Origin of the sequence: Sulfurimonas sp. (genome assembly GCF_041563035.1) — a bacterium.
Taxonomy (GTDB): domain Bacteria; phylum Campylobacterota; class Campylobacteria; order Campylobacterales; family Sulfurimonadaceae; genus Sulfurimonas.
This window is the reverse complement of sequence record NZ_JBFFNS010000004.1, coordinates 1-115,343: the sequence shown is the minus strand read 5'-3', so window position 1 is coordinate 115,343 and position 115,343 is coordinate 1. Positions and strand designations below refer to the sequence as shown.

The 115,343-nt window shown below is 35.1% G+C and carries 116 protein-coding genes (1 of these 116 running past the window's edge); 89 read left to right on the top strand and 27 right to left on the bottom strand.

The features are described 5' to 3' along the window. From ABZC13_RS04890 to pstS, 6 genes are all read left to right on the top strand, one after another. Positions 1-1,075, top strand: partial view of an inorganic phosphate transporter gene (locus tag ABZC13_RS04890; RefSeq protein WP_373000904.1) — the 3' portion only. It extends 557 nt beyond the left edge of the window; only the last 1,075 of its 1,632 coding nucleotides appear in the window; the start codon falls outside the window, past its left edge; the stop codon is at positions 1,073-1,075. Next, entirely contained in the window at positions 1,075-2,895 is a 1,821-nt protein-coding gene (locus tag ABZC13_RS04885) for a Na/Pi cotransporter family protein (RefSeq protein WP_373000902.1), read from the top strand. Before ABZC13_RS04890 ends, ABZC13_RS04885 begins: the two co-directional genes overlap by 1 nt. Then, the gene (locus ABZC13_RS04880) at positions 2,892-3,137 is read left to right on the top strand and encodes a hypothetical protein (RefSeq protein ID WP_373000899.1); all 246 of its coding nucleotides are present in this window, start codon (positions 2,892-2,894) and stop codon (positions 3,135-3,137) included. Before ABZC13_RS04885 ends, ABZC13_RS04880 begins: the two co-directional genes overlap by 4 nt. 114 nt (positions 3,138-3,251) lie before the next feature. Continuing rightward, positions 3,252-4,148 (top strand): polyphosphate kinase 2, encoded by an 897-nt coding sequence (gene ppk2 / locus ABZC13_RS04875; protein WP_373000897.1) that lies wholly within the window; start codon positions 3,252-3,254, stop codon positions 4,146-4,148. A gap of 14 nt (positions 4,149-4,162) precedes the next feature. Continuing rightward, positions 4,163-5,035 carry a polyphosphate kinase 2 gene (gene ppk2 / locus ABZC13_RS04870; protein ID WP_373000895.1) on the top strand — a complete coding sequence of 291 codons (873 nt, stop codon included), beginning with the start codon at positions 4,163-4,165 and terminating at the stop codon, positions 5,033-5,035. A gap of 119 nt (positions 5,036-5,154) precedes the next feature. Then, the gene (gene pstS / locus ABZC13_RS04865; RefSeq protein ID WP_373000893.1) at positions 5,155-6,159 is read left to right on the top strand and encodes a phosphate ABC transporter substrate-binding protein PstS; all 1,005 of its coding nucleotides are present in this window, start codon (positions 5,155-5,157) and stop codon (positions 6,157-6,159) included. 65 nt (positions 6,160-6,224) lie between these two features. Here the strand turns inward: pstS and ABZC13_RS04860 are convergent, their stop codons facing one another. Then, positions 6,225-6,503 carry a DnaJ domain-containing protein gene (locus ABZC13_RS04860; protein WP_373000891.1) on the bottom strand — a complete coding sequence of 93 codons (279 nt, stop codon included), beginning with the start codon at positions 6,501-6,503 and terminating at the stop codon, positions 6,225-6,227. Between the two features lie 103 nt (positions 6,504-6,606). Here ABZC13_RS04860 and ABZC13_RS04855 point away from each other — a divergent pair, with 103 nt between their 5' ends. Then, complete coding sequence (locus tag ABZC13_RS04855; protein WP_373000889.1) at positions 6,607-7,074, top strand: rhodanese-like domain-containing protein; 468 nt, start codon at positions 6,607-6,609, stop codon at positions 7,072-7,074. Positions 7,075-7,098: 24 nt separating this feature from the next. Here ABZC13_RS04855 and ABZC13_RS04850 read toward each other — a convergent pair whose 3' ends face one another. Beyond that, positions 7,099-7,467, bottom strand: a complete 369-nt coding sequence (locus tag ABZC13_RS04850; protein WP_373000886.1) for an ArsR/SmtB family transcription factor — start codon at positions 7,465-7,467, stop codon at positions 7,099-7,101. 153 nt (positions 7,468-7,620) lie between these two features. Here ABZC13_RS04850 and ABZC13_RS04845 point away from each other — a divergent pair, with 153 nt between their 5' ends. From ABZC13_RS04845 to ABZC13_RS04830, 4 genes are all read left to right on the top strand, one after another. Next, on the top strand, positions 7,621-8,946 hold the full coding sequence (locus ABZC13_RS04845) for an alginate export family protein (protein WP_373000884.1): 1,326 nt from the start codon (positions 7,621-7,623) through the stop codon (positions 8,944-8,946). 100 nt (positions 8,947-9,046) lie between these two features. Further along, positions 9,047-10,405 (top strand): methyltransferase domain-containing protein, encoded by a 1,359-nt coding sequence (locus ABZC13_RS04840; RefSeq protein WP_373000882.1) that lies wholly within the window; start codon positions 9,047-9,049, stop codon positions 10,403-10,405. A gap of 68 nt (positions 10,406-10,473) precedes the next feature. Continuing rightward, positions 10,474-11,691 (top strand): hypothetical protein, encoded by a 1,218-nt coding sequence (locus tag ABZC13_RS04835; RefSeq protein WP_373000880.1) that lies wholly within the window; start codon positions 10,474-10,476, stop codon positions 11,689-11,691. A 166-nt stretch (positions 11,692-11,857) separates the two neighbouring features. Continuing rightward, a complete protein-coding gene (locus ABZC13_RS04830) occupies positions 11,858-13,105 on the top strand; it encodes a diguanylate cyclase domain-containing protein (protein ID WP_373000878.1) in 1,248 nt (415 codons plus the stop codon). Here the strand turns inward: ABZC13_RS04830 and ABZC13_RS04825 are convergent. Continuing rightward, a complete protein-coding gene (locus ABZC13_RS04825) occupies positions 13,102-14,457 on the bottom strand; it encodes a fatty acid desaturase (RefSeq protein ID WP_373000876.1) in 1,356 nt (451 codons plus the stop codon). The genes ABZC13_RS04830 and ABZC13_RS04825 overlap by 4 nt on opposite strands. Before the next feature lie 145 nt (positions 14,458-14,602). Here ABZC13_RS04825 and ABZC13_RS04820 point away from each other — a divergent pair, with 145 nt between their 5' ends. The 5 genes from ABZC13_RS04820 to ABZC13_RS04800 all read left to right on the top strand — a co-directional run bounded on the left by ABZC13_RS04820 (position 14,603) and on the right by ABZC13_RS04800 (position 18,478). Then, positions 14,603-15,523, top strand: coding sequence for a branched-chain amino acid transaminase (locus ABZC13_RS04820; protein WP_373000874.1), 921 nt, complete (start codon positions 14,603-14,605; stop codon positions 15,521-15,523). A gap of 29 nt (positions 15,524-15,552) precedes the next feature. Beyond that, the gene (locus tag ABZC13_RS04815; protein WP_373000872.1) at positions 15,553-16,647 is read left to right on the top strand and encodes an SPFH domain-containing protein; all 1,095 of its coding nucleotides are present in this window, start codon (positions 15,553-15,555) and stop codon (positions 16,645-16,647) included. Then, positions 16,647-17,333, top strand: coding sequence for a bifunctional phosphoribosyl-AMP cyclohydrolase/phosphoribosyl-ATP diphosphatase HisIE (gene hisIE, locus ABZC13_RS04810; RefSeq protein WP_373000870.1), 687 nt, complete (start codon positions 16,647-16,649; stop codon positions 17,331-17,333). The genes ABZC13_RS04815 and hisIE overlap by 1 nt, the downstream gene beginning before the upstream one ends. 87 nt (positions 17,334-17,420) lie before the next feature. After that, on the top strand, positions 17,421-17,933 hold the full coding sequence (locus tag ABZC13_RS04805; RefSeq protein ID WP_373000868.1) for a DUF2393 domain-containing protein: 513 nt from the start codon (positions 17,421-17,423) through the stop codon (positions 17,931-17,933). Then, positions 17,924-18,478, top strand: coding sequence for a DUF2393 family protein (locus ABZC13_RS04800; RefSeq protein ID WP_373000866.1), 555 nt, complete (start codon positions 17,924-17,926; stop codon positions 18,476-18,478). The genes ABZC13_RS04805 and ABZC13_RS04800 overlap by 10 nt, the downstream gene beginning before the upstream one ends. A gap of 15 nt (positions 18,479-18,493) precedes the next feature. On the opposite strand, the gene ABZC13_RS04795 is transcribed toward ABZC13_RS04800, so the two are convergent. The 7 genes from ABZC13_RS04795 to ABZC13_RS04765 all read right to left on the bottom strand — a co-directional run bounded on the left by ABZC13_RS04795 (position 18,494) and on the right by ABZC13_RS04765 (position 24,795). Next, positions 18,494-19,453, bottom strand: a complete 960-nt coding sequence (locus ABZC13_RS04795) for a TIGR01212 family radical SAM protein (protein ID WP_373000864.1) — start codon at positions 19,451-19,453, stop codon at positions 18,494-18,496. Continuing rightward, on the bottom strand, positions 19,453-20,808 hold the full coding sequence (gene purF / locus ABZC13_RS04790) for an amidophosphoribosyltransferase (protein WP_373000862.1): 1,356 nt from the start codon (positions 20,806-20,808) through the stop codon (positions 19,453-19,455). Before purF ends, ABZC13_RS04795 begins: the two co-directional genes overlap by 1 nt. A 111-nt stretch (positions 20,809-20,919) precedes the next feature. Then, positions 20,920-21,687 carry a 4-hydroxy-tetrahydrodipicolinate reductase gene (dapB, locus tag ABZC13_RS04785; RefSeq protein WP_373000860.1) on the bottom strand — a complete coding sequence of 256 codons (768 nt, stop codon included), beginning with the start codon at positions 21,685-21,687 and terminating at the stop codon, positions 20,920-20,922. Between the two features lie 30 nt (positions 21,688-21,717). Then, entirely contained in the window at positions 21,718-22,656 is a 939-nt protein-coding gene (gene trxB, locus ABZC13_RS04780; protein ID WP_373000956.1) for a thioredoxin-disulfide reductase, read from the bottom strand. A gap of 14 nt (positions 22,657-22,670) precedes the next feature. After that, positions 22,671-23,159 carry a hypothetical protein gene (locus tag ABZC13_RS04775; RefSeq protein ID WP_373000858.1) on the bottom strand — a complete coding sequence of 163 codons (489 nt, stop codon included), beginning with the start codon at positions 23,157-23,159 and terminating at the stop codon, positions 22,671-22,673. Between the two features lie 19 nt (positions 23,160-23,178). After that, on the bottom strand, positions 23,179-23,499 hold the full coding sequence (gene trxA / locus ABZC13_RS04770; RefSeq protein WP_008336027.1) for a thioredoxin: 321 nt from the start codon (positions 23,497-23,499) through the stop codon (positions 23,179-23,181). 63 nt (positions 23,500-23,562) lie between these two features. Further along, on the bottom strand, positions 23,563-24,795 hold the full coding sequence (locus ABZC13_RS04765) for a hypothetical protein (protein WP_373000856.1): 1,233 nt from the start codon (positions 24,793-24,795) through the stop codon (positions 23,563-23,565). Positions 24,796-24,850: 55 nt separating this feature from the next. On the opposite strand from ABZC13_RS04765, the gene ABZC13_RS04760 reads away from it, so the two are divergent. Beyond that, positions 24,851-25,294 carry a globin gene (locus ABZC13_RS04760; protein WP_373000854.1) on the top strand — a complete coding sequence of 148 codons (444 nt, stop codon included), beginning with the start codon at positions 24,851-24,853 and terminating at the stop codon, positions 25,292-25,294. A 3-nt stretch (positions 25,295-25,297) separates the two neighbouring features. Here the strand turns inward: ABZC13_RS04760 and ABZC13_RS04755 are convergent, their stop codons facing one another. Then, positions 25,298-26,077, bottom strand: coding sequence for a histidinol-phosphatase HisJ family protein (locus ABZC13_RS04755; RefSeq protein ID WP_373000852.1), 780 nt, complete (start codon positions 26,075-26,077; stop codon positions 25,298-25,300). Positions 26,078-26,155: 78 nt separating this feature from the next. On the opposite strand from ABZC13_RS04755, the gene ABZC13_RS04750 reads away from it, so the two are divergent. From ABZC13_RS04750 to ABZC13_RS04690, 13 genes are all read left to right on the top strand, one after another. Then, positions 26,156-26,848 (top strand): chemotaxis protein, encoded by a 693-nt coding sequence (locus ABZC13_RS04750; RefSeq protein ID WP_373000850.1) that lies wholly within the window; start codon positions 26,156-26,158, stop codon positions 26,846-26,848. Continuing rightward, on the top strand, positions 26,848-28,140 hold the full coding sequence (locus ABZC13_RS04745; RefSeq protein ID WP_373000848.1) for a peptidase U32 family protein: 1,293 nt from the start codon (positions 26,848-26,850) through the stop codon (positions 28,138-28,140). The genes ABZC13_RS04750 and ABZC13_RS04745 overlap by 1 nt, the downstream gene beginning before the upstream one ends. A gap of 44 nt (positions 28,141-28,184) precedes the next feature. Continuing rightward, a complete protein-coding gene (gene purE / locus ABZC13_RS04740; protein ID WP_373000846.1) occupies positions 28,185-28,685 on the top strand; it encodes a 5-(carboxyamino)imidazole ribonucleotide mutase in 501 nt (166 codons plus the stop codon). Positions 28,686-28,709: 24 nt separating this feature from the next. Then, positions 28,710-29,180 carry a DUF3972 domain-containing protein gene (locus tag ABZC13_RS04735; protein ID WP_373000844.1) on the top strand — a complete coding sequence of 157 codons (471 nt, stop codon included), beginning with the start codon at positions 28,710-28,712 and terminating at the stop codon, positions 29,178-29,180. After that, positions 29,180-30,037 carry a DUF89 domain-containing protein gene (locus ABZC13_RS04730; protein WP_373000842.1) on the top strand — a complete coding sequence of 286 codons (858 nt, stop codon included), beginning with the start codon at positions 29,180-29,182 and terminating at the stop codon, positions 30,035-30,037. The genes ABZC13_RS04735 and ABZC13_RS04730 overlap by 1 nt, the downstream gene beginning before the upstream one ends. A gap of 31 nt (positions 30,038-30,068) precedes the next feature. Then, positions 30,069-30,950, top strand: a complete 882-nt coding sequence (glyQ, locus tag ABZC13_RS04725; RefSeq protein ID WP_373000840.1) for a glycine--tRNA ligase subunit alpha — start codon at positions 30,069-30,071, stop codon at positions 30,948-30,950. 64 nt (positions 30,951-31,014) lie between these two features. Further along, positions 31,015-31,899 (top strand): uroporphyrinogen-III synthase, encoded by an 885-nt coding sequence (locus ABZC13_RS04720; RefSeq protein WP_373000838.1) that lies wholly within the window; start codon positions 31,015-31,017, stop codon positions 31,897-31,899. Further along, positions 31,892-34,138 carry an AAA family ATPase gene (locus ABZC13_RS04715; RefSeq protein WP_373000836.1) on the top strand — a complete coding sequence of 749 codons (2,247 nt, stop codon included), beginning with the start codon at positions 31,892-31,894 and terminating at the stop codon, positions 34,136-34,138. Before ABZC13_RS04720 ends, ABZC13_RS04715 begins: the two co-directional genes overlap by 8 nt. Before the next feature lie 63 nt (positions 34,139-34,201). Next, entirely contained in the window at positions 34,202-35,074 is an 873-nt protein-coding gene (locus ABZC13_RS04710) for a TIGR01777 family oxidoreductase (RefSeq protein ID WP_373000834.1), read from the top strand. 66 nt (positions 35,075-35,140) lie between these two features. Beyond that, positions 35,141-36,388, top strand: a complete 1,248-nt coding sequence (locus ABZC13_RS04705; RefSeq protein ID WP_373000832.1) for a cation:proton antiporter — start codon at positions 35,141-35,143, stop codon at positions 36,386-36,388. Positions 36,389-36,403: 15 nt separating this feature from the next. Beyond that, positions 36,404-36,976, top strand: coding sequence for an AmmeMemoRadiSam system protein A (gene amrA, locus ABZC13_RS04700; protein ID WP_373000830.1), 573 nt, complete (start codon positions 36,404-36,406; stop codon positions 36,974-36,976). 11 nt (positions 36,977-36,987) lie between these two features. Further along, complete coding sequence (gene amrB / locus ABZC13_RS04695; RefSeq protein ID WP_373000828.1) at positions 36,988-37,773, top strand: AmmeMemoRadiSam system protein B; 786 nt, start codon at positions 36,988-36,990, stop codon at positions 37,771-37,773. Then, positions 37,770-38,087, top strand: a complete 318-nt coding sequence (locus ABZC13_RS04690; protein WP_373000826.1) for a cupin domain-containing protein — start codon at positions 37,770-37,772, stop codon at positions 38,085-38,087. The genes amrB and ABZC13_RS04690 overlap by 4 nt, the downstream gene beginning before the upstream one ends. On the opposite strand, the gene ABZC13_RS04685 is transcribed toward ABZC13_RS04690, so the two are convergent. From ABZC13_RS04685 to ABZC13_RS04665, 5 genes are read right to left on the bottom strand one after another with little or no spacing between them, the layout of a single operon-like run. After that, on the bottom strand, positions 38,074-38,928 hold the full coding sequence (locus ABZC13_RS04685) for an ABC transporter ATP-binding protein (protein WP_373000824.1): 855 nt from the start codon (positions 38,926-38,928) through the stop codon (positions 38,074-38,076). The two genes, ABZC13_RS04690 and ABZC13_RS04685, sit on opposite strands and share 14 nt — an antisense overlap. Beyond that, positions 38,925-39,626 carry a molybdate ABC transporter permease subunit gene (gene modB / locus ABZC13_RS04680; RefSeq protein WP_373000822.1) on the bottom strand — a complete coding sequence of 234 codons (702 nt, stop codon included), beginning with the start codon at positions 39,624-39,626 and terminating at the stop codon, positions 38,925-38,927. Before modB ends, ABZC13_RS04685 begins: the two co-directional genes overlap by 4 nt. Continuing rightward, positions 39,620-40,021 (bottom strand): molybdopterin-binding protein, encoded by a 402-nt coding sequence (locus tag ABZC13_RS04675; protein WP_373000820.1) that lies wholly within the window; start codon positions 40,019-40,021, stop codon positions 39,620-39,622. The genes modB and ABZC13_RS04675 overlap by 7 nt, the downstream gene beginning before the upstream one ends. Further along, a complete protein-coding gene (gene modA / locus ABZC13_RS04670; RefSeq protein ID WP_373000818.1) occupies positions 40,018-40,755 on the bottom strand; it encodes a molybdate ABC transporter substrate-binding protein in 738 nt (245 codons plus the stop codon). Before modA ends, ABZC13_RS04675 begins: the two co-directional genes overlap by 4 nt. Before the next feature lie 9 nt (positions 40,756-40,764). Then, positions 40,765-41,544 carry a TOBE domain-containing protein gene (locus ABZC13_RS04665; RefSeq protein WP_373000816.1) on the bottom strand — a complete coding sequence of 260 codons (780 nt, stop codon included), beginning with the start codon at positions 41,542-41,544 and terminating at the stop codon, positions 40,765-40,767. A 146-nt stretch (positions 41,545-41,690) separates the two neighbouring features. Here ABZC13_RS04665 and ABZC13_RS04660 point away from each other — a divergent pair, with 146 nt between their 5' ends. The 7 genes from ABZC13_RS04660 (at position 41,691) to ABZC13_RS04630 (ending at position 49,171) form a co-directional block, all read left to right on the top strand. Beyond that, positions 41,691-42,224, top strand: a complete 534-nt coding sequence (locus ABZC13_RS04660; protein WP_373000814.1) for a hypothetical protein — start codon at positions 41,691-41,693, stop codon at positions 42,222-42,224. 113 nt (positions 42,225-42,337) lie between these two features. Further along, a complete protein-coding gene (locus ABZC13_RS04655; RefSeq protein WP_373000811.1) occupies positions 42,338-44,284 on the top strand; it encodes a 7TM diverse intracellular signaling domain-containing protein in 1,947 nt (648 codons plus the stop codon). Positions 44,285-44,412: 128 nt separating this feature from the next. Beyond that, complete coding sequence (locus tag ABZC13_RS04650; RefSeq protein ID WP_373000809.1) at positions 44,413-45,807, top strand: response regulator; 1,395 nt, start codon at positions 44,413-44,415, stop codon at positions 45,805-45,807. A 25-nt stretch (positions 45,808-45,832) separates the two neighbouring features. After that, complete coding sequence (locus ABZC13_RS04645) at positions 45,833-46,336, top strand: gluconate 2-dehydrogenase subunit 3 family protein (protein WP_373000806.1); 504 nt, start codon at positions 45,833-45,835, stop codon at positions 46,334-46,336. Beyond that, positions 46,333-47,949, top strand: a complete 1,617-nt coding sequence (locus tag ABZC13_RS04640) for a GMC family oxidoreductase (RefSeq protein WP_373000802.1) — start codon at positions 46,333-46,335, stop codon at positions 47,947-47,949. Before ABZC13_RS04645 ends, ABZC13_RS04640 begins: the two co-directional genes overlap by 4 nt. Further along, positions 47,946-48,581 carry a hypothetical protein gene (locus ABZC13_RS04635; protein WP_373000799.1) on the top strand — a complete coding sequence of 212 codons (636 nt, stop codon included), beginning with the start codon at positions 47,946-47,948 and terminating at the stop codon, positions 48,579-48,581. The genes ABZC13_RS04640 and ABZC13_RS04635 overlap by 4 nt, the downstream gene beginning before the upstream one ends. Further along, the gene (locus ABZC13_RS04630) at positions 48,578-49,171 is read left to right on the top strand and encodes a hypothetical protein (protein WP_373000796.1); all 594 of its coding nucleotides are present in this window, start codon (positions 48,578-48,580) and stop codon (positions 49,169-49,171) included. The genes ABZC13_RS04635 and ABZC13_RS04630 overlap by 4 nt, the downstream gene beginning before the upstream one ends. A gap of 52 nt (positions 49,172-49,223) precedes the next feature. Here ABZC13_RS04630 and ABZC13_RS04625 read toward each other — a convergent pair whose 3' ends face one another. Together ABZC13_RS04625 and ABZC13_RS04620 are read right to left on the bottom strand one after the other, a co-directional pair. Next, the gene (locus tag ABZC13_RS04625) at positions 49,224-49,730 is read right to left on the bottom strand and encodes a DUF302 domain-containing protein (RefSeq protein WP_373000793.1); all 507 of its coding nucleotides are present in this window, start codon (positions 49,728-49,730) and stop codon (positions 49,224-49,226) included. Beyond that, positions 49,730-50,707: an SLAC1 anion channel family protein gene (locus tag ABZC13_RS04620; protein ID WP_373000789.1), complete on the bottom strand. Its 978-nt coding sequence runs from the start codon at positions 50,705-50,707 to the stop codon at positions 49,730-49,732. The genes ABZC13_RS04625 and ABZC13_RS04620 overlap by 1 nt, the downstream gene beginning before the upstream one ends. Positions 50,708-50,861: 154 nt before the next feature. On the opposite strand from ABZC13_RS04620, the gene ABZC13_RS04615 reads away from it, so the two are divergent. After that, positions 50,862-51,140 (top strand): peptidylprolyl isomerase, encoded by a 279-nt coding sequence (locus ABZC13_RS04615; RefSeq protein ID WP_373000786.1) that lies wholly within the window; start codon positions 50,862-50,864, stop codon positions 51,138-51,140. Positions 51,141-51,145: 5 nt separating this feature from the next. Beyond that, positions 51,146-51,991, top strand: coding sequence for an N-carbamoylputrescine amidase (gene aguB / locus ABZC13_RS04610; protein WP_373000783.1), 846 nt, complete (start codon positions 51,146-51,148; stop codon positions 51,989-51,991). On the opposite strand, the gene ABZC13_RS04605 is transcribed toward aguB, so the two are convergent. Next, a complete protein-coding gene (locus ABZC13_RS04605) occupies positions 51,988-52,245 on the bottom strand; it encodes a hypothetical protein (protein ID WP_373000780.1) in 258 nt (85 codons plus the stop codon). The two genes, aguB and ABZC13_RS04605, sit on opposite strands and share 4 nt — an antisense overlap. Positions 52,246-52,388: 143 nt before the next feature. On the opposite strand from ABZC13_RS04605, the gene ABZC13_RS04600 reads away from it, so the two are divergent. Then, a complete protein-coding gene (locus ABZC13_RS04600; protein WP_373000777.1) occupies positions 52,389-53,192 on the top strand; it encodes a J domain-containing protein in 804 nt (267 codons plus the stop codon). On the opposite strand, the gene ABZC13_RS04595 is transcribed toward ABZC13_RS04600, so the two are convergent. Together ABZC13_RS04595 and ABZC13_RS04590 are read right to left on the bottom strand one after the other, a co-directional pair. After that, a complete protein-coding gene (locus ABZC13_RS04595) occupies positions 53,189-54,139 on the bottom strand; it encodes a DUF234 domain-containing protein (protein WP_373000775.1) in 951 nt (316 codons plus the stop codon). The two genes, ABZC13_RS04600 and ABZC13_RS04595, sit on opposite strands and share 4 nt — an antisense overlap. Positions 54,140-54,167: 28 nt before the next feature. Continuing rightward, entirely contained in the window at positions 54,168-55,439 is a 1,272-nt protein-coding gene (locus ABZC13_RS04590) for a DNA polymerase IV (RefSeq protein ID WP_373000772.1), read from the bottom strand. An 80-nt stretch (positions 55,440-55,519) separates the two neighbouring features. On the opposite strand from ABZC13_RS04590, the gene ABZC13_RS04585 reads away from it, so the two are divergent. The 20 genes from ABZC13_RS04585 (at position 55,520) to ABZC13_RS04490 (ending at position 80,069) form a co-directional block, all read left to right on the top strand. Continuing rightward, complete coding sequence (locus ABZC13_RS04585; protein ID WP_373000769.1) at positions 55,520-55,987, top strand: hypothetical protein; 468 nt, start codon at positions 55,520-55,522, stop codon at positions 55,985-55,987. Beyond that, positions 55,987-56,835: a deoxyribonuclease IV gene (nfo, locus tag ABZC13_RS04580; protein ID WP_373000766.1), complete on the top strand. Its 849-nt coding sequence runs from the start codon at positions 55,987-55,989 to the stop codon at positions 56,833-56,835. Before ABZC13_RS04585 ends, nfo begins: the two co-directional genes overlap by 1 nt. Positions 56,836-56,879: 44 nt before the next feature. Next, positions 56,880-58,112: an OmpP1/FadL family transporter gene (locus ABZC13_RS04575; protein ID WP_373000763.1), complete on the top strand. Its 1,233-nt coding sequence runs from the start codon at positions 56,880-56,882 to the stop codon at positions 58,110-58,112. Positions 58,113-58,120: 8 nt separating this feature from the next. After that, a complete protein-coding gene (locus ABZC13_RS04570) occupies positions 58,121-59,857 on the top strand; it encodes an ATP-binding protein (protein WP_373000760.1) in 1,737 nt (578 codons plus the stop codon). 285 nt (positions 59,858-60,142) lie between these two features. Beyond that, entirely contained in the window at positions 60,143-60,532 is a 390-nt protein-coding gene (locus ABZC13_RS04565) for an NAD(P)H-quinone oxidoreductase subunit 3 (RefSeq protein WP_008336149.1), read from the top strand. Beyond that, entirely contained in the window at positions 60,514-61,023 is a 510-nt protein-coding gene (locus tag ABZC13_RS04560; RefSeq protein ID WP_373000756.1) for an NADH-quinone oxidoreductase subunit B family protein, read from the top strand. The genes ABZC13_RS04565 and ABZC13_RS04560 overlap by 19 nt, the downstream gene beginning before the upstream one ends. Next, positions 61,023-61,829, top strand: a complete 807-nt coding sequence (locus ABZC13_RS04555; RefSeq protein ID WP_373000754.1) for an NADH-quinone oxidoreductase subunit C — start codon at positions 61,023-61,025, stop codon at positions 61,827-61,829. Before ABZC13_RS04560 ends, ABZC13_RS04555 begins: the two co-directional genes overlap by 1 nt. Positions 61,830-61,837: 8 nt before the next feature. After that, positions 61,838-63,079: an NADH dehydrogenase (quinone) subunit D gene (gene nuoD, locus ABZC13_RS04550; RefSeq protein ID WP_373000750.1), complete on the top strand. Its 1,242-nt coding sequence runs from the start codon at positions 61,838-61,840 to the stop codon at positions 63,077-63,079. Continuing rightward, positions 63,079-63,303 carry an NADH-ubiquinone oxidoreductase subunit E family protein gene (locus ABZC13_RS04545; RefSeq protein ID WP_373000747.1) on the top strand — a complete coding sequence of 75 codons (225 nt, stop codon included), beginning with the start codon at positions 63,079-63,081 and terminating at the stop codon, positions 63,301-63,303. Before nuoD ends, ABZC13_RS04545 begins: the two co-directional genes overlap by 1 nt. A gap of 9 nt (positions 63,304-63,312) precedes the next feature. Then, positions 63,313-65,307, top strand: a complete 1,995-nt coding sequence (locus tag ABZC13_RS04540) for an FAD-dependent oxidoreductase (RefSeq protein WP_373000744.1) — start codon at positions 63,313-63,315, stop codon at positions 65,305-65,307. 12 nt (positions 65,308-65,319) lie between these two features. Then, positions 65,320-67,563 (top strand): NADH-quinone oxidoreductase subunit G, encoded by a 2,244-nt coding sequence (locus ABZC13_RS04535; RefSeq protein WP_373000741.1) that lies wholly within the window; start codon positions 65,320-65,322, stop codon positions 67,561-67,563. Further along, the gene (locus ABZC13_RS04530) at positions 67,563-70,049 is read left to right on the top strand and encodes an NADH-quinone oxidoreductase subunit G (RefSeq protein ID WP_373000738.1); all 2,487 of its coding nucleotides are present in this window, start codon (positions 67,563-67,565) and stop codon (positions 70,047-70,049) included. Before ABZC13_RS04535 ends, ABZC13_RS04530 begins: the two co-directional genes overlap by 1 nt. A 3-nt stretch (positions 70,050-70,052) precedes the next feature. Then, the gene (gene nuoH, locus ABZC13_RS04525; protein WP_373000735.1) at positions 70,053-71,039 is read left to right on the top strand and encodes an NADH-quinone oxidoreductase subunit NuoH; all 987 of its coding nucleotides are present in this window, start codon (positions 70,053-70,055) and stop codon (positions 71,037-71,039) included. A gap of 10 nt (positions 71,040-71,049) precedes the next feature. After that, on the top strand, positions 71,050-71,664 hold the full coding sequence (gene nuoI, locus ABZC13_RS04520) for an NADH-quinone oxidoreductase subunit NuoI (protein WP_373000732.1): 615 nt from the start codon (positions 71,050-71,052) through the stop codon (positions 71,662-71,664). A gap of 11 nt (positions 71,665-71,675) precedes the next feature. Then, complete coding sequence (locus ABZC13_RS04515; RefSeq protein WP_373000729.1) at positions 71,676-72,251, top strand: NADH-quinone oxidoreductase subunit J; 576 nt, start codon at positions 71,676-71,678, stop codon at positions 72,249-72,251. Further along, a complete protein-coding gene (gene nuoK, locus ABZC13_RS04510) occupies positions 72,248-72,556 on the top strand; it encodes an NADH-quinone oxidoreductase subunit NuoK (protein ID WP_321267786.1) in 309 nt (102 codons plus the stop codon). The genes ABZC13_RS04515 and nuoK overlap by 4 nt, the downstream gene beginning before the upstream one ends. Before the next feature lie 4 nt (positions 72,557-72,560). Continuing rightward, positions 72,561-74,486, top strand: a complete 1,926-nt coding sequence (gene nuoL / locus ABZC13_RS04505; RefSeq protein ID WP_373000726.1) for an NADH-quinone oxidoreductase subunit L — start codon at positions 72,561-72,563, stop codon at positions 74,484-74,486. Further along, on the top strand, positions 74,487-76,040 hold the full coding sequence (locus tag ABZC13_RS04500; RefSeq protein WP_373000723.1) for an NADH-quinone oxidoreductase subunit M: 1,554 nt from the start codon (positions 74,487-74,489) through the stop codon (positions 76,038-76,040). Continuing rightward, the gene (nuoN, locus tag ABZC13_RS04495; protein WP_373000721.1) at positions 76,040-77,548 is read left to right on the top strand and encodes an NADH-quinone oxidoreductase subunit NuoN; all 1,509 of its coding nucleotides are present in this window, start codon (positions 76,040-76,042) and stop codon (positions 77,546-77,548) included. Before ABZC13_RS04500 ends, nuoN begins: the two co-directional genes overlap by 1 nt. Before the next feature lie 157 nt (positions 77,549-77,705). Continuing rightward, positions 77,706-80,069, top strand: coding sequence for a tol-pal system YbgF family protein (locus ABZC13_RS04490; RefSeq protein WP_373000718.1), 2,364 nt, complete (start codon positions 77,706-77,708; stop codon positions 80,067-80,069). Here ABZC13_RS04490 and ABZC13_RS04485 read toward each other — a convergent pair. Both ABZC13_RS04485 and miaA read right to left on the bottom strand, forming a co-directional pair. After that, positions 80,066-80,500, bottom strand: a complete 435-nt coding sequence (locus tag ABZC13_RS04485; RefSeq protein WP_373000715.1) for a phospholipase D-like domain-containing protein — start codon at positions 80,498-80,500, stop codon at positions 80,066-80,068. The two genes, ABZC13_RS04490 and ABZC13_RS04485, sit on opposite strands and share 4 nt — an antisense overlap. After that, entirely contained in the window at positions 80,497-81,390 is an 894-nt protein-coding gene (miaA, locus tag ABZC13_RS04480) for a tRNA (adenosine(37)-N6)-dimethylallyltransferase MiaA (RefSeq protein ID WP_373000712.1), read from the bottom strand. Before miaA ends, ABZC13_RS04485 begins: the two co-directional genes overlap by 4 nt. 66 nt (positions 81,391-81,456) lie before the next feature. Between miaA and mqnP the strand changes: the two genes are divergently transcribed. From mqnP to bcp, 8 genes are read left to right on the top strand one after another with little or no spacing between them, the layout of a single operon-like run. After that, positions 81,457-82,317, top strand: coding sequence for a menaquinone biosynthesis prenyltransferase MqnP (mqnP, locus tag ABZC13_RS04475; protein ID WP_373000709.1), 861 nt, complete (start codon positions 81,457-81,459; stop codon positions 82,315-82,317). Next, a complete protein-coding gene (locus ABZC13_RS04470) occupies positions 82,314-82,829 on the top strand; it encodes a hypothetical protein (protein WP_373000706.1) in 516 nt (171 codons plus the stop codon). The genes mqnP and ABZC13_RS04470 overlap by 4 nt, the downstream gene beginning before the upstream one ends. After that, a complete protein-coding gene (locus tag ABZC13_RS04465; protein WP_373000703.1) occupies positions 82,826-83,347 on the top strand; it encodes a DUF6115 domain-containing protein in 522 nt (173 codons plus the stop codon). Before ABZC13_RS04470 ends, ABZC13_RS04465 begins: the two co-directional genes overlap by 4 nt. Positions 83,348-83,358: 11 nt before the next feature. Beyond that, positions 83,359-84,528 (top strand): FtsW/RodA/SpoVE family cell cycle protein, encoded by a 1,170-nt coding sequence (locus tag ABZC13_RS04460; RefSeq protein ID WP_373000700.1) that lies wholly within the window; start codon positions 83,359-83,361, stop codon positions 84,526-84,528. A 12-nt stretch (positions 84,529-84,540) separates the two neighbouring features. Continuing rightward, entirely contained in the window at positions 84,541-85,560 is a 1,020-nt protein-coding gene (gene murG, locus ABZC13_RS04455; RefSeq protein ID WP_373000697.1) for an undecaprenyldiphospho-muramoylpentapeptide beta-N-acetylglucosaminyltransferase, read from the top strand. Further along, positions 85,557-86,168 (top strand): DedA family protein, encoded by a 612-nt coding sequence (locus ABZC13_RS04450; RefSeq protein ID WP_373000694.1) that lies wholly within the window; start codon positions 85,557-85,559, stop codon positions 86,166-86,168. Before murG ends, ABZC13_RS04450 begins: the two co-directional genes overlap by 4 nt. 1 nt (position 86,169) lies before the next feature. After that, the gene (locus tag ABZC13_RS04445) at positions 86,170-86,625 is read left to right on the top strand and encodes a DUF420 domain-containing protein (RefSeq protein ID WP_373000954.1); all 456 of its coding nucleotides are present in this window, start codon (positions 86,170-86,172) and stop codon (positions 86,623-86,625) included. Between the two features lie 51 nt (positions 86,626-86,676). Then, positions 86,677-87,147 carry a thioredoxin-dependent thiol peroxidase gene (bcp, locus tag ABZC13_RS04440; RefSeq protein ID WP_373000691.1) on the top strand — a complete coding sequence of 157 codons (471 nt, stop codon included), beginning with the start codon at positions 86,677-86,679 and terminating at the stop codon, positions 87,145-87,147. Between the two features lie 84 nt (positions 87,148-87,231). On the opposite strand, the gene ABZC13_RS04435 is transcribed toward bcp, so the two are convergent. Continuing rightward, positions 87,232-88,830, bottom strand: a complete 1,599-nt coding sequence (locus ABZC13_RS04435; protein ID WP_373000688.1) for a DUF3373 family protein — start codon at positions 88,828-88,830, stop codon at positions 87,232-87,234. A 390-nt stretch (positions 88,831-89,220) separates the two neighbouring features. On the opposite strand from ABZC13_RS04435, the gene rpsB reads away from it, so the two are divergent. The 15 genes from rpsB (at position 89,221) to argS (ending at position 105,586) form a co-directional block, all read left to right on the top strand. Beyond that, positions 89,221-89,997: a 30S ribosomal protein S2 gene (gene rpsB, locus ABZC13_RS04430; protein WP_373000685.1), complete on the top strand. Its 777-nt coding sequence runs from the start codon at positions 89,221-89,223 to the stop codon at positions 89,995-89,997. 2 nt (positions 89,998-89,999) lie between these two features. Next, a complete protein-coding gene (gene tsf / locus ABZC13_RS04425) occupies positions 90,000-91,049 on the top strand; it encodes a translation elongation factor Ts (RefSeq protein ID WP_373000682.1) in 1,050 nt (349 codons plus the stop codon). Between the two features lie 203 nt (positions 91,050-91,252). Continuing rightward, positions 91,253-92,953, top strand: a complete 1,701-nt coding sequence (locus ABZC13_RS04420) for a 4Fe-4S binding protein (protein WP_373000679.1) — start codon at positions 91,253-91,255, stop codon at positions 92,951-92,953. Next, on the top strand, positions 92,950-93,723 hold the full coding sequence (locus ABZC13_RS04415; protein ID WP_373000676.1) for a molecular chaperone: 774 nt from the start codon (positions 92,950-92,952) through the stop codon (positions 93,721-93,723). Before ABZC13_RS04420 ends, ABZC13_RS04415 begins: the two co-directional genes overlap by 4 nt. Positions 93,724-93,816: 93 nt before the next feature. Further along, positions 93,817-94,023, top strand: a complete 207-nt coding sequence (locus ABZC13_RS04410) for a twin-arginine translocation signal domain-containing protein (RefSeq protein WP_373000673.1) — start codon at positions 93,817-93,819, stop codon at positions 94,021-94,023. Between the two features lie 16 nt (positions 94,024-94,039). Continuing rightward, a complete protein-coding gene (locus ABZC13_RS04405; protein ID WP_373000670.1) occupies positions 94,040-96,865 on the top strand; it encodes a formate dehydrogenase subunit alpha in 2,826 nt (941 codons plus the stop codon). A 9-nt stretch (positions 96,866-96,874) separates the two neighbouring features. Then, positions 96,875-97,483: a formate dehydrogenase FDH3 subunit beta gene (gene fdh3B / locus ABZC13_RS04400; protein ID WP_373000667.1), complete on the top strand. Its 609-nt coding sequence runs from the start codon at positions 96,875-96,877 to the stop codon at positions 97,481-97,483. Beyond that, positions 97,473-98,432 carry a cytochrome b/b6 domain-containing protein gene (locus ABZC13_RS04395; RefSeq protein WP_373000664.1) on the top strand — a complete coding sequence of 320 codons (960 nt, stop codon included), beginning with the start codon at positions 97,473-97,475 and terminating at the stop codon, positions 98,430-98,432. Before fdh3B ends, ABZC13_RS04395 begins: the two co-directional genes overlap by 11 nt. Positions 98,433-98,700: 268 nt before the next feature. Then, positions 98,701-99,906, top strand: a complete 1,206-nt coding sequence (locus ABZC13_RS04390) for an NAD(P)/FAD-dependent oxidoreductase (protein WP_373000661.1) — start codon at positions 98,701-98,703, stop codon at positions 99,904-99,906. 36 nt (positions 99,907-99,942) lie between these two features. Then, positions 99,943-100,587 (top strand): ABC transporter ATP-binding protein, encoded by a 645-nt coding sequence (locus ABZC13_RS04385; protein ID WP_373000658.1) that lies wholly within the window; start codon positions 99,943-99,945, stop codon positions 100,585-100,587. A 10-nt stretch (positions 100,588-100,597) separates the two neighbouring features. Next, positions 100,598-101,365, top strand: a complete 768-nt coding sequence (fliR, locus tag ABZC13_RS04380) for a flagellar biosynthetic protein FliR (protein WP_373000655.1) — start codon at positions 100,598-100,600, stop codon at positions 101,363-101,365. A 46-nt stretch (positions 101,366-101,411) separates the two neighbouring features. Further along, the gene (locus tag ABZC13_RS04375) at positions 101,412-103,043 is read left to right on the top strand and encodes a DNA topoisomerase IV (RefSeq protein ID WP_373000652.1); all 1,632 of its coding nucleotides are present in this window, start codon (positions 101,412-101,414) and stop codon (positions 103,041-103,043) included. Continuing rightward, a complete protein-coding gene (gene gmk, locus ABZC13_RS04370) occupies positions 103,043-103,666 on the top strand; it encodes a guanylate kinase (RefSeq protein WP_373000649.1) in 624 nt (207 codons plus the stop codon). The genes ABZC13_RS04375 and gmk overlap by 1 nt, the downstream gene beginning before the upstream one ends. 84 nt (positions 103,667-103,750) lie before the next feature. Beyond that, positions 103,751-103,987 carry a twin-arginine translocase TatA/TatE family subunit gene (locus ABZC13_RS04365; protein WP_373000646.1) on the top strand — a complete coding sequence of 79 codons (237 nt, stop codon included), beginning with the start codon at positions 103,751-103,753 and terminating at the stop codon, positions 103,985-103,987. 3 nt (positions 103,988-103,990) lie between these two features. Further along, on the top strand, positions 103,991-105,586 hold the full coding sequence (gene argS, locus ABZC13_RS04360) for an arginine--tRNA ligase (RefSeq protein WP_373000643.1): 1,596 nt from the start codon (positions 103,991-103,993) through the stop codon (positions 105,584-105,586). Here argS and ABZC13_RS04355 read toward each other — a convergent pair. Then, positions 105,570-106,250, bottom strand: a complete 681-nt coding sequence (locus ABZC13_RS04355) for a L,D-transpeptidase (RefSeq protein WP_373000640.1) — start codon at positions 106,248-106,250, stop codon at positions 105,570-105,572. The two genes, argS and ABZC13_RS04355, sit on opposite strands and share 17 nt — an antisense overlap. Before the next feature lie 53 nt (positions 106,251-106,303). Here ABZC13_RS04355 and ABZC13_RS04350 point away from each other — a divergent pair, with 53 nt between their 5' ends. From ABZC13_RS04350 to ABZC13_RS04325, 6 genes are all read left to right on the top strand, one after another. Continuing rightward, entirely contained in the window at positions 106,304-106,927 is a 624-nt protein-coding gene (locus ABZC13_RS04350; RefSeq protein ID WP_373000637.1) for an acyl-CoA acyltransferase, read from the top strand. A gap of 50 nt (positions 106,928-106,977) precedes the next feature. Then, positions 106,978-108,309: a Na+/H+ antiporter NhaC family protein gene (locus tag ABZC13_RS04345; RefSeq protein ID WP_373000634.1), complete on the top strand. Its 1,332-nt coding sequence runs from the start codon at positions 106,978-106,980 to the stop codon at positions 108,307-108,309. An 82-nt stretch (positions 108,310-108,391) separates the two neighbouring features. Next, positions 108,392-109,702 carry a tetratricopeptide repeat protein gene (locus tag ABZC13_RS04340; protein WP_373000631.1) on the top strand — a complete coding sequence of 437 codons (1,311 nt, stop codon included), beginning with the start codon at positions 108,392-108,394 and terminating at the stop codon, positions 109,700-109,702. Positions 109,703-109,712: 10 nt separating this feature from the next. After that, positions 109,713-110,807, top strand: coding sequence for a FecR domain-containing protein (locus tag ABZC13_RS04335; protein WP_373000629.1), 1,095 nt, complete (start codon positions 109,713-109,715; stop codon positions 110,805-110,807). 12 nt (positions 110,808-110,819) lie between these two features. Continuing rightward, positions 110,820-111,938: a FecR domain-containing protein gene (locus ABZC13_RS04330; protein ID WP_373000627.1), complete on the top strand. Its 1,119-nt coding sequence runs from the start codon at positions 110,820-110,822 to the stop codon at positions 111,936-111,938. Between the two features lie 3 nt (positions 111,939-111,941). Next, positions 111,942-114,158, top strand: coding sequence for a CHASE2 domain-containing protein (locus ABZC13_RS04325; RefSeq protein WP_373000623.1), 2,217 nt, complete (start codon positions 111,942-111,944; stop codon positions 114,156-114,158). A gap of 16 nt (positions 114,159-114,174) precedes the next feature. Here ABZC13_RS04325 and ABZC13_RS04320 read toward each other — a convergent pair whose 3' ends face one another. Both ABZC13_RS04320 and ABZC13_RS04315 read right to left on the bottom strand, forming a co-directional pair. Next, entirely contained in the window at positions 114,175-114,918 is a 744-nt protein-coding gene (locus ABZC13_RS04320; RefSeq protein ID WP_373000619.1) for an exonuclease domain-containing protein, read from the bottom strand. Positions 114,919-114,931: 13 nt separating this feature from the next. Then, positions 114,932-115,312 (bottom strand): hypothetical protein, encoded by a 381-nt coding sequence (locus ABZC13_RS04315; RefSeq protein ID WP_373000616.1) that lies wholly within the window; start codon positions 115,310-115,312, stop codon positions 114,932-114,934. Positions 115,313-115,343: the final 31 nt, after the last annotated feature.

Genomic DNA, 115,343 nt, shown 5'->3' with positions numbered 1-115,343 from the left:
TTCGTGGATTATTTCACCTGTTCTTGGCGGTATTATTGCTGCGCTTTTTCTCTTTGCAATCAAAAAAACAATGGTATTTAAAACAGATAAAGTAGAAGCATCGATAAAATGGGTACCTATATTTGTAGCTATCATGTCATGGGCATTTATTACATATTTAACTCTAAAGGGTCTAAAACAAGTTTGGCCTAACATTATTGATATATTTATTTTTTTACCAGATACAAAAAAACCAACATTTGCAGTAGCAGCAATCTTGGGGTTGATAATTGCACTAATTGTCTATATTTTTATGAAAAGTGTAGTTAATAGAAAAGCAAGAGGAATGAGAAATTCCAGAGATAGTGTTAATGCTCTATTTACGGTACCTCTTATTTTTGCCGCAGCACTTCTAAGCTTTGCTCATGGTGCTAATGATGTTGCAAATGCCATAGGACCATTGGCCGCAATAAATGATGCAGTCATTAGTGGCGGTATTTCGACAAATGCAGGAATACCTCTTTGGGTAATGGGTGTAGGAGCTGTTGGTATAGCTATAGGACTTGCATTATATGGACCACAGCTTATTAGAACTGTCGGTAGTGAGATTACAGAACTTGATCAAATAAGAGCATTCTCTATTGCAATGGCAGCATCTATAACAGTTATCATTGCGTCACAGCTAGGGCTTCCTGTCAGTTCCACTCATATTGCCATCGGTGGTATATTTGGCGTTGGTTTTTTAAGAGAATACCTTGAGACAACTAGTTTAAAAGATGAAATAGCTCAAGAAAAAGAAGAGATAGCTGATGAGAAAAAACTTTTAAAAGCATATAGCAGAGAGCTAGAGACTCTGGATGCTAAAGATGTGAAAACTAAAGAAGATTATGTAAGAATCGTAGATCTGTATAAAAAAATAAATGATGAAGAAGATAACCTAAAAGAGGCAAAAAAGAGTCTTAAAAGCAGTGAAAAAGTTAAGTATGTAAAAAGAGATGCAGTTAAGAAGATTATAGCGGCTTGGCTAATAACAGTACCAGCCGCTGGAATTTTATCTGCTTTAATATTTTTCATGATTAAAGGAATAGTTCTTTAATGTTAAGAAAAATATTATTACCTAGTATCCTAGCTATTTTAGCTTATGGATTCTGGATAAGTCCTGACTTTAAAGAAATATCAGCAGGTGTCGCAATTTTCTTGTTTGGTATGTTAACTCTAGAGGAGGGTTTCAAAGTTTTCTCAGGCGGTACATTAGAGAAGATTTTACAAAAATCTACAGATAGGCTGTACAAAAGTATAGGTTTTGGATTTGTCACTACTGCCATTATGCAGTCAAGTTCTTTAGTCTCAGTATTAACTATATCATTCATAGGCGCCGGGCTTATAGGTCTTACCCAAGGTATTGGAATAATCTTGGGTGCCAATATCGGAACAACTACCGGTGCTTGGCTAATGGCCGGATTTGGTTTGAAAGTAAAAATATCAGCTTATGCAATGCCAATGCTTGCTTTTGGTGTGATACTTATTTTTCAAAAAGCCAAATCTCTAAAAGGTATAGGGTATATATTAGCGGGACTTGGATTTTTATTTTTAGGTATCCACTATATGAAAGATGGTTTTGAAGCATTTAAAGCCACTGTTGATTTAGCCTCTTTTAGTGTTGATGGATTAAAAGGTTTACTAATCTACATAGGCATCGGAGTGCTGGCTACTGTTGTTATGCAGTCTTCGCATGCTACTATAGTCTTAATATTGGCAGCTTTATCCGTTGGACAGATAACTTATGACAATGCATTGGCTCTTACAATCGGTGCAAATATAGGTACTACTATCACTGCTGTTATTGGCTCATTAAGCTCAAACATAGACGGTAAAAGATTGGCAGGGGCTCATTTTATATTTAATGTAGTTACAGCTGTAGTTGCAGTTGTGCTAATGAATCAAATAATTTACATAGTAGAAGTAATAAGTGATTTTATTGGAATAGCAAACGATAATCATACTTTAAAACTTGCAGTTTTTGACTCTCTCTTTAAGGTGATGGGTGTTCTTATGTTCATCCCGTTTGTAGATAAACTAGTTAATTTTCTAAATAGAACTTTGAAAACTAAATCTTTAAAAGGAGAGGATAGTTTTGACAGTGTAAGATATCTGAATGATTCAGCATTAGAACTTCCATCGATTTCTATGGCAGTAATAACTAAAGAAACAAGGCACCTATATGAAAATGCATTTGAAATCATCACACACGGCTTAAATCTGCAAAGACATAATATTGTATCTTCTATGCCTTTAGATGAAGTAATAGAAAAAGAGTATTCTAAAATAGCTATTGATATTGATGACTTTTACAATAGAAAAATCAAAGGTATCTATGGTGAGATCATAGATTTTTCAACAAGAGCTCAATCTCATATGGCACCAGAAGATATAGAGATTCTATATAAGCTCAAACTTGCCAACAGAGATATTGTTGAAGCTGTAAAAGATACTAAACATTTACAGAAGAACTTAATAAAGTATTCGAAAAGTACGAATGAACATATCAAAGCGCAATACAATACGATGAGAAGAGATTTGGCTGAGTTACTTAGAAATATTAATATAATCGCCACAACAGATGAAGAAGATGTTATGATTATGTTACTTTCAAAAGCTAAAGTGCATACTGAGAAGTACGATATTTTAGCAAATGGTACACTTGATAATCTTATTAGAAAAGGTTTGGTGACAAATGAGATGGCAACTTCATTAATGAATGACAGTGCATACGCTTATGATATTAGTAAAAACCTTATTGCAATGGCTAATGTAATATTTATAGATAACAATAGTGAGATGAAAAATATCGGCGAAGATATGCTGATAAGTGATGATGAAGTCGATACAATCTTGGAAAAAAAGGAAGATTCATGAGTATAAAAAAGTTTATCGAGAGTGTTAAAGAGTCCTTGGGACTTAATGAATTTGAGAAAGCGGGTAAAAAGAAGTCTGTAAAAAATCTATTGAAAAAGTTACATGATAGAGAAGATGAGATTCTTAAAAGTCTAAAGAAAAAGATAGAAAAAAAAGAAAAAAAAGATTTAAAAGAAGAGCTTGATATTATCTCTGTGCAGATAAAAAATGGAAAAAAGATATTGGAAAAACTTAACTCATAAGATATTTTCTCATTGAAGAAATTATCAAGAAAAGTAGGAGTATACTTTTCTCAGAGGGGATTGTTCTTAATCCTGTTTAATCACACACATTTACAAAACTACACAAGGATATATATGGCAATAAAAGAAAAGAATGTATTTGACATAGATGGTAAGCAAGTTACACTAGATGAACTAATTCGTGGGTACAAAAAATCAAAGTCAAGTAAACAGCAAAGAAGTAAAGCAGAGATTAAAAGAAACGACGAGCAAAAGCTTAAGCCTTATCAGGCAGAACTTATCAAACTTCAGCAATATCTTGAAAAAACAGAACAAAAAATGATCATTCTTTTTGAAGGCAGAGATGCTGCCGGAAAAGGTGGGACAATAAGAAGAGTCACTCGATATATGGATGAAAAACATTATCGTGTAGTTGCACTTGGTAAGCCTACTGAAGAACAAAGGTCTCAGTGGTTTTATCAAAAGTATATTCAGCATTTTCCAAGAGGTGGCGAGGTAGTCCTTTTTGATAGAAGTTGGTATAACAGAGCTATGGTTGAGTCTGTGTTTAATTTTTGTACGAACAAAGAGTATGGTGATTTTATGAATGGTGTTAAGGGATTTGAAAATGATCTTGTTCGCCAGGGAATTATACTTGTAAAACTCTATTACAGTGTTACAAAAGATGAGCAGGCAAGAAGATTTGCCAGACGTAAAAACGATCCGCTTAGACAGTGGAAACTTAGTGAGATAGATCTTCAAGCTCAAGAGAGATGGGATGATTTTACGATTACAAAATATAACATGATAAAGCAGACTCATTCACATAGTGCTCCATGGACGATCATAAGATCAAAAGATAAGCAACTTGCTAGAATGGAATCTTTAAAAGTCATACTTAATGCAGTTGATTATGAAGGACGTGATGAACATCTAAACTATTCATTAAATCCAGATGTAGTAATCTCTGGAGCGAGAGAGATAGAGATTATGGACGCTCAGGTTTCAAGTACAGGTAAATTTATAGGCTAATGGAGAAAGGAAAAATGAAAGATAAGAGAAAAAGAGAGCAAGACAGACGAGCAGAAGAACAAGATAGAAGAAAGAATATAAAGAACGGTAAAGTTCAAATCTGGGTTAAAGAAGAAAAACTGGCTTATGAAAAGGAGCTTGCTGAACTACAAGTAGAACTTTTAAAGTTTCAAAATCATGTAAAAGACAAGGGTCTTAAAATCCTTATGATATTTGAAGGTCGTGACGCTGCGGGTAAAGGTGGTACGATAAAAAGAATCACTGAGCATCTTAATCCAAGGGGTGCAAGGGTCGTTGCTCTTGAAAAGCCAAGCGATAAAGAGACTTCACAGTGGTATTTTCAAAGATATGCAAAGCATCTGCCAAGTGCGGGGGAAATGGTACTGTTTGATAGAAGTTGGTATAACAGATCTATGGTTGAACCGGTTATGGGCTTTTGTACGGAGAGACAGCATCATAAATTTTTAAAAGATGCTCCGGAGTTCGAGAAGATGATAGTAGATGAAGGTATTCAAATATTCAAATTTTATTTCTCTGTATCTAAAGATGAGCAGGCAAGTAGATTTAAAGCTAGAGAGACTGATCCTTTAAAACAGTACAAGTTGTCTCCAGTAGATAAAGAGTCACAAAGACTTTGGAATGAGTACTCACTTGCTAAGTTTATGATGTTAAGCGCTACTCATACAGAAGCTGCTCCTTGGACGATTGTTAAGAGTGATGATAAGAAAAAAGCTAGAATCAACTGTATAAAACATATCCTTAGTTTTGTTGAATATCCTGATAAGATCAGTTCAAAAAAGATAAAAATAGACAATGAAATAATAGTTTACGGAAGAGATGAAGCCATAGCTATGGAAAAAATGTTTAAGTTCTCACTTAAGAAATAACAAGACACAAAAAATTACAAAGAGGTTACAGAAGTAGCCTCTTTTCCTATACTTTTGTAATCACCCTGTAACATTGTACATTTATAATTTCGTATCTTAAAAAATACAAGGGTACGAAAATGTTAAATAAAATACTTGGTGTTGCATTAGTTGCAGCAGTTTCTTTTAGTTCATCAATCGCTGCTGATAAAATAAATGGTGCTGGTGCATCTTTCCCGGCTCCTCTATACTACGACTGGGCTTTTAGTTATAAAAAAGATACTAAAAACCGTGTTAATTATCAATCAATAGGTTCTGGTGGTGGAATCAAACAAATCACTAAACGTATTGTAGATTTTGGTGCATCTGATAAACCTCTTGACTCTAAAAAATTATCTTCATCTAAACTTTTACAGTTCCCGGCAGTTATCGGATCAATCGTTGTAGCATTTAATGTAGATGGTATCGCTGATGAGACTTTAAAACTTTCTAATGAAGTTGTTGCAGATATTTTTGCTGGTAAAATTACTTCTTGGAATGATCCTAAAATTGCTATTAATAATACTGGTATCAATCTTCCAAACCAAAAAATTATTGTAGTTCACCGTTCAGACGGATCAGGTACTACTTATAACTTTACTTACTACCTAAGCGGAAGTTCACAGAACTGGAAAAACAACTTTGGTACTGGAAAAGCAGTTGACTGGGCTACTGGTATTGGTGGAAAAGGTAATGAAGGTGTTGCTAACTTAGTAAAACAAACTCCTTACTCAATCGGTTATATTGAAAATGCTTACAAAGAGAAAAATCACTTAAGTGCAGCTGTGCTTAAAACTGCGAGTGGTAAATGGGTTGTTGCAAACGAAGATAATTTTAAATCTGCTGCAAAATATGCAAGCTGGACAAAAGAAGATAACTTCTACGCAATGTTAGCTCTACAACCAGGTGATACTTCTTACCCGATTGTTGCTGCTACTTTCATTCTTCTTCCGACTGAAACGCCGGCTATGAACAAAAAAGTAACAGAGTTCTATGACTATGCATTTAAAAGTGGTGATGCTTCAGCTAAAAAGTTAGGGTATATTCCACTTCCAGAAGCAACTAAAAAAATGATTAGAGAATATTGGGCAACTAACATTAAATAATCATCTCTATAAATTTCATTCATTCTCCTTATGGTTCTTGCATCGAGACAATGCAAGAACCACTCCTAACAGTTAAAACTCTTAAACCAATCATCCGGTCTATTTGAAAATGGATTCTGTTTATGAAACTCTTCTTCATCTAAAGAAAATCTATAGTTCTTCATATATTCAAGTATTATTTTATATGCTTCGTTAATCTCTCTGAATTTTTCATCACTACCCTCAGGCATATCAGGATGATATTTTTTTGATAACCTCTGATATTGGTTTTTAAGGTCTAGATGAGTTATTCGTGTCATTATATTTAAAGTCTCAAGAGCTTTTTCAAAATCTTTGTAACTCATACTTCTCCTTTAGCGTTTGTATATTTTATTTTTATTCTTGACATAACAGTTTTAAAATCATAACATAGTAAAGATATTTAGTTCTAAAGTAGAAAGGAATGTAATGAGAAGTAAAATTATAAATTTAATATTGATATTATCAATTTTATCAGCTACATCGTTGATGGCTATGTTTAAAGAGACAGAAACTTTACTCTCAGAAGCTAAAAGAGAAGTTGGTGAAATGACACCTCAGAAATTAAAAAAAATGATTGATAATGAAGAATCAGTAATAATCCTTGACATAAGAGAACGTGAGCAAAGGGCAGAGGGTCAAATTTATGCAGATGACAGTTATGCTATAACTCGTTGTAATTTAGAGTTTCACACGATGAAAAAAATTAAAAATAAAAATGCTGTCATTGTTACATACTGTCGAGGTGGAATTCGCAGTGCATTTGCAGCACAAACATTAAGAAAACTTGGATATAAGAATGCTACAAGTCTAAAGGGTGGTCTCAAAGCTTGGGCAAAAGCTGGTTATGTGCTTGAGACAGGTCTTGGAGAAACAAGATTAATAAAGGCTGAATAATGACTATTATTATTTTAAATAATCCTATTTGGTGTTGTCAAACTGATAGACAACACCTTTTTCATAATCTTCTACTAAAATATTGAAGCATTCTGCAATCTCTTTCATAGTCTCTATATTTGGTTCTATATAAATTTTATTCTTATTTTTTGTCATAGTTATTATCTTTGCATCTTTTAACTCTTTTAAATGACGAGAGATTGTAGGAAGTGCAAAATCAAAATGTTCTGCGATGCTTGTAACACAAGTGGCTTGAGCTATGATGTCATCTTTTGGTTTAGAGGCGTCAATTGAACAGGCATATCCACCAGTGAAAATATTTTTAAAAATCATAAACCTTGTCTCATTACCAAGGGCTTTGAAAATCTTAATCTTATCATTCATGTCTAGCATCTAATGACCTTGTATATAATTTAGAAAGGATTATATCCAAAGTAAATCTATTTAGCAATTTAGACAATTAACGCTAGTATAAGTTATTTTAATATAAAATGAAAAGAATCATTTAGCTTATAAGCCAAATTGTAAAGGAATCTTACCAGTAACATGCGTACTTTTACTTTAATGTTTTTTCTATTTATATCCACGTTAGAAGCTCTTGAGAATTCATCAATAAGTTTTGATGGTCAATATAGAGGGCGTTTTGATATATACAATGGTGTAAATAAAGCAGCCTATGGAGATGATTCCATAGATGCAAAAGGAAACAGTAGAGGTAAGTCCAATGATACGATATATCTTCAACAAATCATTGCCGGCTTTACATATACACCTAGCGCTGATTGGAAAATAAAAGCTTATATGTATGATTCACGTTCTTGGGGTTCTTCATTAGAAGTTGCTGATTTTACTAAAAACAGTGGAACTCCTGATGAGTATGGGATGTCCTTTTATGATGATCATTTTGAACTTTTTGAAACTTATATTCAAAAACATAATTTTTTAAGCAAAAATCTAACCTTTAGAGTTGGCCGTCAACAGTTAGGCTATGGAGATAGCAGAATCTTTGGTCCTGGAAAATGGGGAAACACAATTGGCTGGCTTTGGGATGGGACTCATTTATCATATAAAAAAGATAATAATTTTATAGACCTGTGGTATGGACAGACTCGTATAAAAGATAGTGATGATTTTAGTATACTAGAACAACATCGATATCAAGGGGTGGGATTATACTCTCACTATGAATTCTCTTCAATGAAGATAGAGCCTTTTGGAGCATGGAAAAACAATCTCCATACAGAAGTCTCAGATGAGTTTAATTACTACTATGGCGGGGCAAGGGTTTATGATTTAACAAAAGGTTTCATTTACGACATAACAGGAGTCAAGCAGATAGGAAGTTACAGTACTAAAGGCGTAGATGCATACGCTTATGTTTTAAAGGGTGGTTATAAGTCTATAAATAAATATGAACCTACTTTCACCTTGGCTTATATTTATGCTTCTGGTGATAATGATTTATACGACAACAAAGTAAAAACATTTACTACACCCTTTGGTTCTACTGATGGATCACATTATGGACGTATGGATGTGATGGCGTGGATAAATATGAGTGACATAGAGGCAAAATTTTCTATTAAACCAATGCCAAAAATTAATTTACAGTTTGAATATCATCATTTTAATCTTGCAGATGCTGCTGATAAATGGTACAACTTTGGATATAAAAATAAAGTTGGAAATAGTTACACTCATATTGGAGATGAGTATGATATAACAATTAACTATAAAGCTACAAAAGATTTAAACTTGTTGGCTATTTGTGCATATATGAAATCTGGCGATTTTATAACCGCTAATGATATTGCTCAAAACGATGCGTCAAAAGTTTTTTTACAATTTTTATATAAATTTTCTACAAATTAATAGTCTCTAAATTTGATGGAATATTATATATAAAGTAAAAACTATATACAATTCTAAAATAAATTTAGCTTATTAGCTAAATAGTATATAAGGATGTTAAATGACTGATGTAAAACAGATAATTGAACTATACTCAGAACTAGCTGATAAACCTGAGAAAGATTTTGGATGGGAGAAGGGGATAGTAAATGCTAAGGCTCATAACTACTCCAAAGAGTGGTTTGAGAAACTTCCACCTAGGGTTTGGGATTATTGTGCTGCAGTTGGAAATCCGTTTGAGCAAGCGGATATAAAAGAAGGTTCTACTGTTGTTGACTTAGGTTGCGGTGCTGGAGTTGATCTATTGGTGAGCGCTCTACTTGTTGGTGAGAATGGCAAGGCAATAGGTGTTGATATCACTCCTAAAATGGTAAAAAAAGCAAAAGAACATGCAGCTTTAACAGGCTTTTTAAATGTTGATGTTTTAGAGAGCAGTTTTGATGATATTGATTTAGAAGATGAGTTTGTTGATGTTGTGATATCTAATGGTGCTATAAATCTTACATCTTGTAAAGAGAGTGTCTTTGCTGAAATTTACAGAATATTAAAACCGAATGGGAAAATCTATTTTGCAGATATGATAGATATATCTGCAAATGATGACTCTTGTAGTGATGAGAACTCATGTCGCGCATCTGAGTCAGAAGACTGGGCAAACTGTGTAGCTGGAACACTAAAAAAAGAGAAGTTAATAGATATAATCTCTAAAGCTGGATTTAGAAATGTCGAGTGTACAGGATTAACACACTACAAAACATCAGATACTACATGCGGTGCAACTTTTAAGGCTACAAAGATTGCATCAGATGAGTTAAGAGAAGTTCACTGGGATAATATTTTTAAAACAAAAGACTATACTCAGGTTTTATGGCATCAGAACTCTCCTGATATGTCCTTAGATCTAATAAAAAAATCTAACATAGGAAAAAAAAGTTCAATAATTGACGTAGGATGCGGAGCTTCATATTTGGTTGATAAGTTAGTAGAAGATGGATATAAAGATATTACACTTCTTGATACATCCGCTACTTCTCTTGAGATAGTAAAAGAGAGACTCGGGAGTCATGCTGATATTACAAAGTATATATGTTCAGATATTATGAACTTTGATAGTTCAAAAAAGTTTAATCTTTGGCATGACAGAGCTGTTTTTCACTTCTTAGTTCTTAAAAAAGAAAGAGCTAAATATTTTGAAGTTTTACAAAATTCATTGCAATCCGGCGCTATCGCAATCCTAAATACATTTGCTACTGATGGTCCAATTCAATGCGCAGGCTTAGATATAGTTCAATACGACAAAGAAAAAATGTTACAAGAACTACCTTCTGGACTAGAGCTTATAGAGTACGATGAATATATACATCATACACCAAAGAATACAGATCAAAAATACAGCTGTTTTGTCATTAAAAAAGCATAAGTCCAATGTAATCTCTATGTAACCAAACTATTTTATAATTTCGGCAACAAAAAAAAGGAATTAAAATAATGAAAAAAATAGTTTTATCAGCATTAGCTGCATTAACAATCGGTACAGTAGCTGCATCTGCTGGCGATGTAAAATTCTATACAGACGGCAATGGTCAAGTATTCACTACTGCTGGTGAAGGTCGTACTGAACTAAAGAGCAAAGAAACTCCATTGTTCTCAAAAACTTCAAAGCTTAAATTTAGTGGTACTCATTACTTAGGTTATACATATAAAGATCAAAAAGAGTTAAGTGCTGCTGACGGTGGTCCAATAGCTCAAAAAGCTACAGGAAACTTTGAGTTTCGTAGAAACTACCTTCAAGTTAAAGCTTATTTACTTGAAGATCCAAAGTCTTATTTGCGTGTTACTTTAGATACAGTTTATAGCTCTGGTAAAGATGGTTATGCCGATGTCTATGCTAAGTATGCATACCTTTATTTAAATGATGTTCTTCCATTTACAGGTGTTGAACTTGGTATGGCTCACCGTCCTTGGATTGACTATGAAGAACACCAAGGTTGGTGGATGCGTTCTATCTCTAAAGTTTTTGTAGAAGCTAGTGAGTCTGCTCACCTTACAAACTCTGCTGACTTAGGTTTTAACTTCAAAACTAAAACTGATTACTTTACATCTGAACTAGGTATCTTTAATGGTGAAGGTTACCATGGTACTAATGGTGCCAACGATGAAATCGGTGCTGGAAACTCTGCTGAGTGGAGACTTACAGGGGCATTTCTTGGAAATGGAAAACAGAAAAGAAAACCAACTAAAGATAGCTACTTAGATGCTTCGTTCTTTGGTCAGTATAACATTGATAACGCTGCTAATGAAGATGCAAGCGGAAATGCACAAACTTATGCTTTTTACGGTTTACATGCAGTGTATAATATGCCAAACTTCTTAATCGCTGGACAATATGTACAAGCAGATAATGAAAATAAAGGTACAAGTCAATATAATGGTAAAGGTTACTCTCTAAATGCAACAGGTCGTTTTGGTGCGAAAAAAGAGTTCTCTGTAATCGGTCGTTACGATGTATGGACTTCTGAAAAACAGACTACTAACGTTGAGCAAACTACAAACAGTGCAATCTACGGTGTAGCTTGGCAACAAAACAAAAATGTTAAGTGGTTAGTGTCCGGTCAATCATTTAGAGCAGCTGATAACAGAAACTATAAAGGTTCTGCAACTCAAGACTGGGACTCTGCAATGGTTACTGCTGAGGTTCACTGGTAAGATCCAGTATAAATCTTATTCCCCTTGTTCTTCGTAAAGCCCACTTGAACTGGGCTTTACATTTTCTTCCTATTTAAAATTAATTATTTTTAAAGTACATATTATGTTTGATGTGTTAATATCTGTTATTGTGCAAAGTTATTCTTTGCTTATTTAAGGGGTATTTGTGTCTTTTACATTAGATATTGATCTTATTTCCACTAATATAGTTATTTATAAAAAAGTAGATGATGATTTCATGTTTGTTGCTTTTAATAAGATGGCTCAAAAGACAGAAGACGTAGACGCTAATAAGCTTTTAGGTAAAAGGCTTACGGAAGTGTTTCCTGGGGTTAAAGAGTTTGGTCTCTTTGATGTTCTTTTAAGAGTTCAAGAGAGTGGAAAAAGTGAAATATTTGAGACAGCCTTTTACCAAGATAGCCGAATCAGTGGTTGGCGTAAAAATGAAATAAAGAAACTCCATGATGGAAACTTAGTAGTATTATATGAAGACAGTACAGTAGAAGTTGAGATCAAAAAACAATTAAATATACAAAAAAGTCTTCTAAGTACTATTTTTGACATAATTCCAGACCTTATTTGGCTAAAAGATATTGATGGTATTTATCTATACTGTAATCCAAGGTTTGAACAGTTCTTTGGTGCTAAAGAAGCAGAAATACTTGGCTCAACAGACTTTGATTTTGTAGATGCAGATCTTGCAAACTTTTTTCGTAAAAATGATTTAAAAGCTTTAGAAGAAAATGCTCCAAGAAGGAATGAAGAGTATCTTGTTTTTGCAGATGGCTCATATAGAGGTATGTTTGAAACTACAAAAGTACCTATGTATGATGATGAAAACAACCTCATAGGAATTTTAGGAATAGCTCATGATATCAATGAAAGAAAAGAGCATGAAGAGCAACTTAAGATATATGCAAGTCATGACTCATTAACAGGTTTAGCAAATAGAGCACTCTTTTTAGAACGCTTGTCTCATCTATTAAGACAGAGAGAGTCAGATACTAATATTCATGCTGTATTATTTATAGACTTAGACCACTTTAAAATAATAAACGATGAAAAAGGGCATGCAACTGGTGATAAAGTACTGATAGAAGTTGCTCATAGATTAAAAAGTCTTATTCGTAAAGGAGATACTTTATCAAGATTTGGCGGAGATGAGTTTACAATACTATTAGAAAATATTCATACTTCTGCCGAAGCTGCCAAAGTGGCACAAAAAATATTAGATAAGTTAAGAGAACCAATAATTATTAATGAAAATAAGTATCAGGTTACAACTAGTATAGGTATCTCTTTATCTCCAGATAATTCTAAGGAGAGTGAAGAGTTAGTTCACTATGCGGACGTTGCTATGTATAAAGCTAAGTCAAATGGGAAGGATGGGTATAACTTCTTTACTAAAGATTAAATCCCATCTACACGAAGTAATTTACTCTTTCCAACCATCAAGTCAACAGTCATACCGATTCTTTTAAAAACACTCTCTTGTCTATACTCAATGTTGTGTTTTCTACAAACTTCTTTTACGAGAGGTTGCATTTTTTGCTGATAACTCTGAGGTGTATTTGGAAAAAGATGATGTTCAATCTGATAGTTTAAGAAACCTTGTGAAAAGTCAATCAGATCAGAGCCAGTGCTGTAGTTTACACTTCCCATGATCTGTCTAAGATAGAACTCACCTTGTGACTTGTGAGGCTCACTAAATTGGTAAATATCTCCTGCAGAGTGATTTGGTACAATCACTAAAAATGAATGAAGATTTGCGTATACTTCAGCCATAAGCATGATAATTAAAGCACTGAGAACAGCACTAGTACCCAGTGGTAAAAATAGAAGTGGAAGCAGGGCAAATTTTACAAGAGCGTATGGAAGATAGAAGTTCTTCCATAATTCTTTTCCATTCTCTGTAAATGGAGATACTTGATACTCTGTAATCTCTGAAAGTCTCTTTTTTCTGCGCTCTTTATTTTCTAAAATTCTTAGTGTATTTGGAGCATAATAAACCGGTTTCCAAACTGCTGCAAACATATAAACAATTACTCTTCTAAGCCACATTGGAATATTTGACTGGATAAGCCATTGAAGATTCCTTTCAACATTGTCCGGATCATCATCTTCACCTAAATGGTAGTGATGCATTATGTTGTGCTCATACTCCCAAGCCTCAGGTTTAATCCAGTCTAGCCAGTCAATATATCTTCGTTTGCCTCTTGCAAATCCAGATTTTGTGTATTGTTTAGGAATATTAGGGACTTTGTCATAAGCACCATGTAAAATAGGATGAGCCACATTCGCCCATCTAGCTACATTTCCAACACCAATTAAAACAGCTGCAACAATACCTAAAGTCCAAAAACCAAATGTACTTAAACCTATGGATATTTCTAGTGCTGTAGCCATATATATTAAAAAGAAACCGCTAAGTGTTGCTCCTCTTCCCCATCTCTCAAGTTTCAATAGATGCTGATAATCTTCTTCACCTACTGGACCAAGATTAGCTTTTATCTCTTCTAGGTCACGTTGAAGTTGTTCTTTATCTACATCCTCATATCTTGCATAAACATGTGTTGAAGATGTTATCTCTTCAATGACAGGTCTTGTGGTCTGTTCAGACTGGATAAAAGACTCTTTATGTTCAATTTCTTCGTTAAGTTTTAAGATTTTTTCTTGAGCAGCTAATTCTTCTGCTTCTTCTGTTGATATGATTGATTCTCTAGCTTCTAGTATATCTTCTAGTGCTTTATTTTCTATGGCTGACAAAACTTCTCTCTTATTCTAAAAAATTATAATTGATATTATAATAAAAAATACTTAAAAGCACTTATATTTGACTCTTAATATATAATAAACAGCATTTTAGATAGAATACCAAGAATTTATAAAGTCATAATTATTGGAGATTTTAATGGACGCAGCCAAATATATTTGGATGAATGGAAAGTTTGTTGCTTGGGACGATGCTAAAGTACATGTACTTTCACACACGCTTCACTATGGAAATGGTGTAATAGAAGGTACAAAAGCTTATAAAACTGAAAAAGGCTATGCAATTTTTCGCCTAGATGAGCACACAAGGAGATTAAAAGAGTCTGCTAAAATGACACTTATCAACATTCCTTACTCAGTAGAGGAAATGAATCAAGCACAGATTGAGCTCATTAGAAAAAATGAGTTTACAGGTGATAATGTATATCTTCGTCCTTTCGCATTTTTAGGTTATGGTGTTATGGGTGTTTATCATAAAGATGCTCCGGTTGAGACTGTCATGTCTGCTTGGGAGTGGGGTGCTTATCTTGGTGAAGAGGGTTTGCAAAAGGGTATTAAGCTTAAAATAGCTTCTATGACAAGACCTGCTAACACATCCAACATGGGTAAAGCAAAAGCAACAGCAAATTACTTAAACTCTCAGATGGCTAAGTATGAAGCTATTGATTGTGGTTATGATGAAGCACTGCTTTTAGATGACCAAGGTTATGTGGCAGAAGCTAGTGGAGCTAGTTTTTTTATGGTGGTAAATGGTAAATTAGTCACTCCTCCAAGTGATAATGCGCTTGTTTCTATTACTCAAAAGACAGTAATAGAAGTTGCACAAGATATGGGCATAGAAGTTGAACGTCGTCGTATCAGCAGAGAAGAAGTCTACATCGCTGATGAGGCTTTTTTAACTGGTACAGCGGCAGAGATTACTCCTGTTCGTATTGTTGACGCTAGAGAGATTGGTTGTGGCTCTCGTGGTGAGATAACTGAAAAGATTCAAAGTACTTACTTTGATATAGTTTTTGGTCGTAACAAACAGTATGAGCACTATTTAACGTATATAGATTAAGAATGAATTATAAAAACAAAGGAATTTTAATGGCATCAGATATGAATGATTATTTTAATAAAAAGAAAAGTGAAAGTGGTGGATTTGGTAAAAAATCTACCGGTAGTTCTGGCGGCGGAGGTGGCGGTGGTCCACAGATGCCAAAGATCGATATGAATTTTGGCGGCGGTAAAGCAGGAATAGTTTATTTTCTTGTTGCTGTCGTAATAATGCTAGTTTTGGCAAAGCCGTTTACAATCATCCAAGAGGGTGAGCGTGGTATTTTAAGTACAAACGGTAAGTATCAGGATCAAGCACTTTTACCTGGTCTTCACTTCATCATTCCTGTGATTCAAAAAGTTTACGTGGTTGATACTAAAGTTCGTATTATTAACTATGCATCTCGTATTGAAGCTAGTGGTGGTAATGCAGCCGGTATCAATGTTAAACCGGCTATTACAGTTCTTGATAAGCGTGGTCTTCCAGTATCTATTGAACTAACTGTACAGTATAGACTTAACTCACAGTTTGCAGCACAGACTATCTCTAACTGGGGATTCTCTTGGGAAGATAAGATTATCAATCCTGTTGTTCGTGATGTTGTTCGTAATGTTGTAGGTAAGTATGATGCAGAGTCACTTCCACAACTTAGAAATAAGATTGCAGCTGAGATTGATAAAAGTGTTAGAGAGAGTGTAACAAGTCTTAAAAACTCACCTGCTGACCTTCAGTCGGTTCAACTTCGTGAAATCGGTCTGCCTCAGAAAGTTAAAGAGCAAATTGAGCGTGTTCAAGTTGCTAAACAAGAAGTACAAAAAGCAGAGCAAGATGTACAACGTGCTAAGCAAGAAGCCCTTAAACGTGCTGCTGAAGCAGAAGGTGTGGCTCAAAAAGCTAGAATTGAAGCAAAAGGTATTGCAGATTCTGTAACAATACAAGCAGATGCAAAAGCAAAAGCAAATATTCTTATCTCAAAATCATTAACTACTCAACTTCTTCAGTTGGAGCAGATGAAAGTTCAGGGTAAGTTTAATGATGCACTTAGAGATAACAAAGATGCAAAGATTTTCTTAACACCTGGCGGTTCAACACCGAATATTTGGGTTGATATGAAAAATCCTCAACAGAGAACTACGGCACAATAATGAGTTTAGAAAAAGTCTTAAATAGAGTAGATTGGCAAAAGAGTGAACTTTTGCCTGTAATTGTTCAAGACAACGCAAGCAATGAAGTTCTGATGATGGCTTATATGAACAAGGAAGCATTAGAACTTTCATTATCTACAAAGGTAGCTCACTACTTTTCAAGAAGTAAACAGCGCATCTGGAAAAAAGGTGAAAGTAGTGGACATACTCAACATATCCACTCTTTTAATATTGACTGTGATAACGATACTCTTCTTATTAAAGTTACTCAAGAAGGTGTAGCATGTCACACAGGTCGTCGTTCATGTTTCTTTACAGAACTGGAATCTGGAGAAGCAAACTCTGAAGTTGAAGTTAGTTCAGAAGCTCTTTATGGAGTGATTGACACCCTATATCATACTATCCAAGATCGTAAAAATGCAGATCCAGAGAGTTCATGGACAGCTAAGCTTATCTCTAAAGGTGACAATACAATTTTAAAAAAAGTTGTAGAAGAAGCCGGTGAGTTTAGTTTTGCATATAAAGATAATGATGAGTCGGAGATGATATATGAAGCAGCTGATCTGACATATCACATGCTGGTAGCTCTTGCTGTGAAAAACATCTCTCCTGACCGCATTAAGCAAGAACTCGCTCGTAGATTTGACATGAGTGGAATAGCTGAGAAAAACTCAAGAGAAAACTAAGTGAAAATTTCTTTCTTGCCGACAGGCAAAGCTTCTGTGAGAGGAATTTTATATGAAGCTTGCTTTAGATAAAAGGAGACTTACATTATGAAAGCAAAAATAACTGCCTTTATAAATGAATTGATTACTTATGATTACATTCTTTTTGGTAGTGTTTTTGTGCTTTTTATCCTTTTTATAATTTTAGGTATTGTACTTAGAAAAAAAACTGCATTAGCAATCCTTCTTATACTTCTATCATTCACTATTCTTATTGCTGGACCAACTGTCGGTTATGTAAAGATGCATGATTATATATTTAAAAACACTACAGAACTTACCAGCCAAAAGAAGTTGAACTTTACACAAGCTGTCGTAGTAAGAGGTAAAATAACAAATGAATCGAACAGATTTTTTACAAGTTGTAATATTACTGCAAGTGCTAGTAAAGTAAGTAAGAATGAAATGAAGAACTATCTGTATTCATTCAAATCATTTGCAGATATGTCGATTGTAGAACAAGATATTGCGGTTGGTGAAATAAGAGAGTTTAAAATAATCATTGAACCTTTCACATACTCAAAAGACTTTAACGTATCAATTGGAGCAAAATGCAAATGACAACCCTTTTTAATTACTGGCACTATATAGTACTTGCTGTAATTCTTTTTATATTTATTGGTGGTGTCGTTTCTGCTTTTAAACAAACAAATAAAAAACTTGTTTTTCCTATGTTGGTATCAGTCTCATTAATTACTGTACTAATGGCTGGATTCTCAATAGTTGTTGTTGATAAGTACACAAAAATTCCAAAAATATATAAGTTAGAAAATAAAAGACTTTTAGGAATTGAGAAAATTGTATATACGGGTATAGTAAAGAATGAAGGGAATCATGAAATCGGTACAGTTACTATAGAGATTAAACTTGTAAATAAAGGTCATGCAACAGGAAATGTAAAAGGCGGTAACTTTTATAAACCTAGTGGTTTCATGGATTTCTTTAGTGGTGGTGCAGATATTTTGTATAAGCCTCAAACTATAGTAAAAGAGTTTGTAGTAGCTACTAACTTAAAACCTGGAGAAGCTAAGGCTTTTAGAGTCTATTTCGGATGGCCACCATATTTTAGAAGTGTTGCAGAGTTTGTGAAAATAATGGGGCACTAAGAGAAAAGTGCTCTACTAGTATTTAAGTCCTAGTGATTTTAATGCTCTATTTATATTTTTAATCTGTATATTTTTATTTCTACACCAATCAGGTGATAGCAGTGAAGAGTCATTAATGCCTGCTGTAACTCTTTGAACTGAAACATTGTCTGGTTTCATTACGATTGATTTTACTAAAACATCGAGATACTCTTCTTCGCTAATAGGAGTGAATTTTCCTTTTGTAAAGTCATTTGCAAGAGCAGTCTTTTTAACTACATAAAGTGGGTGATATTTTACAGAATCAATCCCCCACGAATATGCTTGTTTAGAGGTCTCTAACATCATTTCTTGATCTTCATCAGGCAGACCAAATATCAAATGCCCACAAACGTTAAGACCTTTTTCTTTTGATTTTAAAATCCACTCTTTTACATTATCACTGGTATGACCGCGATTTATCTTATCTAGTGTTTCATCATAAACTGATTGTATTCCAAATTCTATCCAGATCTCTTTATTTTTGTTTAACTCGGCTAGATACTCAAGAGTCTCATCTGTTATGCTGTCTGAACGAGTACCAATGCTTAGACCAACAACGTTATCAAATGATAAAGCTTTGTCATAGAGAGCTTTTAGAGTCTCAAATGGTGCGTAAGTATTTGTAAATGATTGGAAATATACTAAGAATTTTTCAGCGCCATATTCCTCACGCTGTCTTTTGCTGATAGCATTAAATTGCATTTCTAGTTGGTCTAGTTGTTTTTGAAGATTTGGATTTGATGTTGAGTGTAGGTTTAGGTGAAAACCTTTTAGTTCTTGAGTCTCACCCGTACTAGCACTAAAAGAATCGTTTTCACAAAATGTACAACCGCCTTTTGCAACTGTACCATCTATATTTGGACAAGTAAAGCCGGAGATATTGATTCCAACCTTGTAAACTTTGCAAGCAAACTTAGATTTTAAGTAGTTGCCAAAAGTATATATCTGTTGCATTAAACGATATATTTACCTGTAAAACAAGCTGTACAATAGTTGTCTTCTTCTGTATTTACACTTCTAAGAAGTGAAGCCTCATCTAGATAAGCTAAGGAGTCAGCTTCTATATATTTGCATATTTCATCAGTTGTCATGTTTGCAGCGATTAGGTTTGTTTTATCAGGTGTATCTACACCGTAAAAACAAGGATCAGTAGTTGGAGGAGAAGATACACGCATGTGAACTTCACTTGCTCCGGCTTCTTTTAGCATTCTGATAATTCTTCTTGAAGTTGTTCCACGAACAATAGAGTCATCAATGACAATAACCCTTTTGCCTTTAATGATATCTGCCATAGGAGATAACTTCATTTTAACTTTTAGATCACGCATCTCTTGAGTAGGCTCAATAAATGTACGACCGATATAATGATTTCTCATAATTCCCATTTCGTACGGTATACCGCTCTCTTGAGAGTACCCGATAGCTGATGGAACACCACCATCTGGAACAGGAATAACAACATCTGCTTCAACAGGTTTAATATGAGCAAGTTCTTTACCCATATTTTTTCTTGTTTGGTACACAGATTGACCAAATACAACAGAGTCCGGTCTAGCGAAATATACATATTCAAATATGCAGTGTTTAGGTGTTGGTTCAAAAACTTTTATACTTTTAGGCTCTTTACCTTCTGAAAATATAAGTAATTCTCCAGGTTCAACATCACGTATAAACTCAGCACCAACAAGGTCAAATGCACAAGTCTCAGATGCCACAATGTAACCACCATTTGGTAATTTACCTAAACTAAGAGGACGAAAACCAAAACGATCCCGCATAGCAAACATTTTTGTTCTACTTAAAAATACAAGTGAAAAAGCACCCTCAATCCTTTGAACAGCATCTATGATTCTGTCTAGTAGTTTTTTCTGCTCACTTTTTGCTATAAGATGGATAAGGTTTTCTGTATCCATATAAGTTTGAAAAATTGCACCTTTTTCAATCAGCTTGTTACGAACTTCTTCTGCATTTGTAAGGTTACCATTATGAACGATAGCCATTTCACCAAGATCATATCTGGCAAATACCGGTTGAGCATCGAGAATTGAGTCATCTCCGGCAGTTGAATAACGAGTGTGCCCGATAGCACTAGAACCACTTAACGTTTTTAGTTTAGCTTCATCAAAAACACGCATAACTAAACCACGTTTTTTGATAGTGTGTAGTTTTTCTCCATCTGAAGAGCTTATACCAGCTGCCTCTTGTCCACGATGTTGAAGTGCGTGCAGCGAAAAGTAAGCTAGTTTAGAAGCTTCTTTATAACCATAAATTCCTACAACAGCACATTTTTCATTAACATCTTCTAGCAAATTATTTTCCTTGTTCTACAATTGTGACGTTTTTTGAGGTAAACTCAAAATACTGCATTTAATCCATTTTGCGAATTATACTGAATTTGTCCTAAATTTTTTATAATGTTTTTACAACTCTAAACAATCACTTATTGAATATAAACCCGGTTCTTTGTTTACTAGCCAAGCTCCGGCTCTTATAGCACCTTTACTAAAAGTATTTCTTGAAGTTGCTGTGTGATTCAGTTCTATAAACTCACCATCATTGTAAAAGCCTACAGTGTGGCGACCAACTATATCTCCACCACGAATAGCCATAACAGCTATCTCGTCTTTGGTTCTCTCACCGATGTTTCCATCTCTACCACTTATTCGAACTTCATCTAAGTCTAGGCCGCGACCTGCAGCTGCAGACTCGCCTAGAGTAAGTGCTGTACCACTTGGTGCATCTTTTTTATGTTTGTGGTGCATCTCAACGATTTCTATATCAAAACCATCAAGTGCAGCTGCAGCTTGGAAAACTAATTTGTTTAATAGTGCTACACCCAAAGACATGTTTGTGGCATAAAGTACAGGCATGTTTTCGCTAGCTTGCTTTAAAAGGTTTAGTTGATGTGCACTTAGACCAGTTGTACCGATTACAAGTGGTTTTGGAGTCTTAATAGCTGCTTCTAAAAGAGCTTCACAGGCTTCTGGAAGTGAAAAGTCTATAACTATGTCACAACCGTTTAAAAACGATTTTATATCTGTGCTTACTAAAACAGAAGGATCAATAGAGAAGTTTAGCTCGTTTCTAACGAAAACAGAACTTAAACTAATATTTTCACTCTCTTTTAAATCATCTATGATTAATTGTCCAACTCTACCATTTGCGCCAAATACACCAACTCTTACCATTTAATTTATACCTTTAATTTATATATCTGCCTAATTTAGCAGTTCATCTACATATGAGATAGCTTGCAGTGCTGCAACAGCACCATCGCCAGCTGCGCTAACAACTTGTTTAGGAGCAGCGATTCTCATATCACCTGTCGCATATAAACCTTCTACAGAAGTTTTCATGCTGATATCTACTATAACCTCACCTGCAGAGTTCATATCACATAAGAAGCTTCCATCTTCTTGGATAAGAGCTTGATTATTTACGTCATTTCCAACAAATGTAAATACACCAGGAACTTCAATATCGCGAAGTTCACCATTGTTATTTTTAACGCGAAGACCAGTTACGCCCATGTTATCTCCATAAACTTCATCAGGAACTGAGTTTAAAACAAGTTCAATATTCTCAGTTCTTTTTAGTCTCTCAACTGTGTTTGGAGCTGAACGAAATGTATCTCTTCTGTGAACAAGATAAACTTTAGAACATATTTTAGCTAAATAAAGTGCTTCTTCCAAAGCAGTGTCTCCTCCACCGATAACTGCAACTTCTTTTCCTTTGTAGAAAAAGCCGTCACATGTAGCACAAGTACTTACACCTTTACCAAATAATTCATCTTCTCCCGCAAAGCCTGCACGACGTGGAGATGAACCTGTACCGATAATAACACTATGTGCTTGAGAAATAGTTCCGTCACCTTTGTGTATTTTAAAAATATCACCTTCTTTGCTAACACGAAGAACTTCTACCATTTCATGTTTTAGACCAAATCTTTGACACTGCTCAGGCCACGGCATCATAAGATCCATACCTGTTATCTCACCAGTAACACCAGGGTAGTTTTCTATTTCAGAACTTTGAGTAATTTGACCACCAGGCATACCTTTTTCAAACATTGTAACGTTTTCTAAACCACCGCGAGTTGTATATAATCCAGCTGTAAGACCAGCGGGACCACCACCGATAATTGCACAATCTAATATCATTTATTTATTCCTTATAGAGCTTCAACTTGTGAAGCCAATTCTTTTAAATTATCTAATTTTCGTATCATACTATCTTGTTTATAAAGAGACTCTTTTGATTTCTTTATAAAAAAAATAGATGGTGATTCATAGATATTAAACCTCTGAATAAAGCTAAGTGAATTCTTTGTACCACTTCTTAAAAAGGTCGTGCCTGCGCTGTTTTCCTTGACTTCATTATAGTAGTCAATTGCCAGTATTGGTAGCTTAAGGTTTGTTTTAGAAAGTAGGTTCATTGTGTCTTTTTCTTTAGAGCTATAGAAGACTACAACATACTTCTCTGCAGTAGGAGAAAAGATGTCACTTTTTTCATAAAAGATCCACTCTTTAAAGTCAATAAACTTGTATTCTGAGAATTTATAGTTGAAGTAAGCAAAAGCACCGGCTATCATAGCGGCGCCAAAGAATGAAGCTAGAAGAGTAGTTACAGAAAAGAGGCTCTTGCCCCCTCCCTTTGCCACTCTCAAAGTTCCTGTAAGATTACGCTAATAAAGCGTCGATTTTTTCAGCTAGAGCTTGTTTTGATTGTGCTCCAACAACTTGGTCTACCATTTCTCCATTTTTGAAGAACATGATTGTAGGGATAGAACGGATACCAAATTTAACAGCAATATCTTGCTCTTCATCAGTATTTACTTTACAGATTTTAGCTTTTCCATCATAGTCTTCAGCTAACTCTTCGATCACTGGAGCGATCATACGACATGGTCCACACCACGGTGCCCAAAAGTCTACAAGAGATACGCCTTCGCTTAAAGTTGCTTCAAAATCTGCACCAGTTAATTCTATATATTTGCCCATTACAATTTCCTTTGTTAAATATTAATATGGAGGTATTATACAAAGCTAATCTTTAAAATCGCTTTATAAATTTTTCTCGAACATTTTATATATAGATATAAAGAATAGTATCCCTCCAATAATGAGGAATATGGTTCCCGTATAAAAGATGCTATATGTACTGATTAACATACCAAGTGCTGATACTCCAAGCCCTATAGATGAAAAAATAAATTGTAAGTCTGTTAGCTTTTTAGGTATGAGTTCATGTAGCATTGGAACCTCTTGTTCTTCAATCAAAGGTGAGTAGATTTGAAACCAAATCAGGAAGGGAATGATCTTGTAGAAGTTACCGATGATTAAAAAACCAAAAAAACCAATAAGCATAATCCACATAGCAAGCTTTAATATAAGAACATCGTTTGTAAATATATATGAGACTAGTAATAAGAATGAAATAATAAAAGAGCTAAAACCAACATACATAGATCTAGCCCAGATATCATGTACTACTCTTTTTCTTGAAGAAGTCATTTTAAATAACTGATAAAAGTAGAGTAGTATTGCCAAAACACTTAGTGCATAAGCCAGGTACTCTAAGTATATAGTTAGAAACAATGGAGATAAAAGCATAGTAACAACTGCAAAGCTCAGAGTATAGAAACTGTTTGAGAACTCATTATCACTTATACGTTTAGAATACCCAAACATAGGTACAAGAATAATTGATATTCCCATTATCAATAGTATTACAAATCCAACGACAAGACCGAAGGTGTGAGTTTTTAAAATCGAATGTGGGGCTATATCTATGTAGCCGTTAAAACCAGAAGCCATAATTAACCCGCTTATGATTCCAATAAGCAAGAATAGACTACTCATTTTCATTGCATTTGTAATGCTTGTTTTTCTTCTGGCACGCTTTAGAGTTAAAAAGAACTCTACGGCGTAGATGCTCATAGCAATAAGAACAAAAAAACCACCGATTGTTAGGATTTTCATATTAATGTAAAAGCCTGCAACCATCAGAATTAGTCCGAGTGTTAGAAAAATCCATATATATTTAAATACATTTACGTTGTAGTGTTTAGTCTCAACTACTACTGGGCCAAGTTGAGCCATAGCTGAGAATATAGACATCATCACAAAGCCTAGCATATAGATATGCACCCAAGCAATAATATGCAAATCATCAAGTGTGCTCTGTGGATTGATAAAAAAGAGCCAAATCATACTTAAGAGATAAAAAAAGCCAGATAGCATAAAGTATGGTCTCATTATTTTTATAGATGGTGAGAAGTCAGGTGATACATTCATTTATATTTCTTTATTATATTTTTGTATAATTCTAACAAATTTTTAAAGGTTTTCAATGAAGTTAACAATTAGTGACGGACAAATCGGAGTAAGACCACCTGTAACCAAACCGCACCCAGGTTTTTTACATGAGGTTGGTGAAGAGAGATTTAAAAAATTAGTTTTTGATCATTACGATCTAATCAAAGATAGCGACATAGCATTTCTATTTCCTGTACATGATGAAGAAGATTTTGATGATGCAAAACAACACGCTTTTGACTTTCTTATTCAGATCTCTGGAGGACCTAGATACTTTGAACAAAGTAGAGGTGAGCCGAGAATGGTTGGAAGACATGCACCGTTTCGCATCGATGAAGAGAGCCGTAAAGCTTGGTTGGCTCTTTATGCTCCACTTTTAGAAGCCCTTGTTGAAGAAGGAATTACAGAAGAATATATTCAAAGTTTTTGGGACTATTTAGATATTTTTTCCATGTGGCTGGTAAATACAAAAAGTTAAAAGTTAAAAGTTTAGCATCTCTCTTTTTCTTTTTCTAAAAATGGCGCACTCTGTATAACCTGCATCTCTTGCCATTTTAGTTATCTCATCATTAAATAGAGCAACTTGTTCTGGTTTATGTGCATCTGAAGAAAATGTGATGGGAATGCCCAACTCATACGCCTGTTTTAAAAGTGAAGCTGACGGGTAAGCCTCAGCTACAGGTTTTCTGTATCCTGCTACATTTAATTCTAAAACCATATCAGCTTTTTTGATTGCTTGTAGAGCATTTTTTGCAATCAAATTTATATCTTTTTTCGGCATAAATTTAAATACTTTTATAAGGTCAAGATGCCCCACAATATCAAAGTGCCCACTCTTGGCCAACTCTTCTATAGCATTAAAGTATTTTTGCCAAATAATGTCTATATCTTCGTGCTCATAATGACCTATAAACTCAGGATTGTCAAAGCCCCATTCATCTATGAAATGTACAGAGCCTATAAGGTAGTCAACATCGGCGTTTAAAACCCTTTCATCCATATAACCATTTAAATAATCAACTTCATAAGCAAGGAGTATTTCTATTTTGTCTTTATACTTTTCTTTTACATTGAGTACAGCTTGCTCATACTCTTGCATCTGATCAAAACTCATACGATATTTTGGGTCAAAATCCATTGGTGCATGATCTGAAAAACCAAAACATTTTGTACCGGATTCTATTGCTTTTTCAACATACTCAAATATTTCTCCCTCTGCATGATTACAAAGTGGAGTATGGTTGTGTAAATCGACTATCATTTTGCTGCCTCTAAAATAAAACTTATAGGTTTTTATGCTATTATAGTGACAATAAATAAATTTGGCTAGGGAATTAAAATGACTCAAGAAGAACTAGATGCTATGATGAATGGGGAAATCGACGATATTGATGGACTTGAAGAAGAGACTTCAGAAGAGATTACTGAAGAACCTGCGCCTTCAAATGACTCAGCAGATACTGGTCTTCCTCCTGGCTACAGTGATGATACATCGCATCACTGGCCGCTTCCAGCTACAGATGAAAACAAGATGGTACACCAGCTTGACGATGTAACAAAGGAGAGTGAAGAAAAAGCTACTGAGATTTTTGACATCATTGAAGTTATTAGTAACGATTTGATGGAAAAAGAAGAAAATATTAGTAATGCTATTGAAGTACTAACTTCAAATATTGAGCTATTTACTACACTGAGTACAAAGTTTCCGGATGTTGAAGCTTTTCAAACTCAACTCCAAAAGAATGAAGCAGCACTAAATGATACAAATGAGACTTTAGAGATGCTTCAAAACAGTGGTGATTCAATAATGAGTGTTATGGATATTATGCAGTACCAAGATATCCATCGTCAAAAAATAGAACGTGTTATAAATGTTATGCGTGCACTTTCTAAATACATGAATACTTTGTTTGAGGGTAGAATAGAAGATGAAAAAAGAGTTTCATCTGCACAACATATTGCAGGTGATACTCATAATGATTTGGCATCTACAGATGATATTGAAGCACTATTAGCACAGTTTGGAAATTAATGCGTAAAGTAGAACTACTATCTCCAGCAGGAACATTAGAAAAATTAAAAATTGCACTTGATTTTGGTGCAGATGCTGTTTATGGCGGGGTGAGTCACTTCTCACTTCGTATTCGCTCTGGTAAAGAGTTTAGTATGGAAGAGTTTAAAGAAGGTATAGACTACGCTCATGCTCGCGGTAAAAAAGTATATGCTACAATAAACGGTTTTCCATTTAACTCTCAACTCTCCCTCTTAAAAAAACATATTTTAGCAATGGCAGAGTTGAAGCCAGATGCTTTCATTGTCGCTACTCCAGGTGTTTTAAAGTTAGCTCACGAGTTAGCTCCTCAGATTCCTCTGCATCTATCGACTCAAGCAAATGTTATGAATGTTTTAGACGCAAAAGTTTTTTATGACATGGGTGCTGTGAGAATTATTACAGCGCGTGAGATCTCACTAAAAGACCTTATAGCTATAAAAAAAGAACTTCCAGATTTAGAACTTGAAGTTTTTGTACACGGTTCTATGTGTTTTGCGTATAGTGGAAGATGCCTTATCTCTACACTTCAAAGCGGACGTGTTCCAAATCGTGGCTCTTGTGCAAATGATTGTAGATTTCCTTATGAGATGTATGCTGCAAATCCTGAGACAGGAACACTATTTAGACTTGAAGAAGATGAAGGGGTAGGAACTTACATTATGAACTCAAAAGATCTAAATCTTGCATCTCATATGCAAGAGATTTTAGAGAGTGACGTAATTGATTCTATTAAAATCGAAGGTCGTACAAAAACATCTTATTACGCTGCTACAACTGCTAAAGCTTACAGAATGGCTTTAGATGATTTTTACGTGGGTAAAGATGATGCAGACAGATATCAGTATGAACTTCAATCACTTCAAAATCGCGGTTATACAGATGCTTATCTTATCTCAAGACCATTTGAAAAACACGATACTCAAAGTTTGGATTTTACTATGCAACTTGGAACTCACCAAGTATGTGGTCAAGTAAATGAAGAAGGAACTCACTTTTTATGTAAGTATAAAACTCTACCAAATGATGAGATGGAAGTAGTATTTCCTCTTGGCTCAGTAGTGGATATAGTAGATAATGATATTGGTACGACTTACGAGAGAGATGGAAAGTTTTATTTAAAACTAAAACAGCTAAAAGCTCAAAATGGAAAAATTTGGGAAGAAGTTCATAGTGGAAACGTAAATCCTATCTCCTTACCTACAACGTTCCCATCATATACTTTTTTCAGAATTCCGGCACATCCGGATATGGGAACATATCCAAAGAAATAAAAAAAAGTGTATAATTCCAAAAAAATATTCGAGGAAAAAACAACATGAAATTTGTATCAATCGTAATGGGTTCAAAAAGTGATTATGAAATAATGAAGTCTTGTTCAGACACTTTAGAAGCTTTTGGTGTTAACTATGAGATGATTATCTCTTCAGCTCACCGTTCACCAGAGAGAACAGCTAACTATATCCAAGAAGCTGAGAAAAAAGGTGCTCAAGTATTTATTGCTGCTGCTGGTATGGCTGCACACTTAGCCGGTGTTCTTTCTTCTAAGACTGTTAAGCCTATTATCGGTGTTCCGATGTCAGCTTCTGCTTTAAGTGGAATCGATGCACTTCTTTCAACTGTACAGATGCCAGCTGGAATGCCAGTTGCTACAGTAGCTATAGGAAAAGCTGGAGCTATTAACTCTGCTTACTTAGCTATGCAGATGTTAGCACTTGATAATGAAGAATTATCAGTAAAACTGAAAGAAGATAGAATTGCTAAAGCTAAAAAAGTTGAAATGGATTCTTTAGAAATAGAGACAATTATCAGCATATAGATTTTTCCTACATAAGGGGTTAAAATGAAGTGGATGAGTGATGAAGAGTATATGGAGCTTACTGGTTTAGACATAAACGCGATTGACGATTTATGTGATCGGGGAAAACTGACTGTAAAAGTAGAAGATGGTGTTAGAATGATTGACCCTTCTAAAGGTTCACACGAAGTGGTTCCGGCTCAACTTAGAGAACTCTCTACTCGTAACACTAAAGAGATGCTAGTGCAACCTGAGTTTGTTGAAAAGACAATAGGCACTATCATCAACCTTCATGAAAAAGTCCTAGATGCCAAAGATGAGACAATAGTCTCTGTTAAAAATGAAAATGAGTTTTTAAGAGAAGCTCTGTCTTCTCTTCAAGAACTATACGACGAAGATCGTAAAACTATCCACACACTTCAAGAACAACTAAAACTTTCTCAACAAGAAGTTGAGTTCATGAGAAGAAAATATAAATTAATGTGGAACAAAGCAATCGACGAACATACTAACTAATGACGATAGATGAAGCTTGTGTTGGTTGCATAATAAACCAAAGTGTTAAAGTCGCAGATGCCATAAACGCATCTGAGTCTTTAAAAGATAAAATGACCTCCACAGTTAAAGAGATGAGCTCTGACTTCTCCTTTGATGACAATCCCCCTGAAATTGCTTCTTATGTTTATGAGAAAATGGCTGAAATAGCCAATAAGACTGACCTTTATGAAGAAGTAAAAGCACTATCTACTAAAAAAGCACTCTCATTTGTTCCGCTTGTAAAAGAAGAACTCAGCAACTCTAGTGATAAGCTTTTAACTGCTACAAAAACTGCCGTTGCAGGAAATGTTATAGATCTTGCTGCTGCAGTTGAGTTTTGCCTAGAAGAAGAACTATCAAAAGTATTTCATACTGCTTTTGCATACAATGATTTTGATAAGTTTAGAGAGAAACTATCTAACGCTAAAAGCGTCTTAGTCATAGGTGATAATGTCGGTGAACATATTTTTGACTATCTTTTCATTGAAACTCTGAAAGATCTCTATCCGGATGCAGAGTACTCATATATGGTTAGAGGAAATCCAATCATAAACGATGTGACTATGAAAGAAGCTAAAGAAGCAGGTTTTGATAAACTTTGCTCTTTGGTAGACAGTGGTGTTAACACTCCCGGTTTTACATATAATCGTGCAAATGCTGAGTCTAAAGAGCTTTTTGACTCTGTTGATTTGGTTATATCTAAAGGTATGGGAAACTACGAATGTATGAGTCCATCGCATAGAAAAGACATATGTTTTCTTCTCAAAGTAAAATGTGATGTCGTCGCAAACTCTTTAAACAAAGAAGTAGGCGATATAGTTTGTAAAATGGTATAATGCCAAAAAAATTAATATAGGTACTTTTGATATGATTACTTTCAGCGAAATGCTACTAAAACTTCAAGAATTTTGGATGAAACAGGGATGTAACATTGTTCAGCCTTACGATATTCCGGCAGGTGCAGGAACATTTCATCCGGCTACTTTTTTACGCTCACTAGATTCACAACCTTGGTCTGTTGCTTATGTAGCGCCTTCACGTCGTCCGACTGATGGCAGATACGGAGAAAACCCTAACAGACTTGGAAGCTACTATCAATTTCAAGCTCTTATAAAACCATCTCCGGATAATATTCAAGAGCTTTACCTAAAATCATTAGAGTACCTGGGTCTTGATGTATCTCAGCATGATATCCGTTTCGTAGAAGATAACTGGGAGTCTCCAACACTTGGTGCTTGGGGTCTTGGTTGGGAAGTATGGTTAAACGGTATGGAAGTTACTCAGTTTACTTACTTTCAACAAGTTGGCGGTATCGAGTGTAATCCTGTAGCTGTTGAGATTACTTATGGAACTGAGAGACTTGCTATGTATCTTCAGGGTGTTGACAATGTTTTTGACATCGTTTGGAATGAGAATGAGCATGGAAAAACACTTTATAAAGATGTTCATAAAGAGAGTGAAATCCAGTTCTCAAAATACAACTTCGAAATAGCGGATACTGATATGTTATTTGCTGATTTTACTGCAAAGAGTGACGAGTGTTTAAGAGCTTTAGAAGCTGGACTTCCTCTCCCAGCATATGACTTATGTATGCTAGCATCTAACACATTTAATGTTTTAGATGCTAGAAAAGCTATCTCTCAAACTGAGAGACAAAACTATATCCTTAAAATTCGTGAACTCTCACGTGGTTGTGCTGAACTTTATAAAGCTCAAGAGTCTGATAGAATGAAAAGAGTTAAAAACTAATTCTTAGTTAGAATTGGTTGCCTGTGAAGTGTTATACTTATACCATTTTATTTAGGAAGAAACAGTGAATATACAAAAGATAATTGATCCTCTTAATTTGATATATTATGAGTATAACAAGAAAACAGAAACTCTCTTTTATGATACTAATTACGCAAATAGATTTATAGAACTAGAGTTTTTTAAAATCACATATTATTTAACTAAACAAAATATTCAATTTAGAGTTTTAAAAGATAAGTCCATAGAATTTTCAAAAAAAAGCTTTTTATTAAAAAAGAAGTTTCAAAAATTACTAAAATATATAGAAAACAAAAAGCAAAATATATATCTGTTAAATAATAATAAAGTTAAATTTGCAAAAAACATACCTCTTTTTGATATAAAATATATAAAACAAGACATAAACTTTTCTAACTATGATGCACTTATTTTTAGTTCAAAAAACGGTGTTTTAGCAGTTGATTCAATAAGTGAAGATTGGAGAAAAATTCCTTCTTATGCTATTTCAGAACAAACTGCAAAGCTTATTAAGGACTTTGATGCAAAACTTGTGTTTAGTGGAAAACAAAAACATGGAGATGAGTTTGCTTATGAGATTCTTCCAGAATTAAAAGGTAAAAAAGTTTTGTATTTGAGAGCGAGAGAGATTGTATCTGACTTCATCAATATTTTAAACAGTAATGGTGTTAAATGTGAGGATATAATTGTTTATGAAAATAATTTTATAGAACAAACTGAAAAAACATTACCAAAGAATTCAAAAATAATTTTTTCCTCCCCCTCTACAGTAAAGTATTTTTTTAAAGTTTTTTCGTGGAACGATTCATATACAGCTATTTCAATAGGAAACACAACAGCAAAATATTTTCCAAAAAATGTCAAGCCTATAATTGCAGATAAGACTTCTTTAAAAGCTTGTGTTGATAAAGCTTTAGAAGTTGAGTAACTTTAGCACTACACTCATCGGTCAAATAGACCGTATTCTATTTGAGGATGAGGGTTTTTTCATCGCAGTCTTAAAGACCGGTGAAAAGATTAGCGGAACTTACCTAGAGAGTGAAGTCGCTCACATAAAAGGCTCTGCCATAACTCTTAGCGGTTACTGGGAAGAGAGCAAAAAGTACGGAAAAACTTTCAAATTTGAGTCCATCAAAGTAAATCAAAATCAACTATTTTTCTTTCTAAACAAAATTGTAAAAGGTTTTACAAAAAAGATTTCCAGTGACCTCATAGAACACTTCGGAAATGAAAAACTCATAGATATTTTAGATAACGATATAGAGAAACTTCTGGAGTTTAACGGCATAAAAGAGAAGCGTCTTAAAAAGATTCAGACTTCTTGGAAGAAGTTTCGTTCTATGAGAAAACTTGGCGAGTTTTTAAGCCCTTATGATGTCTCACAAGCTCTACTTACTACCATCGCATCTGCTATGAAAGATGTTGATGAACCATGTACAAAGATAAAGGATAACCCTTATATACTTACTTCCATAAACTCTATAGGTTTTAAAAGAGCTGATGAGTTGGCTCTTAAAATGGGTGTAAAACCGGAAGATGAAAACCGTATAAGTTCAGCTATGGACTATGTACTTATGAACTACTGTGAGCAGCAAGGAAACAGCTGTGTTGCAAAAGAAATACTCTTTTCAGGACTCAATGAGCTTCTAGGATTTAACGCTAAAAATAATCTTTATGAAGCAGCACTTATCGAGAGAGTTAGTGAGCAAAGCATAGTCATTATGAAAAACGACAGAGTCTCTCCTGCAAGACTCTATGACTCAGAAAAATTCCTTTATGATACATTTACTACAAGGGCTAAAAAAGATAGCGGTGGATTTGTTAAAAACTTAGATGAATTCTTGGCAACCAAAGAGCTTAAACTCGGGAGTCAGCAAAAAGAAGCAGTCCAAAAAATAAATGAAGGTGCTTCTTTACTCTTTTTAGTTGGTTATGCAGGAACAGGTAAGAGTACGACTTCAAAAACTATACTTGACCTATTAAACACAAGGTACGAAGAAAAAGAGATAATGACCTGTGCCCTCAGCGGCATTGCATCTCAGCGTATCGCAGATACTACAGGTTATGAGAGTGCCACTATCCAGTCTCTTTTGGTTAAGTATGAAGACAGAGACGACTTTCCATTTAGAGTAGTTTTGATAGATGAAGCTTCTATGATTAACTCTAGCTTGTTTGCAAGACTTATGGCAAAGGTTCACCGAGATGCGATAGTCATAGTTGTAGGTGATGACGCTCAGCTTCCTCCGATAGGTGCGGGAAATGTTTTGAGTGATGTTCTTACTTTAGAGTTGGCACCTACTGTAAAACTTACAAAGATCTATAGACAGAGTGAAGATCAGGCTATAACACTTATAGCAAACGATATCCGTAAAGGAATAGTTCCTTCTTATAGACAAAAGTATGAAGATTTTGAGTTTACAGATATTAGCATTCCAAACTACTATGCTATAAAAAATCAGCTATCAACACAAGAGCAGCAAGAGATGAGAGAGGCTAATGCTCAGGCGATAGTTACAGAGATAGTTCACAAAGTTGTAGAGTCAGTTGAGAAAGCCAGATACCGACTAAAGAACAAGCAGATAAAAGAATACCTAAACTACTTTCAAGTCATAACTCCGATGAAGGGCGGGACACTTGGCTCTAACAATCTTAACATAGTCCTGCAAGAATACTTCAACCCGAATCCTAAAAAGTGTGTCAAAAAAGGCGGCGGTGAATTTAGGCTTATGGACAAGGTCGTTCACACCAAAAACGAGAACATGACTTCATGGAGTGCGGACGGTTTTAAGATGGGTGAAGACTCAAACCAGAGACGCATATTTAACGGTATGAGCGGACTTCTTTTTAAGATAGAAGAGGATGATGAACAGGTGTTCGTATTCTATCCAAATGAAGATGTAGTGGTAGTTTACGAGTATGAGGAGATAAAGTCGCATCTGATGCTCTCATATGCTCTTACCATTCATAAAGTCCAAGGTATGGAGTACGATATTGTAGTTATCCCTATGACTTTTTCACACTTCATTATGCACAACACTAAACTAATCTATACAGCTATTACAAGAGCAAAACACAAGTGTATTCTCATAGGCGAGAGCGGTGCTTTTGAGAGTGCCTGTAAAAAGTTTGAAATTACAAGAAGAGATACGGTACTACTAGAGCTATAACCAAAGCTACATCTTATTTTTTTTAACATATAATCATTTATTATTGTGTTAAAGGAGTGTTAGATGCCAAACGGACTGAGATTGAAGATAGCTATTTGTGGTAAAGGTGGGCTTGTCGGCTCAAAACTTGAAGAGATGTTTGCATCTAAGCACAACGATGTAATCGGCATCAAAATCAGAGAAAATACAAAAGTAGAAGATATTGCAAAAGATATAAACAAGTGTGATGTCTTGATAAATCTAAGCGGTTCGACTATCTTAGCCAGATGGGATAAAGCTTATAAAAATATACTCTACAACTCTAGAATAGATACAACAAGAAAACTCGTAGATGCAATAGCTCTATGTGCTGAAAAACCAAAACTTTTTATATCAGCATCTGCAGTCGGCATCTATGACTCAGAAGCAAAACACGATGATTATTCTACTGAATATGCTGATGATTATCTTTCACATATCTGTAAAGATTGGGAAGCAGAAGCCAGGCGGGCTGAGGAGTATGGTGTTAGAAGTGTAAAAGCTAGATTTGGAGTTATTTATGCCAAAGAAGGTGGAGCGATGCAAAAGATATTACCTCCATTTAAGATGGGTGTAGGCGGGAAACTAGGAGAAGGTCATCAGATAATTTCTTGGATACATATAGATGACTTGGTTCGAGCTTTTGAGTTTATTATAAAGACTCCTGAATTAAACGGCCCGATTAATTTTACAACAAAGCATACTCTTTCAAATATAGAACAAACTAAAATACTAGGCGAAGTCCTTCATCGTCCAACTTTTTTAGGAGTTCCTGCATTCATGATAAATTTAGTATTTGGAGAAGGCTCTACAGTAGTATTGGACTCCAAAGATGTATATCCAAGAAAGCTTCTAGAGAGTGGTTTTGAGTTTAGATTTGAGAGATTTGAAGATGCTCTTCGTGATATAGTCAGTTAGATTTTTGCAGCTGTTTTTATAGTTGTTTTGTGCTATCATATATGTATAAGAACATAGGAAAAAGTAATGGAGATGCTATTTAATATAGGAATCATCTTTGTCTTAGGAAGCATAGTCGGCTGGATTAGCCCTAGGCTAGGTGTTCCTCGTGTAGTCGGTTATCTACTCCTTGGTTTAATCATTGGACCACAACTACTTGGAATCGTTAGTGCACACTTTGTTGAACACTCGCATCTCATTATAGATATTTCACTCTCAATTATTGCAGTTCTTGTCGGAGCAACACTGAAATTCTCATTTCTTGATGAACACAAAAAAGAAGTAATTTATATAACTCTTTATCAGGCTATAGGAACCTTTGTAGTCGTAGCTGTAGGCTTCGTTATGCTAGGTGCTGTTTTTCCTTTTGAAACTGCACAAGTGCTACTGATAGCTTTACTTTTAGCCGGAATAGCAACTGCAACTGCTCCTGCTACTCCTCTTGCCATAGTTCATGAGCTTAGAGCAAAGGGCACTTTTACTTCAACTTTTTTAGCTATTGTAGCCCTTGATGATGTGATCTCTTTGATGATGTTTACTTTTGCTCTTACTATAGGAACATCACTTGTAGCCAGTGAAGTTTTTGAATGGATAAATATCTTACACGCTATTGTTATTTTACTACTTAGTAGTTTACTCGGAACTATTGCCGGTCTGGTAAATACGCTTCTTGAGAAAGTATTTGTAAACTCTAAAATGATGGAGACAATAGCTACTTTAGGATTGGTTTTTTTAGTTTACAGTATGAGTGAGTTTTACGGACTTGAACCTCTTTTAAGCGCTATGGTCATGGGAATAGTCATGGTAAACACTTCAGAGGATTTTGACCTTATTCAAGATGAGATTGATAAACATTTGGCAAATATTATATTTATGCTTTTTTTCATTTTATCTGCAATGTACCTAAATTTGGAAGCGTTGGTAACCATACCTGTTATCATCGTCTTGTATACACTTTTACGACTTGTTGGCAAAGTTCTTGGAAGTTATCTTGGAGCAGTCGTCTCAGGGAGCTCAAAGACTATAAAAAAATACATGGGTATAGCACTTTTTCCGCAAGCTGGTGTAGCAATCGGACTTGCACTCTCTATACAGAACCATCCTCAACTTGACAGTATTGCTCCTATTATTTTAAATATTATCATTGCGACTACGTTTATTCATGAGATGCTTGGACCATTTATGACAAAGTATGCCTTGCAGAAGAGTGGAGAGTGTGATGACAATGTAGCAAAAAAAAGTACAATTAAACAAAAACGTCGCTTTAGTGACTAAAAAGAAGGAGTGAGAATGGTTGAAGCTATTTTATTACGAATTGCTAAGAGTGCTATACTAAGTAAGTTTGATGAGAGATACAATCTTGATGAAGTGAGCCTACTAAAAGAGTATCCATATTTGGCAAAAAAAGGTGCTGCATTTGTAACTCTAAAGTATGACGATAACTTGCGTGGATGCATAGGTTCTATTGTCCCTCACAGAAAACTGATTGATGATGTCATACATAATGCGATCTCGGCAGCCTTTTCTGATCCAAGGTTCAAGGCTTTGAGTGTTGATGAACTTTCGCATCTAAACCTTGAAGTATCGGTTTTGAGTGAGCCGGAGATTTTAGAGTATGATGACTATGAAGACTTACTCAGAAAAGTTCAGCCCAAGATTGACGGACTAATCTTAAAGCATCACGGATATCAGGGTACCTTTTTACCTCAGGTGTGGGAACAGTTACCTTCTGCTAAGGATTTTTTGGAGCATCTGAGTTTTAAAGCCGGAGCAAATCCGTCAATATATAAAGAGCATCCTGAAATTTACAGATATGGGGTCGAACATATAGAAGAAAAATTTGACAAGGTTGAAGCCCTTTAAAAGGAGAAGTTATGAAAAGAAGTATGAGTGTAGCGGGTAGTTTTTATCCGGCAAGATCAGTAGAACTTGAGAGATATTTTGAACATTTCAACACAGTATATGAAGAGAACTTTACTCTGCCGGATGTAAAGAGCAGGGCTGTTATAGTCCCTCATGCAGGATATATCTACTCCGGTTATACGGCAAACATAGCTTTTAGGATTCTGCAACGCAGCGGAGTAAAAAAGTTTGTAATCATAGGACCTTCTCATAGAGTCGCGTTTGCAGGAATCACTCTTTGTGATTTTCAAAGCTATGAGACTCCGTTTGGAGATATAGAAGCAGACAGAGATATGACCCAAAAGCTAAAAGATGGATTTGAACTGACCTGTCTACAAAGTGCACACTTTGAACACAGCACAGAGGTACAGTTTCCATTTCTAAAAAACTATATACCGGACGCAAAAATTGTTGAGTTGGTGTACGGCAGTGCGTATGCAGAGGATGTTTCAAAAATTATAGATTTTGTTTTGGCACATGAGGATTACGGTGTTATTATAAGTACAGACCTAAGCCATTTTTATGACTTGGATGATGCCAACAGGTTGGACAATATCTGTTTGGAAGCTGTTACAAATCTGGATACTCATAAACTTACTAGCGGATGTGAAGCCTGCGGGATGATAGGAGTAGAAGCGATGATGCTAAGTGCAAAAAAGTTATCTCTAAACTCTCACATACTTGATTATAGAACAAGTGCAGATGCTAGTGGAGATGTAAGCAGGGTCGTTGGATATATGAGTGCGTATTTTATATGAAAAAGTATAATATATTTGCAAATATTCCAGCCGAGATAAAAGAAGAACTCTTTGAAGATATAATCTCAAAAGAGTCTGTTAAAATTGAGCGAATCATCTCAAAAGGTCATACTACAACAGAGTTTGAGTGGTACGATCAAAAGAGAAATGAGTGGGTAATAGTGCTTAAGGGCGAGGCGATCTTAGAGTTTGAGAATGCCAAAGACAAAAGACTAAAAGAGGGTGACTATCTAAACATACCCGCGCACACAAGACACAGAGTCTCTTGGACAAAACCCGATGAAGAGACTGTATGGCTTGCTATACACTACTGACTATTGGAGTAAATGCCTTAGTACTTACTTCTACTGCATCTCCAATATTTAGGTTTTGTGCTTCATCTTCACTTACAACTACTTCCACGAGTTGCTGACCGATAGCGATGATGGCGATATAGATAACATCTACTTTTTTTATATCTAAAAGTTCACCGCTAAAAGAGAACTTTTGACTTCCCGATGTTCGCAGAAGTATATCTATAGGTTTTCCGTCGTTTGTAATTTGTCCATTCTCTAAGACTACAACTCTAGATGCAAGTCTATATATCTCGCTAGGATCGTGGCTAACCATGATGGTAGTTGTATTAAACTCACGGTGAAGAGTAAGAATCTCATTTTGCAGTTTTGTTCGCATAGCAGGATCAAGGGCAGAGAGAGGCTCATCCATAAGTAGAAGTTTTGGTCGTCTCATCATGGCACGGCAAAGTGCAACTCTCTGTTTTTGTCCACCGCTTAGAGTGTTTGGAAGTCTATCTTTAAGCTCACTAAGTTCTGTGATGCCAAGCAGATGCTCTGCTAGCTCCAAGTCTTTTTTTACATATAAAAGGTTGTTTAAAACACTCATGTTATCAAAAAGAGCGTAATCTTGAAAAACAAAACCGATGGCTCTTTTTTGCGGCGGCAGTTTAGTTTTCGCATCTAACCAACTATCTTCACCGACTTTTATATTTCCAGTAGCATCTTCAAGCCCTGCCAAGATGCGAAGAAGTGTAGTCTTTCCGCTTCCACTTTTCCCGCTCAGTGCTAAGAACTCTCCTTCTTGGATGCTAATGTTTAGAGATAACTCCATATCAGACTGTGAGCCATGAAGTTTTTTATTTATATTTATATCAATCATCGGTGAAATCCAGCAAATTTATTATTGTTTTTATGGTTAAAGATGTAAACACTCAACAGAACTAAAAAGCTCATAATAACCATTAGAGCACTGTAAATATGTGCAGAACTATAGTCCATAATCTCAACCATCTCATAGATGGCTACAGATGCTACTTTTGTCTCATCCGGGATGCTTCCACCAACCATAAGCACTACACCAAACTCTCCGACCGTATGGGCAAATGTCACGATTATCGCAGTGATAAGTGCGGGTTTCATATTTGGAAGTGCGACTTTTATGATAGTCTCTAACTTACTTTTACCACTTATGTAAGAAGCTTCAAGCATATTTTTGTTTATGGATTCAAATCCGCTTTGAAGAGGTTGAACCATAAAAGGAAGAGAGTAAAATGAACTTGCAATGACAAGACCAGTAAAGTTAAAAACCAGCTTCACCCCAAAATACTCATCAAAAAAAGCACCGATAGGAGAGTTTTGAGAGAGGGCTATCAGGATGTAAAAACCTAAAACAGATGGAGGCAGGACTATAGGAAGAGCAGTTATAGCTTCTAAAACAGGTTTACTTTTAGAGCGGGTCTGCGAGAGCCACCAAGCAAGGGGCATTGAGAGTACAAAGAGTATAAGTGTAGTTATCCCGGCGAGTTTAAATGATAGTGCAAAAGGAGCAAATTCAATTGATTGAAGCATCTCTAACATTCGATTATCTCCTTGATTGATAACTCACTTGCTTTTATAAAGAGTGTAACACTATCTCCTACTTTTAGGTTCATTCTGAGGGATGAGTTTTTAGTTATGATACTCTCACAAGTGGCATCTCCCGTATTTAGTTTTATGCTGCTTAAAAGCTCACCATTGTTTATCTCTATTATCTTTGCATCTAGCTGATTTGAGTAGCTTATCTCTCCACTGAACTCTTTTGCTATTGCTATGTGAGTTGGTTTTGCAGTGAGTATGACTTGGCATCCAACATCTACTTTTTCGTTTAGATCCAGACTCATCATACTTAGGCTTTGACCACTGAAGTCAAAATTTACTATGTTTAGATTTTCTACACTTTTTATTTTTGTTATTGTCGCAGTGAATTTATTCATGGTAGTAAGTATCCATATTCTTTAAATATTTTTTTTGCATCATCTGAGAGGATAAAGTCATAAAAAGCTTTTACCTCTTTGTCATCTTTTAACATGACTATGCCTTGTTGGATGGGAGTGTATAGTTTTGTATCGACTGCTACCCAGTTTTCATTTTCTTTGTATTTTGACATATTAGATGAGTAAAGTGATGACTTTGCAATTATCCCGACATCTGCTGCAGTTACAGCGTAAGAGACGGTTTGGGAGATAGACTCACCGTAGACAAACTTACTCTTCACATCATTTTCAATCCTTACATTTGTTATTGCTTGCATAGCCGCTATTCCATAAGGAGCAGTTTTTGGATTTGCTATCGCTACTTTTGATACTTCCTCACTTTGAAGTATATAGATGCCATCACTTAAATCTCTTTTTTTGTTACTTAAAATAGCTAATGAACCTAAAGCATAAACAACAGGCTCCGTAATCGCTATTTTTTCTTGATATAACGCTTGTGGATATTTCATGTTTGCAGACATAAATATATGATATGGTGCACCATGTTTTATCTGTGCTGTAAGCTTGCCGCTGCTTCCAAGAGTTACACGTACTTTTGTTTCTGGATGGGTCTTGTTAAACTCTCTTTTTAAGTCTTCTATTGCATAGCTTACATTTGCTGCCACGGCTATGCTTATGGTCCCTGCATTCACCACTGAGATGCCAAGAAGTAGTAATATTAATAATCTTTTCATTTAGTTTCCTTAGATGCTAACAATAATATCTGTAGCTTTTATGATCGCATATATCTCTTGACCTATCTGTAAGTTAAGTGATTTTAGTGACTCATTGCTAATAGCAGATGTAAGAGTATTTTTACCGATAGATAGTTTCACTTCAGTACTTACAGCATCTGTCTTAAGCGCTGAGATAGTGCTTTTGATGATATTTCTGGCACTGATTCCATGAAGCTCATGAGTAGAAAGCATGATAGAACTCTCTTGAATAAGAGCAAAGACTTTGTCACCTTGTTTTAGGCCCATATCTATAAATGTTGCAGTTGGGATGATTGCATAAAGGGAACTCTCTTCAGAGATGCCAATCTCGACTTTGGTGTTATACTCAGCTGTGTTAAACTCTTTGATATGACCGGTAATCATGTTTCGAGAACTGCTTTTCATATGCAGTTTACGAATTAGCGAGAGGTGGTTGTCACTGTTTAGCTCATTTTCATCTACTTCAAGCAACAGAGCGTTATAAAACTCTTTGAACTTTTTAAATGTATTGATGAGTTCTTTACCGACTTTGGTTACTTGTGCTCCGCCACCGTTTTTTCCGCCTGTCACTTTTTGAACAAGAGGCTTATCAGATATGTTGTTCATAGCATCTACCATGTCCCAGGCAGCCTTGTAACTCATCTTCATAGCTCTTGATGCTTTGGATATAGAGCCATACTCATCTATCTTTTCAAGAAGTTCAACTCTACCATTGCCCAGTAGATTTTTCCCCTCTTTTTTAAACCAGATACGACCTTCTATTTCCACACTGAACCTCTGTATAATAAAATATATAACGGTATGATATCAATTTTAAAAAAAGATGTCAATTGTTATATCTGTTAAATTTAGTTTATATAATTTTAATCCTCTAAGATGTAAAATAAATCAATAGCTAAAATTGGAGGTGTGTGATGAGAAGTGTTTTATACGTTTTATTAGTTTTGTGTATGCCGATAAGTTTGTTTGGAGCAGGTGCAAATAGTAGTTTTAATTCAGTGGACAAAGAACTAGATAGTCTAAAACCAATGAAGATGCAGCAAAAAAAAGTTGCAGTTTCTTCTAATGATGATTCCCAAGATTCTCAAGATTCACAAGAAGATAGCGCTAATGCAACTAATATCCATCCTACACTATATTTAGTAGTTAAAGATGATCATAAAAATCATGATTTTAGCAAATTTAACGGATATATGCATATTGACTACGGTATGATTTTTACAGAAAATTTTGGAAATGATAAGTATGGTAAGGTTTATCGCTCTCTAACCCATAGAGCAGAACAAGAGTGTATAAAAAGAGCACAATATATTCAAGGTGCTCATATGAATACAATCAATGTTGTGTTAGATTATTTCAGTTATACAGGAAGAGCTCCAGCATTAGAAAACAACGGTGGTTATGGTTATGGAAGTGCTAATCTACACTGTTACGTATATAAAAATTAAAATAAATGTTGCTTAATGGCATAATGTTTTAATAGCCAGTATAGTTCTGAATATGAATAATTAAAAACGGTTTAATAATATTAATGTATAATCTCCTAATTCTTGGAGATATAATGAAACATATTTTAATATTACTATTTTTAACAGCTTTTTTATTTTCTAATGACGTCTTAACTATAAATCAAAATGAGACGGCTTATGAGCTTGGACAAAGTATTGACTACTATGTTGATGAAAGAGGCGATCAAACTTTAGAAGATATCCGCTCTGAAAAATTTATCTCTCATCACAAGCCTATCCCAAACTTCGGATTTTCAACACAGACATATTGGTTTAAACTACAATATAATTATGATGAGTTGATGAAAAGTAAGGAGTGGTGGCTAAATATTGACTATGCGCTTCTGGATTTTGTAGATATCTATGTCTTTGATGAAAAAGAAAATTTACTAATGCATAAAGAGAGTGGGGACTTAAATAGTGAAGCTAAAAAGGATGTAGAGCAAAACAAGTTACTCTTTTCTCTGCCAGCAGAGTCACTAGGTACTTATACTTTATATATGAAAGTAAAAACAACGGGTTCTATGTTTGTCCCGATGCAGATTATCAGCACAAAACCACTTTTAGAGACTACGCATCTAAACCAGACTCTGACAGGAATGTATTACGGGATTTTATTTATCTTGATTCTTTACAATAGTGTTATTTATATCTATACACGAGAGAAAATTTATATTCTGTATGTATCGTTTGTAATCTCTTATGCTTTGTGGCAACTCTCTTTTGATGGTTTGGGAATGCTATATCTTTGGCAAGACAGTCAGTGGATGAAGGAAAAAAGCACAGTTCTATTTATTTACAGTAGTACCTTTTTACTTATGCTTTTTTCTCAGACGCTTTTAAAAGCAAAAACAAATATTCCACGTTATAACAAATATGTTCTTCAACCATTAAGGTATATCTCTGCTGTTGGAATCTTGGCTTCAATAGTTCTTCCATATAACAACACTATAATCCTTGGAGCTGTTCTTGCAACTGGTGTACCTGCTGCACTCTTTATAGCCGGTCTTATGGTCATTAAAAAAGATTACTACTCTATCAGACTTTTTGTGCTTGGCTGGGGTATATTTTTGATAGGGACTATACTTTTTACTCTTAGTAAGTTCAATCTGATGTCGGGTTATATAATTATGAAGTATGCCCAGCAGATAGCATCTGTGATAGATATGATTCTTCTTTCCGGAGCTTTGGCTGAACGCTTTAAACGTCTACAAGATGAATATACATATAAACTTAAAAATCATAATAAAAATCTACAAAATGCCGTAACAGATGCGCTAAAACTAGAGAGAAAAAAAGATAAGATCTTGATTGAGCAATCAAGACTTGCATCTATGGGTGAGATGATAGAGCAGATATCACATCAATGGAGACAGCCTCTTAATGACCTGGGTCTGTTAAATCAAGACCTTTACTTTAAACAACAGCTTGGTACCTTGGAAGATGATGATTTTATAAAGACTCATAACAGTGTTGACAGTACTATAAAGTATATGTCGGATACTATTGATGACTTCAGAAACTTTTATAAAAGCGATAAAGAAGAAGAGATCTATCAACTCAGCAGTGCAATTGAGAGTATTTTATCGATTGTAAGACCAACTTTGGAACACTCTGGTATCCAAGTGACTTTAAAACTAGATTATGAAGTTAATGTCCGTAATGTTAAAAATGAGTTACAGCAAGTTCTACTCATAATTTTAAACAACGCTAAAGATGCAATGATAATAAATGCTATAGAAGATAAGAAGATTATTATTGAAGTAACAGCTGATGAAAAAAATGCTTATATTCATATATGTGACAATGGGGGTGGAGTTCCTGAAGATATCAAAGCAAAGATATATGACCCTTACTTCACAACTAAGTTTACAGGACAAGGAACAGGCATAGGGCTTTATATGTCAAAAATCATAATTGAAAAAAATATGCACGGATATTTAAGTTTGAAAAATTTAGATGATGGAGCCTGTTTTAGTGTAAAACTTCCACTGGCATAAAAGCATAAATATCTTAAGAAAAAAGATGATATGATTACTAATAGTTATATTTAGACGTAAATACACAACTAAGATCATTGAAGGTGGGTTTAGATGGCTAAGCTACTAATCATAGAAGGTGGGTTTAGATGGCTAAGCTACTAATCATAGAAGATTCTAAAACCCTCTGTATGGTTTTTGATGAACTGCTAAACAAATATACCAACTTTGATTTCGATATAGCCATGAGTTATGAAGAGGCAAGACTGTTTCTATCCCAAACAAGATATGAGTTTGCAGTAGCAGATATGAACCTTCCTGACGCACCAAATGGTGAAATCATAGCTCTGTTAAACAAACATAACGTTGCTCCCATAGTCTTTACAGGTATATTCGATGAATCCTTTAGAGAGGGTTTTGAGACTGCAAGAATAGTTGATTATGTACTAAAAGAGCGTTTTGAAAGCACTATCTATGTAGTTGAAAAACTCAAACAGCTAGAAGCAAACAAAGAAAAATTTGTGCTTGTCGTAGATGACTCTGCACTGTATGCAAGCTTTTTGAAGCAAAACTTTTTGCTTCATCATTTTAAAGTGATAAGTGCAAGTAACGGAAAAGAAGCTTTAGAGAAGCTAGAAACTTATCCCGAAATAGAGTTAGTGATTACTGATTACCATATGCCTGTAATGGATGGTCTGGAGTTTGTTAGAGAGATCAGAAAAACAAGAACCAAAAAAGATCTAAGCATCATTGTTTTAACTTCAGATACAAACTCATACACAACGAGTCGTTTTTTAAAAGATGGTGCAAATGACTACATAACAAAGCCATTTTCCAGAGATGAGTTTTATGCGAGGATTTACCAAAACATCGAGACAGTTGGACTATTTGAGTCAATGCGTTCAGAGTTTAGTGAAGACATTATAGAACTGCTCTCAGAGGTAACGGAGTTTAAGAGCACAGAAACATCATCTCATATAATACGTATGCGTGATTACACATATCTTTTGGCAAAACTCCTTGGAATGTTTGATGAAGAAGCTAAAATGGTAGCAAAAATGTCGATCATGCACGACATCGGAAAAATCACAATCTATGACGGTATTTTATGCAAACCGGATAAATTGACAGACAGTGAGTATGAAGAGATGAAAAAACATACTGTAAATGGTAAAAAACTTCTTGAACGTGCATTTAAAAGTGATCCTAAGGCTGGTAAAGTAGCTCAAGAAATTGCTATGCATCATCATGAAAAGTGGGATGGAACAGGTTATCCTATGGGGCTAAGTGGTGAAGATATACCCATTCATGCAAGAATAGTCGGTCTAGTCGATGTTTTTGACGCTTTAGTGCATAAAAGAGTCTATAAAGATTCATGGACATTGGATGATACTCTTTCATATATAGAAAAAAATTCAGGCATTCATTTTGATCCTAAAATTGTAAAAATATTTCTTCTCAATGTAGGATGTTTTATAAATGTTGTAAATAAGTATGATGATGAAGAAGCAAAAGATGGATATTGTAAAGTTAGTCATTTGTAATTATTTAGTGTAGTATAATAACCTCATGTTTTTAAAAACCAGACGTACTTTTTTAAAAAAGACTGCCTTTAGTACCACTGCACTTGTTCTTCCTCACACAGAACTTTTCGCATCTGCATCTATAATTGACACACTTGCATTAGCACAGAGAGATTTATATGGAGATCTACAGAGTGCTCCTAGCTTTAAAGAGATAAACTCCAGAGCATATTTGAGCCTTATTTTAACTCACTCTCGTGTTGATGAAGATTCAAAGAGGTATATAAAAAACGGGGCTGTCTGGTTGGACGAAGAGGCTATGGATCTTTATAAAAGACCATACATAAAGTTAAGCTCAAATGAGCGTCAAAAAACTTTGAAATCAATCGCTACTTATACTTGGGGTGAAAGCTGGATAGATACAATGTTAAGATTTATTTATGAAGCAGTTTTAGGTGATACTATTTATGGTGTAAACAAAAATGAAAGCGGATGGAAGTGGTTAGGTCATGCCTCTGGTCTGCCTCGTCCTAAGGAGCCTCTGCTATGAAATACGATGTTTGTATAGTCGGAAGTGGAGCAGGTGCTTCTCCTATAGCTTATGAGCTGTCAAATGCCGGTTTTAATGTAGTGGTTTTAGAAAAAGGAAAGTACTACAAAGAAGAGGACTTTTCAAAAGATGAGTTAGCAGTCTCACGTAGAGATAAGTTTACACCTCTTTTAAAAGATGAACAACACGTTATAAATGAACGTAAAGAAGATGGCGCGATTCAGAGATACGAAGGTTTCAGTAGTGGCTGGAACTTTTGGAATGGTTCAATGGTCGGAGGCTCATCAAATCTTATGAGTGGATATTTTCATAAGATGCAGAAAAATGACTTTAAACTAAAAAGTGCTTATGGAAATATAGAGGGAGCAAATGTTGTTGACTGGCCAATCTCACTTGAAGATTTAGATCCATATTATGAGAAAGTTAAAATGGTTGTTGGAGTATCAGGTGATGAGATGCCATACAGACCATTGGAAGTAAACGGTGCAACAAAATGGTTTGATAAGACCTGTAAAGAGTTAGGTTACAAAAGTTTTGCAACTCCAAGAGCCATACTTTCAAGCCCAGCATTAGGTAGGAACAGTTGTTCATATAGTAATTTTTGTGGAAGTTATGGCTGTGCTACAGGAGCAAAGGGAAGTGCAAGAGCAGCTCTGCTTCAAAAGTGTGATGCCAAGATAATTAGCGAAGCATTTGTATACCGACTAGATAGTGATAATAGTAAAATCACTAAAGCACACTACTATGACAAAGATATGAAGTCTCACTCTATAGATGCTAAAATATTTGTAGTAGCTGCTCAAGCTATAGAAAGTTCAAGACTACTTTTAAACTCTAAAAATAAGCACTTTCCTAATGGTCTGGCAAATAGCTCAGGGCAAGTTGGAAAGAACTTGATTTTCTCTGGCGGTGGTGCAGGAACAGGTCGTCTAAACAAAGAAGACTTTAGCGAAGAAGAGTTTAAAGAACTTATGACTCCGGGACTCTTTTTTAACCGCTCACTTCAAGACTGGTATGAGTATGAAAATAATGGTAGAAAATATAAGGGCGGAACAATAGACTTTCTCTTTGAACACTCAAATATTATCTCTCGTGCATCTAGAGAGTTCTACGATAATGATGGCAATATCATGTGGGGTAAAAAACTCCAAGAGAAGATTCACAACACACTTACAACTTCAAGAGTTTTAACATTTGAAGTTTTTAACGACTGGCTGCCGACTGACTACACATATGTGAGCATCGATGATAAAGTAAAAGATAAGTATGGTGTAGCAGTTGGAGCTATAAATCTTTATGGTCATAAGAGAGATGTTGAGGTGGGAGAGCATCTGGCATCTATGGCTGAGAAGATTTTAGAGAAAATGGGAGCTACCGAGATATCAATAGGTATTTCAAGCTCACCGCCACCGAACCTTGTAGCAGGTGGTTGTCGCTTCGGCACAGATGCTAAAACATCAGTTCTAGATAAAAACTGTAAAGCACATGACTTAGACAACCTCTACGTCACAGATGCCAGCTTCATGCCCACTGGCGGAAGCGTCCCATACACATGGACAATCTATGCAAACTCTTTTAGGGTAGCAGACTACTTAAAAATGATTATAGAATGAAATATATTATTGCTTTAGTAATTATGTTTGTCTTTTTAGGATGTTCTTTTAATAAAGATAGACCTAAGTCATGGGAAGTTAAAAAAGAAACAACTAAATATAGTATTGATGGGTTATATGAAAATATAGATGTAGGCAATACTCATGAATATATGAACAATACTGCTGATAGATTTATTTCAGACAATAGAAATGCATTAGAGTTTGATAAGATAGATTTAGAGAATAGACGCAAAGCATCGTTACACTATTTTCTAAAAATATCTACTGAAGATAATAGCAACACAATTATAAAATATATAGAGTTAAAACTGAAAAAAAGTAAATTACAAATTTCATTGCTTGATAAAGACTTTAATATTTTAGAAGTAGTTGAAAAAAATATTTTATCGGATGAAAATAATCAATCAATTTATATTTCAAAATATAATTCCGAAGTAGCTAATCATAATATAGTGGCTATTGCTGGTGTAAAAAATACAACAGAATTTTTATCGGATGAAAAATATCTTTATGTTAAAGATAGCGAGTATGGTGCGGCTTTAATAGTATTGCCAATACCTTTGCCAGTAGTTGCTTCTGGTAATGAATGGTATAGGTTTAAAAGAGTTGATGGAGATATTATAAAATGAAAGAATTAAAAATATATGTGTATATAGTTTTATCTGCTATATTTTTAGTTTCTTGTTCAAATAAAAATTTGGATATAGATGTAAAAAATAACATAACATCTATAGAGATAGATAACAATATTAGTGGATCAATATATCCATTTTTTATGTCGAAAAATAATGATAAGGTAGAAAAATATGGAAATGAAAAAGCTTCAAAAAGACTCGCTCTATATCTTGAACGAAATAATATAGATATAAAAAAGAATTATCAAAAAGAGTTAAAAAAAGCCTTAGATAATAATGACTTCTTTAAAGAAAAAATTGTTAAAAATGGAGACTATGTTTTAGCAAGTACAATAGAAATGTATGGACTAATTTATCCTCATATATATAATGATAATTATAAACCTATAGTAAGGATAAAGATAGATATGATAAATAAGAAAACACAAGAGTTAGTATGGTCAGATAGTTGTCATATCAGCATTCTTAATAGTGAAACTATGAGTAGACCTTTTCATGAATATATTAATAATCCACGAATTTTAGAAAAAGCATTTAGCGAAGTTATGCAAATAGCAATTAGTGAAATAATCAGCGATATATAGTTCATGAGCTTGTAAAACATTTATTCCTCATTTAAAATGCTCATGATACTTTTTAAAAAAGTGTAAATCTAAAGTGTGTGAAGCTTAAAACTTCTTCCATATCTTTTATGACTTTCTCCATTATAACGCCTTCTCTTCTTCCAGAGAAGAGTCTGGCCATAACATAACCGTTACTTAGTCCGATGATAACACGACCGTCACTTTTTTCATAAACTGAGATGCTAAGAGGCATCTTTGTAGCCATGAACTTGCTCTCATCAGCACTTAGCATCTCAGAAGCATACTTAGCATTACAGAACTTGATAATCTTTACTCTTCCAACATCTGCTCCGCCATTGTTGATTAACTCTTCTTGCTGATTTATAACACTTGATACATGCCAGCCATCTTGTTTGTTTATTCTGTTTTGAATCAGTTCTACAGTTTTGTCAAACTCGTATGAAGACTTCACCTCTTTTAAAAGCATGGTTGGAGCAGCTATTTTAAAACCTATGCCCATAACAAATACACTAAGAACTAAACCTAAAACACCGCCTACTAAAATTGATAACTTATTCATTATGCTTCCTCCGAAATACAGATGCTTTTAGCTCTGTATGCTTGTATAGTTTTAAAGGCAACAAAGCCAACGACCAAAGTAGTGAGAGCTATTAGACCCATAGATGCCAGATATGTAAAGGTGTTATGAAATATCATCTGCATCATAAGTGTGGCTATTGTTATGGCTGCAAGTGGAAAGGTATATGCCCACCATGAAATGTAAAAAACCTTTGTGTCGTACATCCTCATCATAAACAGAAGCAGTAAAAGCGTAAAGAGTGCAATGAAATATAAAAACATTGCAAATATATCTATAGAGCCGTTAGTGATTTTGAGATAACTTACAAACCCGACAGCCGGTGGTGCTATAAAGATGAAAAAAGTGGGTACAAGTTTTTGTGCTAGTGGATGATGAAAGAGAATCCTGTTCATGGTAATGGTAAAAAGAACTATCCAAAAAAACATTCCAAGTGAGAAGAAAAATAGCGATACATAAACAGGTGCAGCCTCAATTCCTATGATAGGAACAAGAACATTACCTACGATAGGGATGAACCAGGCAGGGTTACTGTGTACTACTTTTAGCTCGTTGTGTATCCAGTATCTGATAATTATTAGTGTAAATGCCAACTGAAGAGGTGCCCCGATGTACCATAGAAGTATGGAAAGTGTCGGAGCAAAATCATAGTAGGCAATAGAGAGCAGTAAAAAACTAATAGAGATCGCCGCCATGAAAGAACTTTTAACAGGATGGAAAAACTCTTTTTTTACTGCATCTGTGTAGTGAAGCAGTTTTAGCATGTAGGCTGTAAAGATTACTAAAAACAAAACTGTATCTATGAAGAGTATAGTCGCGTAAAACCAGTAAGAGAAATCCAGAAGATGATAGGCTTTTGCAAAGATTATTGCAAAGCCTGAAAGCCCCATAACTATAGCAAAGAGCTGAACAGGAAAATGTTCTAGTGACCTTTTGTTAAATGGCATCGCAGTTTCCATTATATTCCTTTGGATTAATTTGATGGAATTATAATATATATATTGTTAAGTTATAATAAATATAAAATGTAGTTTTTTACTTTTAATGATGAAGATTAAAAACTATTATAAAAATTATTGTAGAATTGCACCATTAAAACAAAAAAGGATATTTATGGCTTACGCAACAGCAAGACATATTTTAGTGGCAAGTGAAGACGAGTGTAATACTTTAAAAGCAGAGATCGAAAACGGAGCTTCATTTGAAAGCGTAGCGCAAGCTCATTCTCAGTGCCCATCAGGCTCTCAAGGTGGAGATTTAGGTAAATTTGGTCCTGGACAAATGGTTCCTGAATTTGACCAAGCAGTATTCAGCGGTGATGTTGGAGTACTTTACGGACCTATCGAGACACAGTTTGGTTTTCACCTTCTAGAAGTAACAAGTAGAGGTTAATGATTATGGTAAAAGTATCAGCTATCCAGATGCAGATGAGTGATGACAGAGATTCAAATGTCTCAAAGGCAGAAGCTCTTGTTCGTGAGTCTCATGCAAACGGTGCACAGATCATACTTTTACCGGAACTCTTTTCATCCCTTTACTTTTGTAAAGATATGGATGAAAAGTACTTCTCTTTAGCGACTCCTCTAAAAAACAACTCACTAATAGAACAGTTTTCTTCTCTTGCAAAAGAGCTTAGTGTTGTTATATTAGTAAGTTATTTTGAAAAGAGTGAAGAGAACTACTTTAACTCTTTAGTCGTAGTAGATGCAGACGGTAAAGTAATGGATAACTATCGTAAAACTCATATACCTGATGGACCTGGATATGAAGAGAAGTTCTACTTTAAACCGGGTGACACAGGCTTTAAAGTTTATGACACTGCTTATGGCAAAATAGGTGCCGGCATCTGCTGGGATCAGTGGTTTTGCGAGACTGCAAGAGCTTTAACGCTTATGGGTGCCGAGATTATTTTCTATCCGACTGCTATAGGAAGTGAACCAGAGATTCATCTTGACTCAAAAGAGCATTGGCAACGTGTTCAGATGGGTCATGCGGCAACAAATACAGTTCCGGTTGTAGTTGCAAACCGCATCGGAGAAGAAGATGGGGAGAGTTGTTCTTTGACTTTTTACGGTTCTTCATTTATAACTGACTATACAGGTGCAAAAGTTGCTGAAGCTTCTAGAGATAAAGAAGAGATAATATACGCAGAGTTTGATCTGCAAGACAACGCTAAACAACGTGAATACTGGGGTTTAATAAGAGATAGAAGATCTGAATCATATAAGGTCATATGCGACTAACAATTATTTTTATTCTTTAGTTTATCCAAGCTTTTATTGGATTTCTTTATGTATAAAATGATTATGTCAAGTTCTTCTTGAAGTTGGATGATTATATCTTCATTCGTCTCTTTTTTTAGACGTTTCTCAATTTCAAGCTCTCGTTTTTCTAGTTTTTCTATGAGGCTTTTAAGAGATTTTTTCTTGCCGGATGCTAAATTGTTTTCCAGATTTAAAGATTTTATTACATTGCTTATAAATTTTTTTATACCCATTATAAACTCCCATTTGAACTTTCTTTAATCTGCATTTTAACCTTTGAGAGTCACAGGCTTATTACGTTATTATCAAAGATAAATCATAAATTGGAACTTTTTTTGCTTTATAAAGATTAAAATATCTCAAAAAAGGTAGGTCTATGGAAATTGTACTCCGCAATAATCTTATTCTTATCACAACAGGTTTTGATACTTTAAACACTTCGTGGATGAAAGATTTTCTTAATCATCACGCGAGAGGTATGCTCTTTTTACCAAAGGCTGTACTTGTTTTTAGAAACGAAACACTAACTGAAGTTAGAGAAGAATTTTTACACGAACTGTCACAACACCATGCAAAAACGCATGACTTTGACCATAAATTTTTTCTTCGTTCGATGTTAAAGTATGGAACACAACCTATAAAGATTGAACTCGAAAAACTTGAAGATCCTCAAACTATAAAAGTAAATCTTTATGCTTATGATAAAAACACAGTTCTTATCTCACTGGATCAGCCTAACTTATGGGTACTAAACTACTTACGTTCACAGCTGGAAGTTTATGTTGAACGAGGGACTGATATCTCTTTGGTAGTAGATGTAAGTGACTTTAAGGCAAAAGCTAGACTTGAGCGCGCACTTAATAAACGGCATATTTTGCATTATCAGATTCAGTACAGTTACGACAATCGTTTCATGAGTAAGCTCTACAGTGATTTTGCTTCGTTTAGTTTTGGTGACCTTTGTAAGAATCAGAATGATGATGAAAATATGCGTCTTTATACGGTACTGGAGTGTCCTGTCGGAGCGAGTCAAGATGCACTCAAGAAAAGCTATAAAAAACTGGCTAAAGTATATCATCCGGATAAGATAATTCATGAGAGTCCAAATATGGTAAGGCACTACACGCAGAAGTTTCAACTTCTTCAAGAAGCTTATACAGCACTTCGGATAGTCAGCTAAACATTAGAATCAAACAGATGATTTATCAGTTCGGTGTTTGAAGCGTTTTTAACAAGTGATTCAAAATCTTCTGAACTGTATAGTGCCAAACTTTTACCCTGCATCTGTTTTAACTCTTTAGAAAACCCTCTTTTTGAAAATAAAATCGTTTGAGATGGTTCAATGTCTAGCTTTTCACACTTCTCTTGAAGTTTGTGTAACTCACTTTTGTTTACTCTATGGTTTGTCCATTTACACTCAGCTACGTAAACTCTCTCATCATCAGTAACTGTAAGTATGTCTATCTCTATCTTTGCATCCCAGTAACTACCGGAACTGAGTATTTGAGCATCTCTGAGGTTATAGTTTAGCAGTACTTCTGAGAGCTCTTCAAAAACAAGACTTGTGTAGCTGTTTTGTTTAGTTTCAAAGTTTTTAAAGAGTTTTTCGTAGTCGCCGTTTTTTATATCTCTTATATGAGGATATATAAAGTAAAACCAAAACCTGATAAACGGATATGTAAAAAGAACTTTATGAGAGATTCTATGACGTGCTATCTCTTTTTTTAGTTTGCCGTTTGGATTTAAACTTTTTGCAGGCTCTTCTCTTGAATACTCTATCTGGATGAGTCCTTTTTCTTGGAGAAAATTCAGTGCACTTCCACCATTTGCATTGTTTAGTCCAGCTCTGTTAAATGCAGAAAAAATTCGTCTGTCGCCTACTGCTAGTGCTGTTAATAGACGCTTGTTATTTGATTCTTCCATGACGAGCTGACCTATCTTTTCATTATACATATCAAAATTTTGAATGATTAGATCTTCTATGAGAAAAGTTATAGGCTGTGTTGTGTCTATCTCTAAGCCGAGTCCACCAAAGATGGCAAAGTACTCGATCTGGGTCTCCATATCGTCAGGATAGTTTCTAAAATAAAATGAACGAAATTGTTCTAATAGTTTTACATTTGTCATTGGGTATATTTTATCATAAAAAAATTACCTAAAGTTCACTTCCCCATTTCAATGCATCGATGCCATACTTTTCTCTTAGTATCTGTGTTTTTTCTGTTAGGTCTTTCATCTTCTGTTCATCGGCAAAACCAATAAGTGAGAGTTCCTTTTTAGAGTCTCTAGTAAAGCTCGAACAGTTTATACTAAGTCGTATAACATGGAGTCGTCTTTGTGTGTCTGCTTCATTAAAAAGGCTAAGACAAAGTGAGTCAAACTTTTTTTCTGTAAAGATTTCTGCAAGAGAGATGTTTTTATGAGAACTCTGACTCATTTCATAAGAGATGCTTAGATGAAATACGGTCGGAATAACATTTAACTTTAATATGGCAAAACTTAGATGCCTGGCCAATATATGAACCCTTCGTCTGAGTTCCGCTCTGTCATGAAGCGGGTCAAATGTTCGAGATATGCCTATGGATTTTCTCTTGTGTGTGGTCTCAATGGGTGCATCTGTGAGACCGCTTACTCTTTTGTACAACTCTTTTGCATATGGGCTCCAAGACTCTACAGTTCCACGTCTTTGTTTTAAATCGCCTAGAGTGTGAATTTGCGCTGAGAGGAGTCTGTTTTTCATACTTTTACCAATACCAGCAAACTCACCTACAGGAATATTCTGTATAAATGCATCCAGCTCATAAGGATAGATAGTTTTGCATCCAAATGGTTTAGCTGCGTTAGTAGCGAGTTTTGCAATATAGCGAGTTTTTGCAGCACCTATAGACACAGGAAGTTTAATTACTCTTTTTATCTCATGTCTTAGGTTATCGATGAACTGTTCGACTTCATCATCATCTACCCAGCCAGCCAAGTCTCCGTAAAACTCATCGATACTTGCTTGCTCTATGAGCGGGATCTTTGATTGTAAAAACTCATGAAGTTCATGAGAAAGCTTTTGGTACAGAGACATATTTGGTGCTTTTATGATTAAGTGAGGGCAAAGTCCAAGAGCATCTTTTATATTCATGGCAGTCTTCACTCCATAAGCTCTGGCTTCATAAGAAGAGGTTGTAAGTATGCCTCTTATTTTTCCTTTATCATCTTTAAATGCATCCAGGTCGTCATCACTCTCTTCATAGGTCTTATAAAAAGTTGGAACAAATGAGCCAGAGTTGTCAAAGTTTACTGTTTGTTTTTTTGCATCTTTGCTGAAAATCTTAGTATCACTTCTACCGCCGATAGCAACAGGCTTATGTTCCAGTGATGGATCTTTTATGCGAGCAGCACTTACAAAAAAGCAGTCTATATCTATATGTATTTTCATTTTTTAATTATATATAAAATAAAAGGCTTCTATGAAAAGTATGACAGATTGAAAATAAATTTCTTGCTATAATCTCGTCTATGAAATATTTAATAATTGCATTTGCTCTTTTGTTCACTGCCTGTAGTACCAAAAACTATGAAGTTACACAGACAAAGATAATCATCATAAAATCACCAAAACTAAAGTTTGCCGATGTTGGTTACCTCCGAAACTCCGAAAAGTCCATAGAACTTGAACTTTTTACAGCCGGCAAAGCGATAGAAAAAATAACTATAAATCATCTTATCTGTACAAGTGAAGGCTGTATGACTAAGAGTGGATTTAACAAAGACTATATGCATTACTCATATCCATCATCAATTATGCAAAACATACTTTTAGGACATCCTATATATGATGGAAAAAATAGAGTTCAGACTTCTGATGGTTTTGAGCAAAAGATAGAAGATGAAAATGTAAATATAACTTATAGAGTGAGTTCAAATGTAACATTCTTTAAAGATTCAAATAACAAAATAATATTTAAAATCAAGGATACAAAATAATGTCAAATAAATATGTAGGAGCGCATTGCTCGGCAAGCGGCGGAGTTTACAATGCCGTAACAAATGCACAGAAGATAGGCGCAAAGGCTTTTGCACTATTTACAAAAAACCAAAGACAATGGGTTGCAAAAGATTTTGACACAGAGACGATAGATAAGTTCAAACGTGCACTTGATGACAGTGGAATACTTCCAAAGCATGTGTTACCACACGACTCATATCTTATTAATCTTGGTCATCCAGAAGCTGACAAACTTGAAAAATCAAGAGAAGCCTTTGTAGATGAGCTTCAAAGATGTGAACAGCTTGGACTTGACAGACTTAACTTTCACCCGGGAAGTCACTTAAAGCAGATTAGTGAAGATGAGTGTCTTAGTATAATCTCCGAGTCTATTAATCTAGCTCTTGATAAGACAAGTGATGTAAAAGCTGTTATAGAAAACACAGCCGGACAAGGCAGTAATCTTGGATATAAATTTGAGCAATTAGCACAAATAATAGACAAAGTAGAAGATAAAAGTAGAGTTGGAATCTGTATAGATACTTGTCACATGTTTGTAGCAGGTTATGATATAAGAACAAGAGAAGCTTATGACAAAACATGGGATGATTTTGGAAAAATTGTAGGATTTGAGTACCTAATGGGTATGCATATTAACGATTCAAAGCCGCCACTGGGTTCAAAAAAAGATAGACATCACTCTCTTGGAAAAGGTGAAATAGGTTTAGACGCATTTGGCTTTATTATGAATGATGAGAGAATGAATGACATACCACTTGTACTTGAAACTATAGATGACAGCATCTGGAAAGAAGAGATAGAGCTACTTTATTCTTTGGAGAATTAAGCTAAAGTCATGTAACATTGTGCAGACATTTAAAAGGGAAATAAATGAAAAAAATAGTCTTATTATCTTTAATTGCAAGCTCAATGTTGATGGCGGGTGGATATAAAATCCCAGAGACTTCACTTAATGCTGTGGCTCTAAGTGCTGCAAATATTGCACATAACAAGAGTGCAGATGCTGCTTACTACAATCCTGCCAATATGGTTTTTATGGAAGATAAAAACAATATGGAACTGGATTTGACTTATATTGGTCTTAATCCTATAAACTATAAGGGAACAGTCTCTGGTACGAATCAAGACTTAGACGCTCAAAGTGAAAGTTTTGTTGTTCCAACACTACACTATGTTTCGGGGAAAACTGGAGAAGCTCGTATAGGACTTAGTATTGTTTCTCCTGGAGGACTTTCTAAAAGATGGAATGAAGAACCTGCAAAAACAAAAGCAGAAGAGTTTACTTTAAAAATTATTGAGATCAATCCGACATTTGCGATTCCCTTAAGTGATAAAGTATCACTTGCTTTTGGATTTAGAATAGTTCATACATCTGGTGTAGTAAAGAGTAATGGGAATATTGGTGGTCCATTTACAGCTTCTCGTGATATGACAGGAGATGCACTTGACTATGGCTATAATCTTGCGTTAGCTTATAAACCAACATCAGATTTGGAGTTAGCTGCTACATACCGTTCAAATGTTAATTTAAATGTTGAAGGAAATGCAAAACTGGTTACTACAGCAGGTGGTGGCTCTACTTACGATGGAGAAGCTAAAGTAAGAGTTCCTCTTCCTGCAACTTTTAGTGCCGCTGCTGCATACACATTACCTTCTAAAACTACTGTTGAATTCGTATATGAGAGAACTATGTGGTCCGCATATAAGGATTTAGACTTTGATTATGATGGAACTGAAAGTGCGACTTTAGCATCTATATTTGGTGCTTCAGTAGAAAAAAATTGGAAAGATACAAATGCATTTCGTTTAGGTTTGACTCAAGAGTTAGAGAGTATGACTCTAATGGCTGGTATAGTGTATGATGAGTCTCCTGTTCCAAGTAAAACATTAGGTTTTGAACTTCCTGATTCAAACAGTTTTTCTGTATCACTTGGTGGACGTTACCAAATAAACGATAAAATTGAGGTTGGTTTATCAGCTCTTTACTCTATGCGTGAAACAAGAAAAATAGAAACTAGCGACGCTAATGATAATAATTTAGTAGGTGAATTTACAAATTCAAATGCACTTTTAATCTCTACAGGTGTAAGCTACAAGTTTTAAGGATAATATTGAAAATATTAGTTGATTTTTTACAAAACAAAAAAATAGAAGAGTCTCAGATATTTGCACAACTTAAGTGTAGTGTAAATGAAGCTTTAATGCTTCAAAATCTAGCAAAAAAATATATGGAAGGTCAGGACGATGTCTTAGTCTTAGAACTACTTAATGAACTATATGAAGATAGTAATTTTGAGTATTTAAGTCATCTTCAAGAGGTGAAAATACTTCTTGAGCTTGGTTGGATACACCAGCAAAGTTTTACGCCGGTAAAGATTTCTGAGGTTACACCTTTAGAGCTTTTAAACACGGCTGTTGGTCTTACTCCATCATTTTTAAAACTGCTTCAAGATGGTGCTCCGGATATGGAGTTACCCGATATTAAACCATATACTGATCATCTTGAATATCTCCAAGATCAGTTTTTTAGGGTAGAACTTTATCAGAAGATGAGTACCATCCGTCAAAACGTTCATGAGCACTCTCTTGGCATCGATAGAGTTCAGCATAAACTTCAACTGCTAGAGCAGAGAATAGCTCAAAGAGTTGAACAGACTGCGGAAAAATTGGTTTTAGATAAATTTTTTAAACAAAAAAAGTTTCAGATTAAAGAAGAAGTTATATTTTTGGCTCTTCTTCGTGAAGAGTACAGCGCTACAGATGCATCTCTTCGTGAGATGAACGCTTTGATAGATTTGATTTCTTTAGATGAATATGACCGTATTAAAAATCGTTCACTTTTAGAAGATGGCTCAAATCTTATCAACGATGGAATAATCGACTATGAAGAGATGCTCAATCCGTTTGGTGGCATCTCTAGAGCATTTTACATTGTAGATGAGATCCTTCAAAGTATCATACATCCGCAAAAAAATAAAAAAGTCCGTCGTTTAAAACTAAATGCACTAATAGATGAGCAGGATATATTTGAACTTATAGACCCTGTCACTTCTTTAGAAGATGTTGTTCTTGCAAAAGAGACACAAACAACGCTAGAGAACTTGATGCGTCAAGTAGATAAAGAGGTAATAGGTCGTTTAGTGGAGTGGGGCATAAAAGATAAAAAAAGCGGAATAGATGCCAGAATAATCTTTTATGGACATGCCGGAACCGGTAAGACTATGACAGCTTATTCACTTGCTAAATCACTTAAACGTCAAGTCCTTGCCTTTGACTGTTCTAAGATTCTTTCTATGTATGTTGGAGAGAGTGAAAAGAATGTTCGTAAGATCTTTGATACTTTTTATGACTTAAGTGAGAAAACAAAGACAGAACCTATTTTGCTACTAAATGAAGCAGATCAGTTTTTAGGTGCACGTTCTAGCGGTGTTTCAAGTGGATCTGAACAGATGCATAATCAGATGCAAAATATTTTTTTAGAACAGATCGAAAATTTTAGGGGTATGCTTATAGCTACAACAAACCTGCTTGAGAACATTGACAAAGCATTTTCAAGACGCTTTAACTATAAGATAGAGTTTAAAAAACCAGATGAAGCACAAAGAGTTCAGCTTTGGGAAAAGATGCTTCCTGTGAATGCTCCATACGATGATAAATTCGATGTGAAAGTGCTTGCTAAGTATTCTTTGACGGGCGGACAAATCAATCTGATCATAAAAAATACAGCCTACAAAGTAGCCGTTACAGATGAACCGCTTTTTACTTTAGATGACTTCGTAAGTGAAATCAAAAGAGAAAAAGATGCAAACTTCGACAGCGAAAAATCAATGGGGTTTTTAAATAAATAACTCTACCTAAATGTAGAGTTATTTCACATTCTTATAATAAATTACATAAAATCTAATCAATATATTAAGCGGAAATTTAGCTATTCTTCACTCTTTACGAATCCTTACGTTACTTTTTTACACCTATGTTACCAACTGCTAAAAATCATGTAGCGTTTAGTAGCACTTTAAAATTCTTCTCCTTTTGGCTTCGTAAATTTAATACTCTTTTTGATATAGTGCATTAACTGTTTTTTCTAGGATAATGCTTGAAAACAATGAAAAAATTATTTAAAGGTAGGTTATATGGAGCATATTAGCACTGCAAATCCGTATTTTGGGGTATTCGTACTATTTGTTGTAACATTTGGTGCATTCACAGCTACGACTATCATAGCTCGTTTAGCGAGTCGCGCTTTAGCGGCGAAAGATAGTGAAAAGATTAGACTCTCAGTTTACGAATGTGGACCAGAGGTAACTAGACAACCAAATAGAATATCACCACAGTTTTATCTATTTGCGTTACTTTTCTTACTATTTGATGTAGAGATTATTTTTATGTTTCCATGGGCAGTAGACTTTAAACTACTTGGTTGGTTTGGTTTTGCTGAGATGTTAATGTTTATATTACTATTAACTATTGGATTCGTATATGCATGGAAAAAAGGAGCACTTGAATGGCACAACATAAAGTAAATTACACACAAAACGCTGGTTTACCTGTAGCACTTACAAGTATTGATAAAATCGTTAACTGGGGTCGTTCGAATTCACTTTGGGCACTGACTTATGGTCTTGCTTGTTGTGGTATTGAGATGATGGCATCTGGTGCATCAAGATATGACTTTGACCGTTTTGGAACAATCTTTAGAGCATCTCCTCGTCAAGCAGATGTAATGATCGTTGCAGGAACGCTTACAAAGAAGCACGCAGAGTTTATTAAAAGACTTTATGATCAGATGACTGAGCCTAGATGGGTTATTTCAATGGGTTCATGTGCAAATACTGGTGGTATGTTCAACACATATGCAACAGTACAAGGGGTTGATAGAATTATTCCTGTAGATTTATACTTGCCGGGTTGTGCACCTCGTCCAGAGACACTTCAGTATGGAGTAATGTTACTACAAAAGAAAATTCGTGCAAACCATGCGTCTAAAGCACAAAAAGCAAAAAGGTTAATGTAATGAGAGCATATACACCTAAAGATGATGTACAGGCTAAGCCGTATTACACAGACAGATTCTATAAATCTCCTCAAGTTGCTAAACATGCACCTGAGACTGATGAAGTATTCAATGCTGATTTAGAAGCTATTAAAGCAAAATTTGAAGTACTAGACGCTTACATCCAAGTAGAGCAAATGGTAGTTTATATTAATGCTAAAGACAACTATGGTGTTTTAGAGCTTATGAGAGAAACGCTTTCTTACACGCAACTGTCGGAATTGAGTGCTATAGATTGGCTAGCTGATAGAGGCGGATTTGAAGTTTTCTATCAAATGTTAAGTATGGCTAAGCGTAAGCGTATCCGTATTAAGCTATTCATAGAAAATGGACAGGCTGTAAACTCTGTAGAGAAACTTTTCCGTTCTGCTGATTGGTCTGAAAGAGAGATGTTTGACATGTTCGGCATCGAAGCTAACGGACATCCATTTATGAAAAGAATCCTTATGCCTTATGATTGGCAAGGAAATCCTCTTCTTAAAACTTACCCGCTTCAAGGTGATGAGTTTGCTGCTTGGTATGAGGTAGATAAGATCTATGGTAAAGAAGCAAGAGAAGAGATCGGACCAGAAATTCGTGATACTTCAAGAGTTGACCGTTATGACTCTGAGAGATTTGCTCGTTTAGGACATGAAGTACCTAAAGGAACAGAGATTACAGGAAATGAGCCAGCAAATGAACAAGCTTACCAAGAAGACGGTGGTGTGTTCTTGATTAAGAAATTTGATAAAGAGTCATCAGTAGTTATTGATGATCCTCAGAGATAGGTAGAAATATGGCACAAATAAAAAATAGATTAACACCGTTTTTTGAAAACATCACTTTTGATAGAGATGACAATGAGCTTATCTTAAACTTCGGTCCTCAGCATCCATCTGCTCACGGGCAGTTACGTTTAATGCTTCACCTTCAACAAGAGATGATAGTTAAAGCTCATCCTGATGTTGGATACCTTCACCGTGGTATGGAGAAGATGGCTGAGAACATGATTTACAATGAGTTCATGCCGACTACTGACCGTATGGACTATATTGCTTCATCTTCAAACAACTACGGATTCGCTCTGTCTGTTGAAAAGCTTATCGGTTTAGAAGTTCCTCGTCGTGCGAAAGTTATTCGTATGATGCTTTTAGAGATTAACCGTCTTATGTCTCACCTATTCTGGTTGGCAACTACTGCTCTGGATATCGGTGCGATGACAGTTTTCCTATTCGCATTCCGTGAAAGAGAATATTTAATGGATATTATCGAAGGTTATTGTGGCGCTAGACTTACACATGCTGCTATTCGTATCGGTGGTGTTCCACTGGATATCCAAGATACTTTTATATCTCAGCTAAAAGACTTCTTAGATAAGTTACCTCAAAACATCAAAGATTATGAAGATCTTCTTGACACTAACCGTATCTGGTTAATGAGAATGGAAGAAGTTGGTACTATCTCTACTGAGATGGCTCTTTCATGGGGTTGTACTGGTCCTATGCTTCGTGCGTCTGGTGTAGCTTGGGATATTCGTAAAGAAGAGCCGTATGAGTTATATGATGAAGTAGAGTTCAATGTTCCTTGGTCAGACAAGGGTGATAACTTCGCTCGTTACCGTATCTACATGGAAGAGATGAGAGAAACTGCAAAGATTCTTTATCAAACAATAGATATGTATCAAGAATGTGTTAAAAATGGAGAGACTGAGTTAATGGCTCACGCTCCTAAGTATGTATCAGCTCCAAAGCTTGATATCATGACACAAAACTACTCTTTAATGCAGCACTTCGTTCTTGTAACACAAGGTATGAGACCTCCTGTTGGAGAAGTTTATGTAGCAACTGAATCACCAAAAGGTGAATTAGGTTTCTTTATTAACTCTCAAGGTGGACCATATCCATATAGACTGAAGCTTCGTGCTCCGTCTTTTTGGCATACAGGTATTTTAACTGACTTACTTCCTGGACACTATATCCCGGATGTTGTATCGATTATTGGTACTACAAATATTGTATTTGGTGAGGTAGATAGATAATGAAAAGATATGATTTAAGACACTTAAAAACTGAGTTCGAACCTAGAATGAAAGAAATTTTAGGAACTCACAGTGCAGGCGAAGTAGCAATCTTTTTATTTGAGATCGGTGATTTTACTCCGATTCAAAAATCAGCAGATTTAGTAAAAGAGTGTGGTTATGAGTTAATGAACTCTTTAAAGTTTAACGAAGTCGATTGGACTGTCGTTGCAAAAAAAGGTTAGGAATTAATTTTGAGTAAAGTATATTTTTCTACTTGGAATGGTGAGCTGGTTAACAATGTTGGCAAACCCCAAGAAGAGTGGGAAGAATCAGCTTATAATCTACCTGCAACTTACGATGATCATCGTGACTCTAAAGCCTTTATCGGCTGGGATGGTGTTTCACTATTCAATGAGGACGTTGACGTAATTCGTCTAGCTATGGAATATGCTGCGCAGTACCAAGTGTACTCTGAAGCTTGTGGAAGATGTGCACCTGGAAGATGGGGTGGACGTATTCTATATGACCAACTAGATAAGATTGCTCGTGGTGAAGGTTCTGTAGCTGATATGGACCACTTAAAAGAGATCGGTAAAAGTATGCAAATCACTTCAAAATGTGAGATTGGTAAAACTGTTCCAAATCCTATTATTGATTTAATGACTCATTTTGAAGATGAGTTCATGGATTGTATAAACAATCAAAAACCGTCTAAACACTATAACGATGAAGTTGGTTATATTGCAAAAATTACAGCACCTTGTACTGATATGTGCCCGGCACATGTTGATATTCCAGGTTATATTGAAGGTGTAAGAGATTTAAGGTTTGATGACTCTCTTCAAGCTACTCGTCAAACAATGCCATTAGCTCACGTTTGTGGTCGTGTTTGTCCGCATCCATGTGAAGATGCTTGTAGAAGAACAAATCTTGATGAGCCTATCGCTATTATGGAACTTAAGCGTCTTGGGGCAGATTATGAAACTGACCATGGTTTTGGTTTCTTCCATCCAATGGAAAAACAACCAAGCAATGGCAAAAAAGTTGCAGTTATCGGGGCAGGTCCTGCAGGTTTAACTACAGCTTATTATCTTGCATCTGAGGGGACTCAGGTAGATGTTTATGAAGAACTTCCTGTTCTTGGTGGTGAAGTTGCAGTTGGTGTACCTGAATACAGAATGCCGATTGATAAGTACAATCAAGATATCGAATGCGTAAGAGATATGGGTGTTAATTTTATAACTAACACTAAAATCAATGCAGATGATATGAGAAGATTTGAGACAGAGTATGACACAACTATGGTTGCTACAGGTACTCGTATCTCTAAAAAAGTTCGCTGTGATAACGAAAGACCTGAAATCGAAGGTTACTGGTCAGCTATCGAGATGCTTGACCAGATTAATCTTTGGGATAAGTATGAGATTGGTGAAGCAGTAGACTTGACTGGTAAGACAGTAGTTTGTGTAGGTGGTGGATTCACATCTATGGACGTTGTTCGTTGTGCTATTCGCGCTAATGCTAAAAAAGTTTACATGATTTATCGTCGTGATGAGAAGACTATTATTAGAAATACGACCTATGAAGAGTATCATGAAGCGGTAGAAGAGGGTGTTGAATTCCTTTTCCATTCGGCAGTTAATACTATGGTTGATGAAAATGATGTTTTAAAATCTTTATTAATTGATAAGTTTGAACTTGTACCAGATCCAGATGGTGGGCGCCCTAACTTAGAGAAAATAGAAGGTGCATCTTATACTATTGAAACAGACTTCTTAATTCCGGCAGTTTCTCAGTCAGCTGATCTAGCTCTTCTTCCAGAAGAATGGGAAATGGAAATGACATCTTGGGGAACTATCAAGACAAACGGTAAAGACTATATGACATCTCGTAAAGGTGTTTTTGCATCTGGAGATTGTGAATACGGTCCGATGACTATTGTTAATGCAGTTGGTCAAGCTAAGCGTGCAGCTTCTGTAATGTCAAGATTCATGGAAACAGGAGAAATATCTCTAACTGATGATGAGATCATGGAAGATCACTTACGTAAACTGAAGGTTTATGATAAGAAAGAGAAAGTTCAAGGTTGGCTTCCGGGCTTACCAAGACAAGAGAGTGAGAAACTTGCTGTTGATGTTCGTAAAGACAACAACAAAGAAGTAAATTTGGGTTTCACACAAGAAGAAGCGATGAGCGAAGCTGACCGCTGTATGCGTTGTTACTACATCGCTATGATAGCAACATAAGGGAGGGGATATATGAGTGATTTGATTAATTTTAAAATTGACGGTATCTCTGTAGAAGCTAAAAAAGGCGAGACTATTTTAACTGTAGCCCGCAGACATGATATCTACATCCCGACTATGTGTTATATCTCTAAGACAACGCCTTGTGCATCTTGTCGTATGTGTGTTGTAGAGGCTGAGGGAGTTGAAGGTTTTATACTTTCGTGTAATACTCCTCCAACCCAAGGCATTGAGATTAAAACTAACACAACAGAGTTAGATACTGAACGTACAAACATTATGAAGCTGTATGGTGTAAATCATCCTCTAGAATGTGGTGTTTGTGACAAATCGGGAGAGTGTGATCTACAAAATAAAACTTTAGAGTTTGATGTTTCTAGACAAAACTTTTCTGCTCGTGATCAGTCACGTGAGACTAAAGATTGGGGATTAATTAATTATGACCCGTCTCTATGTATTTTATGTGAGAAATGTGTTCACGTATGTAATGAAGTGATCGGTGATGATGCTATAGATGTTCAATTTGGTGGATATAGCTCGACAATAATTCCTAAAAATTCGGATGTTCTTGATTGTACTTTCTGTGGAGAGTGTATCGCAGTATGTCCGGTTGGTGCATTAGTTAGTTCTAACTTTAAATATAGTGCAAATGCATGGGAGCTTAGTCGTGTACCTGCTACATGTGCTCACTGTTCTGCAGGTTGTTCTTTAGAGTATGAAACAAGACATGTTGGAATAAATGGTAATGACTCTATCTATAGAGTTAAAAATAACTTTGAGTTCACATCGCTTTGTGGTGCGGGTCGTTTTGGTTTTGACTTTGATAATAAAGAGACTAAAGATGAATCAGCATTTCATAAGGCTGTTAAAGCAGTAAAAGAAGCAAAAGCTATTCGTTTTTCTTCAATGATCACAAATGAAGAAGCTCATATCTTACAACTTTTAAAAGAGAAATTTGATATTAAGTTATTCAATGAAGATGCAAGAAAATACCAAGAGTTTACGAGAGCATACAGTAGTGTAAGTGGAAAACTTCACCATAGCGGTTCACTGGATGCGATTAAGCAATCAGACGCAGCGATTGTTATTGGAAGCAGAATAGCTACTGATAATCCTGCTGTCAGATATGCACTTACAACTGCGGCTAAACATAACGGAGCTAGAATAGTTTACGCTCACCCAATGGAAGACGCTCTAATGCAAAACACTGTTACTCAGCTTATGAAGTATGAAGTCGGTACAGAAGAGGGTGTTATGGCACTTCTTGCAAATGCTATACTCTCAGATGCTGACTTGTCTGATGATGAGAGAGCTTTCTTTAATGATCTTGATTTAGGTTATCTTGAAGCTGAGAGTAATATTGGTGATGAAGAAATTGCTCAAATGATGAAATCATTTACAAGAGCAAAAAACCGTGTACTGATTGTAGGTAATGATCTTATTGCCCATAAGCGTTCAGACAATATTGCAAAACTTGCAGCTATGATTGAAAAATATAGTGACTTTTCTTTAGTAGTAGTTCCAAGTGAAGTAAACACTCTTGGTGCATCTCTGATTTGTGATTTAGATAAAGATGAAGACATAATTGATGTAGTAGGTTACAATGCAAAAGGTAACTTTATTATTTCATCTCTGTCTTATGCAAACCTTGCAGTACCATCTTTAAATCAGCAAGAGGGAACTTTTGTTAATATAGACAACAAAGTACTTCCGACAAATGTCGCTGTAAGCTTTGATGGTTATACATTAAATGATGTAGCTAGTGCATGTGGTGTTGAAAGTGCAAATACAGTTGATTATACTAATAAGTTAAACAAAGAAGCAGGTTTTAAAGATATAGCTTTTGATTCTCTTGAAAACTTCTTATCTCCTTACGGTGATGACAATAGAGGTTATTTTCTAGATGAAGTAAATTGTGAAGCTAAGGGTAAACTTGATGAAGTTGATGATTTACCTGAATTCAATGGTACAATTATATATCATGCTAATCCTGTTTTACAGTTTAACGCTTATACAAATAAAACAGAACAACTAGAGCGTGACAACACTCTTAGAGGTTCTGCTCAATTTGCTTCTGCAGCTAAGATTGCAGATGGTGATAGAGTTGAAATAAGTTTCGGATCTAAAACTGTAACAAGAGAGTTTAAGCTTGACAGAGAGTTAAAAGGCACAATAGCATTGAACCCTACATTTGATGATGTAGTAGATGCTAGTAGATATAGATTTGAAAAATCCAAAATAGTGAGAGTAGTATAATGAGTAAAATTACTATAAATATTGACGGAAAAGAAGTCGAGACACAAGAGGGTGAGTTTATACTTAACGCCGCTCGTGCTAATGATATCTTTATACCAGCCATATGTTACTTAACAAGATGTAGTCCGACACTTGCTTGTCGTATTTGTCTTGTTGAAGCTGACGGCAAACAGGTTTATGCTTGTAATGCAAAAAGCAAAGATGGCATGAATATTACAACTACAACTGAAAATATTGAAAAAGAGCGCCGTGCAATCATGGAAGTGTATGATGTGAATCATCCTCTTCAATGTGGTGTTTGTGATCAATCAGGTGAGTGTGAACTACAAAACTATACGTTAGAGATGGGCGTAGACGCACAAAGTTATTCGGTAAAAGATGTAGATAGAAGTTCTCATGATTGGGGACATCTTCACTATGATCCGGGCTTATGTATTGTTTGTGAAAGATGTGCTACTGCATGTAAAGATATGATAGGTGATAACTCGCTTAAGACGATTCCTCGTGGAGCTGATGCATTAGAGGCTGAGTTTAAAGATACTATGCCAAAAGATGCATATGCAATGTGGAATAAGCTTAACAAGTCAGTAATAGGTTTAACTAATGGAACTGATGTTCTTGACTGTACAAGTTGTGGTGAGTGTGCTGCTGTTTGTCCAGTTGGTGCTTTAGTTGATACTCACTTTATGTATAAATCAAATGCATGGGAACTAAGTCAAGTTCCTGCTACTTGTGGTCACTGTTCTGCCGGATGTCAAATCTCTTACGATGTTAAACACACAAGTGTTAACGATGATACAGATAAAATCTACCGTGTTATGAATGAGTGGAACTATGTATCACTTTGTGGTGCAGGTAGATATGGGTTTGATTATGAGAACAGAGTTGAAGCTAAAGATGAAACAGCATTTGCATCTGCTATAGAAGCTTTCAAAAAGGCTGATACAATTGAGTTTACTTCAACTATTACAAACGAAGAAGCTTATGTACTTCAAACTTTAAAAGAGAAGCACGGATATAAGCTTGTAAACAGTGAAGCTAAATCTTTTCAAACTTTCTTGAGAAACTATAGTGAGATAAGTGGAACTATGCTTTATGGAAATGACCTAAAAGCTACTCACAACTCCAACTTTGTTATCTCTTTAGGAACAGCACTAAAAAGTGACAATCCAAATGCTAGATATGCACTAAATAACTCAATGACTGTAAACAAAGGTGCTGGTCTTTATTTTCACCCTTTACAAGATCCTATCATTGAAGGTCTTGGAAAAAGCATCATAACAGTTAAGCATGCGCCACTTCAAGAAGAAGCTGCTCTTTATCTTATTTTAGATTTATTTGCTGATAAAGAAAAACTACCTAAGAAAGTAGTTGAGTATTTAGAGAGTTTTCACTCTGAGAAAACAATCACTGTTGAAGAGACTATTAAAGAAACAATAGTTGAAATCGTTAAAGAAATGAAAGTTAACGAAGAGACAGGCGAAGAGGAAGAAGTAGAAGTAGAAAAATCTAAAATAGTTCCTAAAAAAGTTTCTAAAGAAGTTCAGGTTGATGATAACCGTCTTCTAGAGATTTTAGGTGCTGATGACGGTTTCATGGATGCATTGAATAAAAATCTAAGTAAAAAAGATACCTTTGCAATGGTGGTTGGAGCGGATCTTTACAACCATCCAAATGCTAAAAATATAGCTAGACTTGTTGGTTTAGTAGAGAAATGTAGTGATATTGAACTTACTATGATTCCACCACTAACTAACTCTTTAGGTGTAGCACTTATCTGTGAACTTGATGATGAGAAAGGTGCATACAGTGTTGGTTATAACACTAAAGGAGATTTTACTCTATCTGCTTTAGGTAATGGCGATTTAGATATGCCTGCTATCAATCAACAAGAAGGTACGCTTACTTCTATAAACAAAAGAGTTAATCCTACTAATGCTGCATTAGCGTATAAAGGTTATGAATTAAATGATATAGCTAATGAGCTTGGAATGAATTCTGAAAACGTAATCGATTATACAGCTTCTCTTCCAACAGCAGTAGGTTTTAATACAGTTGCATTTGATAACTTACCAAACCATTATGAAAATGATGGAACAGAAGTTAGAGGATATCTTCTTGAGAATGTAAAAATTAAAAGAAGCACTAACCAAAATGTAGAACCATTTAGTGAAGATAAGTTAGAAGGAACTCTGATTTATCTTGCAAATCCAGTAAGACAGTTCACTGATTTCACAAATAAAACGACTAATCTTGATGAGATTGCCGGTCTTTACATGAGTGAAGAGTTCTTAAGTCAATCAGAACTAAATGAAGGGGATAGTGTGAGAGTGAAGAGTAATAGTGGAGAGATTATTGTTAATATCGTAAGTGATAATAAAATTGCCGGTGATATAGCAGTACTACCAACATTTGATTCTAAAATAAATTCAGAGGCTTTGTTTAGCGGATACCGTTTTGCAACAGCTTCGATTGAAAAGGTGTAATATATGGAAACAGCATATTTAATTGAAACGGTTATAAAAATCGTTGTAGTTTTACTTGTCTTTTCTGCACTAGCGGGGATAGGAACTTACTTTGAGCGTAAAATCCTTGCATTTATGCAGCGTCGTCTTGGACCAATGAATGTTGGTCCTTACGGATTACTTCAAGTAGCAGCGGATGGTGTAAAACTTTTTACAAAAGAGGATATTATCCCAACTAATGTAGTAGCTCCTATATTTAAGATAGCACCGGTTATTACTGCTGCTACAGCATTTATGGCTGCTGCTGCGATTCCATTTTTACCATCATTCACAATTTTTGGATATGAAGTACATCCAATAGTTGCTGACATTAATATTGGTATTTTATATATCCTTGGAATTATGGGTGTTGGTCTTTATGGTCCACTTCTTGGTGGTATGGCTTCAGCAAATAAGTTCGCACTTATTTCTGCTGCTCGTGGTGCTGCTGTATTTATCTCATATGAGGTTGTTACTGGTTTATCAATCTTAGCTCCGATTATGATGGTTGGTTCTTTATCGCTTATTGATTTCAATGAATATCAAGCAGGCGGTATAACTGATTGGATTATATGGACTCAACCTGTAGCATTTATTCTATTTTGGATAGCTGCATTTGCTGAGACTGGTCGTACACCATTCCACCTTATTGCTAATGACCACGAGATCATTGATGGTTTTGGTACTGAGTATTCTGGTATGAGATGGGGACTTTTCTTCATTGGTGAGTATGCGAATATGTTCTTTATCTCATTTGTTATCCCACTTATTTTCTTAGGTGGATATGGAGACGGTAGTCTTCTTGGTGCATTAGGACTACTTGCTAAAATGGCATTTTTCTTCTTTTTCTTTTTATGGACAAGAGCTGCTTGGCCAGATGTAAGACCGGATCAATTGATGTGGTTATGTTGGAAAGTATTAATGCCAATCGCAGTTTTAAACATCTTAGTTACTGCAATAGTATTGATGTAAGGGGGTAATGATGAAAAATGAACAATTTAATAACAGAGATATCTCTAATGAATATTTTAAAGTAGATATCGAAGATTATCCGACTGACCCATGGGGTAAGTTTGTAAGAGTAGTAAAAAGAACATTCAGAGGCGAACTATTTGTTGGTCTATGGGTTGTTATGCGTGAGATGATCAGATTTGATATCCATACTGTTAGTTATCCTGCAGAAAAGATGCCAATAGGTCCTAGATACCGTGCTGTTCATGAGATGAAAAGATTATGGGAGTCAGATGCTGAAAGATGTATCGGCTGCGGACTTTGTGAAAAGATCTGTATATCTAACTGTATTAGAATGGACACTAAAATAGATGAAAATTCTCGTAAAGAAGTTACTGAATATACAATCAATCTTGGTCGTTGTATCTTCTGTGGTTACTGTGCAGAGGTTTGTCCAGAGTTAGCTATTACACATGGTGGTGAGTATGAAAATGCATCTGAGCAAAGAGAGCATTTTATTGACTATGCAGGAATGCTTACACCACTGGATAAGATGAAGGCCGGAACTCAACTTGAGTTTGAAGGTTTTGGTGCTATCACACCACATGAAGATGAGCGTGTTAAAAAAACACCTCTCGCATATTAAGGAGTTTGGGTATGTTTGAAGCGATTGCTTTTTATTTGTTTGCTTTTTTAACGATAGCGATGTTCTACATTACTGTAACAACATCACAAGCGTTATATGCTCTAACGGCATTAGCAGCAGGAATGATTTTTATATCAGCATTTTTCTTTATTTTAGGTGCTGACTTTTTAGGTGCGGTGCAGATTGTTGTTTATTCTGGTGCTGTAATGGCTCTTTACGCGTTTGGTATGATGTTCTTTGATACGACTAGAGAAGTTAAAGAGAAGAGTGGTAATAAGTATCTTGTTACTGGTCTAGCTACAATTTCTGCAGTTTTAGTTGTTGTAATTTTTGCTGCTCCAATCGTAGGAGAGAATATTACAGCTCTATATCCTATGACAGAAGGTGCGGGTAATACTCAAGAGATAGGTATAGTTCTTTTTACTAAATACTTAGTTCCTTTTGAACTTGCTGCTGTAATGTTACTTGTTGCAATGGTTGCAGGTATTGTTTTAGCCGGTAAGAAAATGGATCTTTCTCTTACTCTTATGAGTGATGCAGAGATTAAAGATATGAGAGAAGAAACAAATAAAAAGGTACTTTCATGATGGAAATAGGACTTAACCACTATCTTGTACTTTCTACAATTTTATTCGCTATCGGTTTGGTAGGTGTAATGAGAAGAAAGAACCTTCTAATGCTGTTTTTCGCAACTGAGATATTACTGAACTCTGTTAATATCGCTTTTGCTGCGATTTCACACTTTTACGGTGACCTTACTGGTCAGATGTTTGCATTTTTTGTAATTGCAATCGCTGCTTCAGAAGTTGCTGTAGGACTTGGTCTACTTGTTGTTTGGCACAAACGACATAATGCTATTGACCTTGATTTAATGTCAACGATGAAAGGATAGAAATATGGAAGTATTACTATATACAGCACTATTCGCACCACTTGTAGGTTCTTTGTTTGCTGCACTTTTTGGTGCAAAACCTAAGACACTTATTACGGGTGTTGTTACAAGTGCTTTACTAGGATTATCACTGATAGCTAGTACAATTCTTTTAGTATTTGTACTAACTAGTGGACAGCATGTTCAAGTTGAGATGATGACTTGGATGGCTACTGGTGACCTTTACATTCCTTTTGGTTTTATCGTTGATCAGGTAAGTGTTACTATGATGATGGTTGTTACTTTAGTTTCAACTGTAGTACATGTTTATGCTATCGGTTATATGGATCATGATAAAGGTTTCAACAGATTCTTCTCTTGGTTATCAGCATTCGTTTTCTCGATGATGGTTCTTGTTATGAGTGACAACTTTGCAGGTCTATTTATAGGTTGGGAAGGTGTTGGTCTTTGTTCATGGGGTCTTATTGGTTTCTGGTACCACAAAGAGAGCGCTACTTGGGCAGCTAATGAAGCGTTCATTATGAACCGTATTGCTGACCTTGGAATGCTTATTGGTATCTTCTTAGTATACTGGAACACTGGTACACTTCAGTACCACGAAGCTTTCGCAGCAATGCCAAGTTTAGATACTGATGTACTTACATGGATTGGTATTTTCTTATTTGTTGGTGCTATGGGTAAATCAGCTCAGTTTCCACTACATACTTGGCTTGCAGATGCGATGGAAGGTCCTACTCCGGTATCGGCACTTATTCACGCAGCAACAATGGTAACAGCCGGTGTTTACTTAGTTGTACGTTCAAACGAGCTGTACAGCCTTATTCCTAATGTTGGTTTATTCATTGCATCTCTAGGTGCATTTGTTGCGATATTTGCAGCTACAATGGCACTTGTTAACCGTGATATAAAGAGAGTTATTGCTTACTCTACACTATCTCAGTTAGGTTATATGTTTGCAGCAGCTGGTCTTGGTGCTTACTGGGTTGCACTTTTCCACCTTATGGCTCACGCATTCTTTAAAGCACTTTTATTTCTTGGTGCTGGTAATGTTATGCACGCAATGCATGATGAACTTGATCCATTTAAGATGGGTGCTCTTGGCAAGACAATGAAAGGTACAATGATTCTTATGACTCTTGCATCTGTTGCTCTAGCTGGTATATTCCCACTTGCAGGTTTCTTCTCTAAAGATTTGATTTTAGAGGTTGCGTTTGTAGATCATCACTTTATTATTTATAGTGTTCTTTTAGCTACTGCCGGTTTAACAGCATTCTATTCATTTAGAATTATTGCTCTGATCTTTCATGGTGAAGATCGTCATACTGCTTTAGGCCACCACCCGCACGAAGCTTACAAGTTTATGCTTGTTGCAGTGACTCCACTTGCTATTTTAGCTGTGGTTGCAGGAGCTCTTAAAGGAACTTATTTTGAGTATGTAACACTGGTTCTTCCAGCTACAGAGTACCATGTACACTCAGCTGCAACATACTGGATTATGACAATAGGTACGCAGTTATTTGTAATCACTGCTATCTACTTTGCTTATAAAAAATATATGAGTAAAGATATTAAAGTTCCAGATGGAACAAGTGCAATGGAAAATAGCTTTAAATATAAGTTATTGATTAACCAATACTACATTCCTCATTTTTATGAAGAGTATTTAGTAAAACCATATAGAGAGCTTTCTACTGTTTTCTGGAAACAGGTTGACCAAAAAGTTGTAGATGCATCTGTAGATGGAATAGCAAACATATTCTACGCAACGGGTGAAAATACAAGAACGATGCAGAGTGGTAACCTGTCTACTATGCTTAAATGGATGGTAGCAGGTCTTGTTGCTTTGTTATCGCTAGCTGTAGTTTTTGGACTTGCAGTTAGACATTCTGATGAAATTAAGACAATTTTATCAGGTTTAGGAGTTCAATAGATGTTAGACAATATTTTATCGATTTTAATTTTCTTTCCAGCTGTAGCAGCTATATTTGGATTTGCAGTTGCTAAAGACAGTATACGTGCTTATGGTGTATCGGTTGCATTTATAGAGTTCTCTCTTTCTTTATTACTGTGGTTCTCATTTGATTCAAATGTATCTGGAATGCAGTTTATGGAGCAGTTACCATTAGTTCCTGCATTTGGAATTAACTATATTTTAGGTGTAGATGGTATTTCACTATTTATTATTATCTTAGCAGCATTTTTTACAATGATCGGTATAGCGTCACTTACTGATACTAAAGATGTTAAAAATATGATTATCACGCTTCTGTTCTTACAGATGACTATGGTAGGTGTATTTGTTGCTTTAGATGCTATTGTATTTTATGTATTCTGGGAACTTTCTCTAGTACCAATGTTATATATCATTGGTGCATGGGGTGGACCACTTAGAATTTACGCTTCAGTAAAATTCTTCTTATATACATTTACAGGTTCATTGGTAATGTTAGTCGGTATGCTTTTCATGGCATATTTCTACTACCAAGCAACTGGTGTATGGAGTTTCGCAATTCTTGATTGGTATCGTCTGATATTGCCTGAGACATTCCAGCTATGGTTATTTGTAGCATTTTTCTTTGGTTTCGCGATCAAAGTTCCAATGTTTCCATTCCATACATGGTTACCATATGCTCACGGTCAAGCACCGACTATCGGTTCTGTAATACTAGCGGCTATATTACTTAAAATGGGTACATATGCATTTATCCGTTTTTCATTGCCAATGTTCCCTGATGCTTCAGTATTCTTCATGTTTCCGATAGCAGTTCTAGCTATTATCATGATTATATACACAGCTATGGTTGCATACGCACAAGAAGATGTAAAGCAAGTTGTTGCTTACTCTTCAGTATCACACATGGGTGTTATAATTCTTGGTACATTCGCTCTTAATGTTGAAGGTGTTACAGGTTCAATATTCTTAATGATTGCTCACGGTGTCGTTTCAGGTGCTCTGTTCTTGCTTGTAGGTGTTATCTATGATAGAAGACATACTAAGATGATGAGTGAATTTGGTGGTTTAGCATCTGTAATGCCTAGGTTTGCTACTATCTTTGGTATTATGATGATGGCTTCAGTCGGTCTTCCATTGACTATCAACTTTGTAGGTGAGTTTTTAAGTCTTCTTGGATTTTATCAACAATCACACATCTTAACTCTATTAGCAGGTATTGCTATCATTGTTGGTGCTATCTATATGCTAGCGGCTTACAAAAAGATGTTTTTTGGTGAAGTTACAAACGAAAAAAATAGAAATCTTCCAGATGTAAATAAAAGAGAACTTATTGCTTTAGTTCCTTTAGTAATTATTACAATTTGGTTAGGTATTTATCCTAAGCCTTTATTAGATCCGATTAACAACTCAGTCGAGTCTGTTATTCAGCTAATGCATGATAAATCTATAACGGATGAAGCTAAATCTAGAATTCCTAACCTTATAGACGGTGTTAAAATTACTAGAACTTCAGCGCAGGAGGCACACTAATGTTAGAGCCAGTAAACGTTTCATTGGAGTCATTAAATTTAATGACTCTTGCACCAATGTTGATTCCTATCATCGGTGCGTTATTAATCTTAGTTATTGATATATTTAAAGGTGGCTTAGATAAAACTCTATATGTAATGATAAGTATTCTTTTCTTACTATTAGATTTAGGTGCTGTTGCAGAGACTGCAGGTCTGTTTACTGATAACGGTACTGTAATGGGTGTTTTTGATGTAATGCTTATTGATGGTTTAGCAATTCTTTCTCAACTGATTATTGTTGGTGCGTCATTGCTGTTTATTCCATTAGCATTAACTCATAAGAGATTCCACGAATTTTCTTACCCAGAGTTTTTCGCACTATTCTTATTTATGCTTGGCGGTTTCCAGTTCATGGTTGCTACGGACAACTTAATCCTGATCTTTGTTGGACTTGAGACAGCGTCTTTAGCTCTATATACAATGATTGCTATGCATAACCGTGACAAATCTTTTGAAGCTGCTGTTAAGTACTTTACTATGGGTGCATTAGCTGCAGGTTTCTTCAGTTTTGGTTCAATGGTATTTTATGCTCTAACAGGTTCTATAGAGATTAATCAAATTGCTTCAGTTCTAGGAGCTAATGGTTTTGCTGATATGGGCTTTGTTTTAGTAGGTGTTGTATTTATTTTAGCTGCACTTGGATTTAAACTTTCACTTGTACCATTTCATACATGGGCACCTGATGTTTATGAAGGTTCTTCTGCATCACTAGCTGGGTTTATGTCAATCGTTCCAAAAATAGCAGTGTTTATCGTTGCTATGAGAATGTTTGAGTTTTTAATTCACAGTGGAGTGATTTGGTTAGAGGTAGTTCTTTATATAGTTGTTGTTGTAACAATGACTATGGCAAATATCTGGGCATTAGTTCAGACTGATGTTAAGAGAATGCTGGCATATAGTTCAATCTCTCATGCAGGTTTTGTAATGGCTGCTATCTTAATTGGTACAACTCAATCAAATAGTGCACTTTTCTTATACTGGATACTATTTAGTTTCACTAACCTTGGTGCATTTAGTATGCTTTGGATTTCTCGTCAGAAACATCTGCCTGATCACCAAAATTCAGACCACAGTTATAACAAGTTTGCAGGTATGATTCAAACAGCACCGGTTGCTGCAACAATTATGGGACTTTTCATGCTAAGTTTAGCTGGTCTTCCTCCATTTGCACTGTTCTGGGGTAAACTATATATGATATCTTCTGCTGTAACAGGTGGATATACTGTACTTGCTCTTATCATGGCACTAAACTCGGCAATAGCCGGTTACTATTATTTAAAACTAATAGTATATATGTTCATGAGAGAACCGGTAATTAATAAAGACGGACATGTATTTGTATCAAATGCAACGACTCCGCTTAGAACAATCATTGGATTTGCTGCAGTGGGAACTATTTTTGCTTTTCTAGCTGTAAACCCAGTATTAGAGTTTATTACAGCGCTAGTATATAAAAGTGGCTACTAGTATTTAGTACAGATAAGGAGCAAAGCTCCTTATCCTGCACTAACGCTTAGTTTTCTTCGGCAGAAGGCAATACCCCAAGGGCGCTTCCTTTGGGCGCGCACAGTAAGCCGTGCTAATTTTCTATACAACTGGTTTACAAAATAAAAAGGAAAAGAATTTGTTAAAGTGGATACTTTTAGCCTTTCTTTCTCTTAACATATATGCCCTTGATATATCTCTTCAAGGTGCAAAAGAGAACTTTCAAAACTACTCTACACTACATATAAAAGATAAAGATAAATTTTTATGCGAAGAGATGACAAATGACTTCAAAGAAGTTGTAAAAATAGTTTGTGCATTCTCAAAATCTCCGGCAAAAGAACTAAAAACATTACAAAACGATTTTTTTAAAATAGAGACTCAAATAAAGAAAAAAACATTTTTTCTGATAATAACACCATATAAAAAAATGAAATTATTTCCTGTTGTATTTGACTTAAGTAAAGATGACAGTGTATACAAAGCAAATGCTAAACTGGCGCGTCACTGGATGCTGGTTGGTTATAACAAAGAACTTCCATATATTAAAACTCAAGAAGCATCTGACGTAGCTATAAACTTTCCGTTTATGCTTGATAAAGACAAACTGCCATACGTAGGCAGCCTTGATATGAAAGGTAATCCTGTCCATATACAAGAAGTACAGGACGTAAGTGATTATCTAAAGATAAAGCGTCTATATGCTGAAAAGAATTATGAAAAATGCTTAGAGCTTATAGACGAAGTTATGCTAGAGTACCCTACATCACTTTTTAACGCTGAACTGCTTTACTATAAGATAAGAGTTAACTCAAGACTTGAAGATAAAAATGACGATGTAATAGAACTGTCAAAAGTGTATCTAAGAGAATACTCTTCTGATGATAATGTTGCTGAAGTCCTGTCGCTTATTGCTAGAGCCTATTATCTCTCAGGTATTAGTGGTCAAGCAGACTACTTTTTTGACAGACTTTTTAGCGAACATGAAGATTCTCCATATGCCAAATGGGGTTATATATACAAGGGTGAGATGCTAGAAGAGTCAGGTGCTTCATCTAAAGCCTTGGAGTACTATAAAAAAGCCCTACATGAGACAAGTGACATAGATATTGCAGCAACAGCAGCATATAGACTTGCCCTTTATAATATCAACTCAGCAAATAAAGAAGAAGCTACTAAGTACGCAATGAAAATAATTCAGGCTAAGCCTAGCTTTTTTGCCTCTAAGTATAAAAAAACTTTAGAGATGATTGAAACCTTTGTAGATGAGGGTGAATTAGTTACAGCTTCAGCCATAGCTCAAGCTGTAGTGAATGAGATAAATGTAGAAGAATATGATGAATATGAATCTCTACTAAAAAATATAGGTGTATGGCTTGCAAAAACTCCTAAGAAACAAGAAGCCTTGAGCGCATTAAATGAGTATCTGAAGCAGTTCCCTGATGGACTTTATGATTCAGAAGTACAGGTCGCAAAAGACTCACTCTTTTTTGATGTAAGTGATGCGAACTTATCAACTAAAATTGCTGATTACAATAAACTAATAGAAACATATTCGCAAGACACTATAGGTAAAAGAGCAATTTATGAAAAAGCAAAACTCATGTACGATAATGGAATGTACAGTGATGTTTTAGAGTTTAAAGATGAACTATTGGCCTTAGATGCAACTACATATCCAGATACACAGACAATAGTGAATGATGCAGCAGTAGGTGCTATGGAGACTTCTCTTAAAAATAAAGAGTGTCATAGTGTTTTAAAAATATCTAGCGAATACTCTATAAAACTCTCAGACAAATGGGATGATGGAATATATGCATGCGCTATGAAAGGTGCTGATTTTTCACTTGCTAAAAATATTGCCAGTAAAAATTTAAAATCTGAGAACATGCAGATGAGAAAAAAGTGGCTCTACCGTCATATAAAAGTTGATTTTGCAACTGGAAATTACAGTGACGTAGTTAAAGCTTCTGAGGAATTAATAACACTTATAGAGGGTGATAATAAATCAGAGTATAAAGATGTATACAGAGTGCTTTTTGATACATACAATAGACTTGAAAATGCAGATAAAATGATAGAGTCATTGGCAAGTGTTCAAAAAGTATTTGGAGCTAGTTACAAAGATATTGAGAGATATATCTACGTTATGGCTATAGGTAGTGATAGAAATGATGATAATCTGGTACTTAAATATGGTAATGAAGTTATGAAAATACAAAAATCTTCAAACTCATACGCACAGAGTCCATTTGTTGAGTTTGCACTATATCAAGCTTATATAAATAAAGAAGATTTTAACAAAGCTCTAGAGATAATAAAATCACTAGATACTGTAGAACTAAGTAAAGGTGACAGATCTAGACAGAAGTATCTTCTAGGTGCTATCTATGAGAAGTTATGGAGAGGAGAAGAAGCACAAGTGGCATATCAAGAGTCAATAGATGCGGACGCTGCATCCGCGTGGGCAAAATTGGCAGAGGGTGCTAAAGAAGACTAGTCAAGAGATTTGAAAAATTTGTTGAATTTTAAGACTAGTTTTTTATCATCTGTAATATATAAAACTTCATAATTTTTACTGAAACTTTTTTTAGTCCAATTCGGACTTCCAAAGACTACTGTTTTTTTGTCAAATATCGCTATTTTAGTGTGAAGTTTTCTATCTACAGTTTTTGTTTCAACACCATTGAAGTCAACATCTTTTTTATCATAAAAGACTTTTACTGCCACACCTCTTTCTTGAGCTTTATCCAATAGCTTTGCGAATTTTTTATCTCCAAAATTATACATAGCTATATCGATACTAGACTTTGAATTTTCTATAAGTTCTTTAATGTCATTTTTAGCTTCTTTAGCATCTTGTGGAAAAAAATAAAGAGAGCTTTGTGCATATAGACTTATGCTTATTAGCAGGATTAAAAAGAGTTTCATGTTAGTAGATTCTCCAATTCTTCCAGTTTTGCAGAAGTTATGTTCTTAAATTGTGTACGGTTAAATGTTTGCTGTCTTTTCGCAAGTTGAGCTGTATGAATAGAGATGAGTTCTAACATCTGCTCTTTAGTGGTTTTTCCATCAAGATAATCAAGAACTTCAACTATACCTATAGAACCCATAGAGTGAGGTGCTCTTGTATATTTCTGCTCTAAATAACATACTTCATCTATAAGTCCAAGCTCCAGCATCTTATGAGTTCTTTTTGAGATCCTCTCTCTTAATACATCTCTATCTACATCGATGTTGTAGATGTCCAAATTTTCTATGATAGGTTTTGGAGGATTTTGTCTAAACCACTCAGAAGGAGTAATAGATGAAGCTTCATATATTAGTAGTGCTTTTTCTATCCTATAAGCATCGTTTTGGCTTATATTTTGCATATATTCAGGGTCAACTTTAGATAGTAAGTCATAACATTTTTGAAGATTTTCAAGATTGTTTTTTACTTTTAAAGTTACATTGGCATCTATATTTGGCAGAGTTGAGAGACCGTTTAAAAGTGACTTTAGATAAAAAGAAGTGCCACCGACTATTATGAGATTTTTACTTCTCTTTTCGCATAACTCTTTAACCTCTTTATAGATGTTTATAAAAACATCAACACTGAAATAATCATCCGGATTTAGTACATCAATACCAAAATGTTTAATCTCTGATAGCTCTTCTTTTGAAGGTTTTGCAGAGACAATATCAATCTCTTTGTAGATGCTCAAAGAGTCTATCGAGAGTATATAAGCATCTACTTTTTTAGCGATTTTGATTGCCAAATCACTCTTTCCAGATGCTGTTGGACCTATGATTGCAAGTTGCTTAATAGCTTTATTCATAGCAAAATTATATCATTTTAAATCAAGTTTGGGTAAAATAGAACAAAAATATTCTAAGGTAAATAGTTGCAAAGATATATTAATAAAATAAAAGACTTTAACGAACTGGTTATGTTTGAACACTCCATCTTTTCACTCCCGTTTATATTTATAGCTATGATTGTCGCAGCTGATGGTTGGTTTGGCTTTTGGCTCCTGCTTATGGGTGCATTGGCGGCGGTTAGTGCAAGAAACTTTGCTATGGGTCTAAACAGATATGCAGATAGAGATATAGATGCAGCTAACCCTAGAACAGAGTCTCGTCCAAATGTTGATGGAAGACTTGACGCTACAAGTATCATGATATTTGTAGTTGTAAATGCTTTTGTTTTTATTGCAATCGCATACATGATAAATGACTTGGCACTATATCTAAGTATACCGATTCTTTTTGTTCTTGGTTCTTACTCATATTTTAAAAGATTTTCACATTTAGCACATATTGTTTTAGGTGTCTCTCTTGGTCTTGCTCCAATTGCAGGTGTAGTCGCAGTTCAAGCAAGCATCCCGGCTTGGTCAGTTATTCTTAGTCTAGGTGTTATTTTTTGGGTGGCAGGGTTTGATTTGTTGTACTCACTTCAAGATATAGAGTTTGACAAAGAAAATAACCTATACTCTATTCCTTCTCGTTACGGTGCAGATGCTACGCTTTTTATCTCATCACTGTTTCATATGCTTAGTGTCATATTTTGGGCTCTTTTTGTTTGGATAGCTGGACTTGGGATTTTTGCTTATTTGGCTGTAATACTTAGCGCAGTGATGCTCGGATATGAGCATAAGATAGTCAGAAAAGATTTTACTCAGATCGATCGTGCATTTTTTACAGTCAACGGTTATCTGGGTGTTGCCTTTTTCGTGTTTATTATATTAGATAAGGTGTTCGTGTGAGTGTTCGCCTTGTATCTGCTCCGATTAGCTTAGTGTATAGCGAAGCGAGTCTTGATAAAGAGGCATACCTTAGAGAGTATTCACAGCTAAGCGAGAGTGATGATGACCCTATTAGTCAATGGTTGAAACTGGCAAAAGGTAGAGGTGAGACTTCTGATACGGATCCAGTCCTGCTAAACCTTGTTGTAGAGCTTCATAGAAAGATAGACGCTTTAGAGATGTTTTTAAAAAATGAGACGCCAAAAAGATTATCATTGACGAACAAGATTAAAATAGAGTCTATAGGATTTGAGCACTTTAAAGTGGAGTCTGCTGACTTAGAACCTGGTAAAGAATACTATGGTCGTGTTGAGATGCCGGTTCACCCAAAGAGAGATGTCCCTATATTCTTCAGAGCTGTTGATGAGTCACTATGCGAGATAGTTAAAATACATGATCGTGATGAGAAAGAATGGGGTGTATATTTGACAGCTAGAGAGAGAGTACTTATTCGTGAGGCAAAAGCTAAATGAAATATGCAGAACTGATTAACATAGAGTACATTGTAGTTGCTATGGCAGCTATGATTTTGTATCTTCTTTATTATGTTTTTACAAAAGATTCAGAATTTCATAAAAATATCCGCTCAGTCGCATCTGTAGTTGAAGATTTAAATAGAGAGATCTTTTACTTAAAAAAAGAGCTTACAGACACTCAAAAAGGTATTAAAAATAATACTAGCCGTATGAGTGATGAAGAGATATATGAAGAAGTAGAAAGAACAGTATATGATATGGTTAAACCTCTCTCTGTCGGAGTTCAAAGACTAGAAGATACTCTTGTAACAATGGATGAACAGATGAGCTTGAGAATATCATCTCTCGAAAGCGGAGTAAAACAGATTTCTATCCCTACTTCTGTTCATGGAAACGATGATCAAAAGATTATCTCACTATTTAAACAGGGCGTTTCACTGGAAACTATCTCTAAAGAATTACATATCTCAAAAGCAGAAGTTGAGTTTGTTTTAAAAATAAATAAAATTAAATAGGACCTAATGTAATGGCAGATAGAAAACTATTTACATTAGTCGCTATATTGATTTTTGTAAGTATTGTTCTTACCTACTCTCTATCTGCATACACAACTCTGCTTTTTGGAGTTAATGAGTTTCACTTTGCTATAAGACAGGCACTTTTTGGATTTTTAGGCATTATAATAATCTGGTCATTAGCGCAGTTAGACCCTGATGAGTGGCTGAGTACGATAGGCTTTACGCTTTTTATTGGTTCAACTATTTTAATGGTTGCCATGCCTTTTTTACCAGAGTTTTTGGTTTCAGCTGTCGGTGGAGCAAAAAGATGGATAAAAATATTTGGTTTTTCATTGGCTCCTGTAGAGTTTTTTAAAGTAGGATTTGTCTACTTCTTATCTTGGAGTTTTTCAAGAAAATTAGGACATCATGCAGATATGGGAATCAGTGCAGAGTTCAAACGCTTTATCCCTTACGCACTTGTTTTTGTAGGGGCTATGTTTATGATAGCTTTTATTCAAAATGACTTGGGACAGGTTGTAGTTCTTGGAATGACTCTGCTTTTTATGTTGATGTTTGCAGGTAGTAGTTTTAGATTTTTCCTTTCACTGCTCTCTATTGCTTTACTGTTCTTTATATTTTTTATAATGACAGCAGAACACAGGATTGTTAGAATAAAATCATGGTGGGCATTAGCTCAAAACAGTGTACTAGAACTGTTTCCTGCATCTATAGCTGAGAAGTTAAGAGTACCAACTGAGATAGAACCGTATCAGATAGGACACTCTCTAAATGCAATTCATAATGGTGGAATGTTCGGAACAGGACTTGCCGGTGGAACTTTTAAACTTGGGTTTTTAAGTGAAGTCCATACAGACTTTGTTTTAGCAGGATTAGCAGAAGAATTTGGTTTTATAGGTGTTTTATTTGTAGTGATACTCTTTATGTGGATACTCCAAAGAATATTTAAAATAGCAAATCGCTCAAATGATAGAAGTATGTATCTTTTCTCTTTAGGAGTAGGATTACTACTCTCATTTGCCTTTTTAATAAATGCTTATGGTATAAGTGGGATAACACCTATTAAAGGTATCTCAGTTCCATTTCTAAGTTATGGTGGATCTGCTATTATTGCAGCATCTATAGCTATAGGAATGGTACTTATGGCGTCAAAAAAAGCAACTATGGAAGAAAAATAGGATGGTGCGAAGTTGAAATTATGTATAACTGGCGGTGGAACAGGCGGACATTTGATGATAGCACAAGCTCTTGTTGAAGCTGCTGTAAAATACGGGCATGAAGTTATCTTTATCGGTTCAACCAGTGGACAGGATAGAAAATACTTTGAAGATAGAAGTGCTTTCTCAAACGTTTATTTTTTAGAGACTACGGGTGTTGTAAACCAAAAAGGGCTTGGTAAGTTCAAAGCTTTGTGGAAAGTATTTCGTGCTTTTTTGGAATCAAGAAAGATTTTAAAAAAGCATAATATACAAGCGACATATAGTGTAGGCGGATTTTCAGCTGCTCCAGCTTCTTTTGCATCTATAAGTAAAAGAATTCCTCTTTTTATACATGAGCAAAATGCTGTAGAGGGAAGACTAAACTCACTCTTAAAGCCTTATGCAAAAAGATTCATTTGTGCATATGACAAAAATTCTCCTATTAAAGGATACCCAGTAAAAGAGATTTTTTACCAAAATGCAAGAGTTCGTAAAAGTCTTGAGACTATAGTATTTCTAGGTGGTTCTAACGGTGCAAAAGCTATAAATGATTTGGCACTAAGTTTAGCGCACGAGCTTAAAAATAGAGATATTAAAATCATTCATCAAGCAGGTGAGAGTGATTATGAAAGAGTAAAACAAGAATATTCAGATTTGGATGTAGAAGTGGAACTTTATGGATTTACAAAAGAGTTAGCGACTCTTATCCAAAGAGCAGACTTGGCCGTGAGTCGTGCAGGAGCCAGTACGCTTTGGGAAGCAACTGCAAACGGATTACCGGCTTTTTATATTCCATATCCATATGCTGCAGGTGATCACCAGTATCATAATGCAAGGTTTATAGTTGAAAATGAGCTTGGTTGGTGTGAACGAGAGAGTGAAGACTTAAAGGCTAAATTACTAGAGGTTTTAGATGAGCCTCTAGAAGAAAAAAGTAAAAAATTAATGGAGTATTCAAACAGTGATGTTGCAGATAAAATGATAGAAGATGTACAAGAGAGTCTGAAATGATAAGAGAGTTAGCACAAGATTTAGTTGATTTGATTTTTGACTGGGGGTATATCGGCATCTTCTGCCTTATGGCAGTTGAGAGTTCGTTTATACCTTTTCCTAGTGAAATCATCCTAATACCAGCTGGATATTTAGCTTCACAAGAGCAGATGAGTATAAGTATGATAATGCTTAGTGGCTTGGGCGGATCAATGGTTGGTGCATTTATAAACTACTATCTGGCACTTAGTCTTGGAAGAAAGATTCTTAAAAAGTATGGAAAATACTTTTTTATAAAAGAGAGTGCTTTGGAGAAAATGGACAGTTTCTTTGAAAAACATGGACATATTTCTACCTTTACGGGAAGACTAATCCCAGGAATTCGTCAGCTAATTTCTATACCGGCAGGTCTTGCTCGTATGAATATAGTGCAGTTTTCAATATATACAGCGTTAGGTGCCGGTATCTGGGCATTGATACTAACAATGCTCGGGTATTTTATAGGCGAAAATCAAGAGCTTATAGACACTTACTTAAAACAGATTACGATTACAGTTGTATTACTATTGATCTTGTTGGGTTCATGGTATGCTTATTATCAAAAAAATAGAGGAGTTAAAAGTGAGTAATATGGATTATATGTTTGAAGTAGGTTTTTTTGGTACAAGAGCACCGATATTTATGGATGTAGTTACACTGATTGTGGCACTTTTGCCACTGCTTGTAGCGGGAGCTATTTATCTAGCTAAAACTAAAAGGTATAAAGCACATGTTTACGCACAGATATTAATATTTGCTTTTTCTGTCATAGTGCTTGGTTATTTTGAGACAGGAGTTAGAATGGTTGGCGGTTTTGACTCCTTCATGAAAGAGAGTGGAGTATCACATAACTATGCATTTATAGTACTTATCTTTCATATAGCTATATCTATAGTAACACTTATTATCTGGTCTACAACTATTTTTATGGCAAAAAAGCAAGTACAACTAAAAAAACATAGAAAAGCAGGACTTATGACCTTTACTGGAGTTGTAATGACTTCTCTGACTGGCATCTGGGTTTACTTCTTGATGTTCGTCTACTAATGCACTTGGCTTGAACGCAAGGAAAAATTATAAATTATAAGAGGAATATGAATGATAAAATTAGACGATGAAGCACCAGGATTTTGTTTACCAAACCAAGATGATATAGAGATATGTTTAAGAGACCTAAAAGGAAAATGGATAGTTTTATACTTTTATCCAAAAGACAATACTCCAGGATGTACAACGGAAGCTTGTGAATTTACAGAGGCAGCACCAGATTTCTCAGACTTAGATGCGATTATTATAGGTGTAAGTGCAGACTCTACAAAAAAACATCGTAGTTTTATAGAGAAAAAAGAGTTAGGCATTACACTTCTTAGTGATGAAGATACATCAATGATGCAAGAATATGGTGTGTGGCAACTAAAGAAAAACTACGGAAAAGAGTATATGGGAATTGTTCGTACTACTTTGATTATAAATCCGGAGGGAGTTGTAAAAGCTCTTTTTGAAAAGGTTAGAGTTAAGGATCATGTGGCAAATGTTAAAGTTGAGTTAGAGAGACTACAGTCTCTCTAAGCTAATTGAGTACCATCGGCTCTATTTTGAGCTTCCGTGAGTGTTTTCCTTTGGAAAACACTCCATACGCTCAAGCCGATGGCATTAATACTTGTAACGAAGGTAGAAACGGATATCTTGAGCTGAGTCTACTACGTTAGCACCTTGACCAAATGCTATTGCAGTATTCATATCCATAGAAGCTCCTGAGGTTCCTCCGAAGAAACCATTACTTCCACTATATGCATAATCTATATATGTATAACGGATCTGCATAGATAATATATCTTCGATCAGATACTCAGTCATATAAGCTTCATAAGCATCACCACGAGCTGCAACTTTTGAACCTATGTTTGTATCTTCACCATAGGTAATACTTCTCCAGTATTCAGAACCGTGATTATACTCTAGACCCCATCTTCCGTCTTCTGTAATAAGTGAAGGGAATTGTGTACCTACCCAGTATGAGTAACCAGTTTTAGATTCCCCTGTTGCAGTAGCAACCATATTAGAATCCATTGAAGCATAAAGCATACGTTGGTCACTATTAGGATTAGTAATACTCATAGCACCACTTACAAAGAATGTAGTATCATCTAGGAAGTCACTTATCTCATTTCCTATACCGTTTACAACAAAGTTAGCAGTCATACTGTGTAAACCACCTACTGTGTCAAAACCCTGTGTATAATCAGCAGTGTTTTTTACATCAATAAGATTGTTTGCATAGTAGTATTGTGTACCAATTGAATACTGCCCATTATCATATGGAACAAAGATAAGACCTGCCAGGTCTATGTTTGTATTTGCACTTGTAACACTAGTATAAGGTGTAGAGTTAAACTTAGGAGCTGCATTACTCATACCGCGACCGGCACAAAGTTTAATGTACATACCATCTACCCATTTGTCAAAACTGAACTTTGAGCTAAGACCGTCAAACTCAACATTGATAGTATGACCCATAGGTGAAGCAGGTTTATCATCATCACGAAGACTAATAATATGACCGTTCGTTGATGGACGGCGACCAACGCTAAAAGTCCATGGAACATCAGTTCCTATGAAAGTGTTATTTCTATATAGAAAATATGCTGAGCGAACTCTAAGTGTATCATCATAGGCATTTTCATTTGAAATCCAATCAAAGCCTTCAAATGCTGAACTAGCAGGAGTGCTAGCACCTGAGCGTTGACCGAAAGCTTTGTTGTAAGCTAACTGACCAGTAAAACTAAGGTTTTTGGTAGCTGCCCAATCCATATTTAACCATAGACGATTTGTCATAAATGCATCATTGTTCGCTTCTGATCCATCAGCCATTTTATAGTTAAGGTTTTCTAGTGTAAATCTATAATCAACACCAAATTTTAAATGATTACCAGACGTAGCTTTATTAAGTTCAGAGATACTTTCTTGAATTTCAGTAATCTCTTCTTCTACGTCCATCTCCTCTTTCTCATCCTCTTTGTCCCCGGCATCTTCTTTTTCATCAGAATCTTCAGCCTCTTTTTTATCTTCGGAATCTTCTTTTTCTTCAGCTTCTTCAGATTCACCTTTTTGAGTTTTGAGTGTAGCTATCTCTTTTCTTAGCTCAGCCATCTCATTTTCCATTGCTTGAAATCTTTCAAACATAGTCTGTGCATTAACATTAGTAGTTAATAGAGCTGCTGCTGCTAAAGATAATAGGAGTGGTTTGTTCATTCTAATTCCCTTTTTTAATATAAATAGTTGTTACAAATATAACACTTTTTTATAATATATTTGTGATACTATACAGTAGATAATATAAATCTTTTTTGAAGTTCAACATTTAATAGTATAAAAAATTATTATATCGTTACCCAATAAGACAAAGATTGACTTAAAACATAGTTTTACAATTACAGCCACAGAGTGCGTCCAGTAAAAGCTATATTTAAATATATTTTGAGTATAATTCGCGGATTTTTCTTCTGAATATTCACAAGAAAATATTAACAGGTATGTGTCAAAAAGTTAGTGCAACTTCCTATTTAGGACAGTATTGTTCGACATTACCAAAGCTAACTAACGAAATTTCTGGCTTGAAAAACAGCCCTTAAAGGACCTTAAATGGTAACTATGAAAGACCTATTAGAATGTGGTGTACACTTCGGACACCAAACTCGTCGTTGGAATCCGAAAATGAAAAAATATATCTTCGGTGTTCGTAAAAATATCTATATTATTGACTTACAAAAGACTTTACGTTATTTCCGTAATACATATACAATTGTTATGGATGCAGCTGCTGAAGGTCAAACAGTATTATTCGTTGGTACTAAAAAACAAGCTCGTAACTCTGTAAGAGATGCTGCTATCGCTTGTGGTATGCCATACGTAGATAACAGATGGTTAGGTGGTATGCTTACTAACTTCCCAACTATTCAAAAATCTATTCGTAAACTTGACGTTATTACTGAGATGCAAGAAAATGGTCAAATCGATCTTTTAACTAAAAAAGAAGCATTAATGCTTTCAAGAAAAAAAGAGAAACTTGATTCATACTTCGGTGGTATCCGTAATATGAAAAAACTTCCTGATATGTTATTTGTTGTAGATGCGGTAAAAGAGCACATCGCTGTTTTAGAAGCTAGATGTTTAGGTATTCCAGTTGTTGCTCCATTAGATACTAACTGTGATCCAGACTTAATCACTTACCCAATTCCTGGTAATGATGATGCTATTCGTTCAATTCAACTTTTCTGTCGTGAAATGACTGCTGCAATCAACGAAGGTAAAGCTCTTAGAGATGCACCTGAAGAAGAAGTAGCTGAAGAAGTTGAGTCTACAGAAGTAGAAGTAGCTGTTGAAGCTGAAGAAGCTCCTGCAGCAACAGAGGAAGTATAATCATGGCAGTTACGGCAGCAATGGTAAAAGAGTTGCGTGCAGCAACTGATGCACCAATGATGGATTGTAAAAAAGTTTTAGTTGAAGCTGATGGAGACATGGCTAAAGCAACTGAGCTTTTAAAAGAACGTGGTATTGCTAAAGCAGCTAAAAAAGCTGATAGAGTTGCTGCAGAAGGTCTTGCTGGTTTTAAAATCGCTGATGACTTCTCTAAAGCTACTGTAGTTGAAATTAACTCTGAAACTGACTTCGTTGCTCAAAATGAAGGTTTCCAAAACTTAGTAAAAGCTACTACAGAAGAGATTTATAATAATCAACCTGCTGATGTAGATGCCCTAATGGCTTCTGATTTTGGAGCAACTTTTACAGATGCTGTTACTAAAATCGGTGAGAAAATAGAAGTTCGTCGTTTTGGTACACTTACAGCAGACGCTACTACTGCACTAAATGGTTATATTCATTCAAATAACCGTATTGCAGTTGTTGTTATCGCTAAATGTGATAGTGAAAAAACTGCAGAGGGTATGAGAGATACACTTAAGCAAGTTGCAATGCACGCATCTGCAATGAAACCAACTACTCTTTCTTATAAAGATTTTGATGCTGAGTACGTTGAAACTGAGACTAAAGGTAGAATCGAAGTTATCAAAAAAGATAATGAAGAACTAGCTCGTCTTAAAAAGCCTCTTAAAAATGTACCTCTGTATATTTCTATGAGTCAACTAACTGAAGAAGTGTTAGCTGAAGCTGAAGCTGATATAAAAGCTGATTTAGCAGCTCAAGGTAAACCTGAAAAAATCTGGGACAAAATTGTTCCTGGTTCTTTAGCTCGTTTTATCTCTGATAATACAACTTTAGATAAAGAACAAGCTCTTTTAGACCAAACATATGTTTTAAATGACAAATTAACAGTTGCACAAGCTGTTGAAGAAGCTGCTAAAGCACTTGGTGGTACTGCTGAGATTACTGAATTTATTCGCCTTGAAGTTGGTGAAGGAATTGAAAAGAAAGTTGACGATTTTGCTGCAGAAGTTGCAGCACAAATGGGTTAAGGATTTTTCCTTAGCCTATTCTCATAACAAAACACCTCTCTCCACTATTTATATTCTCCAAAACTTATAATACATAATTCACAAAACATATTTTTAACATATAATTAATATTGATACTATTGCATATATTACAAAAAATTATGCTATTATAAATTATAATAATTTATAATAGAATGTCCCTGAAATATGAAGGAGATAAAAGTATGAAAGAGTTCGTTTATTATTCTCAAGAAACCCCAGAATTCCCGCTAAATGAAAGCATTTATATTGCTAACAGTACTTCAGATATTATCCCAGAAAAATTTATTGTCTCTAACTCAAATAATATTTCATCTGAAATATTAGCTAATGAAATTGATTTTTATATAAATAATACGGAAGATTCAATTGCAAAAAAAATAAAAAATATAGAAAAGCTGTATGAGATAAATGCAATTCGTTTTGATATGGCTCAAGATATAAGTTATTCACAAAGAGTATCTAAAGAAGTGTTACTAGTCTCAACTCTAGAGCAAAAAAATGAATTTTTAAAATCTATGGTTCCTGATGAATTTAATCTGTTTCATGTTACTCCTGAAGTTGTTAAATCAATTACAGGACACATTGGCAACTTATCAGTAGTGGTAAATGATAATTTCAAAGATGCAACACTAAATGTTTCTCAAATAGTATGGTTTGAACAAGAAGAGATAGCTACAAAGCAAAGTGGTACTTTTGATCCACTAGAGAGTTCGCTTGATGATGTTCTTGCAACTATACGTACAAACATAAGTAACTATGAATATAAAAAATTCACAGTTTATGATTCAAACATTTGCCAATATCATGAGCGTAGAGAAGAAGTATGTTCAAAATGTGAAGAGGTTTGTCCTACTGTCGCAATTATAAAAATAGATGAGACCAAGCATCTGGAGTTTTCACAGATAGATTGTCATGGCTGTGGCGGCTGTATATCAGTATGTCCATCAGGTGCATTGGATTATGCTCCTCAAAATAGAGAAAGCATCTATCTTATGGCTGACTTTTACAATGGTCATATTCCTTTAATTATTCCTCAAAAAATGAATATAAAAAACTTAGATATAAAGTTAAAAGAAAATGTTTTACCTTTTGCTATAGAAGGTGAAAAGTTCTTACATGAAGGAACACTTCTAACACTTTTACAAGAGTCAGGTTCACAACTGATATTTTACTCTGACTTTTTATCTAAAGGTACTAAAGACTCTATCTCAATCTTAAATCACATATATCAAAAAAAATACTCTATGGATGCAGTCATTATAGCTATGGATGAAAAAGAACTAGAATTAGCATTAGAAGAAGTTGATTTTGTTAATGATTCTAGATTTAAGATGAATGAATTAAACACAAGAAAAAGAGAGATATTTTCAACTAGACTTAAACATATAGTAGGAGATGATGACTTAGGCGAAGTACAAACAGGCGAGCATATTCACTATGCAAAAGTAAATGTAAATGAAGCCAATTGTACCCTGTGCTTAGTATGTGTAGGTGCTTGTAATGTGGACGCTATTACAGCAAATATTGATGATAATACCTTGAGAATAAATCCTAGCATCTGTACTGCGTGCGGATATTGTGAAGTATCTTGTCCTGAGGCGAACTGTCTAACCATAGAACAGGATGTTATCAAGTTAAACCCTTCTTGGTTTAAAGAAGAGGTTCTCGCTAAAGATACCCTGTTTGCCTGTGTGGAATGTGGTAAAGAGTTTGCAACAACAAAAGCAGTAGAGAAAATTGCAACAATGATGGCTCCAATCTTTGCATCTGACCCAATAAAAGAGAGGACTCTTTATTGTTGTGAGAATTGTAAACCTAAGATTATGATGAAAAGCTATATGGAAAATAGAAGTCTATATAACAAAGAAGGAGAAACTTTATGAATGAAGAAAAAATAAACAGAGCGAGAGCTTTATACTATGCAATGTTTTCTAGATGTTTTGTTTTTACAACTGATAATTCTAGATATTTTGAACTAATAAATTTTATTGACGTACTAAAAGAAAACCCTTTAGACAAAATGTCCCAAAAAGCATTGGAAGATATAAGAAAACTTATTAAATCAGATTCAAATGTAGCATTTATGAGCGAGTATGATGAAATATTTCATTCACCTGAGACTAAAAATATCAGAACTACTGCCTCTTATTGGGACGAGAATGTAGAGAGTGGTAAAAAAAGAGTACAGATGCAAAACTTCTTGGGTAAAACAAAAATAAGAAGAGATGAGAAAACATACTCTGACTATGAAGACAGCGTTGGATTTATATTTACTGTAATGAGTGAGTTATCTGAGCTTATTGCAAATGGTGAAGCTCAGTACAAAAATACTTCGCATTGCATCTTTGAAGAGATTTTAAATGAGTTCATAGATGATTTTTCAAGAGAACTGTATGAGCATGAAAGTGCAGATATTTTTAAACATATAGTAATCATACTAAAGTCTTTTGTTGAGTTTGAAAGAATATACCTAGAAGTATCTGCTCCGGCTACTAAAGAAAGAGTTTTAAAGCAAGTTTCGACGGAAGAAGAAATATCACAAGAGGAAATTGATAGACGTGCAAGAAATAAACTCTTAAGAGAGTCAGGTCCAAAACAAGAACAAGAGACTTGCTCTATAGACCTTATCTCAGATGTGGAAGTAGATATCTAGTTGTTACAAGTATGAGGCTTAAATAAGATTGATCTGTCGGTTTTATTTAAGTCTCATATCTTTGGGGCTAATTACAAGTTAAAGGAGACAACTATGCAAGAAAGTAGAAGAAATTTTCTAAAAAATAGTGCATTGGTTGTTGGTACCGCCGCTGTCGGTGCTACGGCGTTAGCTGCTAATAAAGAAGAAGCTTCTCTTGAAGCTAATTCGCATGGAGTAGTTGTAGGAAGCTCTACGAAAAAAGAGATTCTATACAAAAAAACACAAGCTTGGGAAGATTTTTATAAACAAGCTTTATAATTAACGAGGAGTGAAAATGAGTGCGTTTGATATGCTAAAAGCTCAAATCGGTAGACGGTCCTTTTTAAAAATGGCTGCTGTCGCTACAGCTACAAGTGTTACAAATAGCTTCGCTAATGATGGTATAACAAGAGCTGCGACACAAGAGGAAGTTAAAAATCCTTTTCCTGGTTCTAAAAATGTTAAATCAATCTGTACGGCATGTTCTGTTGGATGTGGTGTTATAGCTGAAGTTCAAAATGGTGTTTGGGTTAGACAAGAAGTTGCACAAGATCATCCGGTATCTCTTGGTGGTCACTGTTGTAAAGGTGCTGATATGATTGATATGGTTCGATCAGATGTCAGACTAAAGTATCCAATGGTAAAAAGAGCCGGACAGTGGAAAAGAATCTCTTGGGATGAAGCACTAGATGGTATTTCTACAAAATTAGAAAACCTAAGACAAACAGCCGGACCAGACTCAACAATGTTTTTAGGATCAGCAAAGTTTGGTACAGAACAATCTTACTACTATAGAAAATTTGCTGCAATGTTTGGAACAAATAATATAGATCACCAAGCTAGAATTTGACATAGCTCTACAGTTGCCGGTGTGGCAAATACATGGGGTTATGGTGCTATGACAAATTCACTTGGAGATATCCAAAATGCTAAAGCAATTATCATTTTTGGAGCGAATCCTGCGGTTAACCACCCAGTTGGATTTCAACATTTCTTAAAAGCTAAAGAAAGAAATAACGCAAAAATAATTGTTATTGATCCTAGATATACTAAAACTGCTGCTAAATCAGATCTTTACGCGCAGATTAGACCTGGTACTGACATACCGTTTATGTATGGAATGCTTAATATTATTTTCGCAAATGGTTGGCACGACAAAGGCTTTATCAAAGATAGAGTTTACGGCATGGAAGATGTAATGAAAGAGGCTAAAAATTGGCCAATTGAAAGAGTTGCAGATGTGACAGGTGTAGATGCTAGTCTGATTATTCAAATTACAAAAGCATATGCTAGTCAAACACCTGGTACTCTTATCTGGGCTATGGGTCTTACTCAACATACTAATGGCTCATCTAATACTAGAATGGCTCCTATCTTACAACTTGCTCTTGGAAACATGGGTGTTGAAGGCGGTGGATGTAATATCCTTAGAGGTCATGATAATGTTCAAGGTGCAACAGATATGGCTTGTTTATCTGATACATTACCAGGCTATTATGGTCTAAGTGATGGTTCTTGGAAATACTTTGCTAAATCGTGGGGTGTTGATTATGAATGGTTAAAAGGTAGATTTAAAACCAAAGATTGGATGAACAAAAAAGGTTTTACACTCGCTAGATGGTGGGCAGGAGTTCTTGCTGGAAATGAAGGTGAAGATGCAATTCATAATAATGGTACAAATCTAAAAGCACTATTTGTTATGGGTAACGGTATTACATCAACTGCTCAAACTAAGAAGGTTAAAGAAGCATTGGACAACCTTGAGTTGGCGGTATTCTGTGATCCTTTTGTCAATGAAGGTGCTATTCTTACTGATAAGCAAGATGATGTCTATATTTTACCTGCTGCTACTCAGTTTGAGACTTCTGGTTCAGTTACTGCAACCAACAGATCTGCTCAGTGGAGAAGTAAAATTATTGAGCCTATGTATGAATCTAAAACAGATCAGGACATTATGTTTGAACTGGCTAAAAAGCTAGGTTTCTATAATGAACTTACTGCCGGCATGAAAATAAAAGAGAATAAAAAAGATTTTACATGGCCTGAAGATGCTACTGATGAAATTGCAAGAATTATTAAGACTATTGGATTGACTGGATGGACTGCTGCAAGATTAAAAGCACACCAAGAAAACTGGCATATGTTTGATCAAGTATCTGGAAGAGGATATGGCAAGATGAAAGGTGAATATTATGGTTTACCATGGCCATGTTGGACTGAAAAACATTCAGGATCACCAATACTTTACAACATAAACAGAAGTGTTGCCGATGGTGGTATGGGATTTAGAAATAGATTTGGACTAGAACATGATGGTCAAGACTTATTATCTGCAAAAGGTTCTGCACCAAAAGGTTCTGCTAACAAAGATGGTTATCCGGAAATTAATAAAGATAATATAGAAAAAGTTCTTGGCATCAAACTTACGGCTGATGAGAAGAAAAGAATCGGTAAAAACTGGAAGGTTGATACTTCTAATATTATTGCCGAAAAATGTATGGAGAGAGGTATGGCTCCATATGGAAATGCTAAAGCTAGGGCTAAAGTTTGGACATTCCCTGATCAGATTCCAATGCACAGAGAGCCTTTACACTCTCCAAGACAGGATTTGACGAAGAAGTATCCAAGTTTTAATGATAAACCTAATCATTTCAGAGTTGATACGAGATATATTTCTGAACAGACTAAGCAGGATTGGGCTAAAGACTTTCCTATCAATTTAGTTACAGGAAGGCTTGTAAACTTAAATGGTGCAGGTATGGAAAACAGAGCTTCTAAATATCTTACAGCTTTAACTCCTGAGATGTTTTGTGATATAAATCCTAACTTAGCAGGTATGCATGGAATTCGTGATGGAGATATGATGTGGATACATTCGCCACAAGGTACAAAAATTAAAGTAAAGGCAAAATATTCTTACTCTGTTTCAGAAGATAGAGTATTTATACCAATTCACTTTGCAGGAGTATTAGAGGGTGAAGATCTATCTCATAAATATCCAAAAGGGACTAAACCATACGCAGTTGGTGAAAGTGCGAACACAGTAACAAATTACGGCTATGACATCATTACTCAGATTCCTGAGACTAAGGGTGGTTTATGTCGAGTTGAACGAGCATAGGAGAGCATTATGAGTAAATTAGATGTTTCAAGATTGAAATTTTACTGCGATGAAAACAGATGTATTCATTGTGATGGCTGTTCCGTTGCTTGTGCTGAAGCACATGAATTACCAATTGGAATCAACAGAAGAAAAGTTGTCACAATCAACGAAGGTATACAAGGAATGGAGTTTTCTCTATCGGTAGCTTGTATGCATTGTACAGATGCTCCTTGTGAGCAAGTCTGTCCAGTTGATTGTTTCTATATTAGAGAAGACGGAATTGTTCTTCACAATAAAGATGTATGTATAGGATGTGCATATTGTTTATATGCATGTCCTTTTGGAGCTCCACAGTTTCCTCAAGATGGCGCCTTTGGAACAAAAGGTGTCATGGATAAATGTACAATGTGTGCAGGTGGTCCTGAAGAAACTAATTCGCATAAAGAGAGAGAACTCTATGGGCAAAATAGAATCTCTGAAGGAAAAGTACCTGTGTGTGCTTCTATGTGTTCTACTAAGGCACTCCTTGTAGGTGAGTCAAGTGAAGTTTCTGATATCTTTAGAAAAAGAGTAATGTCTTCTGGACATGGGGTTCAATCTGCGCCTTATGGATGGGATAAAGCTTATGCAAAGTAAAAGTTTTCTTAGTGAATACAAGGCCTATTTTATTATAGGTTTTTTATTCATCCTTTTAACATATTGGTATTTTTTCTTAGCAACTATTGCTGATATAGGTTATGTATTTAACTTTACTCTGCAGATGTTACAAGGAAATTTTACCGGACAATTAGTGCCATTTGATAGTTTAACTCACTATCAACAGATGGAAGTAGGACTTTTTGGACCAAACTATGATGCGATAGCGCCTGAAGTTATCCGTGCATTCGAAGAGAGACAGCATCTGTTGCCTCTAGTTTTCTTGGTAGAGTTCTTCCTATTTTTGACTATGTTTATTGTTGCAAAAGGAAGAAAACAAGCTCACATAACTAGGGCTAGTGATACGGTTCAAGTATATTCACTTTTTCAAAGAGTGGTGATTTTATTAAACATTATAGTTATGGCTTACCTATTCATTACTGGATTTTCAATCACATTTGGAAATGTTACCGGCGGTGGATCAATGGCGAGATATATGAGAGCAACTCATGAGATTGTTGGGCTTGGTTGGATTCCAATCTGGCTTATCATGACAATAATTGCTTTTAAAGACCATAAATATTTTGTAAGACCAAGTACAAAACTCTGGAATAGTATTTTTCTCAGAGGGACATATAAACACATGGATAGAATAAACTATTATGCATATGTAGCATTTGGAGCGACTTTAGTTTTTAGTGGTTTCATTATTTGGTTTATAGTGCCGGATTCTGCAACACATGCAGAATTTATTCAATTCAAAAGATTTATCTTGTTCTTTCATTTTTTGGGAAGTGCGATTATTTCCTTCTTTACATTTGAGACTGTTTATTCCATGTTTGCGGCTGTAAAAGGCTACATTCCCGGTGTTGTAACTGGAAAGCTGCCTGTAGAATATCTAGATCAGTTAAGACCTGATGTTTTAGAAGAGGAAGCTTTAGCAAACTAAGTTTGGCATTATGCTCCTGAGAGAGCATAATGCTTTGCCTTTAAAGTTTAAATATGCAAAATTTGCATATTAGTATAAAAGTCAAAATCAAAACAGCAGTTGATTTTGATGCTATTACCGGCTACATAGCCGAAAGTGTAATAGAATGAAGATTGTGATTAGTTCTAAAACGGTTAGTCGTATAGACAAATAATTCTATATGAAAATACATCATCATTATTACTTATCAGAAATTTTACTTTATAAGTAATAATGATATACTTACTCTATGTCAAATCAAGAATCAAATAAAATTATCGTTATTGGTGGTGGATACGCAGGTCTTCGCACAGTTGAAAGATTATCTAAGAATCCTAATAATGAAATCATACTATTTGATAAAAATCCTTACCATTTTATGCAAACAGATGTTTATGACCTCATAGCAAATGAAAATGACTTTGCACAAGTAAGTGTCGACCTATTTACATTTTGTATGGGTTTTGATGATAATGTTGTTTTTTATAAACGAGAAATTACGAATATTGATTTTAAAAACAAAAAAATCATAACTCCTATTCAGAGATATAGTTATGATTATCTTGTAATAGCAGTAGGCTCAAGAACAAAGTTTATGCCAAGTATTCCAGGTTTGAGGGAGTATGCTTATGGGATAAAAGCTCTTCATCGCGCAATGTATTTTAAGCAGAAGTTTGAGATGTCACTTTTTAATAAAGTTGAAGAAGGCGGGACTTACTGTACACCCATAAATATAATAATTGCAGGTGCAGGTCTAAGCGGTGTTGAGATTGCGGCCCAAATGGCATCTTTTTCTATAGAGTTTTACAATAGAAACAATTTTATATGCAGAAAGTTAAATATAGTAGTAATCAACGCAGGAAAAACTATACTAAAAGGTATGGATAAACTATTAGTTGAGAGATCTGAAAAAAGATTATCAGAATTGAAAATAGTGGTTAAACATGAAAGAAAAGTTGTTGGCTTAACTGAGAAAAATGTAACGCTAAGTGATGGTGAAGTCTTACCGATGGACTTTATGATTTTTGCAGGTGGAGTAGAGCCAAACGGATTAGTATATGAGCTTGATCTTGTGAAAAATAAAGATGCTTATATAGTTACTAATGAATTTTTTCAAGTTCCACAATATAATGAAGTCTTTGCTATAGGAGATTGTACAACTATATATAATGATGGCAAGGCAGTCTCTCCAACTGCAGATGTTGCAGAGCAGATGGCAGAGTTGTGCTCAAAAAATATAAGCAATCTTATTTTGAAAAAGCCTCTCATTAAACATAATATAAAATCTCGTGGTGTACTGATTGCCCTTGGACGAGGTTACGCAGTTTCCAAACTTTTTGGTATTTATTTTAAGGGTTATATGGCTTATAAAGTTAAAAAGATTGTAGAGAAAGTTTATGCAAAAAGATTGGACTATAGATCAAGTCGTGGATGCAGAAAAATATTTGATACATAATAACTTATCTTTAGTTACATTTGCTATAATCCTCTTATGAATTTATTATCAGCAAAAAATTTATCACACACCTTTGAGTATGAACTATTTAGCGATATATCTCTTGATTTAGATGAAAAAGAGTCTATCGCAATTATAGGCATCAGTGGAAGTGGTAAGTCTACATTACTTCATATACTCTCAACTCTTCTAACTCCAGATAGTGGTAGTGTAAGTATTTTTGGTGAAGATGTCGCACAAATGAATAAAAAGAGATTAGCTAGGATAAAAAGAGACTCATTGGGATTAGTTTTTCAGTCTCACTATCTTTTTAAAGGTTTCAGTGCAAAAGAGAACTTGGAAGTTGCAGCGATGCTCTCAAAGCAAGATATAGATGATGAAATATTAAAAAGACTCAAGATCTATGAAGCGATTAATCAAAAAGTCACAGAACTCTCAGGTGGACAGCAACAAAGAGTATCTATAGCAAGGGTTCTTACAAAACAACCACGTATACTTTTTGTAGATGAACCAACTGGAAATCTGGATAAGTCAACTGCAAATGAAGTGATGGATATCTTTTTTGAATATTTAGAAGAAAATAGTGCAGCAATGGTTCTTGTAACACACGATGAAGAGTTGGCCTATAAGTGTAAAAAAGTATATAGATTGGAAAATAAAAAACTCGTAGCAGTTAAGTGAGTAAAATGTAATGTTATCATGGACGGATGTTTTTAGCGACACTTATATAGTTGGCTTTATTCTTCTGTTCTTTCGGTTTGCAGCACTTTTTATGGCAACACCTATCTTCTCTCATAAAAATATTCCTATGACTATAAAAACTTCTATGGCATTTTTCTTTACAATAGTTTTTTACTCATCGATGCCACCGCTTCAAATAGACATCAATGTACCTACCATACTTCTTGCGATACTAAGTGAACTACTCTTTGGCTTAGCGATAGGCGTTGTTCTGCTGCTGGCTTACAATGTAATAACATTTGCCGGTGGACAGATATCTTTTATGATGGGTTTCTCAATGGCTAGTGCTATTGATCCACAAACTGGTGTATCTATGCCGATAATTTCACAGTTTTTATCTCTTATGGGTTTGATGGTATTGCTTGCTATAGATCTTCATCACTGGTTACTACTTTTTATAGATGCTTCCTTGAGTAGTGTTCCTTTAGGTGGATTTTTAATGACTGAAGATCTTTTTAACTATATGATTAAAGCCACGTCAAATATGTTTGTAGTTGGTTTTATGATAGCTTTTCCGATCATCGCACTATCATGGCTGGCAGATGTTATTTTTGGAATGCTTATGAAAACTATGCCTCAATTTAACCTTCTTGTGATTGGTTTCCCTATAAAAATTATGGTTGCATTTATGGTTCTTATTGCAACTTTCAGTGCTACAATGTTGATTTTAAAAACGCAAATGCAGGAAGCTTTTAATTATTTAGAGATGCTTTTTTAGTTTTTTTTGATACAATGATAAAACTTATGCCCTCAAAGGAATAGACGTGAATATATTACTTTTAAATGATAATCCAGTAGTTACAAAACTAGTAACACTTAGCGCACAAAAGACTTCTGATGAACTAGATATTGTTGCTAGTGTAGAAGAAATTGAAGCTGGAACTTATGACTTATTTGTACTCGATGATACTCTTTATAGTGAAGAGTTACTGAATGAAGTTAAAGAAAAAGTACAATTTAGTAAGTCATTGTATATATGTTCACGTGACGCCGAAGAAGTTGAAGGTTTTACATCTACTTTAAGAAAACCATTTTTACCAACTGACTTGGTTGAACTTTTTGCTACTTTAGGCAAAGAAACTGGTACGATTGATCTTGGTTCTGATGAAGAAGTTGAAGATGAATTAGACTTGACTGACTCTTTGGAAGAGGTAATAGATGAGGGTGAACTTCTAGAACTTGGTGATGATGACATAGATGATCTTGATGGATTGGATGAATTAGATGAACTTGAAGAGTCTCAACTGAGCGATGACGTAGAAGACTTAGATGATATGGATCTAGAAATGGACTTGGATTCTGAACTTGGTGACGATTTGGACCTCTCCGAAGATGCGGATGAAGAAGATTTAGAAGATATGGATTTAGATTTGGATGAATTATCTTTAGATGATGTAGATCTTGGAGAGAGCGTTTTAGATAAAGATGAATTACAAGAAGTTCAAGAGCTTTTAGAAGAGACAGAAGAATCTAAAACAGAAGATTTATCTGAAGATCTTGATGATATGGACTTAGACCTTGATGATTTAGATCTTGGGGATGACTTAGATCTGGATGAATTATCTCTTGATGATGAAGAGTTAGGTACAGAAGAAGTTGAAGCTGAAGAATCTAAAACAGAAGATTTATCTGAAGATCTTGATGATATGGACTTAGATCTTGATGATTTAGACTTAGAAGAAGATACAGAGCTTGAAGTTGAAGCTGAAGAATCTAAAACAGAAGACTTAGCTGAAGATTTTGATGATATGGACTTAGACCTAGACTCAGCATTGGAAGAAGAAGTTAATGCTGATGAATTAGATGAAGACGAAATAAGTGATAAAGTTGATGACTTAGATTCAAATCTAGATCTTGAAGCTGATGAACTTTCGATTGAAGAAGATTCTGAGGAAGTTAGTTCAGAAGATCTTGACATAGCTGAAGAAAGTGATGATGCAGAAAGTTTAGAGGAGATGGAACTAAATATCGATGATATAAAAGATGAAGATTTAGAGAGCGAGATAGAAAATGCTGTTCTTGAACTTACTGATGAAGATTTAGAGAGTGAGTTAGATGCTGATACACTTTTAAATATAGCAGTAAGTGACATAGATGGACTAGAATCACTAAGTGCAAGAGATATAAAACTTGCAATAGGTGAAGAAGTTGGTGATGAAGAAGTAAGTACGCAAGAGTTGGATGAAGTAGTGCATAGTGATGAAGTGGAAAGTATAGAAGAAGAATCTGAAGAGTTAGATGAAGTAGAAACTATTTTAGAAGATACAGAAATCACACCGGACAACGAAGGTGTAGAATCTCTTAAAAAATTATTAGCGGCACTTTCAAATGAGGATGTGGCAGCATCTATGAAAGGCATGAAAATCAATATAAATATAACATTAGGTGACAAATAGTGAGTAAAAGCGGAGCAGTTTTAGTTCTCTCAGGCCCAAGCGGTGCCGGAAAAAGTTCTTTATTAAATGAAATAATAGATGATATTGGAGAGTGTTATTTCTCCATATCCACAACAACTCGCCCCATTAGAGCGGGTGAAGAAGAAGGTGTACATTACCATTTTGTAAGCGTAGAAGAGTTTAAGCAAGATATTGAAGATAACAATTTCTTAGAGTATGCGCTTGTTCATGGAAACTACTACGGAACATCTATTAAACCTGTTCGTGAAGCTTTAAATGCTGGAAAGTTAGTTCTCTTTGATATAGATGTTCAGGGAAATACAGCTGTTAACAACAGACTTGGAGATATAACAACTTCAGTATTTATAACACCTCCAACACTTTCAGAATTAAAGAAAAGACTTGCAGGTCGTTCTACAGACTCACAAGAAGTCATGGACGCTCGTTTAAAAATGGCTAAGAGAGAGATACAAAGAGTTAGTGAGTATGATTATCTAATTATCAACGATGATTTGCAAAGAGCTGCGGACTTATTGAGACAGATTGCTATTACAGCAAGAATGAAAATCTCAAATAATGAAGTCAACGATTTTGTACAAAAATGGGAAGATATAGAACAATAGTGATATATTAATAAGAACGATAAGAGTATTTACAGCAAAGTGTAGATATACTCTCGCATTAATTTTATAAAAAAAAGGAATATCATGGGCATGCCTGGTGGAACAGAACTATTAATAATATTTGGAATTATCGTACTTTTATTTGGTGCTAAAAAGATACCTGACTTAGCAAAAGGTCTTGGTAAGGGAATCAAAAACTTTAAAAGCGAAATGAAAGAAACAGATGAAATTGAAACAGCATCTACGGAAGCTCCAAAAAAAGTAGAAAGTAACGAAGAAGTTGCATCTACAGAAGCTCCAAAAAATACAACACAAGCATAATACTTGAAACAACGTGTATCGGCGCTTTTGCGCGAAAAGTTTGGTCGTGAAGTTGTTCTAGAAAAACCAAAAGACCGAGCTTTCGGTCATTTTGCTACGCCAATTGCTTTTTCTTTAGCTAAAGAACTTAGGAAATCTCCTATGGTTATAGCAGAAGAATTAGCTACTTCATTTAATGAATCAGAAATTTTTTCCAGTGTTGAATCAGTTAAGGGTTATTTGAACTTTCGTCTTAGTGAAGAGTTTTTAAGTGAGTACGGAGATTGGGCACTGCAAAATCAAAGTGAATTTGGAAAGCAAGATAAAAAATCTAAAATACTTTTAGAATTTGTTAGTGCTAACCCTACTGGTCCTCTTCATATTGGTCATGCACGTGGTGCTGTTTATGGTGATACACTTTACAGACTGGCAAAACATTTGGGTTATGACATTACAGCTGAGTATTATGTAAATGATGCAGGTAATCAAATAGATTTACTTGGTCTTTCTATTCAACTTTACGGGCGTGAAAACATACTTAAAGAGAGTGTTGAATATCCTGAGAGTTATTACCGTGGTGAGTATTTAGAAGGTCTTGCAAATGGAGCTGTAGAGAAATTTGGCAAAGAGATACTTAGTGATGAATCTCGTCAAAAAGAGCTTGCACTTTGGGCAAAAGACGGAGTTATGGATATTGTTGTTGAATCTCTTGCAAACACAAATATTCACTTTGATACGTTTGTAAATGAGTCATCCCTATATAATGACTGGAATAGAGTAATGGAAAAAATGGGTGATGGCATCTATAAAAAAGATGACAAAGTCTGGATAGCATCAGAGGCTAAAGGCGATGATAACGATAGAGTTGTTGTTCGTGAAGATGGTCGTCCGACTTACTTGGCCGGAGATATAGTTTACCACAATCAGAAGTTTGAACGTGGATATGATCACTATATCAATATCTGGGGTGCTGACCACCATGGTTATATTCCAAGAGTTAATGCTGCTATTGAGTATTTGGGTTATGATTCAAGCAAGCTTGAGACTCTTTTATCTCAAATGGTTAGTCTTCTTAAAGATGGTGAACCATATAAGATGAGTAAGCGTGCCGGTAACGTTATTCTTATGAGTGATATTGTTGAAGAGATAGGTTCAGATGCACTAAGATTTATCTTTGCATCTAAGAAGAGCGATACTGCTTTAGAATTTGACTTAGCTGAGTTTAAAAAACAAGACAGCTCAAATCCTATTTTCTATATTCAATATGCACACGCAAGAATTCAGACTATTCTTTCTAAAAGTGATTTCTCAAAAGAAGATATTATGGCTGCTTCTTTAAAAGGACTTGATGAAAATGCAGACAGTCTTCTTTTTGATGCTCTTTTACTACCTGAGATTATTGAAGATGCATTTAATTCTCGTCAAGTTCAAAAGCTTTCTGACTATCTAAAATCACTTGCAGCTTCACTGCACAAGTTCTATTATGATTGCAGAATCATAGGAACAGATGATGAAGCAAAACTTTTAAAACTACTTCTAGTAGTTGCTCTATCATTAAAAACTGGTCTTTCACTTCTAGGAATAGAAGCTAAAGATAGAATGGTTAAAGAGGAAGATTAGGATATAGTTCTTTTACTTCACCTAAAGAACTATGGGGAATCTGAATCAAGATGGGATTTTTACTCCCATCTAGCCACGAAACAATTCTCTTCATCTCATTTAAACCCATAGATGTGCACCCGGCTGTTGAGGCTTTTTCTGATTTTTCAACATGTAAAAATATACAGGATCCGGCTTCTCTTTCTTGATCTTTATTATGTGAGACAACAATACCAAGTTCATACTGTTTATCATCCCTTTTCATTCTCTCAAAACTTTTTGGTTTTATTTTTGGCATCTCTATTATTTTATTGTAATCTTTTGAATCAGAATCGTCTACACAGATTAATTTATTTGATAAATAAAGGTATTTTAAATCAAAACTTTGGTTTTTATCATAACCGAAAGTATAGGTGAGATTGAAGATTCCTGCCGGTGCTTTTTTATCACCTTCTTTCTTTAGAGGTTCACTATTTTTTTGTTTAAATTTAAACTCACCTAAACCCCAGCCAAGACCATTTTTACCTATATTTACATCAATTGTTTTTAATACTTTTTTATCGTCTTCATAACAACTAAGTTTTGCTCTTGAAGTATTGAAATCATCACTAACAACTAATATGATTTGCTGTGCGGATAATAAGGAATTTTGTAAAAAAACTAAGATTAAGAATGTTTTTATCATAATGTATGGTACTATTACTAATATATGAAGATAATTAATTTATGGAAAGAGTTATGAGTATAAAAATAAGAAAAGCTTTGGACCAGGATGCTCCATTTTTAGCACAGATGATTTTACAAAGTTCTCGTGCAGATAAGCAGTTTGGTATTTTTGATGTAATCTTTGGATCTAAAAGCGATGAAAAGACTTTAACAAATATAGAAAAACTCACAACCACTACAGCAAAAAATTATTGCCATTTTAGTAATTTCTTAATTGCGGAGATAAATGGTGAAAGTGTTGGGTCGTTATGTAGCTATGAACCGAGAATCGCAACTAAAGAAACATTCTTAGAGTCATTAAAAGAAATTGGTTGTGAAGCTAATGCAGAGGATTTTTTAGAGATTTTGGACTCTTGTGATTTTGAACTTAATAAGAGAACTTTAATTTTTGATTTTATGGAAGAAATAGAAGGGCACATGGATGTTGGAATTCTAAAATCTTTGATGCAAAAAAGTCTTCTTACGGCAAGGCTTAAAGGCTATAGAATAGCACAAACGATGGTTGAGATAGGTTCACTTGAAACACTGCTTTACTATAAAAAACTAGGCTTTAAAGAAGTTAAACAAAAAGAGTGTGAGCTCTACAAAGAGAAATTTGGCAGACCAGGTCTAGTACTTCTAGCTTTTGAGTTTTAGTCATAGAGACTTCAGTCCTTTCACTCGTCCCATCCCTTTTCGCTATCGCCTTGGCACTATACACAAGAAGTGTATTACTCTCACTCTTTAGTGGTATAGTCTTAGGTCTTTTTATCCTTAATAGCTTTGATGTCTTTGCATCTGTTGAAGCTGCTTTTCTACTCTTTACATCCCTTCTTACAAAAGCTTGGATACTTAAAACTTTAGGCTTTGCTATATTAGTAGGAAGTATTATGGCTTTGATAGACAAGAGCGGAGGTATAGACGGTTTTGTGAATTTTATGCAAAACAAAACAAAGCTGGTCAAGTCACCAAGGTCTTCTTTGCTTCTTAGTTATGCTGTTGGCGTAATAATTTTTGTAGAGTCATCTATAACCGCTTTAATAGCAGGAGCAGTCGGAAGACCGTTTTGTGACAAGTATAGAATACCGCAGGCTAAACTGGCTTTTGTATGTGACTCTACATCTGCACCTATAAGCTCACTAATTATCTTAAACGGTTGGGGAGCACTTCTTCTGGGATTGATATCGACACAGATAACACATGGAGTATTAGAAGCAAATGCTATAGATCTTCTTATAGATTCTGTTCTTTACAACTTCTATGCTATGAGTGCATTGGTGGTAACTTTTTTGGCTATATGGTTTAACATAGATATAGGTCCAATGAAACATAGTAAATATACTAAGATAAGTGCTCATACAGAAGAACTGTCAAATCCTCAAAGTATGTTTTATATGCTTTTTCCAATCTTACTAATGATATTTTTTGTATTTGTTTACCTGTATATTACAGGTGACGGAAATATTTTAAAAGGAAGTGGTTCTAGCGCAATTTTCTATACTGTTTTAACGACTATGCTTTTTACTCTTTTTTACTACGTGGGTACAAAAAATATGTCTCTTATGACTTGGAGTAAAACAACTTTAATTGGAGCAAAAAAACTATTCCCAATAGCAATGATATTACTCTTTGCATTCGCTATCGGTGAAGTTACAAGCGACTTAAAGACTGGGCAATATCTGGCTTCCTTGGCAAGTGAGAATCTTAGTATCTATCTCACTGCAGCCGTTATATTTTTACTTAGTTCACTAATATCTTTCTCAACGGGGACTAGTTGGGGAACGTTTAGCATAATGATCCCTATAGCTGTTCCAATGGCGGTAGCGATGGATGCAAATGTCGCTCTTACAATAGGTGCTGTAATATCAGGAGGAATCTTCGGAGACCATTGCTCACCTATATCAGATACCACTATTATATCTTCTATGGCGAGTGATTGTGAGGTCATAGAACATGTTCAGACTCAACTCCCTTATGCACTAATAAGTGGACTTATTGCCCTACTTATGTTTTTCATCGTTGCTTTCATTTATAATTAATAATCATTCAAAAAATAAAGTGTTATACTATTACAAATATCTTAAATTATTTAGCTAATAATTTAATCAAAGGGTGGACTAAGTGAAGACAATTCTGTTTTTAATTGTTTTACTGCCGTTTTATTTATTCGGTAGTGAGAGAAATGTGAGTATTGATTCGCAGTACGAAAAAGCTGTGAAATCTTATAAAGCAAAAGACTTCAAAAATAGTTATGAGATCTTGTCAAAGATATATATATCAAAACTCTCAGATGTAAAACTAAACTTTTATCTTGGTCGTTCAGCGTTTGAAACAGGTAACTATGAAGTTGCACTTGCAGCTTTTGAGAGAGTCGAGATGTTAGATCCTGCAAATCTTGGTAACAAACTGCAAATGGCAAGAACATACTTTATGCTAAAGATGTATGAAGATGCTGAACTTGCATTTAAGGAAGTATTGGAAAATCCAAATATACCTCAAAACCTTAGAACTAATATAGAGCTATATCTATCTAAAGTTACAAAAATTCAGCAAAAATCATTTACATATGCAACTGTAAACCTTGACTGGGTATATGACTCAAACGTAAACTATGGTTCATTAGATAGTGAGTACAACATAAATACAGGAACTCTACCATCTACTCCAGAAAAGTCTGATAGAGCATTACAGCTTTATGCTGACTTGGTAAATATCTACGATATAGGTGATAAGAATGGTTTTGCTATCAAAAATAGAGTGAAATTATTTTTAAAAGATTATCAAAATCTAGACGCTTTTGATGTTGCATACATTGGATATACACCAAGTATTTTATATAAAGAGACGAAATATCTTGGAGAGTTTGTATTAGGTTTAGATGTATTAAATCTTGGTGATAAAGAGTATCTTCGTACTCTATCATTTACCCCTAGATTTGAATATAGTCACACAAATACGCTTAGAAGTATTACTCATGTTAAGTATCAGAAAAAGTTTTTTGCTCAGAGTGCACAGTACGATCTAAATGCTGAACATTATGAACTTGCATATTCACTACAAAATATTCTTTCTCCTCGCTCATATATTCAAGGAAATATAACTGCTATCAGAGAAAGAAAACACCATGGTATAAGAATCGATGTAGATTATGATGAGTTTAGAGCAAATGTTGTCTATGCAAATCAGTTCACTGCAGTATATGGTACTGAACTTTTTGCAGAGTACAGAAGAAGAAACTATGAAGACCATAGTACTCTTTTTGGAAATACAAGAGCTGACAACGGTGGAACTGCAGCGGCGACTATTAATGCACGAATTTTAAAGACTTTACGTCTGCATTTAAAAGGTACATATAATAGAGTTGAGTCAAATCAAGATAGATTCAGTTATCAAAAATATACAATAACTGCCGGCTTGAACAAAACATTCTAGGAGCTATAAGATGAAACTTTTAACAAAAATTGTTCTATTATTTTTCTTACTAAGTGTTGCTATATTTGCAAAAGATGTTGCAACAGTTACTGCTCTAAATGGTAGTGCATTTGTAGAGAGGGATGGCACAAAAGTAGAGATTACCATTGGCGCATCTCTACAAGAAAAAGACACAATATTAACAGATGACAAAGCAAAAGTACAGATAATCTTTACAGATGAGACAATTGTAACAGTTGGTAAGAACTCTAACTTTTCTATTAAAGAGTATCTGTTTGAAGATAGTCAAGAGCCAGTCGCAAAGTTTGCAATGTTAAAAGGTGCGATGAGGACAATAACTGGTAAGATAGGAAAAATCGCACCAGATAAGTTTAGTGTACATGCAAAAACTGCACTAATAGGTATACGTGGAACAAACTTTAGTGTTCTTGTAGGTGAAGATGATTCTGTGAATGTATATTGTACATTCGGTGCGATTAGCGTAACGGTCAGTGGATCTGAGTATGTAGTTAACCAAGGTTTTTATATAACTATATCTCCTGATGGAAGAGTTGAGATAAAAGAGTTTACTCCACAAGATCTAAAAGATATGAAAGAGAAAAACTTTGGTAAGAGTGCTTCTAAAAAAGGTTATGCAACAGAAGATGCAACTGCCACTAATGAAGGTCAGCTTGATACTACGACTGAAGAGATGGATAATGTTTTTATAAAAGATATTACAGATACAAGTGCAGATAGTATTCAAACACTCAGCACAGGTGTAGAATCTTATACAAGGAATGGGGTACTTTATACAGGAACTTTCTCTCAGACAGCAACTACTGGTAGTACACCAATTTTAGGACCAAATGGTTCAGCAGAACTAACTGTAAATTTTGGATTGGATACAGCTGAATTAACTTTAAATAGTACAGCTACATTTAATCAAAACCCATCATTTACTGGTAATGATTTTACATTGGGTCAAACGATAAATACGGGTAATGCTACCGGAACATTTCAAGGAACAGGTAGTAGTGTAAATGGAACATACTACAATGATGAAGGTGCCGGAACAACTTCATCCGGAACATATAATGTAACAACAACCGATGCGTTGTATTAAGGAATATAGTTAATGAGTTTATTTTCAAAGATAATTTTACTTGTTATATTGATATCTTCTACATTGTTCGCTAAAGATGTAGCAACGATTACAGGTTTAAACGGTAATGCGTTTGTAGATAGAGATGGGCAAAAGATAGAATTAAGTCTAGGGGATAAACTTCAAGAAAAAGATATCATTCTTACAAAAGATAAAACTAAAGTGCAGATTATCTTTAAAGATGAGACCATAATCAGCATTGGAAAAAACTCTACTTTTGCCATCAATGAGTACTTATTTGAGGAAAACCAAGAGCCAGTAGCTAAGTTTGGGATGATAAGCGGTGCTATGAGAGCTATTACTGGTAAGATAGGTAAAGTTGCTCCTGATAAGTTTATGGTAAAGACAAAAACTGCAACCATGGGTATACGTGGAACTAACTTTAGTGTCTTGGTAGGAGAGGATGGTTCTTATCAAGCTTATTGTACTTATGGTGCTATTAGTGTAACTATCAAAGGGTCCGAGTTTATAGTGCAACAAGGCTTTTTTATATCTATTTCTCCTGATGGTAAAGTTGAACAAAAAGAGTTTACGCCAGAAGATTTAAAAGAGATGAAGAAGAAAAACTTTGCAAAATCTAAGGCTAAAAAAGGTGATGGTTCAGAGGATGGAGACTCAACTGCTAGTAATGATGGACAGATAGACACAACTACAGAAGAACAAGACAATGTATTTATCAAAGATATAACCGAAACAGTTACTGATGCTAAGCAAACAACTGACCTTGCTTCATTAATATCTTCGTATAGTATGAGTGACGCACAATATACAGGAAACTATACTACAACAGTTGATAGTGGAGGAGACTGGGGAGCTGCAGAAGGTGGTACGGCAACATTAAATGTTGATTTTGGAAATGATGTATCCTCGTTGGTGCTCAACGATGGGAACAATGACTTTACCGTAAGTGGAACTACTACTATTGAAGGAACTAGTTTAAAATTGATTGGTAATAACGGAAGTGATATTGTTAATGGTACATTTGAAGGTGCAACAGGAAATAAAGTAACAGGAGATTTTTCTGCAGATGTTGGTGGCAGTGGTGATGAAAAAGGTACATACACAGTTACAACTGAGCAGGTACTACACTAAATCATGAAAGGCAAGTATAAAGTTCTTATACCTCTTTTTATACTCCTTTCGCTATTCCTCTCTAGCGCATACCTCTTTTTACCTACTCACTTTCAATCTCTTGACAACAGAGTAAGAGACTTCTACTTTAAATTTCGCGGTCCCCAGAAGGCTAGTGAAGATATTGTTATTGTTGATATTGATGAGCGAAGTATCAAAGAGCTTGGTCAATGGCCTTGGGAAAGAGATAAATTCGCTCGCATCTTAAACAATTTAACTGCATCAGATGCCGGAATAATAGGGCTGGATATTGTCTTTAGTGAAGCAGACAAAACAAGTCCGAAACGACTTGCCAAGAAGTGGGGCATTGATGATAAGAAGATGCCTGACTATGATCTTATACTCTCACAAACAGTAGCATCTACTCCTACAATACTTGGTTATGTTTTCGATTTTGATGCAGATAACACAAATGAAGCTCCGCAAGTTCCTGCAATATTTGTAGAAAAGGGAAAAAAAGATATAGAGTTTCTTCCCTTGGCTCGAGGAGTTCTACCTAACTTGCAAGTCATTCAAGATTCAGCTTATTCAAGTGGATATATGAACAATATTCCTGATGAATCCGGAATTATTCGTAGTGTCCCTTTGATGATAAAGTATCAAGAACAACTCTACCCGTCACTTGCTTTTGAGATGTACCGTATAGCAACTGAGAGCACGAAAGTAGTAGCAACATACTCAGATGCAGGGATAGAAAATGTTCGTGTAGGTAAGCAAGTCATACCTAGCGATAGGTTCGGACGACTATATGTAAACTTTAGAGGACCGTTTAGAAGTTACCGCTATATCTCGGCAGTCGATGTTTTTAACAATAGTGTAGAAGGAAAACTTTTAGAAGGTAAATTTGTACTTATCGGGACATCTGCTTATGGGCTTATGGACTTGCGTTCTACTCCTATGGACAGTGTAATAGCCGGAGTTGAAGTTCACGCAAATATGATAGACAATCTTTTACATGATGATATGCTGAGAAAACCGGCGTGGGCTGAGGTGGCAGATATTGGAGCTATTATTCTTATCTCTTTTATAGTTATATTTATCTATTCTAGGTTTTCTCTATTAGTACTAAGTCTAGTTTATGTCGTTTCATTTTTTGCTCTTATGTATGCAAACTACTATCTACTCTTTACAGAGTATATAATTATAAACTCTATTTTTCCACTTGTTTCTATATTTCTTTCTCTTGTTGGGACTCTTGGGGTTAACTATTTTTTTGAGACAAGACAAAAAGATATGATTAAAGGTAAGTTCGCCACTAAAGTAAGTGCAAGTGTTATGGAGGATATCCTTGAACATGCTGATTCAAATGCACTTGAAGGGCAAGAGAAAGAGATTACAGTCTTTTTCTCTGATGTCAGAGGCTTTACAAATATTTCTGAGGCTATGGGAGATGCTAAGCATCTGATTAAGTTTATGAATGAGATAATGGAGCCAATGACAGAGATAATCATAGATGAAAAAGGCACAGTTGATAAATATATCGGTGATGCAATTATGGCTTATTGGAATGCACCGCTTGATGTTGCAGATCATGCAGATAAAGCAGTGTGTGCAAGTCTTAGACAACTTCACAAACTTAAAAGTTTAAATGATGAGTTGAGAAAAAATCCAGAGTTTGCAAATGTCACAAATATGGCAGATAGTTGCAATATCCCAATAGTCGATATAGGTATAGGACTAAACAGCGGAGTTGCTATTGTCGGGGAGATGGGATCGTCGATGCGTTCAGACTACACTGTTATCGGTGATACTATTAACTTAGGTTCCAGACTTGAGTCTCTGTGTAAGTACTATAACTCAAGACTAAATATTTCAAACTTTACAAAAAGCCAGCTAAAGGGAAAATATATCTACCGTTTTTTAGATCTGGTGACAGTAAAGGGGAAAAGTGAACCTATTGAGATATGGCAGATACATGATTTTGACAGAGATGAAAAAGAGCCTATTTTTTACTCTAGTAGAGCTGAACTTTTAGAAGAACTTGAACGCTATCATGAGGCTATAGAACTATATAAGTCAGAAAAGTTTGCAGATGCTCTTGTTATATTTAAAGAACTGAATAACTTAGAGCATAAAAGCAATCTCAAAATATACGACATCTACATAGATCGTTGTGAACACTATGTAGATATGCCGCCTGAGAACTTTAATGGAGTCTTCGAGCATACGACTAAAGGTTAGCCGTAAATGGAGCTTACTAAGCTCCTAGAGCGTTATTTATAGAGTAACGCATATCTTCATCCAGATTTTCCATGCTTGTCAGCATCCATCTAAGGTATCCTGCATCTGAGGCTGCTACTTCTTGAAGAGTCTTACCTTTATACTTTCCAAATCTAAATGATTTTACAAGTATCGGAGTGTTTGTCAGATCAACCATCTTCTCAACAGGGTTTTCGCTCGGGTATGCAGCTGAAACAGCCTCTCTTAGTTTAGTCAAAAGAAGTTTTAAAACTAAAACATCACCGATAGCATCGTGAGCTTTTACAACTACACCTAAAGCATCTGCTTCTTTTTGCTCATCTTTGTAAAGACCCATTTTGTAACGAAAGTATTGAAGTCTATGTGCATCTTCATCAGGTAAGATATGCTTAGCAACTCTTAGAGTATCTATGACTTTCATCTGAGTATTGAAGCCTTCTTTTTCCAGCATTCCAAGATCAAAAGGAGCATTATGTATAATCATATAGTTCTCACTGATATTTAACTCACACAATCTTTTATATGCAACACTATCTCTGCAGGCAGGTTTGTTCTCCAACATATCAGGAGTAATTCCGTGAACCTCCATCGCTCCAAAACTGATAGGTACATCAGATGAGCAAAACTCGTTATGTACTTCTACATCTTTTGCACCAAGCACTACGTAGCCTAATTGAATCACCCTGTCGTTCTCACCTACACCTGTAGTCTCAGTATCTAATATCACATATCTTTTTGCCAATAATTATCCTTCATTAACCTTTTAAAAATGGGTCTAGCATATACGCATCTTCTACATGTAAAAATTCTTCACTAAGCTCTATCTCTACAGTGTCTTCATTGATTTTATAGGTGCAAAAAACAACAAACCTCATAGGATATGTTTTGGCATAGTACTTAAAATTTTTGACACATAGAGGCTCATTTAACTCTTCAAGAAGAAACCTTACATACTTGATGGCTTCCTTGGAGGACTGGAGCTTTAGGAGATTGAAAATTTTTATAATTTTAATCTCCATAAAGAACTCTTTATCATTTTCCAGATAAGTGTTGTAGATGGCACGAGCAAGCTTTAGAGCATCGTCATCAAACGGTTCTTGTAATAACTTCTGCTTTTTTATTTCATGTAAACTCATAGTTCCGATATTTTACCTAATTTTACCTTTT

Coding starts and splice junctions, on each gene's coding strand:
- ABZC13_RS04885 (WP_373000902.1), top strand. CDS start 1,075: ATGTTAAGAAAAATATTATTACCTAGTATCCTAGCTATTTTAGCTTAT.
- ABZC13_RS04880 (WP_373000899.1), top strand. CDS start 2,892: ATGAGTATAAAAAAGTTTATCGAGAGTGTTAAAGAGTCCTTGGGACTT.
- ppk2 (WP_373000897.1), top strand. CDS start 3,252: ATGGCAATAAAAGAAAAGAATGTATTTGACATAGATGGTAAGCAAGTT.
- ppk2 (WP_373000895.1), top strand. CDS start 4,163: ATGAAAGATAAGAGAAAAAGAGAGCAAGACAGACGAGCAGAAGAACAA.
- pstS (WP_373000893.1), top strand. CDS start 5,155: ATGTTAAATAAAATACTTGGTGTTGCATTAGTTGCAGCAGTTTCTTTT.
- ABZC13_RS04860 (WP_373000891.1), bottom strand. CDS start 6,503: ATGAGTTACAAAGATTTTGAAAAAGCTCTTGAGACTTTAAATATAATG.
- ABZC13_RS04855 (WP_373000889.1), top strand. CDS start 6,607: ATGAGAAGTAAAATTATAAATTTAATATTGATATTATCAATTTTATCA.
- ABZC13_RS04850 (WP_373000886.1), bottom strand. CDS start 7,467: ATGCTAGACATGAATGATAAGATTAAGATTTTCAAAGCCCTTGGTAAT.
- ABZC13_RS04845 (WP_373000884.1), top strand. CDS start 7,621: ATGCGTACTTTTACTTTAATGTTTTTTCTATTTATATCCACGTTAGAA.
- ABZC13_RS04840 (WP_373000882.1), top strand. CDS start 9,047: ATGACTGATGTAAAACAGATAATTGAACTATACTCAGAACTAGCTGAT.
- ABZC13_RS04835 (WP_373000880.1), top strand. CDS start 10,474: ATGAAAAAAATAGTTTTATCAGCATTAGCTGCATTAACAATCGGTACA.
- ABZC13_RS04820 (WP_373000874.1), top strand. CDS start 14,603: ATGGACGCAGCCAAATATATTTGGATGAATGGAAAGTTTGTTGCTTGG.
- ABZC13_RS04815 (WP_373000872.1), top strand. CDS start 15,553: ATGGCATCAGATATGAATGATTATTTTAATAAAAAGAAAAGTGAAAGT.
- hisIE (WP_373000870.1), top strand. CDS start 16,647: ATGAGTTTAGAAAAAGTCTTAAATAGAGTAGATTGGCAAAAGAGTGAA.
- ABZC13_RS04805 (WP_373000868.1), top strand. CDS start 17,421: ATGAAAGCAAAAATAACTGCCTTTATAAATGAATTGATTACTTATGAT.
- ABZC13_RS04800 (WP_373000866.1), top strand. CDS start 17,924: ATGCAAATGACAACCCTTTTTAATTACTGGCACTATATAGTACTTGCT.
- ABZC13_RS04795 (WP_373000864.1), bottom strand. CDS start 19,453: ATGCAACAGATATATACTTTTGGCAACTACTTAAAATCTAAGTTTGCT.
- dapB (WP_373000860.1), bottom strand. CDS start 21,687: ATGGTAAGAGTTGGTGTATTTGGCGCAAATGGTAGAGTTGGACAATTA.
- trxA (WP_008336027.1), bottom strand. CDS start 23,499: ATGGGCAAATATATAGAATTAACTGGTGCAGATTTTGAAGCAACTTTA.
- ABZC13_RS04765 (WP_373000856.1), bottom strand. CDS start 24,795: ATGAATGTATCACCTGACTTCTCACCATCTATAAAAATAATGAGACCA.
- ABZC13_RS04760 (WP_373000854.1), top strand. CDS start 24,851: ATGAAGTTAACAATTAGTGACGGACAAATCGGAGTAAGACCACCTGTA.
- ABZC13_RS04755 (WP_373000852.1), bottom strand. CDS start 26,077: ATGATAGTCGATTTACACAACCATACTCCACTTTGTAATCATGCAGAG.
- ABZC13_RS04750 (WP_373000850.1), top strand. CDS start 26,156: ATGACTCAAGAAGAACTAGATGCTATGATGAATGGGGAAATCGACGAT.
- ABZC13_RS04745 (WP_373000848.1), top strand. CDS start 26,848: ATGCGTAAAGTAGAACTACTATCTCCAGCAGGAACATTAGAAAAATTA.
- purE (WP_373000846.1), top strand. CDS start 28,185: ATGAAATTTGTATCAATCGTAATGGGTTCAAAAAGTGATTATGAAATA.
- ABZC13_RS04735 (WP_373000844.1), top strand. CDS start 28,710: ATGAAGTGGATGAGTGATGAAGAGTATATGGAGCTTACTGGTTTAGAC.
- ABZC13_RS04730 (WP_373000842.1), top strand. CDS start 29,180: ATGACGATAGATGAAGCTTGTGTTGGTTGCATAATAAACCAAAGTGTT.
- glyQ (WP_373000840.1), top strand. CDS start 30,069: ATGATTACTTTCAGCGAAATGCTACTAAAACTTCAAGAATTTTGGATG.
- ABZC13_RS04710 (WP_373000834.1), top strand. CDS start 34,202: ATGCCAAACGGACTGAGATTGAAGATAGCTATTTGTGGTAAAGGTGGG.
- ABZC13_RS04705 (WP_373000832.1), top strand. CDS start 35,141: ATGGAGATGCTATTTAATATAGGAATCATCTTTGTCTTAGGAAGCATA.
- amrA (WP_373000830.1), top strand. CDS start 36,404: ATGGTTGAAGCTATTTTATTACGAATTGCTAAGAGTGCTATACTAAGT.
- amrB (WP_373000828.1), top strand. CDS start 36,988: ATGAAAAGAAGTATGAGTGTAGCGGGTAGTTTTTATCCGGCAAGATCA.
- ABZC13_RS04690 (WP_373000826.1), top strand. CDS start 37,770: ATGAAAAAGTATAATATATTTGCAAATATTCCAGCCGAGATAAAAGAA.
- ABZC13_RS04685 (WP_373000824.1), bottom strand. CDS start 38,928: ATGATTGATATAAATATAAATAAAAAACTTCATGGCTCACAGTCTGAT.
- modB (WP_373000822.1), bottom strand. CDS start 39,626: ATGTTAGAGATGCTTCAATCAATTGAATTTGCTCCTTTTGCACTATCA.
- ABZC13_RS04675 (WP_373000820.1), bottom strand. CDS start 40,021: ATGAATAAATTCACTGCGACAATAACAAAAATAAAAAGTGTAGAAAAT.
- modA (WP_373000818.1), bottom strand. CDS start 40,755: ATGAAAAGATTATTAATATTACTACTTCTTGGCATCTCAGTGGTGAAT.
- ABZC13_RS04660 (WP_373000814.1), top strand. CDS start 41,691: ATGAGAAGTGTTTTATACGTTTTATTAGTTTTGTGTATGCCGATAAGT.
- ABZC13_RS04655 (WP_373000811.1), top strand. CDS start 42,338: ATGAAACATATTTTAATATTACTATTTTTAACAGCTTTTTTATTTTCT.
- ABZC13_RS04650 (WP_373000809.1), top strand. CDS start 44,413: ATGGCTAAGCTACTAATCATAGAAGATTCTAAAACCCTCTGTATGGTT.
- ABZC13_RS04645 (WP_373000806.1), top strand. CDS start 45,833: ATGTTTTTAAAAACCAGACGTACTTTTTTAAAAAAGACTGCCTTTAGT.
- ABZC13_RS04640 (WP_373000802.1), top strand. CDS start 46,333: ATGAAATACGATGTTTGTATAGTCGGAAGTGGAGCAGGTGCTTCTCCT.
- ABZC13_RS04635 (WP_373000799.1), top strand. CDS start 47,946: ATGAAATATATTATTGCTTTAGTAATTATGTTTGTCTTTTTAGGATGT.
- ABZC13_RS04630 (WP_373000796.1), top strand. CDS start 48,578: ATGAAAGAATTAAAAATATATGTGTATATAGTTTTATCTGCTATATTT.
- ABZC13_RS04625 (WP_373000793.1), bottom strand. CDS start 49,730: ATGAATAAGTTATCAATTTTAGTAGGCGGTGTTTTAGGTTTAGTTCTT.
- ABZC13_RS04620 (WP_373000789.1), bottom strand. CDS start 50,707: ATGGAAACTGCGATGCCATTTAACAAAAGGTCACTAGAACATTTTCCT.
- ABZC13_RS04615 (WP_373000786.1), top strand. CDS start 50,862: ATGGCTTACGCAACAGCAAGACATATTTTAGTGGCAAGTGAAGACGAG.
- aguB (WP_373000783.1), top strand. CDS start 51,146: ATGGTAAAAGTATCAGCTATCCAGATGCAGATGAGTGATGACAGAGAT.
- ABZC13_RS04605 (WP_373000780.1), bottom strand. CDS start 52,245: ATGGGTATAAAAAAATTTATAAGCAATGTAATAAAATCTTTAAATCTG.
- ABZC13_RS04600 (WP_373000777.1), top strand. CDS start 52,389: ATGGAAATTGTACTCCGCAATAATCTTATTCTTATCACAACAGGTTTT.
- ABZC13_RS04595 (WP_373000775.1), bottom strand. CDS start 54,139: ATGACAAATGTAAAACTATTAGAACAATTTCGTTCATTTTATTTTAGA.
- ABZC13_RS04590 (WP_373000772.1), bottom strand. CDS start 55,439: ATGAAAATACATATAGATATAGACTGCTTTTTTGTAAGTGCTGCTCGC.
- ABZC13_RS04585 (WP_373000769.1), top strand. CDS start 55,520: ATGAAATATTTAATAATTGCATTTGCTCTTTTGTTCACTGCCTGTAGT.
- nfo (WP_373000766.1), top strand. CDS start 55,987: ATGTCAAATAAATATGTAGGAGCGCATTGCTCGGCAAGCGGCGGAGTT.
- ABZC13_RS04575 (WP_373000763.1), top strand. CDS start 56,880: ATGAAAAAAATAGTCTTATTATCTTTAATTGCAAGCTCAATGTTGATG.
- ABZC13_RS04565 (WP_008336149.1), top strand. CDS start 60,143: ATGGAGCATATTAGCACTGCAAATCCGTATTTTGGGGTATTCGTACTA.
- ABZC13_RS04560 (WP_373000756.1), top strand. CDS start 60,514: ATGGCACAACATAAAGTAAATTACACACAAAACGCTGGTTTACCTGTA.
- ABZC13_RS04555 (WP_373000754.1), top strand. CDS start 61,023: ATGAGAGCATATACACCTAAAGATGATGTACAGGCTAAGCCGTATTAC.
- nuoD (WP_373000750.1), top strand. CDS start 61,838: ATGGCACAAATAAAAAATAGATTAACACCGTTTTTTGAAAACATCACT.
- ABZC13_RS04545 (WP_373000747.1), top strand. CDS start 63,079: ATGAAAAGATATGATTTAAGACACTTAAAAACTGAGTTCGAACCTAGA.
- ABZC13_RS04535 (WP_373000741.1), top strand. CDS start 65,320: ATGAGTGATTTGATTAATTTTAAAATTGACGGTATCTCTGTAGAAGCT.
- ABZC13_RS04530 (WP_373000738.1), top strand. CDS start 67,563: ATGAGTAAAATTACTATAAATATTGACGGAAAAGAAGTCGAGACACAA.
- nuoH (WP_373000735.1), top strand. CDS start 70,053: ATGGAAACAGCATATTTAATTGAAACGGTTATAAAAATCGTTGTAGTT.
- nuoI (WP_373000732.1), top strand. CDS start 71,050: ATGAAAAATGAACAATTTAATAACAGAGATATCTCTAATGAATATTTT.
- ABZC13_RS04515 (WP_373000729.1), top strand. CDS start 71,676: ATGTTTGAAGCGATTGCTTTTTATTTGTTTGCTTTTTTAACGATAGCG.
- nuoK (WP_321267786.1), top strand. CDS start 72,248: ATGATGGAAATAGGACTTAACCACTATCTTGTACTTTCTACAATTTTA.
- nuoL (WP_373000726.1), top strand. CDS start 72,561: ATGGAAGTATTACTATATACAGCACTATTCGCACCACTTGTAGGTTCT.
- ABZC13_RS04500 (WP_373000723.1), top strand. CDS start 74,487: ATGTTAGACAATATTTTATCGATTTTAATTTTCTTTCCAGCTGTAGCA.
- nuoN (WP_373000721.1), top strand. CDS start 76,040: ATGTTAGAGCCAGTAAACGTTTCATTGGAGTCATTAAATTTAATGACT.
- ABZC13_RS04485 (WP_373000715.1), bottom strand. CDS start 80,500: ATGAAACTCTTTTTAATCCTGCTAATAAGCATAAGTCTATATGCACAA.
- miaA (WP_373000712.1), bottom strand. CDS start 81,390: ATGAATAAAGCTATTAAGCAACTTGCAATCATAGGTCCAACAGCATCT.
- ABZC13_RS04465 (WP_373000703.1), top strand. CDS start 82,826: ATGAAATATGCAGAACTGATTAACATAGAGTACATTGTAGTTGCTATG.
- ABZC13_RS04460 (WP_373000700.1), top strand. CDS start 83,359: ATGGCAGATAGAAAACTATTTACATTAGTCGCTATATTGATTTTTGTA.
- ABZC13_RS04450 (WP_373000694.1), top strand. CDS start 85,557: ATGATAAGAGAGTTAGCACAAGATTTAGTTGATTTGATTTTTGACTGG.
- ABZC13_RS04445 (WP_373000954.1), top strand. CDS start 86,170: ATGGATTATATGTTTGAAGTAGGTTTTTTTGGTACAAGAGCACCGATA.
- bcp (WP_373000691.1), top strand. CDS start 86,677: ATGATAAAATTAGACGATGAAGCACCAGGATTTTGTTTACCAAACCAA.
- ABZC13_RS04435 (WP_373000688.1), bottom strand. CDS start 88,830: ATGAACAAACCACTCCTATTATCTTTAGCAGCAGCAGCTCTATTAACT.
- rpsB (WP_373000685.1), top strand. CDS start 89,221: ATGGTAACTATGAAAGACCTATTAGAATGTGGTGTACACTTCGGACAC.
- tsf (WP_373000682.1), top strand. CDS start 90,000: ATGGCAGTTACGGCAGCAATGGTAAAAGAGTTGCGTGCAGCAACTGAT.
- ABZC13_RS04420 (WP_373000679.1), top strand. CDS start 91,253: ATGAAAGAGTTCGTTTATTATTCTCAAGAAACCCCAGAATTCCCGCTA.
- ABZC13_RS04415 (WP_373000676.1), top strand. CDS start 92,950: ATGAATGAAGAAAAAATAAACAGAGCGAGAGCTTTATACTATGCAATG.
- ABZC13_RS04410 (WP_373000673.1), top strand. CDS start 93,817: ATGCAAGAAAGTAGAAGAAATTTTCTAAAAAATAGTGCATTGGTTGTT.
- fdh3B (WP_373000667.1), top strand. CDS start 96,875: ATGAGTAAATTAGATGTTTCAAGATTGAAATTTTACTGCGATGAAAAC.
- ABZC13_RS04395 (WP_373000664.1), top strand. CDS start 97,473: ATGCAAAGTAAAAGTTTTCTTAGTGAATACAAGGCCTATTTTATTATA.
- ABZC13_RS04390 (WP_373000661.1), top strand. CDS start 98,701: ATGTCAAATCAAGAATCAAATAAAATTATCGTTATTGGTGGTGGATAC.
- ABZC13_RS04385 (WP_373000658.1), top strand. CDS start 99,943: ATGAATTTATTATCAGCAAAAAATTTATCACACACCTTTGAGTATGAA.
- fliR (WP_373000655.1), top strand. CDS start 100,598: ATGTTATCATGGACGGATGTTTTTAGCGACACTTATATAGTTGGCTTT.
- ABZC13_RS04365 (WP_373000646.1), top strand. CDS start 103,751: ATGGGCATGCCTGGTGGAACAGAACTATTAATAATATTTGGAATTATC.
- ABZC13_RS04355 (WP_373000640.1), bottom strand. CDS start 106,250: ATGATAAAAACATTCTTAATCTTAGTTTTTTTACAAAATTCCTTATTA.
- ABZC13_RS04350 (WP_373000637.1), top strand. CDS start 106,304: ATGAGTATAAAAATAAGAAAAGCTTTGGACCAGGATGCTCCATTTTTA.
- ABZC13_RS04335 (WP_373000629.1), top strand. CDS start 109,713: ATGAAACTTTTAACAAAAATTGTTCTATTATTTTTCTTACTAAGTGTT.
- ABZC13_RS04330 (WP_373000627.1), top strand. CDS start 110,820: ATGAGTTTATTTTCAAAGATAATTTTACTTGTTATATTGATATCTTCT.
- ABZC13_RS04325 (WP_373000623.1), top strand. CDS start 111,942: ATGAAAGGCAAGTATAAAGTTCTTATACCTCTTTTTATACTCCTTTCG.
- ABZC13_RS04315 (WP_373000616.1), bottom strand. CDS start 115,312: ATGAGTTTACATGAAATAAAAAAGCAGAAGTTATTACAAGAACCGTTT.